The following is a 115,343-nucleotide window of genomic DNA, read 5'->3' on the forward strand; positions in this document are numbered from 1 at the left end:
TCGAAGTCGCCGCCGCCCCTGAAGCGGCCGAGCCGTCGAAGCCTGCTGTCGCCGAAGAACGCGCGCCCGCAGCGAAGGCCGAGGAAACCGCGGCTCCCGCCAAAGAGGAAGCATCTGCAAAGGTCGAGCGCACGGAAGAAAGCTTCGAGCCGGAGCGCAAGTGCAAGTTCAAGATCCCTTACGTCGGTCGTGTCATTTCGGTCCCTTGCCGCGACTGACGAGAGGCGGGTGACGGTGCGGGACGTGTCCCCACCGTCACCGCTTTCCACTCTTGAGAATGGTCGCCGCGAAAAACGCCGCGCACAAGGCCCCGGCCGCCGAGACACCTGCCGCAATTTCGAACGCAGTCACGAACGCCTCGCGCGACGTCTCGATCAAGCGCGCGCCTGCCTCTCCACCGATCTGAGCGGCAACCTGCATCGCGCCCCCCAGCGTATCCTGCGCCGCATCGATCGCTTCCGGTGACAATCCGGCCGGCATCCCATCCGCCATGATGCTCCGGTAGACGGCCGTGACCACGCTGCCGAGCACCGCAATGCCGAGAGCGCCGCCGAACTCGAAGCTCGTCTCCGAAATCGCCGATGCCTCGCCGGCCCGCTCGGGCGGCGCTTCCGCCATGACGATATCGGTCGTGATGGCGCCGATCGGCGAAAGGCCGAGGCAGAAGATCATCATGCCAACGAACATCGGCCACGCGTTCGTCACGCCGTCGAGCTGCGTGATGAGCAGGAAGCCCACGGCCGAGATCAGGAACCCCGAGGCGATCACGCGATGCGGCGGAAACCGTTGCGCGAGCACGGGCGCCGCCATGGAACCGACGGCGAACACCACGCCGGACGGAGCGGTCCAGATCCCCGCCTCCAGCGGCCCCATGCCCAATACGAGCTGCAGATACTGCGCAATGAATAGGAACGTGCCGAAAATCACGAACAACGAAACGATGTTGGTGAGCAGCGCCGCTTTGAAGCCGCGCACCTTGAACAGCCGCACGTCGATGAGCGGATCGGCCAACCGCGCCTGCCGCCGGAAGAACAGCACGCCGATCGCGAGGCCGATGCCGATCGCGGCCGCGGGAACGACACCCCAACCCACTTCCGCCGTCCATTTCATGCCAAAAATGACCGCAAGCACGGCGACGAGCGATTGCGCTGCACTCGGCAGATCCATGCGCGCGGCGTTCGGATCGCGGAATTCGGACAGCAGCAGCGGGCCGACCGCGAGCAGCAGCAGCATGATCGGCACATTGATGATGAACACCGCGCCCCACCAGTAGTGGGCGAGAATAGCGCCTCCGACCAGCGGCCCGGCCGCGGCACCCGCGGAGAAGCACGCCACCCACACGCCGATCGCGAACGCGCGCTCTGCGGGATCGTGAAACATGTTCCGGATCAGCGACAGCGTCGAAGGCGCCAGCGTCGCCGCCGCCAGCCCTTGCAGCGCGCGCGCCACGATCAGCATCTCGGCGCTGGTCGAGAACGCCGCGAGCAGCGACGTCAAGCCGAACGCGGCCGCCCCGATCAGCAACAGGCGCCGCCGTCCGATACGGTCACCGAGCGTGCCCATCGTGATGAGCGCGCCCGCCACCATGAACCCATAGATATCGACGATCCAAAGCAGTGCCGACGAACTCGGCTTCAGCGCGGCCGCGATCTGCGGCACGGCGAGATGCAGCACCGTGAGATCCATCGAGTAGAGGATGCACGGCAGCGCCAGCACCGCGAGACCGATCCAGTCCCGCCGCGTCGCCTTTGCGCCCGTCGGGCCTGTAAGGCCGCTTTGGCCGGTGTCTTCACTTCCGTGCATCGAGGTCTCCGGCCGCGCGGAGATCGCGCGCCGCCGGAATGGCACATCCGATCCTTGAGGGGAAGGGACGGCGCGGATCGGCCGCGCCAGGCGTGCAGAAATTGGCTGGCGAAATCCCGCCCGCGATCCGAGATCCGCACGAAAGGACGAGCGCTGAGCGCCTTACCGATAGACGTAGCGGATTGTGAACGTGCGATCGGCGACCGTCGACTTGTACGGCGGCAACGGGAAATACGTCTGCTTCGTCGCGAACACGACGCTTTCGTCGAGCCCCGCGCGCCCGGACGCCTGCAGCACCTGCACATTCGCCAGATCGCCGTTCTCCGTCAGAATGAGCCGCACGACAACGCTGCCGAGCACGCCGCGCGGAGGCGGCATGGTTCCACGCAGCGCCAGAACGACCGCGCGGCCGAAATCGTCGTTTTCGCCCGATCGCGTGATCCCCGGCGGACGCGTCGCGGCGGCCGAGCGCCCGGCCGGAGCATTCGCGAGGTCCTGTGGCGACGGCGGCCGGACATCGAGCGCCGCGGATTTCTTCTTGGCCGGCTCAGGACGCTTCGCGTCCTTCGGCTTCGTTTCCTCCTTGGGCTTTGGCTCCTCCTTGGGCTTGGCGTCTTGTTTCGCGTCCGGTTCAGGCTTTGGCGGTTCCGCCGCTTCGTCCTTCTCGTTTGGCATCGGCACCGTCGCGAGGTCCGGCAGCGTCGACTCGAAATCCTGGAGAGTGGACTTTTCGGTCTCCGCCGTTTTTGCCTCCGGCTTCGGCGCTTCGGGAGGCTTGACCTCGGCGTCTGGCTTCGGAACGTCGGGCGCCTTCACCTCAGGCGGCGGCGCAGGTTCAGGCGGCACCGGCTTCGGCTCGACAACAGGTTCCGGCGGCGTGGGCGGCGCGGGCTCTGCGGCGGGCTCGGGCGGCGGCGTTTGCGGTTGGGGCGGCGGCGAAGGCGCGACGGGCGAGGCACCGGGCGGCGGCAATGAAAATTGTTCGCGGCTCTTGAGATCGGCTGCACTGACGAGATCGACCGCGATCGCATCGGGCTGACCACCTGGATTGCCCACGGCGCGCGGAACCGCACGGCCGATCTGGATCAGAAAGGCCGCGTGAATGAGGAAGGCCACGCCGAGCGCAATCCTGAACGCCCGCTGCCCGGTGTCGAGCGGCGGAACGAGGCGTTCCGTGGGTCCTACGGTGTCTTCGGTTGCGTCCATCCTGCCATGGGATCGTGAATGCGCCCGAACAATGCGGCGCTGCCGCCCTACGGCACATACCGCATTGCACCGCAAACTTCATCCAAACAGAGCGCCGCGTCTTGGGCCGGGCGGCCTGTATCCCCGCAAAAATCATTCTCGATCAGGCGCGTGGCCCTGAGATCGGACGCGCACAATGAACGCGCAGCCGATCAGCGCATCGATGAGGCGGCGAAAAGTGAAACACTTGCTGAACCAATGAGTTCAGGCTGATATGCCGACGGAGCAAGCGCCAAATTCCCCGAGCCGCGCGAACCACTGAACGGCTGTGCGTACAGACTGCGGATCGACCCCTCGCAAAAAAAGGACAGGCCATGTCGGCGGCACATATTCGAACCGGGATCGGCGGATGGACCTTTGAGCCCTGGCGCGGCACGTTCTATCCCGAGAAGCTCGCCCAGGCCAAAGAGCTGGCATTCGCAAGCCGCGCCCTCGGCTCGATCGAGATCAACGGCACCTACTACCGCTCCCAAACGCCCGCGACCTACGCCAAGTGGGCCGGCGAAGTCCCCGACGGCTTCGTCTTTGCGCTCAAGGGTCCACGCTTCGCCACCAACCGGCGCGTGCTCGCCGAAGCCGGAGACTCGATCTCGCGTTTTCTCGACTCGGGCCCGACCATGCTGGGCGATCGCCTCGGACCCATGCTCTGGCAATTCGCTCCGACGAAAAAATTCGACGCGGCGGATTTCGGCGCCTTCCTTGCGCTGCTCCCGAAGTCCTTCGACGGCCGAACGCTCCGCCATACCGTGGAGGTGCGCCACCCCACCTTCCAATGTGCCGAGTTTGTCGCCCTGCTCCGCGAATTCGAGATCCCAGTCGTCTACGCCGACCATCCCGAATATCCCGCCATCGCCGATCTCACGGGCGATTTCGTCTATGCCCGCCTGCAGAAGGGCGAGGATGACATTCCGACCTGCTACCCGCCGAAGGAGATCAAGGACTGGGCCAAGGCGGCCGCAACGTGGGCCGAAGGCGGCGCTCCTGAAAAGACCGCCGCGCACGTTGTGGGGCCGGCGCCTGCCAAAAGCAAAAGCCAGCCCCGGGACGTCTTCGTCTATTTCATCCACGGCGGCAAAATCCGCGCCCCCGCCGCCGCTCAGGCCCTTGCGCAGGCGCTCGGAACGCCCGTCGGAGCACAAGCCCACGACACCGAAGCCGCCAGCGCGAAAAAACCGGCCAAGCCGGCCCCGAAAGCCAAACGGGCGAAATGACCGCGCGACCGTACCCGGCGGATTAGGGTGCCGACTTGCCCTCGACGATCTTCTTCAACGTCGCCAGGCCCTTTTCGAACTGATCGCCGACCATCTTGTCGGAATTCATGAGCAGGCAAATCGCCTTGACGAAAAATCCCGGCGACTCGCCGGTCATCGCCCAGGTCACGATGGTGCGCGGCCCGTCCGGCTTGAACGTGAATTCGGTTTTGCTGGTGGCTGCAAACGGCTTCTCGAAATCGAGGCGCATGCCGATGTGCTCGTCAGGCCGGCTTTCGGTGATCGTCATCGTGCCCTTGCCGACTTCGTTGTTGCCGTCCCAGTGAAAGACGGCGCCTTCACCGGAGGCGGGACCTTCGAAAGTCGCCTTGGCGTTGGGATCGAGCTTGGCCCAGGGCGACCAGGCCTGCCAGTTGTGAAAATCGTTGACCTCGGCGAACGCGGCGGCCGGCGGCGCCACGAAGATCGCGCTGCGCTCGATGCGCGAGGTCGAAGGCTGCATGGCCACGTAGCCGCAAAACACAGCCACGATCGCAACGACGACGAGCAGGATACGTTTCAGCATTCTCGAAGCTCCTTCACTGCGCCTTACGCCGCGCGCCGCCGGACACGGGAGTTGCGACGCGCGGCCGTTGGCATATCACTCACTGCCGCGGCGCGCCACCGCCCCTCTCGCGCCAAACGCTTGACAGGAGCGCCCGGCAACGCTTGCCTGCGCGGAACGCCGGGACACCCCCGCCCAAAAAATATTGGAAAGAACCGCACATGCGCACGCTTCGAACGCTCCTCCCCACCACCCTGATCGCCCTCGCGCTGGCATCGCCCGCGTGCGCCGCCGAGCCACCTTACGTGGGAACGTGGGCCTCCGATCTCGCGCAATGCAAGGTCGAGCAGGATCGTCAGGAAGCCCCTCTCGTCATGACCGAGAAGGGCTACGACCAGCACGAAACCCATTGCCGGTTCAAATCCGCCGACGAGGCGGACAATCAATGGAAGGTCAAGGCCGACTGCACCGTCGAGGGCAGCGATACGCCGTACGACTTCACGCTGACGGTGTCGGGCGACACGCTGACGATGGGCGACGAGCACGGCTCGAACGATCTGCTCCGCTGCAAATAACACGATCCGCTCCGCTGCTAATAACAGGCGCAGATCGCCCCTCCGCACCGCTTCGCTTGAGTGTCGCGTGAAAATTGCGCGACGGAAAACGCATGAGCTGCCGTTTCTCTCATCACGATAGCGCGCCGGGCCCCCACCGGAGCCGGCCTCAGGGCCCGCGCTGATCGAGCAAGGGAGACTGACAGATGACACGTAAAGGTAAGTACGTTCTCGCCGGTGTCGCGGCAGCCTGCGTCGGCCTCGTCGCCGCGGGCGCGATGGCCCAGCGCGGCCATTGGGATGGCCACAAGGGCCGCCACGGCGGCGGTGGCTATGGCGCCGGGATCATGGGCCTCGGCTTCGGCGGACCGTCGGGCAAGATTTGCCGCGGAAAATCGGCGGAAGTGACCGACATCATGCTCGTGCGCCTTGAGCATCGCGTCGACATAACCGACGCGCAGAAGGCGGCTTTCGAGGAGTTCAAGACGGCCACCCGCACCGCGGCCGAGAAGCTGCGCGAAGGCTGCCCGAAGAAGCCCGACACCACCGCGAACGAAGACGACAAGGCAGCAGCACCCAAGGTGACGCCGCTCGACCGCCTGGCGCAGACCCAGGTCGGCCTTGAGGCGTCCCTCGAAGCGCTGAAGACCTATCGCCCGGCCGCGGAGAAGTTTTACGCCGCCCTGTCCGACGAGCAGAAGGCCAAGCTCACCGACCGTCGCGGTGGCGGCAAGCGCCACTGGAAGCGCGACGGCGCCCCGCATGACCGCGGCGACCGCGACGGCCCGGACCGTGACGACAGCCCCACTCCCTCAACTCCCAACGACAAGGGCTGATCTTGAAGCGAGGGGCAGCGCGACTTCAGCCGGCTGCCCCTTTCCATCACCAACACCCGCCAGTAGCAACGAAACCCGGTCAGGCGGGGCATGTATCCCCCCCCCCACATGCCCCGTCAGGCGCAGAGCGGCCCCGCTCTGCGCCGTTTTCTTTCGCGCTGATCCCCATTCCCCGCCTTGATCTGCCGCCCTTCATGGACCATCGTAATAGATCTGGTCCCGGACACAGTTGAGGTGCACATGCTTCGGCGCGGCGCGCTCGTTCTATTTCTGATTGTAGGCGTTGGAATCGCAGCCATTTTGGCTGCCGGGTCCTTCGGCATTACGTGGCCGTGGCAGCAGCAGACGGCCGTAGCGCCGGCGGATCCGGGATCCAAGGAGAACCCGAGCCCCGCGGCCACGGCGTCACAAAGCCGTGAAGTCGCGCCGACCGAGCACGAGGCCGCCAAGGCCATCGAGGAAACAACCGCCGCACTGAGCCCGGAAAAACCGGGTGAAGCGCCGAAGCAAGGCAGCGTCGCCCTCGACATTTCCCGCGTTTCGCCGGACGGACCGTCCGTGTTCGCGGGCCGTGCCGAGCCGGACTCGTATGTGACCGTGCTTGAGAATGGCAAGCCGGCCGGCACCGTGAAAGCGGACGCGAACGGCGACTGGAGCCTTTCGACCGAGCACCGTTTCGCGACCACGGATCCGAAGCTCACGTTCGAGGCATCCGCGACACCGCCCGCGCCGCCCGCAGCCGAAACGCCCAAGGTCGCGGAGAAGCCCGCCGAACCCGCCCAGCGTTCTGCCTCCGTGGTCGCCAACGACGTCATGAAGAAATTCGAGGATCTGGTCGCCAAGGCCCGCGAAGACGCCAAGAAGGAGCAGGACGCAAAGGCCCAAAGCGAAGCGAACTCCAAAGGCGAAGCGAAGCCCCAGAACGAAGCTAAAGTCGAGCCGAAGCCGGACACGCAAGAGCTCGCTGTCGCGCCCGACGCGCAACCCGCGCCGGTGGCCAAACCAGAGCAGCCTGCGCAGCATGACGAAAGCGCAAGCAGTGCCGCCAACCGGGCCACCGCGAACGCCGGCAGTTCGGCCGGAGCGTCTTCATCCGCGACGACGAACACGCACGAAAACGGGTCTGCGCCGGAAAAGCCGGTTACGACCGCCGAGGCCCCCATCGCACCCGGATCGCAGCCTGGAAAAACCGAAGCGATCCCGGTCCCGATCATGTTCGTCTACAACGAAGCGACCCTCACTCCGGAGGGACAACACGCCGCCAGCTTGCTGCTCGAGTATCTGACGCTGAAGCGTCTCTCGGCGGTCGAACTCACCGGCCACGCTGACGAGCGCGGCACATCCGAATACAACATGGACCTCTCGCGCGACCGCCTCGCGACCGTATCCGATCTGCTGAAGAACGGCGGCTACTCAGGTGAGTTGAAGCTGACGCCGAAAGGCAAGTCCGAACCCTTCATGGGCGTGGACCGTCACCATTATTCAGGCGAAGCGCTATTCCAGCTCGATCGCCGGGTTGAACTGCGCGTGGCGCGCTGACCGCACTGGCCGCATCAAAAAAGGTACTGGCCTCATCAAAAAAAAAAAGACCCCGGGGCGCGAGCCAGCCGGGGCCAAGGTCGTGGGGGAGGAGGAAACTAAAAAAACGAGCGAGGCGCTTACTGGCAGGTCTGGAGCAATTCCCAGACGCGCTTGCAACGGCCGGCGGCATCACAGACATTCTTCGGCGTCTTCACGTAGGAGCAGTGATAGGCGCCCGAAAATCCCTGGTAGCCGTTCATCGGCTTGTCGAAGCGATAGGTTTCCTGAAAATATTCCTTGCCGCCGCCGCCGGCGAAAGCGCCGGACGCCGATGCGAAAGCGGCAGTGGCTGCAAGCGCGGCGAAAGCGGTGGTGCGCAGGATCGAGCGGGTCATGGGTGCCTCCATTTGAAGGCCCTCGGGTTGGGCCTCGTGTGATTTGATTTCGCGATCCTAGGCGGCCTCGCGCGTCCTCGCTGTTCCCGCGGTAACACCCGCAACGTGGAACGCACGACAGTGGATCACACGACAGGAGTGACGATCATGCCGCCCGAAAAAGCATCCCCTTCCGATGCAACTCTGCAACCCGGCCTCGTCGGCCGCGCAACGGCGAACGTAACCGGCGCTCTCACCGCGCCCGCGCTCGGCAGCGGTTCGATTGCCGTCTATGCGACGCCCGCGATGATCGCGCTGATGGAGCAAGCGGCCGTCGCATGCGCGGACTGTCATTTGAAACCCGGCGAAGCAACCGTCGGCGTTGCCCTCGATGTCAAACACACCGCCGCCACCCCTCCCGGTCTCGATGTCTCGGCCGAGGCGACGCTGACCGCGGTCGACGGGCGCAAGCTGAGTTTCTCTATCGTGGCCCGCGATGCGGCGGGGCCGATCGGCGAAGCCACCCACACCCGGCTCGTCGTCGACATTGGCCGTTTCGAAGCCAGGCTCGCGGGCAGGCGTCCACCCGGCTGACACGGCAGTGCGCTCCCTGAGGAATATCGCAGGATAACGGGCAGAGGCCTCCCCGGCGCCGGATTTTGTTGCTAAAACCGGGCGAGGAATCGGGAGGAAAACGAATGCGTAGCTCGCTGTCTGCTCTGCTCGTGCTGATTGCCGGTGTCACTGCTGCTCATGCCGGCGACGCCGGAACGAAGGCCGCACCGGCAGCCGCCACTGAGACATCCGCCCTCCCCACGCCTCCTCCGCCGAAAACGGCCTGTGCAAATCCCGATGCGCTCGGCGTCTCGCGCACCGTCGAGATCGATACCAAGGGCGGCCCGGGCTTCGGCTTCGAGCACTACAAGGCTTACGATTTTCTGCAGGACAAGGAAGTCGTGCTGACCTTCGATGACGGCCCGCAGGTGAGAACCACCAAGGCCATTCTCGACGCACTCGACGAACAGTGCACCAAGGCGATCTTCTTCAGCCTGGGCAAGATGGCGCTAGGCCTTCCCGAAATCATCCGCGATGTCGCCCATCGCGGCCATACCGTCGGCACCCACACCTGGTCGCACCAGGACCTGCGCAAGAAGACGGATCAGGAAGCGAAAGACGAAATCGAAAAGGGCATCAGCGGCGTGCGCCGCGCGGTCGGCGGACCGATCTCGCCGTTCTTCCGCTATCCCTACCTGAGGGATTCCGCCGCCACGCTCGCGCATCTCCAGAGCCGCAACATCGCGATGTTCTCGACCGACGTCGACAGCTTCGATTTCAAGCGCCAGTCGTCCGAGCAGCTCGTCAAGTCGACCATGGCCCGGCTCGACAAGAAGGGCAAAGGCGTGCTGCTGATGCACGACATCCAGCCTCACACGGCAGCGGCCATGCCGGCCCTCTTGGCGGCGCTCAAGGCTGGCGGCTACAAGGTCGTTCAAATGAAGGCCAAGGACGAGCAAAAGACGCTGGCCGAATACGATGCGATGATCGAGAAGGACGTGAAGGGTCTTCCCGCAGCCGGGAGCGAACGCCCCCTGTCGAGCGTTGTGAAGACGGTGCCGTCACCGTGACGGCCCCCAAGGCCTGATTTCGACAGGATTCGCGGCTTTAAGGCGGGCGCCCGCAAAATGGACCCGCCGGCTTGTCGTCGTCGTCGGTATGCTCCCTAAAAACGCCATGCCTTGGCGTAAGAGAGTTTTGATGAGCATGAGACAAAGATCACGCGGCCGGAGCTTGGGAATGGGCCTGAGCCTGGCGCTGGCCCTCGCCCTGGTGCCGGCGGCTGCCGTCGCCCAGACGTGTTCCGTGGAAAGCTTCGGTGAAGCGGTCGACACATCGGCGGCGGAGCTCCGCAAGTTCAGCGCCGAGACGCAACCGCAACTCAAGCAGAAGTTGCAGGCCCTACGATCCCACAAGCAGTGGGACGAATCCGATTTCGAAACGCGGGGCCTCGCCCTCGTCCACGACAAGAAGCTCGATGCCTTCGATGCCCAGGCGGGCGAGCTTCTGAGCAAGATCGACACCCTCGGCAGCCCGGAGCCGGCCGACCCCAGCGCCAACCTGAGCTGCGCCAACCTTTCGGAGCTGAAAGCCGCCTCGAGCGAGCTGATGTCCGTCATGCGCGCGAAGTCGGCGTATCTCATTTCCAAGATCGATCGCGAAATCACCTCGACTCCGGCCGGGAAGCCGACCGAGGTCGCCAAAGTCGAGACGACCACGCCGCCCGCCGAGCCGGCCCCGCCGCGCTCGTATTCGTCTCCGGCCGGCGAGTCGATGGTGCCGCCGAACGAAGACGCGCTGTCTCCGCTTCGCCGGGCGGACCCGCAGAAGAAGACCGAACCGCCGAAGAAGGCCGACGCGCCGGCGTCGACGCCAATTCCTCCGGAGGCCGCCGCTCCGGCGCCAACCCCTTCAGCTCCAACCGCTTCCGCGCAGAAGACCGAAAAGCCTTCGCCCCCAGCGGAACCGAAGTCTCCGGCGGCGTCAGCCTTGGCCGAACCCCTCCGCCCGGAAACCGCGAACCCGCCTGCCCGCGCCGCCGAAACGCCGCCACACGAGCACGTTCCCCCGGCGGCTCCGAAAGCGAAGGACGACGAGCGCGAGACGACATCGAGCTGGAGCACGACCACCGCCCAGGCTGTCATTCCGCCGCCCCCCCTTCCCCATCAGTCGCAGCCGAGCGGTCCGCCGAATTACAATGCGCCGCCGCCCGGCGCCCCTTACTCGCTGCCCCCTAGCAGCGAACCGGGAGAATTGGACCCGAACGGCGAAGCCTTCGACGCCGAGGGCGGCGGCTATTCGATCGACGAAATCCGCGAAGCCACGCGCGGCTTCTTCGGCACCGTTTCGACGTCGTTGGCGAGCGTCATCGAGCACGCGTTCCAGAAGGGCGGACGCCCGACGGCGTACGTGCTCGGCAACGAGGGCGGTGGCGCGTTCCTGGCCGGCTTGCGTTATGGCGAGGGTACGCTCTACGTACGCTCAGGCGGCAGCCAGAAGGTGTACTGGCATGGTCCCTCGATCGGCTACGACATGGGGGCCGAGGGCTCGCGCACGCTGTTCCTGATCTACGGTCTCGACGATCCCGCAAACCTGTTCCGCCGCTATACGGGCGTCGACGGCTCGGCCTATCTCGTCGGCGGCGTCGGCATGACGCTGCTCAAGGGCGGACCGGTGACGATGGCGCCCATTCGCTCCGGCATCGGCCTGCGCCTTGGCGCCAGCATCGGCTACGTGCGGTTCTCGCAGAAGCCGACCTGGAACCCGTTCTAGCTTCGGCGCATCGCACGGCCTAAGGGCCCGGCCTTAGAACCCGTAGCCGTACGAATAGCTGTTGTACAATCCGCGCGGTTGATAGCGGCGCTGTGCTTGGTAGTAGCCCCGCTGGCGGCCGCCGTACGCATAGCCCGGGGGTGGAGCGTAGGCATTGTAGCCGCGCGGCGCGTAGGCGCTCGGCGGCAGATAGCGCTGCGCCGTCCCGCGCCGGATGCGTCCATAGCGGTCGCTCGACGCCACCTGCTCGGACGAATGATCCGGACGGCCGTGCACGACGATTTGCGTCCGCTCCTTGCCATGGCTGCCGACCAGCTTGAAAAGCGTGGCCGCGTTCTTCGGCGCGAGCCTGACGCAACCGTGCGACGCCGGACGCCCGAGCGAGCGGGTCGCATACGTCGCGTGGATCGCCACGCCCTGGTGGAAGAAAACGGCATGCGGCATGGGCGCGTTGTCGTACTGGCGCGAGTACCACATCTTCGACATCCACGTCGGCTTGAAGGTGCCGGTGGGCGTCCGATAGCCATAGGCCGCCGTTGACACGACCCACGAATAGCGCTGCTCGCCGTGTTCGGACACGGTCATCGACTGGCGCCCGAGATCGATGTCGATCGTCAGCGTGGGCTCAGGCGGAGGCTCGGCTGCGGCAACCGGCGGTTCGATGGCTGGAGCCGGCGGCGCCCCCGTAGCAGGCGCAGCGTCGGCTGAATTCGAAGGGGCGGCCGCAGGCGCGGCAACAGGTGCAGCGGCGGCAGTGCCCGCCGGTGCGCCGGCCTTTGTGTCCGCCGCGGCCTTTGCCGGCGCCACGGATGGCGCTTCGGCCGCGGGTGAAACGGTGAGTTCCGGCAACGCGGCTTCAGGTGCGGGTTGCGCCGCCTTGTTGATGATCGTCACGGTCGGCGGAGCGCTGTCGCCCGCCGTTTGCGCCAGGGACGGCATCAACGGCACGCTCACGAACAAAAGAGCGCCCACTACCCCAAGGAACCTCATCGCAACTCTCCAACGCAACTCAACGACGCGGGCCGGATCCGAACTCTCCAAGCCCATAGCGTAAAACAGAACTTTGGCATTCGCGGGTCACACCGCAAAGCACGCTTAACGACCGATCGAGATCACCGTCCGCCCTGCGCCGTGCGCGCGCACGAGCGAGAAGAACTGCGCGGCATGGCTTGGCGCGAGACGGACGCAACCGTGCGACGCGGGACTGCCGAGCCGGCTCACTTCGGCTGTGGAATGGATGGCGTAGCCGCCGCTGTAGAACACGGCGTAGTGCATCGGCGCGTTGCTGTACTTCGTCGAATACCAGCGCCGCTCGAGACGTCGCGGGCGGAACGTGCCGGATGGCGTGGCGTACTTGCCGCGCCCGGTGGACACGGGCCAGCTCGCATAGAGCGCGCCATGAACGTAGACGTTCATGGTCTGCGTGCTTTTGCTGATACGGGCTTGAACGCTTGCGGACGCACCGGCGGGCGCGAGCATCGACGCGACTGCAAGCGCAATCGCGAACCACAGGGGGCGCATGTCTCTTCTTACTCCGTACAAACAAAGAGGTGCCGCAGGCGGCGCCAACGGCCAGCTAAGCGCAATTCTGTTAGAATATCGTTGCCCTAACGAGCGTTAAGACTCCCTAGGGGAGCAAAAGCTGCGCGAATGGTGAACGATCCGTCCGCGGCTTTAGCGGCTCGCCTTCACGCGATCGAGCGCCGCGAGCGCTGCCAGCCGCGCCTCGGCATGATCGACGATCGGTCCGGGATAGGTGGTGCCGAGCCGCACTCCGGCCGCCGTCAGAACCGCCGCCGATACCTCCCACGGCGCATGGATCGCATCGTTGTCGAGGGAGGCGATCTCAGGCACCCAGCGCCGCACGTACGCGCCGGCGGGGTCGAACGTCCTGCCCTGCGTTACGGGGTTGAAGATGCGAAAATAGGGGGCCGCGTCCGCACCGGACCCGGCGACCCACTGCCAGCTCGCCGCATTGTTGGCGAGGTCGGCGTCGACAAGCGTATCCCAGAACCACGCTTCGCCGGCCTGCCAGGGCAGCAGCAGATCCTTGATCAGGAACGACGCCACGATCATGCGGACACGATTGTGCATCCACCCGGTCGCCCACAATTCCCGCATGCCCGCATCCACGATCGGATATCCCGTCAGACCGCGCTGCCAGGCCTGGAGCCCCGCCGCATCCCGGCGCCAGGGAAACGCCGCGAACTCACTGCGGAACGGCTGATCGGGAAGCGTCGGGACGTGATGCAGGAGATGCGCCGAGAACTCCCGCCACGCCAGCTCCCTGTGGAATGTCTCCCGCCCGGTGTCGCTACCGTGTCCCTGGTGTGCGCTCGCGGTTTCCGCGGCGCTCCAGCATTGCCGCGGGCTGATCTCACCGAATGCGAGATGCGGGGAAAGCCGCGACGTCCCAGCCCGATCCGGCCGGTTGCGCATCTCTTTGTAGTCCGCCAGCGCTTCGTCGAGGAAACGCGTCAGAGAATCCTGCGCACCCTGTTCGCCTGGATTCCATGCTTCGCGCAGCCCTGCGGCCCAATCGGGTTTCTTCGGCAACAGCCCCCAGGACGTAAGCGAGTCCGATTTCGGCGCCTTCTTCGGCGAGAGAAGCTTGGTCGGAACTGGAAGCACGCGACCGATCTCGCCACGCTGCGAAAGCGCACGCCAAAACGGCGTGTAGACTTTGAACGGTCCGCCGGCCTGCGTCGTGAGCTGATCCGGATCGTGCAGCAGCGTGCCGCCGAAGCGCTTGAACGCGATGCCGTCCTCTGAGAGCGCGTGCCGCACATCATGTTCCAGCCGCGACGCCCACGGCTCGAAGCTGCGCGAGGCATAGACGTCCTTTGCGCCCGTCTCTGCGGCCAGCGCGATCAGAGTGTTCGCCGTGTCGCCGCGCCGCAAGACCAGGCGCCCACCCTTGCCCGCGATGCTGCGACCCAGCGCGTCGAGGCTGCCGTGCAGCCACCAGCGCGACGCACCGCCCGCACGCCACGTCCCGGCAGCCGCCTCGTCGAGTATAAAACAGGGAACGATTGCGCGGCCCTGCGCGACGGCCGCGCAAAGCGCGGGGTGATCCGCAAGCCGGAGGTCGCGGCGAAACCAAACGATGATGGGAGTGTCGGACAAGTGCGGTGGCTCGCGGGACGCAAGGGCAGTGTCAGGATCCGGAACGCCGGACGAGCGCATCCGGATCACTGATGCGGTGAGCTGCTAGTTGAACAGCAGGTCGAAGATCGTCTTCGACTTCTTCTTCTTGACCTGGATTTTCTTCGTCGGGCCCTGCTCGAAGGAGCCGCCGAACGGCGAATCCCACGGAGCCCACGCTGGACCAGCCTGAGACGTGTTGGTGTAGCGCCGGTCGCCCATGCCGGAGCCCGCAATCTCCGGCCGCCCGACCCGCAGCTCGAACTCGTCCGTGACGCCGTCGGCCGTGGCAACGGTCACCTTGTTCCCATCCCAGGTCCACGTCGCAACCTTCTCGCCCTGCCGATGCGGTTCGATGGCGATCACGACGCCCATATCGACGTCGACCACCGCGACCAACTCGAGATCTTCCTCTCCGCTTTTGGTCGCAAGCGTGCCGGCCTGGAAACGCAGCAGCCCGATCCCGCGGTAGGGCATTTCCTTCAGCTCCCACGCAAGCAGCTTCGGCTGTCCTTTGCCGAGCATTTCGAGCGGAATGGAAACCCGCGGATACTGATCGTTGACCGCGACGTAGCGCTCGCCTTTCTCCACCACCTGCCAGGCATCGACGCCGGCGCCGGCCAGCACGACGTCCTGCGCATGCGCGGCGACGCCACCGAGCCGTTGCAGCGATTCCGCGGCATCCCGGTAACCCGGCTGCAGTTCGAGCGCGCGCCTGAGATCGGCAAGGGCCGGCTCACGCTGCCCCTGCGCCTCTTCGATCTCGGCCTTGACCCAGTAGATCTCGGGCGACGTGGGATTGAGCTTTTGCGCCACGTCGATGTCGCGCAACGCGACGTCGATCTGGTCGCTCTGCTTGTAGGCATAGGCGCGATAGGCGAACGCAAGGCCGGAACGCGGCTCCAGGTCGATGGCCTTGTTCAAATCGCTGAACGCCTGATCGTTAGCCGCAACCAGCGCATAGGCGAAGCCCCGCTCCGCGAACGCGAGCGCGCTCTTCGGATCGACTTCGGTCGCCTTCGTGAAATCCTTGATGGCCGACTCGGTCTTGCGCATCGCCAGGTAGGCCTTGCCGCGCAGCACGTAGCTGTCGGCTTGATTGACGTCGAAGGCGATGGCGCGCGAGAGATCCTCGATGGCCTCGTCGTAGTGCTCGACGTCGAGCTTCGCTTCCGCACGGTTGCGATACCCCGCCGCAAAGCGCGCGTCCGCTTTCACGGCGCGCGTGAAATCGCGGATCGCGGCATGCGGACGATGCAAGGTCAGGTGCGCAAGCCCGCGCCCGCTCAGCGGCGCCGGGCTCGACGGCATCAACTGGATGGCCTTGGTATAATCGGCGATGGCGTCGTCGATCTGCGCGAGCCGCACATATGCGCCGGCCCGGTTGTTGTAGGCAGCCGCGTAGCCGGGCGCGAGCACGATCGAGCGGTCGAAATCCTTCACGGCCTCCTTGGCGAGGCCGAGCGAAAGCAGCAGATTGCCGCGATTGTTGTAGACGGCGGCGAATTCGGGAAAGAGCTGCGCCGCCAGATTGAAATCCTCGAACGCCTGGCGCGTGTGTCCGAGCTTGATGTTGGCCACGCCGCGATCGTTGAGGATCGCCGCCCTCCGGTCGTTGGGAAGCGAGGTGTCCTTCAGCGCTTCGGTATAATTCAGCGCCGCCAATTCGACTTCGCCGCGCACCAGCGCGCTCGCCGCGGCCTCGGCCGGGCGGGGCGTCGCCTCGGGCGCCGCACGCAAATTGCCCGACACGGCAACAGTGAGCGCCACGGAAAGCAAAGCACGAACGAGGGGCTGCCGACGGATCATCGATCCTCTGGGGTGATTCCGGAAATCCGGGCCATGGTAGACTGGCCGCACACGCGAATCTTGTCCCGAATCCGGCTTATCGGTCAATAATCGGCGATTGTGGCTGAGGCACGATAAATCGAGGCGCGCCGGGCCGCGAACGGGATCGAGCGTTTCGCTCGGAATGGAAGACGGAGACCGCCGATGAACCTGTGGCTGCGCCTGTTCTGGCTGCTGATCACGGCGCCATTCCGCCCGAAGCTCGTCCTCCCCGAACAGACGTCCGTGCTCACCTTCCGCGTTTTTCCCCACGATCTCGATCCCAGCCTGCACATGAACAATGGCCGCTATCTGGCCATCATGGACCTCGGCCGCATCGACCTCCTGATCCGCAGCGGCATCGGCCGCGCCGTCTGGCGCAACAAATGGACGCCGGTCGCCAACGCCGCCATCGTCCGCTTTCGCCGCGAGCTTCGCCTTTTCGATCGCTACCGATTGGAAACGCGCACGCTGGCTTGGTTCGAGAGCGCCGTCATCATCGAGCAGACCTTCGTCTTCGCCGGCGGAGAACGCGACGGCCAGATCGCGGCGCGCGCGATTTTCAAGGGCGCCATCTACGATCGCTCGGCGCGCCGCTACGTTTCCGTCACGGATTTGATGGACACCATCGGCGTCGCCCAGGCCAGTCCAGCCCCGACGGCGGAAGTCGAAGCCTTCCTCGCCGCCGACCGCGCCATGCGCGACACCGGCCGCACCGACCTGAACGCATAGCCCGCTCAACGTGCCCCACAGCCGGTGCTCGCTTGCCTACTTGCGTGGGTGCCGACCTTCGTCGGCATGACGGTGTGTGGGGACTGCCCCCGCAAATCCGACGTCATCCCAGCGTCATGGCGGAGCCAGGCTCCGCATGGACGGCCGGGACCCACGCAAGCTTCAGCAAACGAACGGATGTTGGGAGCGACGCCCATCAAACGGACTGCATTCCATCCAGTAGCCGAGCGAACACCGCAGGCAAACGCTCCGGCAGATCCTCTGAGATAAGTCCAGGCCCGAACGCATTGGCGCATTCCCCATGCAGCCAGACCGCCGCCGAAGCCGCATCGAACGGCTTCATGCGCTGCGCCATCAGGCCGGCGATGATGCCCGCGAGTACGTCGCCCGAACCGGCCGTTGCCAGCCACGGCGGCGCGTTGGCATTGATGGAGGCACGCCCGCCCGGCTCGGCAATTACGGTGTCCGCGCCCTTGAGCACGACCACGGCACCACTCTCCGCTGCACCCTGCCGCGCCCGCACAAGGCGCGTCCCGGCCGCCGCCCCGAACAGCCGCGCATACTCGCCGTCGTGCGGTGTCAGCACGACCGGGTGATGCCTTGCGGCAATCGCCGCCCGCAACCGGATCAAGTCGCCGGAGAAGGAAGTCAGCGCATCCGCGTCGAGCACGACTGCCGCTTCGGACCGCAGCGCCGCTTCGACGAGCCGGCACGTCGCCTCACCCACTCCAAGTCCCGGCCCGAGCAGCACGGCGTTCTTGCGCACGTCCGACAGAAGCTCGCTCAAGCCTTCCGCCGCCTCGAAGGGACGCAGCATGATGCTCGTCAGATGGTGCGCGTTGACGCCGACCGCATCGAGTGGACTGGCGACCGTGACAAGCCCGGCGCCTGCGCGCAGCGCCGCGCGCGCGCCGAGCCGTGCGGCCCCCGTCGCATGCGCTGGCCCCGACACGGCCACGGCATGCCCGCGCGAATACTTGTGTCCTTCGCTGGCTGGCTGCGGAAACGAAGCGCTCCAAAGCGCCGGGCCGTTGGCAAAGGTTTGGGGCCGGATTTCGCTAAGCACGCGATCGGGAATGCCGATGTCGGCCACGCGCAAGACCCCGCACAGCTCACGCCCCGGCAGCAGCAGGTGCCCCGGCTTCGGCCTGAAAAACGTCACCGTCTCCGTGGCACGCAGCACCGGCCCGATGGGAATCCCCGTCTCGCCATCGAGCCCACTCGGCACATCGACCGCGAGCACCGGCGTGCCGTGTTCGGCCACCGCCGCGATGACCTCGGCCGCCGCGCCGTCGATCGGACGCGACAGGCCCGCCCCGAACAGCGCATCGATCACGAGATGCAGGCTGTCGAGCTGAAACGGATCGAGCGGCCGCACCGGGCCGTCGAAGCGCCGCGCCATCTCGCGTGCATCGCCCATCAGCGCCGCCCGGTCACCGAGCAGATAGAGGCGCACGTCGTAGCTGGCGCGCTTGAGGTGACGCGCCGCCACGAATCCGTCACCGCCGTTGTTGCCGGAACCGCACAACACCGCGACACGCGATCCGGGTGGGACGAGGCGCCGCGCCGCATCCGCTACGGCAAGCCCGGCCTGCTCCATCAGGCTGAGGCTCGACATCCCGTGCGCGACCGCGAGCCGATCGGCCCGGCTCATCTCCTGAGGCGTCAAAAGCTCGGGCCCGCCCCGCCACGCGTTCGTCTCGATCCCCAAGTTTCCGCTCCCATTTTTTGTCCGCGTCGCGACCGTAGATGCGTTACATCAGATTGGCCACGTCCAGCTCCCCAGCGATTTCAGGACATCGCGGCTGCACAAAATTAAAGCACAACGATTAGTTTTTGGGCTATTTCAGGCGCACTCGCTGCCTAGACAAAAGGCACGAACAGCGTAAAGCACTGAGGATTAACGTCTTAATTTATCACCAACGAGTTGGCATATCCCGTGCTACCCGATCGCCGGTCCGGCGCATCTGGTTTTGCGCGGGTCGATCGGAGGACAAGGGCGCATGAAGAAAATCGAGGCCATTATTAAGCCCTTCAAGCTCGACGAGGTGAAGGAAGCCCTGCAGGAGATCGGGCTCCAGGGCATCACAGTGATCGAGGCGAAGGGTTTCGGACGCCAGAAGGGCCACACGGAGCTGTATCGCGGCGCGGAGTATGTCGTCGACTTTCTGCCGAAGGTGAAAATCGAGGTGGTGCTGGGCGACGAGATGCTTGAAAAAGCCGTCGAGGCCATTCAAAAGGCCGCCAAGACGGGACGCATCGGCGACGGCAAGATTTTTATTTCCACGATCGAGGAAGCGATCCGCATCCGCACGGGCGAGACCGGAGCGGAAGCAATCTGATCGCGCCTCGTCTCTCGCTACCAAAAATATCAAATGGCCAAAACTTGAATGGGGAGTGTTTATGAAAACGGTCAGTGACGTCCTGAAGTTGATCAAGGACAAGGACGTGAAGTTCGTCGATCTTCGCTTCACGGATACCAAAGGCAAGATGCAGCACGTCACCGCCGACGTGAGCTGCGTCGACGAGGCCATGTTCGAAGGCTACGCTTTCGACGGCTCGTCCATCGCCGGCTGGAAGGGCATCGAGTCCTCCGACATGTTCTTGAAGCCGGACCCCGCGTCCGCGCATGTCGATCCGTTCTTCGCGCAGACCACCGTCGCGATTTTCTGCGACGTCATCGAGCCGCTGACCGGCCAGCCTTATGAGCGCGACCCGCGCGGCATCGCCAAGAAGGCCGAGGCCTACATGATGTCGCTCGGCATCGGCGACAAAATCTACTTCGGCCCTGAAGCCGAGTTCTTCATTTTCGACGACGTCAAGTTCTCGACCGACGCCTACAACGTCGGCTTCAAGGTCGACAGCTCGGAGCTGCCTACCAACTCGGCCACCGAGTATGAGATGGGCAACCTGGGCCACCGCCCGCGCACCAAGGGCGGCTACTTCCCGGTTCCCCCGATCGACAGCTGCCAGGACATCCGTTCCGAGATGCTGTCGGTGCTCACCGAGATGGGCGTCGCTGTCGAGAAGCACCATCACGAAGTCGCCTCCGCCCAGCACGAGCTCGGCGTGAAGTTCGGCCCCATGATCACCATGGCCGACCACATGCAGATCTATAAATACGTGGTCCACCAGGTCTCGCAGGCCTACGGCAAGACGGCGACCTTCATGCCGAAGCCGGTCTTCGGCGACAACGGTTCGGGCATGCACGTCCACCAGTCGATCTGGAAGGGCAGCGAGCCGATGTTCGCAGGCAACAAGTACGCCGACCTTTCGGATATGTGCCTGTTCTACATCGGCGGCATCCTCAAGCACGCGAAGGCCATCAACGCCTTCACGAACCCGCTGACGAACTCCTACAAGCGCCTGGTTCCCGGCTACGAGGCCCCCGTGCTGCTCGCCTACTCGGCGCGCAACCGCTCGGCGTCGTGCCGCATCCCGGTCGTCACCAGCCCGAAGGCCAAGCGCATCGAGATCCGCTTCCCGGATCCCGGCGCGAACCCCTACCTCGCCTTCGCAGCGATGCTGATGGCCGGCCTCGACGGCATCCAGAACAAGATCCATCCGGGCGACCCGATGGACAAGAACCTGTACGACCTGCCGCCGGCCGAACTGTCGAAGATCCCGACTGTCGCGGGCAGCCTGCGCGAAGCGCTGGCCGCACTCGACAAGGACCGCGCCTTCCTCAAGGCAGGCGGCGTCATGACCGACGACATGATCGATGCCTACATCGAGCTGCGCATGACCGAGAACATGCGCTACGAGATGACCCCGCATCCGGTCGAGTACGACATGTACTACTCGGTTTAAGGCCTTTATCGCTTCGGGCCTCATCGGCCCGGAGCCTCTGATTTCGCGTGGGGGACTGCCCGGACCATGATCCTTGGATCATCGGTCCGAACAAAGAGGCCCGGCAGCAATGCCGGGCCTTTTTCTTTGCGGAGATGCCACGCGGGTTGCGCGCGCTCTAATAGAAAACCAGGATGCCGACGAGGATGCCGGCGATCGCCACCCGGTAGAAGCTGCGTTCGTAGCGAAACAGCCAGTCGACGAACCGGCGCGGCAGCTCCGACCACGATACCCGCGCGAGCGCCGAAAGCACGAGCCCAAGCACGAGACCGACCATCAGCGAGCCGAGGTGAATGCCCGAGGTCTCGCCGGTCAGTTCGCGGCCGAGCAACGAATCGAGCGAGAGGTCCGGCCCCTGCCCCGATCCGACCACGGTCAGCACGCCCGCCGCCAGAAAGCCGAACGCCAAGAGAGACAGAAACCCAATTGCCGACCGCATGTGCGCCTCGCAACGCTTGGCTGCGCTTGGACGCATTTCATGCGCCCACTGAATGATGCTCTGCCGGACCGAGCGAGCGGACCGGCGTCATCCCTCGATCCTAGCGCTGCGCCGTCAACGGACGGTTAACTATGCAGGAGACCGGGTCGAGAGGTCTGCCGCGGCAGACGAAGCAGTTCGCGCTCGCTGGATTCCGAATACGGACGAGTATATACCTACGTAATACGCTTAACCGGCTAAACTTCTAGCAGCGGAGCTCTCTCGATGTGGAAATGGACGATGGCGGCAGTTCTCACGGTAGCTCTGCCCTATACAACAGCAGCCCAGGACGTCGAAGGGGGCGCATCGGTTTTCAAGAAATGCGCGGCGTGCCATCAGGTTGGCGCGAATGCAAAGAACGCCCTTGGGCCCGAACTCACATGCGTGATCGGCCGCAAGGTCGCATCCGTTGACGGTTTCGCCTATTCCGAAGGTCTGAAACACGCCAGCTTCACGACCTGGGACGACGAACATTTCCTGCAATGGATCGAGAACAACAAAAAGCTGGTGCCTGGGACGAAGATGATCTTCCCGGCGGGCGTCAAGGACGAGACCGACCGCGCCAACCTGCTCGCCTACATCAAATCCCAGTGCGCGAAGTAAGAATCTGAGACGCGTCTTCGGCGCGTCTGTCGTTGCGCCGCCACGATTCAATGCGAGCGAGGTGTTGTCATGCGCCTCGCCCTTTTCCTCATCGTTGCAGCTTTGGCATCAGCCGGTCCGGCGCGAGCCCGCGCGCCATACGGCTGGCTGCCCGCGAGCACACAGGCCGCGGCCTCATTGGCCGCGCGCATCGCCCCACCCGCCGGGTTTGAACGCGTGGCAGCCCCCGAGGGTAGCTTCGCCGCCTGGCTACGTGGACTTCCGATGCGGGCCGAAGGCGCGCCGGTCCTGACCTACACCGGCAAGCCCAAATGGCGCCAGGACGTCCACGTGGCCGTCGTCGACATCGACGTCGGCAAACGCGACCTCCAGCAATGCGCCGACGCCGTCATGCGCCTGCGCGGAGAATGGCTGTACAGCCAGAGCCGCGACAAGGAGATCGCCTTCAACGACACGGACGGAAAGCGCCGCCGCTTCTCGGCCACCAAGGGCCGCGACCACGCCAGCTTCCGCAAATACATGGATCTCGTGTTCGCCTACGCCGGAACGTACTCGCTCGAGCGCGAGCTGAAGCCGGTCGCCCCCCAGTCGATCGCCCAAGGCGACCTCTTCATCAAGGGCGGCTTCCCAGGCCACGCGGTGCTCGTAGCCGATATGGCGGAAAACAAGACGACGGGCGAAAAGCGCGTCCTGCTGCTGCAGAGCTACATGCCCGCGCAGGACATGCACGTCTTGAAAAACCCGGACGCATCTGACGGCTCGCCGTGGTACGCGACGCCGTCGGGCGACCAGTTCGTGACGCCGGAATGGGTGTTCAAGAGCACCCAGCTTCGCCGTTGGCCCTGACCTAAGCCAACCCATCAGTAAGCCAACCCATCAGTATGAACCGGCCAGCTTGAATCAACGCGTCAGCGCGAGAGACGAAGCGTCAGCGCGAGAGACGAAGCGTCAGCGCGAGAGACGAAGCGTCAGCGCGAGAGACGCCGGCGCGTCAGCGCGAGAGACGAATCACGGCCGAGCCCTTGGTGCTGCTCAAGCGCACGACTTGGCTGCGACCGCTGACGGCGATCGAGATCTTCCCGGAGGCGTCGAAATCTGGATTGTAGAACGTTCCGCGGTAGCTGTTTCCCGACCCGCGCACGAACGCTGTCTGGGACACCGTGCCCGACGATGTTGCGCATGTCGCACTCACATCATAGGCGGACTTTCCACTCGGACTGAACGTAGCGCGGCAATGGGCTTGCTCGGATGATCCAGAATTGAATCGCACCGTGCCGCCGCCTTTCCACGATCCTGCAAGATCGGCAGCGCTGGCAGCCGTCGTCGCGGCGGCCAGGCTCAGAGCGAGGCAAGTGCACCACACGGCTTTCTGCATCAAATTCCCCTTTCGGTTCTGCTGCCGGCTTCGACCGAACGGGGTCCCGGCGATTTCCAGCATGTTAACTCCGAAATGAGTCGCTTGGACCTCGCGGAGTTCAATTATTTTTTATTCATGTGCGCAACTGCCGCTGCCACCGCGTGCGGAAAAACATCGGCCAACGCGGCCATATCGAGGTCGCTGCCACAAGAAATCCGAATGCAGCGGTCGAGCGGCGCGACGCCCGGTTTACGGGCAAACACGTCGCGCGCCAGAAGTTCGTTTAGGAGCGCGGCGGCAAACGTGCCGTCCGAACAACAATCTATCGTGACGAAATTCGCGGCCGACGGCAGCGGCCGCAACCCACTCGCTATTGCGATGCGCGCGATAGCTTCGCGCGACGCCGCAATTCGGTGGACGGCTTCACGCAGATAGGTCTGATCGAACAGCGCTTCAAGCGCCCCCACCTGTCCGACGCGATTGATACCGTAATGATTCCGCACTTTTTCGAACTGCGCGATCAGGTCTTCGTTACCGATCGCATACCCGATGCGCGCGCCCGCCATCCCATACGCCTTGGAGAACGTTCTGAGGCGCAGGACTTGCGCGTTGGCGACATCGATCGCCGGAGCGGCGCCGGCCGGCGCGGTATCGCAATAGGCCTCGTCGAGCAGCAGCAGCACGCCGTCGGGCAGCGCCGCGATCAGGCGGTCGAGCGCGTCCGCGTCCCACCATGACCCCATCGGGTTGTCCGGATTGGACACGTACAGCACACCCGCCCGCCGCTCGAGAACGGTGGCCAGCAGCGCATCGAGATCCTCACGGTCGTCGCGGTACGGCACCTTGACGAGCTCCGCACCCTGGGACGCCACATGAAAGTTGAATGTGGGATAGGCGCCGTTCGACGTGACGACCACCGATCCCGGTTCGGCCGCGATCTTGATGGCGAGCCCGAGCAGACCGTCGATGCCTTCGCCGACCACCACGTTGTCTGGCGACACCCCGTGATGGCGTGCGATCGCCTCGCGCAGGTCGTGGCTCTCGGGGTCCGAATATTTCCAGTTCTCCGCCGCGGCTTCGGCCATCGCGCGCACCGCCCGCGGGCTTGGCCCGAACACACTCTCGTTGGCGCCGAGCCGGAGTTTGAACGGCTTGCCCCGCGCGCGCTCCTGTGCTTCCGGCCCGACAAACGGCACGAGCTTGGGCAGGTCTCGAACGATGCGCGTCAGAGGCGGACGTTTCATGCAGGTCCCGATTGGGTTAGATCAAACCAAGCTTGATGAGCGCCTGACGCATCTCTGGCGGGATCGACGCGGCACTGTCTCCGCGCGCACCCGCGCCAAGGTCGGCCGGCACGTCGTCGCCCGCGAGATAACGCCAGCCCTGAAAGGCCCGGCGCGGCACTGGACGCACGGGCACGAGCTTGCGATCGAGCACGATATGGCAGCACGGCGAGCCGTCGTCCTTCAAACCGTCTTCGAAGGCCACGAGGCGCTGGCGCACCTGGATGACGCCCTTGATCACCCAGTAGAGCGAGCCGCCCTCGAGCAACTCCGCCTGCCGCTTCGGCGTCTGCAGCGTCGCATGGAAGATGCGCGGGGCCTCGCCGCGCGCCTTCTGTTCCTTGGCGCGGTCGTCCTGCCAAGCCGCCAGCTCCTCGATCGATGCAACGCCGACGCAAAGCTTGACGATGTTGAGGCTCATGGGGATGGCATCCGGATGTGCGGCCCGTGAAAGCCGGCGGTCTAGCGCGCCGAGCGCCGTCGCGCACGCGCGCGGCTCATTGAGCTGTGCAGAACCCCGTGTACTGGCTGAACACCGGCTGACCCAGCAGACCGAAATGGCGCGAGTGGACGGCCGGGTACTTCCCGTTCGAAGAGTCCTTGTCGTACACGGTCGTGAGGTTCAGGAACCCTTCGTTGACCGCTTCGAGGAAATGGTTGGCGTTGATGGCCCGCACGACGCTGAGCTTGGCGCCGGTTCCCTCCGCGTTCGCGTTCAGCGTCGCGGATTGGCCGTCGAGGTCGATCTTGTCGATGGTGAAGGAGAGCGCTGTCGGCGTCTTGGATTTGAAGTCGCCCGCTTCGTAGCTCCACGACGTGCCGGAGGTGAAGGAGCAACTGAGGCTCTTGGGCAGCCCTTCCTCGGCGCTTGCCCCCGTGGCAAATGCGCACCCAAGAACCGCAAAACCTCCGGCCAGCACCCGCGCGCGCCCACTCCCGAACATCCGACCGAACCTCATGATAACCCCACTTTGGCGGGCCCGGAGGGCCCTGAATGCGAGACCCGGAGGGCCCTGAAAACGAGGCCTGGAAGGCCCCGACAGACGAGGCGTAGCCCGGCCGGCGGACCGGGGTCAATAAGCCTTCCTCACGCCGCGATTTTGGAGGAAATTATGCGAGTCGCCGCGGCGGGGCGCCAAGCGCTCCACGCTATCATCGGTGCGGAATGATCTCGACGGCCAAATTGCCAAGTTTCGTGGCGCTCGCCACGCTCAGCCTATCGGCGTGCGCCTCCCAGAGCGGAGATCTCGCCGGGGGACCGATTGTGCCGTCGGCTACGCCGGTCGTTGAAACAGCTTCGACGTCGGTTCAAGTCGCCGAAACCGTCTCGCGCCTGCCGTCGGGCTATCAGCTGACGAAGGAAGAGCAGGAACTCCCCTGCAAGAAACTGACCGGCCGCATGGCGGTCCGCATCGTCCAGATCCGCGATTATCAGACCCGCACCCAGACGTCGCAACTGGCCCGCTCGCTGCAAACCGCGACCAAGCCGCTGTACGGCGGTTCCGGCGAAGGGTCCGACCCGGACGGCCGCCATGCGCGCGACATCGCCATCCTGCACGCCTACAATCAACGGCTGGCGGAAAAGCAATGCCCCGACTTCGATCTCGACAAGGAGCTGGCGCCGGGCGCAACCGAATTGCCGCGCACGCGTCCGGTGAAGAAATCCTGACGACAACGACGCGGTAAACAACGGCTAAGGCGCGGGGAACAGGTCGTCCATGCGCCCCAGCGCGCGATAGGCAAAAAGCCCGATCCATTCGTTGACCGCCGCATCGACGCGCATCAGCCCCTGCGAGATGCGTTCGAAAACACGTGTGACGTCTTCCGGCCCGCGCGTTCGATAGTCGACCGGATACGCGATCACATCGAAGCCGGCCTTCCTGAACAGCCCCATCGAGCGCGGAATGTGGAATGCGCTTGTGACGATGTACCAGCGCTCGCCCGGCTGCGGCTTCACGAGTTCGCGCGTGAGCACGGCATTTTCGTACGTATTGCGGGATTGGTTTTCCAGCACCAGCCGCTCGCGCGCGATGCCGGCCTCGACGAGGAACTCCGCCACTGGCCCGGACGCTTCCGACCGGCCGGTGATGAACCCGCCGGCGCCGCCCGTGAACACCACCTTGGCGTTCGGATGACGCAGCGCCAAACGCAAGCCTTCCGTGACGCGCTCGGCGGATTCGTTGAGGCCGAGACCGCCGCGCCCGGCCGACACCCATCCGTCTTCGAAACCGCCGAGAAGAATGATGCCGTCGACCCGATCGGTCGCCAACGGCGGCGCGACGCTCGCGAACCGCTGTTCGAGCGGCAGGATGAGTACATTCCCGATCGGTGAGAACCCGGCGATCAGAATGCCGGCCGCGCTGGCCCACGCGAGCCCCGCGCCCTTACCGCGCCGGATCCTCCACAGCCCCCAGAGGATGCCGAGGATCAAGAGGGAAGAGGGCGCGGCGAGCAGGCCGAGCAGCTTGGAAATCGCGAAAGGCATCGATGCTCCCGTCAGCCGCGCCTGCGTTCATGACCCGCGGCTGGCTCAGGGGCAGTCGATCTTGACCATGTTGGATTTGTCCGCGTAGCCCTCGAGCGACCCCTTGCGGATGGCGCACCAGAAACCACGCGGCGTGCAGAACATCTTGCGCTTCTCGAGGATGTCGCCCCGCTTGGCGACGCCGATCACGTCCGCCGAGCTGTAGGGCCGCGCGCGGAGGTTGAGGCTGGGGACCGTCACCTTGAAGCAGCCGTACTTGCTGGCGGCCTGGGCGGGCGCCGGAAGAGCGGCGAACAGGGCGAGGGCGGACGCTGCATAAACGAATGTGGCTTTCGAAGACATGGGGTCTTATTCCTACGTTGAACCTTGAACACCCGCGCCGAATAACGCCGCGGACATGAACCGAACTTGAACCGCCAGATTTGAACAGCATGGACCGGATTGGCTCGTAATGCCGATTACGGATAAAAGTGTGGCCGACGGCACCCGCCAGACGATTGCGCGAACGGCGAGACGGAATTAACCCTAGCTCCATGACCGACACGACACCCCAGCCTCCCGCCCCCTCCTCGCCACCGCCACAGCCGGATGCCCATCCGGCCGCCGACCGCCCGTCGCGCGTGCCCTGGCCGCCGATCCTGATCGCTGCTGCCGTCGTGGCCGCCATCGCGCTTGGCTCCGTCTGGCCCCTTCGCTGGCCGGGAGATCGCGATCTCGTGGCGCGCGCGGTCGGGTATGGCATCGGCCTCGCCGGCATCGCCTTGCTGATCTGGAGCGTGACCACCTTGCGCCGCCACGGCACGACCGTGCTGCCGGACCAGCCCGCCACGGCGCTCGTCACGGACGGCCCATTCCGCTTTCGCCGCCACCCGATCTACATCGCCGACGCGCTGATCCTGCTCGGGGCCGCCGAACTGACGGAGAACATCTGGTTTGCAATCGTGGCGCTGCCCTTCCTCATCCTCGTCACCTGGCTCGCTATTCTGCCCGAGGAGCGCCATCTGGAGGCGCGCTTCGGCGACGCCTATCGCGCCTACAAACAGCGTACGCGGCGCCTGATCTGATGCAGCGGGAACCGATGCAGCGAGAGCTGATGCAGAGGGGCGGGCCGTGAGCACCGACTATGGCGAGAAGGAACGCCAGTTTCTCGAAACGCTGAAGGCCGACACCGGCCGGACGCTGGACGAGTGGATGAGCGCCATCGCCAACGAAGGCCTGAGCGAGCGCAACGAAATCATCGACTGGTTACGCCGCCAGGGTTTCATCATGTTTTCCAAGGCGTCTTGGATCGAGCGCATTTACAACAACGGCGGCAAGGCGATCTATGCCGACGCAGGCGCGCGGCGCGCACGCGTCACCGCGCGCCCAACATTGCCGCCGCGCGAGGACACCAAGCCCGTCCCAAGCACCGCGACGGAAGCCGCGCCCGAACCGCAGACAATTTCTGCCCCAGCGCCTCCCTCCCAGCCGAGGGTCACTCTGAAACTTGTTGTCCCGCCACCGTCTCCACCACCGGCTCCTCCGTCAGCAAGCCCGCCACCAACAGTGACAGCGGCAGCCCCGGCTTCGCTGGATGCCATCCTCGGCCGGGCTAAGGCCTATCGGCCCCTCGCGGTCTACGTGATCGCTGAAATCGGCAAGGCCGTGCCGCACGTCACCCAACGTTTGCTCGACGGTGGCATCGCTTTCGGCACCGGCGGGCGCGAGTTCGCAGTCCTCGCCATCACGGCCAAGGACATCCGGCTTGGACTATCCCTGGCGACGGTGCCGCCCGGCACCGCGCTCGAGCCGGCCCGCCTGACCCTCCGCGCGGCCCCGGCGGTGACGCACATGGCCGTGCTGACCGACGCCCGCCAGATCGCAGCCCCACTCATCGCCGCGATTGTGCAAGCCGCCGTAGGGACTTAGAAACCCGCGCCCACCGGCGGGCCTTCTCTGCAACATCGATTTGCCCGATTTTGATGGGCCTGATGGCGCTCAGGTCCGGAGGCTCATTTGACCAAGTTCATTCGCACGGCCAGCCGCATGACGTTCTGCGTCGCCGCAGTTGCGATGGCGGCTGCGGCGACGGTTGCGACGTCCGCTGCTCAGGCGCAAAACCCTGCCCCGCAGGCCCCAGCCAGCCGCGGCAAGCCCGCCGACCGCATCGACGACCTGCTGCGCACCGAGCAGCCGCTTGCTCCCGTCGAGGAGCATGCACCCGCCGACCCGCGCGAGGGCGAGCTCGGCTACGAGCAGGCCCGCGCCCTCATGTCGGCCATCGACGGCATCCTGGCCGACGTCGCCGAACAGCGCTCTGAAGCCAAGAAGCTACCGGGCAAGGACGAGTTCCTCGTCACGCCGCTCTGGACGGAAACGCGCGAGGATCGCGAAGCGCGCATCCGCAAGCTCCTCGATTCCACGCTCGCCATCGTGACCGACGCGCCCGTCGTCGAGGTGCAGAAGCGCATCGAAACGCACCGCCGCAACATTCGCGATCTCGAAGCGGGCATCGTCACGCTGCGCGAAAAGCAGATCACTGCGCCGAAGGAGGCCATGCTGCCCGGCGTCTTGACCGACACCGTCGACAGCCTCACCGGCAAGATCACGGACCAGAAAACGCGCATCGCCGAGAACGAGGCCGCCATCGTCGCCGCCAAGGCGGAGATCCGCGACGCATTGGTCAAATCGGGTGTCGAACTCGCACCCGACCAGCTCGATCTGCTGCTCGACGGCGTGCTTTCGGGCGATCTCGTTCGCATGGTCGCGACCTTCCACGCCGCCAAGATCATCGACGGGCAACTCGCGAAGCTGATGACGGCCACGTCCGAAAACCCCGGCGCCGCGCGCAAATACTTCGCGATGCACGCTGCCCTGTTCGCCCTTCTCGTCCACGCCCAGGATTCGACGATCAAGAAGATCGACACGCAGTACATGCCGAAGCTCGATGCGATCCTGAAAGACTTGGCCGCCGCCAAGGCCAAGACTCAGGAGCTGATGCGCGCCGAAAACCGCCCCGACCAGAAGCGCGCCTTGGACGCCAACCGCGACAGCCAGAAGCTCGCCGAGGAGGCCGCCAAGGGCTATCGCCGCTATCTGGCCCAGCAGCGCGAACAGATCGCGGCGGCCCGCACGCGCGCGACCCACGACCTGCGCATCGCCGACAACACGTTCGATACCGTGGAAGCGAGCCTGGAGCTGCGCAACCTCATGCGCGACAGCTCGACCTCGTTCGAGGCGATCCAGAAGCTGGAGGCACCGACCTTCGAGCAGATCTTCAAGAACGAGGAGCTGCGGCGGGAATTCGAGAACCTCACCCGCAAGCTCGACGCGCCGACGAGCTGAGCCTGCTGCCTCCACCCAAAGCGCCGACGCAAGTTGTTTCGGATGTGCGCCTAGCTGCCTACATATGGGACAACGCGAGACACCTCGCGTTATCCCGGCAGCGGCGGCGCTGCCGCATGCGGCAGAAAGTGATATGCAGCAGCTCCATATCGACGTCGCCCTGCACCTCGCCGCCGCGTGGGCAGCCGGCAGCCTCATTGGCATCGAGCGCACCATTCATGGCCGCCCCGCCGGCTTCCGCACGCATGCCCTCGTTTGCCTCGCTGCCGCGCTCCTAATGGCCCTCACGCACTACCGATGGGACTGGCTCGGCAGCGACGTGCCACTCGAAACGATCCGCTCTGATTCCACGCGCGTCGCTCAGGGCATCATGACCGGCGTAGGATTTCTCGGCGCAGGCGTCATCTTCAAGGAAGGTCTCACGGTCCGCGGGCTCACCACGGCGGCTTCGATCTGGATCACTGCCGCTATCGGCATCCTCTGCGGCGTCGGCTTCTTCTACCCCGCCGTATTAGCGACGGCAGCGACGCTCGGTACGCTCACCATCTTCCACCGCGTTGAGGGCTGGTTTCCTATCCATGCATTCACCCAGCTCGTCCTGCGCTTCAAGGCAACGCGGATACTTCCGGAGCAGACGGTGCGCGATCTCATCAGTAAGCACGGCTTCACAATCGTCAACATAAGCTACTGCCTGGACCGCGAAGCGGGCTATTTTGAGTACCAGATGATGATCAGCACGGCGCGAAAGACCGCCATTGAAACACTGGTCAACGATCTCCGCGAACGCTCCGACCTGCTCGAGTTCCGGATCTCTCCAAGCAACGATTAGGGCCCCGGCGTGCCGAACCAGACGCGCATCAGCGCCCGCCAGCGCCGCCCCCAGGTCACGGTTTCGTCCGAGAGTGAATCGAGGAAATCGGACAGCCGGCGCGACTTGACCACCGTGTAGAGCGTCAAGAAGAACGTCGGCAGGAACACCGCGAGGAACGACAGCACGCGCCACAACGTCGGCTGCTGTGTCCAGTCGAACAAGTTCATGCCGATGAAGCCGGTCGTCACCGTGCCGACCAGGCCGAACGTCGTCACCACCGTCAGCCGCACCACCGTTTCATTCTGTTTGCGCATCGCCTCCACGTCGAGGAAGCTGCCCATGTCCTGCAATTCCTCGCGCACCTCCGAATAGAGGTCGTCGAGCCGCAGATGGCCGCGGGTCTTCTCGAACAGCTCATGCACCTGCGCCTGATGCGAGATGTGGTGGAACCAGTACCGGTGCGCGAAGCGCAGGAAGTTCTCGTGCGCATTGCGGATATCGCGGCGGAAGACCCGGTTCGCCTTCGGATTGGTGATGTCGAGTCGGCTGACCGCGCCCACCAGCCGGTCAGAAAACATGTGCAGCGCGGCCTTCTGGAAATGCGCGATCATGAACATCAGGAAGTGCTGGTGGCGGAAACGGGCGAGAATGCCGGTTTGCGCACACGCATAGAATTCGTCCGCAGCGTCACCGGTGACGACGAGCGTGTCTCCTGACGCCAGAAACCGCACGCTGGCCGCCTTTTGCCCGCCGCCTGCGCTGAAGTTCCGGTCGTAGCAATAGCGCTGCTCGAAATCGGCGAGATAGTTGTCGGAATAGGGCAGCGTGGCGGCTTCCCCGCCTGCCTCGTTTCCGAGTGCAAGCCGGATGCTGTCCGAGCGCGCGAGCGTATCCGCCCGGTCGAGCGCCAAATACGCCATGTACGGCATGCGGTAGTATTCGAGCTGCCGATAGCGCACGAGGCCCTTTTTGTCGGCGTGATGCAGCACCAGCGGCGACATCAGAAATTCCCAATGCGAGGCGGTGGTCGGCGCACGGTGCCGGCAGACGAACGACAGGTACTTCTCGCGGTTTTCGTAGTCGGAGGTGGCGAGCACCTGCCCGTCGGCGTCGAGCCATTCCACCTTCCACGGGCAATGACCGCCGCGGCCGCTGTCCTGTTCCCAATATGCCGGATAGGCGCGCCCGAATCGGAACAGGAGGTTCTGCGCCGTGTCGAGCGGCAGATCGTCCGCGCAGACCTCGAGCGTCAGCAGCGCGATGTCGATATCGAAGAAGAAATAGAGATCCACATGCACGACGCCGAGTTCGATAGGCACATCGCCTTCTGCCAGCGTCACCCGTGCGCGACGCACGTCATGGCGGCGCATCACGCGGATCGGGCTTTCGCCGTAGACCTTGGTCACGGACCGTCCGAGGCCTTGGCCGTAGAGGAAGCGCTGCACCGGAGGCAGGAAGGTCACGAATTCATTGTAGTGGCGCGCCTGGAACTCGCTCGGATCGCCGAACTCGTCATCCACCTCGCTCCAGGGATTGTCCGGACTGGGTGTAGCCAGATGCTCCCAATGGTCCTGCAGCGGCGCATTCTCGTCCAGCGGCAGGAGGTAGACCGGCCAGAGCAGCGTTTGCCGCAGATGCTTGACGCGTTTTTCTTGGGCCATGGTCACCTGCGTGGAATCGGCGTCCGCTCGAAACCCGATCTTTCACGGGCCGCCCGCGCCCGGCAAGACGCAATAATTGCGGCCAACGTTATCGAACTGTCATGGAACCCGGAATTCTTACATCAGGTAAATCGAGGCGAGACCGAGAAAGGCGAAGAAACCGACCACGTCCGTCACCATCGAGACAAACACGCCGGACGCCGGCGCCGGGTCGAGTTTCAGCCGGTCGAGTGCCAGCGGAATGAGAATGCCCGCCAGAGCCGCCGCCAGCAGATTGACGACCATGGCCGCCCCGATCACGGCCCCGAGATGCCCCGATCCGAACCAGAAGAACACGAACGTCGCCATGATGGACGATAGCACTAGGCCGTTGATCAGGCCGACCAGCGTTTCGCGCGAAATGATGCGTCGCGCATTAGCCGCGCCGAGCTTGTTGGTCGCGAGTGCGCGCACCGTCACCGTCATGGTCTGCGTGCCGGCATTGCCACCGATAGACGCCACGATCGGCATCAACACCGCGAGCGTCACCATCTGCTCGATGGTCGCATCGAACGCCTTGATCACGAACGAGCCCAGCACGGCGGTGAGCAAATTCACCATCAGCCAGGGTACGCGGCTGCGCGCGGTCTCGGCCACGCTGCCCCCGAGACTCTCGTCGCCGACACCGCCCAGCGCCCTCATGTCCTCGTCGGCTTCGTCCTGGATGACCTCGACGATATCGTCGATGGTGATCACGCCAACGAGCTTGTTGTTCTCGTCGACCACCGGAGCCGACAGCAGGTTGTAGCGTTCGAACTCGCGCGCCACCTCTTCCTGGTCTGCGATCGCGAGCACCACATCGAGATCGGTCTCCATGATCTCCGAGATCGGCACCTCGCGCTTGGTCCGCAGCAGTCGCGAAAGATCGACGCTGCCGAGCACCCGGAACGCGGGATCGACGACGAAAATTTGGTAGAACTGATCCGGCAGGTCGTCCGACTCTCGCGCATGCGCGATCACCTGCCCGATGGTCCAGTAAGGCGCCACCGCCACGAAATCGCTCTGCATCAGGCGGCCGGCGGAATCCTCGGGGTATTCGAGCTGCCGCTCGAGGACCGCGCGCTCACCCTTCGGCAGCTGCGCGAGAATTTCCTCGCGGTCCGCCTCCTCGAGGTTCTCGATCAGATAGGCCGCGTCGTCGGTATCGAGTTCGGTGACGGCCCGTGCGAGCAAGTCGTTCGGCAGGGCTTCCGAAAGCTGGTCACGGACCGACTCGTCGATTTCGGACAGCACGTCGAAGTCGAATGCCGGCCCCAGCGCTTGGATGAGCGCCACGCGGTGTTCGGGGCTCAGAAGCTCGATGACGTCGGCAAGGTCGCGGGGATGGAGGTCGCTGACGAAGCCCGCCGCGCGCACACTGTCGCCATCGTGCAACGCCAGCGCGACATCCCGCACCAGGTCCGCGACGCTGATCTCTTCCGCTTCTGCAGACGCCCGATCATCCGAAGCCGACATCGACACTCCAAGATGCCGCATCGCGCGGCCGGTTGCGCGGCACTTTGACCGCTGCGGCGTGTCCCGGGCTCAATGCGCTCAAGGCCCAGGTTTCGAGGGCCAGCCCGTACCATAGCCGTCACACCAGCGACACTCTCATGCGCCAAAAAAATTCGCCCGCAAAGCAGGGTTGCATTTTGGCTACAAACTCAATTACGAACCGTGGTTCAATGCGCGGCCACCTCCCGGTGGGAGGCGTGGCGAGGCCGGATCAGCGGCTGAGCGGGGAGAGAGTTGATGTGCACGATCCGGCACAACGCGCTGACGGCCCTCGCGGCCTGCATCGGCATGGCCGCGATCCTGTCCGGCGCGCGCGCCGAGACGCCGCCGCCCCTGGCTCCCGTTGGAACCCCGTTCGCGGGCGAAACCCCGGACGTCGATAGCGCCCCGCTTCTGAAGCCGGCCTTGCCGGCCGTCGAGCCGGCGGGAGTCTGCGCGAACGGCAGCACGACCATGGGCATCAGCCGTGTGGTCGAGATCGATACCTCCGCCGGACCGGAATTCGGCAGCCAGTACCACGCCAGCGAAGCGAAGTTCCTCGAGCCGGGCGAGGTCGTGCTGACCTTCGACGACGGTCCCATGCGCCGCTACACGGTTCCGATCCTCGATGCGCTCGACGAGTTCTGCATCAAGGCGACATTCTTTTCCGTTGGCCGCATGGCGATTGCCGACCCGGCGACGCTGCAGGAAGTAGCCCGCCGCGGCCACACCATCGGCGTGCACACCTGGTCGCACCAGAAGATGAGCGCCCTCAACGCCCCCGCCATGAAGCGGGAGTTCGAGCTCGGTCTGTCTGCGGTTGCGGCGAGCGCCAACGTCCCCATTGCGCCGTTCTTCCGGTTCCCCTATCTCGCCCACAGCAAGTCGACCCTCGCCTACATTCGCGGTCGCGGCATGGGCATTTTCGGCATTCACGTCGACTCGCGTGACTTCCGCACCAAGAGCCCCGGCGTCGTTCTCCGCAACGTCCTGGCGGCGCTCGATCACGAGAAGAAGGGCATCCTGCTGTTCCACGACATCCAGCCCTCGACGGCCGGCGCCATCAGCAGCTTGATCGAAGAGTTGAAAAAGCGCGGCTACAAGTTCGTTCATATCGTGCCGAAGTCTCCGGCCGAAACGCTGCCCGAGTTCGATGCCATCGCCGCCAAGATGCTGAAGGCCAAGTCCGCTGCAGCCACCAACGCGCTCGCCACCCGGGCCGCGACCTGGCCGGTGTCCGAGGGCGAGCCGGCGACGGTCGAGGGCCCACCCGCCGAAAGCGCCCGCAAGCCTGCGCCGGCCCGCCCTGCGCATCCGGCGACCAAACCGTTCGACTGGGCGAACCCCTCCAACGATCCCTGGCAGCTCAAGGCGTTTGGAGCCCAATAAGGCGATAGCGCCCCAAATGCCGCGCTGAACCCAAAAAGCGGCCATTCAGTATCCCTCCGCACTTGATCGGGCCCCGTGAAATCACCGAGACTCCGCAAACTATTGACGCGGAGCCTGGAGCACGGCGTGCACATTAAAATTGCCACCCTATCGCTGGCGCTTTTTGCGGCCACTGGCGCCGACGTCGCGCTGGCGTCGTCCTGTGCCCACCCCGAAACGGCGCTCGGTGTCTCTCGTGTCGTCGAGATCGACACCTCGGGCGGGCCGATGTTCGGATCCGCAACCAAGCGCGAGAAGGAGCACGACCTGCTCGCCGACAACGAAGTGGTGCTCACCTTCGACGACGGCCCCGTGCCGGGGGTGACGACGCCGATCCTCGATACGCTCGACCGGTACTGCACGAAGGCGACCTTCTTTGCGGTTGGCGAAATGGCGCTCGCCCATCCCGCCGCGATGAAGGATGTGATCGCGCGCGGCCACACGGTCGGCACCCACACCTGGTCGCACCCGAACAATCTCAAGCGCCTCTCTCCGGAGAAGGCGCAGGATCAGATCGAGCGCGGGTTCGCCGCCGTGGCGCTCGGCGCCGGAACCGGCATCGCCCCCTTCTTCCGCTTTCCGGGACTGAACGACAGCGACGAACTGCTGACCTACCTGCAGTCACGCGGCATCGCGAGCTTCACCGTCGACGTCATCTCGAACGACAGCTTCACTGGCAGCCCCCAGCGCATCGCCGACCGGACCCTCAAGTTGGTGACCGCACGGCGCGGCGGCATCCTGCTGTTCCACGACCTCAAGCGCCCGACGGCGAAGGCGCTGCCCGCGATCCTGGCGGGATTGAAGGAGAAGGGCTTCAAAGTCGTGCATCTGCGCGCCAAGACCAACGTCGTGCCCCTCGCGACGCTGGACGCGGAGTTGCAGCCACTCCTTGCCAAGGCGCCAGCTAATGCCCTTGTCCCGGTCTACGGCCCCATCCCCCCGGCCCTGACCAAGGAAGGCCTCATCCCGGTAGAGACGGACGTCGCTCCGCCAGCCCGGTCGCGCCTCCCGGAACCGGACGGCAATCAGCAGGCAGCGAAAAAGCCGTAAGGGTTTCCCGCCGCGAGCGATGTAGCTCCCGCCATATTTGAGGCGTAAGCTTGCCTACGAGCGCGTCGGGCCCCGGCCGCACGCTTCGACGGATTTGGCGAGCCGCCGCGTTTAACCACGACGCGCAGCATCGCGGAGCGAAATGCGGCCCGGCACTGCCAACTGGATCAGGTGGTTTATGTGGAAAGTCTTGATCGCAGTCGTGCTGCTCACGGGAGCGGGCGCTGCTGCGTTCTACGCGACAGACGGCAAGCTCTGGGGACTGCAGGAAATGGCCGGGCTGCGGCCTGCGTCGCGCCCGCATGCCGACGCCACTAATGCCCCCGGTACTGAGGCGCCCGGCGGCAAGGCGCACGCACGTGCCGAACCGGCAGCGATGGGTCGCGGCGCAGGCCAGAGCGTCGCCGTCGAAACCGCCAACGCCGTCGCGACGACCTCCACGGAAGACATCCGCGCGATCGGCACACTGCAATCCGACGAGTCCGTGCAGATTACGTCCGAGATCGCCGGCCGCATCACTGAGATCGCGCTTTCGGAAGGCGCGCCCGTCGACGCTGGCGCCGCGATGGTGAAGCTCGACACCGCCCTCGCCGTCGCCGAGGTGGACGACGCGCAGTCCCGCTACAATCTCGCCGATGGCAACCTGCAACGCGCCAACTCGCTCGCACGCTCCGGCAACGTCACCGAACGCGCCCGCGACGAGGCGACCTCGAATTCGGAAACCACGCGCGCCGCCCTCGAACTCGCCAAGGTCCGCCTGTCGAAGCACACCATCGTCGCGCCGTTCAGCGGCACCGCCGGCATTCGCAAGGTTTCGCCCGGCGCCTACATCACCGCCGGCCAGCCGATCGTGAACCTCGAAAAGATCGACACGCTGAAAATCGATTTCAAGTTGCCCGAGATTTTCCTCGAGCAGGTCAAGAACGGCCAGACCATCGAAATCGCCGTCGATGCCCTGCCGGGCCGCACGTTCACCGGCACGATCTACGCCATCGACCCGCACCTGGACGTCAACGGCCGCGCCCTCAACATCCGCGCTCGCCTCGAAAACCCGCAGTTGATCCTGCGCCCCGGCTTGTTCGCGCGCATTCGCGTCAAGGGCCAAACCAAACGCAACGTCCTCGTCATTCCCGAAGCGGCCATCGTACCGCGCGGGCAGGACAAGATCGTCTTCCGGATCGAGAACGGGCAGGCCATGGAGGTGAAAGTCACGCTCGGCGGCCGCAGCAACGGGCTGGTCGAAATCCTCGACGGGCTGGCTGCCGACACGACGGTCGTCACCGCAGGCCAGCAGATGCTCAAGAACGGCAGCCGCGTCGAAATCGTCGTGGGCGCCAACCCTGCCGCGAAGGGCACCTGATGGGTTTCTCGGAACTCTGCATCCGCCGGCCGGTCTTCGCGACCGTTCTCAGTCTTGTCATCGTGCTGCTTGGCGTCGTCTCCTACACCCGCCTCACCGTGCGCGAATATCCGAACGTCGACGAGCCCGTCGTCTCGGTCTCCACGCGCTACCCCGGCGCGTCGGCAAAGATCATCGAAACGCAGGTGACGCAGATCCTGGAAGGCTCCATCGCGGGCATCTCCGGCATCGACGTGCTCGAATCCTCGAGCCGCTCCGAGGACAGCCGCATCACCGTCCGCTTCCGCCCCGAGATCGACCAGGACGTCGCCGCGAGCGACGTCCGCGATCGCGTCTCGCGTGTGCGTGGCCGCCTGCCCGACGAAATCGACGAACCGGTTATCGCCAAAGTCGAGGCTGACGCGCAGCCCGTCATGATGCTGGTGTTCACCAGTCCCGTCCTGAGCACGCTCGACATCACGGACTACGTCGACCGCTTCGTCGTCGACCAGTTGAAGAACCTCAACGGCGTGGCCGATGTCACGATCTACGGCGAACGCCGCTACGCCATGCGCATCTGGATCGACCGCGAGCGGCTGGCCGCCTTCTCGCTCACCGTGCAGGATATCGAAACGGCCCTGCGCGCCCAGAACGTCGAGCTTCCGTCGGGGCGCATCGAAAGCACCAATCGCGAGTTCAGCGTCCTCTCCAAGACGGGTCTCGTCACGCCCGAGGAATTCCGCAACATCGTCATCAAGCTGTCCGGCGACCACCAGGTGAAGCTGGGCGAGGTCGCCCGCGTCGAGCTCGGCGCCTTCGACGAGCGCCGCGAGAGTCGCTACGGCGGCAAGACTGCCATCGCCGTCGGCGTGATAAAGCAGGCCGTCGCAAACCCGCTCGACGTTTCGCGGGGCGTGCGCGAGATGCTGCCCAAGATCAACCAGTCGATGCCGAACGGCATGAAGGCCGACGTCGCCAACGATGACTCGATCTTCATCGAACGTTCGATTGAGGCCGTCTACCACACCATCGGCGAAGCCATCCTGCTCGTGGTGCTCGTCATCGTCTTTTTCCTGCGCTCCGGCCGCGCGTCGCTGATCCCGATCGTCACCATTCCGATCTCGCTCATCGCGACCTTTACGCTGATGTTCGCCTTCGGGTTCAGCGTCAATACGCTGACGCTCCTTGCCATGGTGCTGGCCATCGGCCTCGTCGTCGACGACGCCATCGTCGTGCTGGAGAACATCTACCGCCACATCGAACACGGCATGAAACCCGTCGAGGCGGCCATCAAGGGCACGCGCGAGATCGGCTTCGCCGTCATCGCCATGACGCTGACGCTCGCGGCGGTCTACGCGCCGATTGCGTTCGCGCCGGGAAAAACAGGACGTCTGTTTCTCGAGTTCGCCTTGACGCTCGCCGGCGCGGTCGTCATCTCTGGCTTCGTCGCGCTGACGCTCACGCCGATGATGTGCTCGCGCCTGCTGCGGCACAATCCCAATCCCGGCCGCGTCTTCTTGTTTGTCGAGCGGCTCCTGACCGGTCTCGAAAATGGCTACCGGCGCGCCCTCGGCGTAGCGCTCGCCAACCGCCCCGTGGTGGTGCTGCTCGCCGCGGTCGTAGCGGGTTCGTGCTACGTCTTTTTCGTCAACCTCAAGGCCGAGTTGTCCCCGGTCGAGGATCGCGGCGTGCTCCGGATCCGCGGCACCGGTCCAGAAGGCGCAACGCTCAACTACATCAGCCGCTATAGCTCTGAAGCCGATGCGTTCCTGGCCGACATCCCGGAAGTGAAGTCGCGCCTCGTCATCAACGGCACGCCCGAAGTTTCCCGCTACCTGATCTTCGCCCCGCTCAACGATTGGAGTGAGCGCAGCCGCACCCAGCAGCAGCTCACGCGAGAGCTGACGCCAAAGGTCCGCCGCATTGCGGGTGCGCAATCCTTCATCCAGAACCCCGGCGCATTCGGACAGCGCGGCGGCGCCCGCCCCGTCGAGTTCGTGCTACAGTCGTCCGGCAGCTACGAAGATCTTCAGGTATTGTCCGACAAGCTGCTCGCTGCCCTCGCCGACTACCCCGGCCTCGAAAGCGAGGAGACGGACCTCAAGCTCAACACACCCGAATTCCGCATCGACATGGACCGCGCCAAGGTCTCGGACCTCCGCCTCGATGTGAACGTCGTCGGGCGTACGCTGGAAACGCTCCTTGGCGGCCGCCAGGTCACCCGCTTCGAGATGAACGGCGAGCAATACGACGTCATGGTGCAACTCGACATTCCGGATCGCGCGACGCCGGCCGCCCTCGACACCATTTTCCTGCGCTCGCCATCGGGCGAGATGATCCAGCTCTCCAATATCGTCAGAGTGGTGGAGAGCGTGGCGCCCAAGGAGCTGAAGCGTTTCAACCAGCTTCGCTCGGTCACGCTGTCGGCGAACATCGCGCCCGGCTACGCGCTCGGCGAAGTCCTCGATCATCTGGAGCGCACCGCGCGCGATGTCCTGCCGCGCACCGTGCAGACCGATGTCAACGGCCAGAGCCGCGATTACCGTGCGTCGAGCCAAAGCCTGGCGATCGTCTTCGTGCTGGCCCTGGCCTTCATCTATCTCGTATTGGCCGCGCAGTTCGAGAGCTTCCGCGATCCGCTCATCATCCTGATCACGGTGCCGCTCTCCATGTGCGGCGCGCTCGGCACGCTGTACCTCGTCGGCGGATCGCTGAACGTCTATTCCCAGATCGGCCTGGTGACCCTCGTCGGTCTCATCACCAAGCACGGCATCCTGATCGTGGAATTCGCAAACCAGCTCGAGCTGGAGGGGAAGCGCCGTCTCGACGCCATCGTCGAAGCCGCAAGCCTTCGCCTGCGCCCGATCCTGATGACGACAGGCGCCATGGTGCTCGGCGCCGTGCCCCTCGCCATGGCGACCGGAGCCGGAGCGGAGAACCGTGAGCAGATCGGCTGGGTCATTGTCGGTGGCATGAGCCTCGGCACAGTGCTGACGCTCTTCGTCGTGCCGACGGTGCTGAGCTACATCGGCGCATCCCACCACGCCGAAGCGGAAGCCGATCCCATCGCCAGCCCTGCCGAGTAGGCCGCAAAGCCTACTGCCTACTGCCTACTGCCTACTGCCTACTGCCTACTGCCTCACTGCCTAGCCGCTGCCGGCTGCCTATTGCCGGCTGCCTACTTCAGCACCAACGCTGCGCGGCGCCTTCCGCGTCCAGCACGTAGCCAGAGACGCTGCGGGACTTGCGGCTCGCGAGCTGCAGGGCGAACGCACAGAGATCGGCGTCCGATGCGGCCCGCTGCCCGCCGAGCGCACCAACCGATGACGGCGGTGCGATGGCATTGATTCGAACGCCCCGATCGGCCCACGTATTCGCCATCGCCCGCGTCAGCTCCTGGAGCTCAGCCCGCAGAACGTCGGCGAGCATCGCGGCGCGGCCACCGACCGCATTCGGCATGCGAACGATGTTGAGAACGGATCCTTCGATCCACACGAGGCGCATGCGATTGGCCGCGCACTCGGTCAGGCGCAGCGGGATGCGCAGCGCATCGAGCACCAGCCCCTCGACATCCTCCAGCGTTTCGAGGCGGGCGACGTCACCGGCCGGAACCGAAACGAGGTTGATGACGATGTCGAGCCCGCCGAATTCCTGCACGGCAGTCTGCACGAGCTTGACCGCTTCGTCGTCGGTGGTGAGAGGATCGTTGAACAGTTTCATGGCGGCCGAATTTTCGGCCAGCACCGCCGCCAGCTCGGTCATTTCCGGGCTATCTTCCGGCGACTGAATGATGAGGCGCGCGCCGTGATCGGCGAAACCGCGCGCAAGGTCGAAACCTGTCTCGGACGTGAGTCCGGTAATGAGAACGCGAGCACCGGAAAGTTCAGAATAATCAACCGACTCGCACTGGCGCGCTATAACACTCATCAACATTAGGGCAGGTCTCCTATTACGCCGGACAGAGAGGCGGCCCGACGCCACGATACCACGCCGATTCGCCTAACGACATCTAAACGGCGCCTCGATTCGGGTTGTCTCTAGGCTGGCCCAAGGCGCATTTGCGGCTCTCCACCGCTCGATGCCTCGGCGTTCCGGCCACCCGCGCGGTGCATCTGCGCAACGCCCCGGCTAAGTCTTCGCTCAGCCTTGGAAAAGGCTGGTGATAGCCGGGGGCCCTTGCATTGCGTTGGCCGCCCAACCGCCCGACCCTGATGACATGTGATTCGTGCGCGCACTGATGTGCTGCGTCTCAAGTGGGTAGGAAAAGCAGATCATGACGGGAATTCGAACGGGGTCTCAAACCGTAATCGCAGTGGCGATGGGCCTTGTGGCTGTGGCCGGTGCGGTTGCTCTCTATCGGCATGCGGGACTGCCTGCCCCTGTGGCCGCCACCGCTGCGCTGTCGGCCTATCTCCTGCTTCTTTCGGTGCATATGTTCGCGTGGCGCGCCACCGCCCGCAAGCCGGCGGACACCGCCCGCACGCCCAGCCGCGACCGCCGCGACCAGGAAGTCCGCCGCTTGAAGGATGACGGCCGCGGCGCGCCGTCCATGCCGCCGGCTCTTCCGGCCCAGGCCGCCCGGCCCTCCCGCGCCATGCCGCCGCTTCCCGGCCAGCCGGCGTTCTCCGAGCCGCGCACGGACACGCAACGCAGCGACGCCCATGACCTGGCGCGCGACGCGCTTGACCAGGCACGTCAGGAAACATACGCGCGCAGCGCGTTCGCGCAGGCTCCCTCCGCCGACTTGTCCGGCCTCCCTCCGCCCGCGCCGCGCTTTGCCGACCAGAACCGCGCCCAGACTCAGGCCATGCCGCCGCCGCTGCCTCCGTCTATGCCGGCAGCAGCGCCCAAGGCAGCCAGTCAGAAGCAGCAGCCCGCCAAACCGGAAGATCTGGACGACTACTGGTCTTTCCGCCCCACGCCGGCCCGCGACGAGCTCCCGCCATTCGTCACCGGCCGCGCCTCGGCGCGTCCCGCGGAGCCGACGCTGTCGACGTCGCCCGATCGCGCCGCACCGGCGCGCCCCGAGTCGCCGCGCCAAGCACCCGCTCGGCCGGAATCTGCGCGTCATGAACCCGTGCGCAACGAACCGGCCACCCACGCGGCCTCTCCGCGCGAAGCGGATGTCGAGGTGATTCAGGATGCCATCAAACGGCTCCTCGAGGAGGTCAACGCGAGCGAGCACGAACCGCGCGGCAGCCACGGCGGCGCACCGCAGGCACCGGGCCGCACGGGTCCGCCGAAATCGCTCGATCAGTCCGTCGACCGGTCGATCGATGCTCTTCGGATGACGGCAGGCAGCATGCGCGCCGCGGAGAACGATGCCAAAGCACGCCCGGCACCGGCCGCACCGCGCGCAACGGCCCCGCAGCCTCCGCCGCTGCCACCGTTCGTGCGCCAGCCGCAGGCCCGGCCTGCCGACGCCCGCGCCCGTCAGATGGCCGACGCGATTTCCGCCGGCCGTATCGACGTTTCGCTCGAGCCGATCCTCGGCCTGCAGGACCAGCAGACGCGCCATTATGAAGTGAGCGTGCGCCTGCGCGATGCCGAAGGCCACCCGATCGAAGTGGCCTCCGACGGAGGCGAACTCCGTGGCACCGGCCTCCTGCCGCTGTTCGACGGCGTCCGCATCACCCGTACGGCCGTGATGGCGCGCCGCCTCGAAGAGCGCGGCAAGACAGGATCGGTGTTTTCGACCTTCAGCGGCGAGTCGGTCGCCGATGAGCACTTCCTGGGTGAACTCGCTGAAACGCTGCACCAGCGCAGCAGTTTGGCGACGCAGCTCGTGCTGTCGTTCACGCAGAGCGACGTCCGCGGCTTCTCGACCCCCGAGTGGGACTCGCTGGCCGACATGCGCGCCCTCGGCTTCCGCTTCGCCATGTCCCATCTCACGGACCTCGACATGGACTTCGAGGCCCTCTCCGAGCAGGGCTTTGCCTTCGTGAAGCTCGACGCCTCGGTGTTCCTGAGCGGCTTGCCCGCGCCAAGCGGACACCTGCCGTCGAACGACGTCTGCCGCCACCTCGCCAGCCACGGTCTCGCGCTCGTCGTGGAGCACATCGAGAGCGACGATCAGCTCGCGCGCGTGTTCGGCTTCGGCGTTCTTCTGGGACAGGGCCAGCTGTTCGGCGGCGCTCGCCCGGTTCGCGCCGACGTCGTCAATACGAGTCGCGCCAGAACGGCCGCCGCTTAATCATCGCGGCCCGGCCGGGCTCGTTCAGCACCCCGGCAAGCGCTCGCCCTCAGCGTGCGCTTGCCGAAGCCCAGCGCACCATTTACGGATGCGGAATGGAAACGCATGCCACGCCGAGCGCCAATCTGATCCCCATTATCGACTCCATCTCCGCGCTCGCCGAGGGCCGGGATGTCTGGCTGACCGATATCTGGGGCGTGATGCACAACGGCGTCGAGCCATTCGCCTCGGCGTGCGACGCCTGCACCCGCTTTCGCCTCGCGGGCGGCACCGTGCTGCTGCTCTCGAATGCCCCGCGCCCGGCCGCCAGTGTCGCCGCGCAGCTCGACCGCATCGGCGTCCCCCGCTTCGCATGGGACAGCATCGTCACCTCAGGCGACGCGGCCCGCACGTTCCTCACAGGCTATTCCGGCAAAGTTGTCTATCCCCTCGGCCCCGAGCGCGACCTGCCGCTCTACGAAGGGCTCGACGTGATCTTGGGCAGCGCCGACGACGCCGTTGCGATTTCCTGCACCGGCCTGTTCGACGACGAAGTCGAGGTTCCTGACGATTACGCCGGCCTGCTGGCCGGATTTGCCGACCGGAGTCTACCGATGGTCTGCGCCAATCCGGATCTCACCGTCGAACGCGGCGACAAGATCGTCTACTGCGCGGGCGCGTTGGCGTCGGCCTACGAAAGAATGGGCGGCAACGTAAAGTACGCCGGCAAGCCGTATTTGCCGATCTACGACATGGCGCTTGCCCATGTCGAAACACTGAAGTCGAAACCGATCGCACGCGAGCGCGTCCTCGCCATCGGCGACGGCATCCGCACGGATATCGCGGGCGCCGCGCGCGCAGGTATTGACAGCATCTTCATCGCAAGCGGCGTTCACGTCGAAGGCGAGGGACTGACGGATGCCGGGCTCATGGAGCTATTCCCCGGCGACAACCGCCCCATCGCTGCCATGACGGCACTCGCCTGGTAACGCTCTCCCGCGCTGCTAGCCGACCGTAAGAACGATTTTGCCGATGTGCTGGCTGCCTTCCATGCGCGCGTGCGCTTCGCCCGCCTGCGCGAGCGGATAGGTGCTGTCGATCGGGATCTTGACGCGCCCCTTCGCGATCAGCGGCAGCGCGCGCGCTTCCACCGCACGCGCGATCGCCCCCTTCACTTCCGTCGGCCGGATGCGCAGCGTCGAGCCCGTCAGCGTCAGGCGCTTCAGCATCACACGCATCATGTCGACGGTGACTTTCGAGCCTGATTGATAGCCGATGTTGACGAGCCGGCCGTCGTCCGCAAGAGAACGGATGTTGCGATCCACGTAATCGCCGCCCACCATGTCGAGGATCACATCGACGCCCCGTCCCTGCGTCTCGGATTTCACGGCCTCGACAAAATCCTCCTGCGTGTAATCGACCGCCCGGACGGCGCCCAGCGCAAGGCAGGCCTCGCACTTCTTGGCCGATCCCGCGGTCGCGATCACGCGCGCCCCGGTCGCCGCTGCGAGCTGGATGGCCGTGACGCCGATCCCGCTTGTGCCGCCATGCACGAGGAACCAGTCGCCTTTGACCAGCCCGCCGCGCTCGAACACGTTGTGCCAAACGGTGAAGAAGGTCTCCGGGATCGCCGCGGCTTCCACCATCGACAGCCCGTCCGGAACTGCCAGCGTCGCAACCTCGTCAGCCACGGCGAATTCCGCATAGCCTCCGCCATTGAGCAGCGCCATCACGCGGTCGCCGGGCTTGCACCGGCTCACGCCCTCGCCCACCGCGACGACGACGCCGGACGCCTCAAGCCCCAGCAGCTCCGAATGTCCCTTCGGCGCGGGATAGAGCCCCTTGCGCTGCAGCACGTCGGGACGGTTCACGCCCGCAGCCGCGACCTTGATCAGCACCTGCCCGACACCCGGCACCGGCACCGGCCGCGTTTCCGCCACGAGAACCTCGGGACCGCCTTTTCCCTGAGTGGCGATGACAGTCATGGTTTGCGGCGTCGTGGTCATCAATGAGACTCCTGGCGGCTTTGATGGCACATACCTGCCTGAGCGAGCGTCTTGAGACAAGACGGCGGACATGACACCCTGCGCAACGCGGCTCATGCCACCCCGCGGAACGCGGGTCATGCCACCCCAAGGGCGAGAAACAGCTCGGACACGCGGAGGAAGCCATGGACTGGGACGACGTTCGGCCCGCAGCGCCGAAATCGATCGCCGTTGGTGAAAATCTCGAGACGCTGTCGGTGGCCGAGCTGGAGGCCCGCATCTCCGCCTTCGCCGCCGAGATCGAGCGGGTGGCAGCCGAACTCGCGAAAAAGCGCGCCCATGAATCGGCCGCCGACGCGCTTTTCAAAAAGCCGTAGCCCTTTACGAAAAAATCTGGCGTGCCGAGCGGCAAGCTCTCGCGCAGGCTGCGCAACCTCATTTACTTGACGATCGCTCGCGAAACCTCGCGCTTCGAGCAACGGGTGCTCAAATCTCCCGAAAAAGCGCGCCGTTTCGAGAATACTATGCGCGGCAATCCGTCAATTTGAGTGCATTGACCCGCCTATGATGTGTCGATAGCATCCGGCCGCTTCGCAACCTTGGAGTGGCTCGACCGACGGTCGGCCGCAAACACCGTGACCGACCTCCTCATCGTCTTGGGCCTCATTCTTTTGAACGGCCTCTTTGCGCTCTCCGAGCTTTCCGTCGTATCCGCCCGCCAGCCCCGTTTGCGCGCGATGGCCTCGCAGGGAAAAAAGGGCGCGAAAAGCGCCCTGGCCCTCTCCGCCAATCCGGGACGTTTCCTCTCCGCCGTCCAAATCGGCATCACCCTCATCGGCATCATCAACGGCGTCTACTCCGGCGAAACGTTCGGCGAGTACGCCAACGCCGCGTTGCAGGACGCCGGCTTCTCGGCGGGCGTGGCCGTGCCGCTCGGCTACGGCATCGTCATTGCGATCATCACGTATCTCTCGGTTATCATCGGCGAGTTGGTCCCGAAAAACGTCGCCTTGAGGAACTCCGAGGCCATCGCCTGCATCGTCGCACCGGCCATGACTGCGTTCTCGCGCATCGCCCGTCCGGCCATCTGGTTGCTGGATGCGTCGACCCGCCTTGTCTTCCGTGTCTTCGGCCAGGCCGAGCAGCATCAAAGCCAGGTGTCCGACGAAGAAATCTCGATGGTCATCATGGAGGCCGAGGCCGCAGGCGTGTTGGAAAGCCATGAGCGTGAGATGATTTCGGGCGTCATGCGGCTCGCCGACCGCACCGTCATCGGCCTGATGACGCCGCGGACCGATGTCGATTGGCTCGACGTCGCCACGTCCGAGGACGAGATCAAGCAGCAGCTGATCGAGACGCCGCACTCGCTCATTCCCGTGGGTGAGGGCTCGATCGATACGCTGATCGGCGTCGTGCGCGCCCGCGAACTGCTGGCGGCGATCCTAGCCGGCCGCCCCCTCGACATCCGCGCCTATATCCGCAAGGTGCCGATCATTCCCGAAACCATGGATGCCCTCGATGCCCTCGGCATTCTGCGCGAGGCCGATGTTCCGATCGCCCTCATCCATGACGAATACGGCCACTTCGAAGGGCTCGTCTCACCTGCCGACGTGCTGGAAGCCATTGTCGGCGCCTTCAAGTCCGAGGGCGAGGAGCCCAACGCCGTCCAGCGCGCCAACGGCTCCTGGCTGGTTGCCGGCTCTATGCCGGTGGACGAATTGGCGGCCCAGTTCGGCCTGACGCTGCCCGAGAAGCGCGGCTACGCAACGGCCGCCGGCTTCGTCCTCGCCCATCTGCAGCACATTCCAAAGACAGGCGAGTTCATCGAGCAGGAGGGCTGGCGGTTCGAGGTCGTCGATCTCGACGGCCGGCGCATCGACAAGGTGCTCGTCTCCAGCACCGACACGATCTCCTGACACCGCGAAGTCCTTCACCGCCCCGCGCCGTCGATGTGTGCCATGATGGGGCACGGCGTTTACCGCAACGCTCCGGCATCATGAATGCGACGTCGATTCGAAATCGACAACTCTTAAGCTTTCGTTAGGGATCGCGGCGTATGCTTCTCGTCATCCAGATCACTGGATCCTGGGGTGGTGCCTAGCCACCCTGTTTGACGCCTCCCTGTTGACTTCTGAGCCGCCGCGAGGCGGCTCATTTTTTTAGGCGCGGCTCTTGCACGTCTCTTGCATAGGTTCTTGCTGTGGGGACGAACGGCGTTAGAGCATCGTTTCGTCTCGTTTTTGGCCAACTTTCTTAACTATGGTCTCTTAGGATCTGCCGATGCTAAGGTGTCCAATGTGTAGGCGTTTGTATCGAAGCGTGTCATGAGCAACGGTTCCCGCGTAGAAAATCTGTTTTCAGCCAAGGGCGAAACGGTCTCCTTCGGAGAGCGTTTCCAGGCGTCCGAACAATTCGATCGAGTGTTCACGGAAGGCATGGCGCTCGTCGAGCGTGCTGCCGCCTACCTCGATGGAGACGGCCGCCGCGAGTCCAAAGGCCTCCCCAGCCAGGTTACGGTTCTGTACGCCACCGAGAGCATGCGTCTCACGACGCGGCTGCTTGAGCTTGCGTCATGGCTGCTCATCCGGCGCGCACTGAAGGAAGGCGAGATCACCGCGGAGCAGGCCGAGGCCAAGCGCGCGCGTGTGAAGCTGCAAACCCTCGGCCGCCCGGCGCACACCAAAGGATTTGCGGATCTTCCGCAGGGTCTGAGAGATCTCATCGACGCGAGCTTCATGCTGCACGATCGCATCGTACAGCTCGACCGCGCGATGCTGCCGCCCGCGGATGGAACCGACGAGGCGCCGGTCGTCAACCCGGTCGCCACGCAGATCAGCAACCTCGAGCAAGCATTCGCATTGAGCCCGCGCCGCGTCGCCGCGCGCTAAGCTCGGGCGCAACCCTCGCGCATCGAAACTCCGAAATGCAAAAAAGGCCCGGCAATGCCGGGCCTTTTTCTATGCTTTCGAAGTGAAGCGCCGAGGGGCGGATACGCGTGCAGCCGTAACGGCGCAACGCATCGGCCGCCCAAGCCGCGACTACTCCTTGAGGAAGCCTTCGAACTTCTTCTTGAAGCGCGTCAGGCGGCCGCCGCGGTCCATGAGGCGCTGATCGCCACCGGTCCAAGCGGGATGCGAGCTGGGATCGATGTCGAGCGTCAGCTCGTCGCCTTCCTTGCCATACGTCGAATAGGTGACGAATTGCGAACCATCCGTCATTTTAACCGTGATCTGATGGTAGTCCGGATGCAGGTCGCCGTCTTTTTTCATAACCGTGCTCGCTCAAATGGGGCCAAACGGACTAGCGGCGCGACAATCGCGCGAACGCCCCCGAATTGGTGGCGGTATGCCCGACACCGGCACGGCCCCGAATTTCTGGATGCGCTTCTATAGTCGAGATGCTTGGTGCGCACAAGCATCGAAAAACGAGGCAAAGCGAACCACTTAAAGGCCCCCGGCACCCTGCGCGGCACGTTTTGCGCGCCCTTTTGCGCCCCGTGGCAATCCGAACCACCAGGCCGCAAATCGTTGACGCCGGGGACGAATGTCGAGCATGGTCAAAATAAATGCAAACGCCCTAAAGCGTGGCCGGGAAACGCCTAATTCGAGAGATCAAGACTTGAGTCTGAGTGAACGCCCTGCGGCGGCGAAGCCCGCACAGTCCGAAATTCCTTCGTCCGAAGATGACGCCGCGGCGGCGAGCCGCCGGTCCCTGCGTCCCCTGATGGCGCTGAAGCCCTACCTTGCCCGCCATCCGGCCCGCTTAGCGGGCGCGGGTGTCGCACTCGTTCTCTCGGCCATGGCCATGCTGGCCGTGCCGACAGCCGTCCGCCGCATGATCGACCACGGCTTCGGCGACCGGGACGGCGCCATGATCGATCAGTATTTCATGATGCTGATTGCGATCGGTGTCGTGCTGGCAATCGCCAGCGCCTCGCGCTTCTACCTCGTCAACTGGATCGGCGAGCGCGTCGTGGCCGATCTGCGCGCCGACGTTTTCGCTCATCTCGCCCGCCTCGGCCCCGACTTCTACGAGCGCACCCATTCCGGCGAGGTCATGAGCCGCCTCACCGCCGACACCACTCAGGTCAAGTCCGCGGCCGGCACGGCGATCTCGCAAGCCCTTCGCAACGTGATCATGCTGATCGGCGCGCTCGCGATGATGATCGTAACCAGCCCTCGCCTGTCGCTGCTGGTGCTCGTCGCCATTCCCATCATCGTGCTGCCGCTGATCGGCTACGGGCGCGTGGTCCGCCGCCTCTCGCGCCGCGCCCAGGATACGCTGGCCGAGGCGTCCGCTTACGCCGCCGAAAATCTCCAGGCCGTGCGCACCATGCAGGCCTTCGGACACGAGGACGCCGTCGCGACGCGCTTCGCCTCATCCGTCGAGCGCTCGTTCTCCGCCGCGCGCGACCGCATGCGCGCCCGCGCTGGCCTCACCGGCCTCGTCATTCTGCTCGTCGTATCGAGCATCGTCGGCGTGCTGTGGTATGGCTCGGCCTCGGTGCTGAGCGGCGAGATCACGGCCGGCCGTCTCGGCCAGTTCGTGATCTACGCGCTGTTCGCTGCCGGTGCACTCGGCGAGCTGTCCGAGGTTTGGGGCGAAACCACGCAAGCCGCGGGCGCCGCCGAACGCATCACCGAATTTCTCACCATCGAGCCCGAGATCAAATCGCCGCTCCATCCGGTGCCGCTCCCCGTACCGGTCAAGGGCGACATCGAATTCGACGCCGTCCGCTTCGGCTACACCGGCCGCGCGGGTGTGCCCGCCATCGAAGGCGTGTCGTTCCGCGTCGCGCCCGGCGAGCGTGTGGCGCTGGTCGGCCCGTCGGGTGCCGGCAAGTCGACCATTCTCAATCTCATCCTGCGCTTCTACGATCCGACCGCCGGTGAGATCCGCCTCGACGGCATCGACATTCGCACCGTCGCGCTCGACAAGCTGCGCGCCGCGACCGCGCTCGTGCCGCAGGATGTCGCGCTCTTCGCCGATACGGTTGCCGAGAACATCCGCTACGGGACACCGGAGGCCTCCGAGACGGACGTCATCCGCGCCGCCGTGGCAGCCCAGGCCGACGGCTTCATTCGTGCGCTTCCCAAGGGCTACGACACCCGTCTCGGCGAGCGCGGCGTATCTCTGTCGGGTGGCCAGCGCCAGCGCATCGCGATTGCGCGTGCCATCCTGAAGAACGCGCCCGTCCTCCTGCTCGACGAAGCCACCAGCGCCCTCGACACCGAGAACGAGGTCGCCGTGCAACGCGCGCTCGAGACGCTCACGAAGGGACGCACGACCATCGTCGTCGCCCATCGCCTCTCCACCGTGCAGACGGCCGACCGCATTCTGGTGATCGACAAGGGCCGCATCGTCGAGAGCGGCACCCATCGCGAGCTGGCACAGCGGAATGGCCTCTACGCGCGCCTGTCCGAGCTCCAGTTCGGCAGCGAAGCCGCCGAATAATCCCACGAGCTCGGCAGCGGAGCCGCGGGATAAAGCTAGGGCGCGTCGTTGAACGCAGCCGCCGCGGGCGATGTCTGCCCGTGCCGCGAGAGCACCGCGCGTGCCCGCTCCACGACCGAATCCGCAATCGCCGCGTGACCCTCGGCCGAGGGATGGAACGCGCCGGAGTAGGTCGCGGCCAGCAACACCTGGAACCACGAGAAGCTTTGCAGCTTGAGCACCTTCTGCATCACCGAACCGGCGACGTGGAAGTTGCCGGTCAGGAACGCGTCGTTCGGAGTGCGGAACCAGCGCCGCCGCGCGGCATAGGGTTGGAACAGCGCGGGGTTATACGGCTCCCACACGTTTCCCTTCCGGCGCGGCAAGCGCAGATCGTCCACCGTTTGGCCGAGCCCGTTCGTGTGCCCCGCACAGATGCCGCGGCCAACGAAGGTTTTCTGGTGCTCGGAGGCGAAACTCCAGCCGTGCAGTTCCGCGCTGGACTTCATGATTTGATCGAGCTTGTCAGCCAGCCACGCGCTCGAGAGCGCCGCCTTTTGCGTAATCGCAAACTCGTCGAACACGTCCATGCCGGCCGATCCATCGGCGCACATCGAGCCCTTGTCGTCGAGCAGCGCGAACGGCGGATACCCCGTCAGGATCACGCGATCGCTTTCTTCCCACGGGATGTGCAGGATGCCGTGCAGCGCCCGGTTCATCGCCTTGTAGCGCTGGTCGAGCCGCGTCAGCAGCTCCTGACTCTCCTTGTTGCCGTGCACCTGGCCGAACCAGCCGCCGAGACTGCGCACCAGCGATTGATCCGAGAGCACGGCGTTCGCGACCAGACGCGCGAAGCCGATGTCGTTGCCGCCGACCGACATCAGCAGAAGATCGATCTTGCGCGCCTTGTCGGCCGGGCATTTCGAGAGCACGAGCCCGCCCTGCAGCTCCGGAATGACGCCGTGCATGTGGTAGGCTTCGGGCATGTCTTGCTTCGGCGCTTCGACGCGTCCGCACTGGGCGTCGGCCGCAGCCGAGATCTGCGAGAGATCCGGCGGGTTCGGCACCCACTCGTTGCCCTTGTAGCGCAGGAACATGCCCCACGTGACTTCGGCGCCCGAACAGGCGAAGCCGGCGAACGTCACCGCCCGGTGCGGATCCTCGACCGCGAGTTCGAGCGCAGCACGCGTTTGATAGGAATAAAGCGAACGATGGCAGGCTTGATCCAGCCAACGCGCGTTTTCCTTCACGAACGCGTCGTCGCCCACCTGCTTCCAGGGACCGACGCGAGCCGGATAACCGCTGAGCGATCCTGAGCCGCCGCCCTTGCCGTATTCGATTGTCCGCTCCGGCGAGAAGCGCACCGGCACATCCGGATTGCCCTCGCCGGATCCAAAGCTGTCGCCGACCCCGACCACGAAGATGTCGCGCACCTTGACCTCGGTCGAAGCCACGGTGATGCCGCCGATTTCGACACGCACGGCAAGCCCCGACGGATAAGGCGCGCTGAACAGCACCGGCTCCTTGCACGGCCGGGTCAGAAGGCTTTCTCCGCCGTCGCCCTCGCGCAGCGACGACGTGATCCAGCGGCAATCGACATCGGGCTCGGGAACGCCCTTGAGCGTGAGCACGACGCGGTGCTGCTTCGGATTGATGTAGTCGTCGCCGTTCGGGCAGACGTAGCGATTGCGTGAATTGATCCAGCACGTTTTGCTGTACATGGTCTCCGCCCAGCCCGCCTCGTGGCGGCGCGAGAGCGCATGCTCGGCGGCGAGAACAGGCGCGGTCCGCCGCTGCGCCGGCGAGAGCTCGAGATAGGTCGCGCGGTGGATCTCGGTATCCTTCGGATCGGTGAACAGACGGAAAGGATTTTCGACCCGCCATTCGATCTCGACGGATGCCATCGACGCGAGGTCGTCGATCCCCATCGGCTCGGAGCCTGGTGCTGCGTGCGGATCGAGAGGCGCGCCCGGATAGCGCGGCACCGCGGCTTGTCCATCGGCCGGCGGAAAAGGTATGCCCGGTCCCGGTTCGCCCAACGTCGGCGAAGCAGTGTGCGGCGCGGCGGCGGGTTGATCGGGGGCAGCGTGATCAGAGCGTGGATCGGCCGCCTGCGGCGAAGCCACCGGCGGTTCGCCCGGCGCCGACTCTCCCGTCGTCGGCTCCCCCAGTGTCGGTTCTCCGAGTGTCGGTTCCCCCAAATTTGGCTCATTGAAATTTGGCTCGCCGAGCTCTGGCGCACTGAGGTCCGGCTCCGCAGGGGTTGGTTCACCCGGATCGGCAAACGGCTGATCGCCCGAGCGTTGCTCGAAGCCATCGTGCGGCCCGTCGCCATACTGAGCCGACGCGGGTCCACAAACGGCGGTGAGCACGACCGCTAGAAAAATTGGCGCAAGGGATCGCAACATTCATGCTCCCATCGGACGCTCGCCCGCGGGCGCGACCTATACGCGCCTCCGCCAATGAGCGAACCACAGCCTCACGACACGCGAAAGCGGCGAAATGTCCGCCACGCTTCCCAACACATCCCGGCCCGGCTTCAGCGCGGCCGCCAGATACGGCTCGACCAGCGCGACCGGCAAAACAGCATCGAGGTACCCCGCGTCCAGCTCCGGACCATCGCCCCGCAAACGAGCGACGGCCGCACGAGCATCACGCGCCAGCTCCGACATGAGCGTACGCACCGCACTGCGCGCGTCGTCCACGCCGCATCCACGCGGATCGCGCACCCGACTCACAAGTTCACCCGGAATCGGCAACCGACCATGAGCAAGTTGCTGTGGCAGCGTGAGGGCGAGCCGTGTCAACGCCAGCGCCCGCGCCGCGTTTTCGCCACATCTCGCAGCGGAGTTGACGGATCCGCCACCTAAAATTGAAAGCGCAAGCCGGATTGCGGCCCCTTCCGTCTCGTCGACATAATCATCGAGCGCGCGCGCATCCTCGACTCCGTCCTCGTACAGCTCCCGCCCGTAGCCTTCGATGGGCAGGACCAGCAGCGCCGGATCGAGCATACGCCGCCGCGCAACGTCGCGCAGGGCGTCCGCCACCGGGTGTCCGCTCGTCGCCTCGGACGAAACCGCATCGCGCCACCATTGCAGCCGGATTTCTCCGATCGCGGCCTCGCGCGCGAGCAGCGGAACGCGCTTGATCTCCCCGAGGTAGGCCGCGAGCACGAGAAGATCTGCGCGCGCGCCACTCGGAGCAAGCAACGCGGCAAGGTAGCGATCGCGATCGAAGGTCCGCGCTGCGTCGAGAACCTCGCGGTCGGTCGGGCGCACATCTGCGGCGGCGTCGGTCATCCGGTTTTCGATCTCAATGCGCTGAGGCCATCATGCGACCGCGATCAGCGCCGCGGCAACCGGCCGCCCCTCCGCGAGCAGCACATTATAGGTGCGCGCGGCGGCTCCCGTATCCATCGCTTCGAGCCAGACGTTGGCCGCCTTGCAGGCCTCATGCAGCGGGCGCGGCGCGGGCACGAGCGTTGAACCGGTACCGAGGAGAAGAAGAGAGACCGCATTCCCCGCCGCGAACACGTCGGAGAGCTTGTCCGGGTCGAGATCGGTCATTGCGCCGACTGGCCAGTCCCAGATCCCGCTCGGCAGGCACAGCACCGAACCGCGATGGCTCATGCCGCCGAAGCGGAAGCCCCCGTTGCCGTAGGCTTCAATCGGAACCTGGATCGGCAGATGGGCCCGCGCCGTCATGGACGCGCCCTCGCTGACTAGGGGCGAGCCGTCGTTGCCCCGCCCGCCTTGGCAACCGCCGCCGCATCGCTCCAATCGCGCTTGACGCCGAAGAAATCGATCACGGGCGCCGAGATGAACATCGAAGAATACGTGCCGATCACGACGCCGAACAGCATGGCGAAGGTGAAGTTTCGGATCACGTCACCGCCGAGGAAGAAGAGCGCGAACAACACCGCGATGGTCGTGACACCGGTCAGGATGGTGCGTGAGAGCGTCTCGTTGATCGACAGGTTCAGAAGCTCCGTCAGCGGCATCTTTTTGTATTTCCGCAGGTTCTCACGGATACGATCCGAGACCACGACGGAATCGTTGACCGAATAACCTAGAATGGTGAGCAGCGCCGCGACGATGGAGAGATCGAACGCGAGCTGGAAGAACGAGAAGATGCCGGCCGTGACCAACACGTCATGAAATAGGCCAAGCACCACGCCGACCGAGAATTGCCACTCGAACCGGAACCAGACGTACATGACAATCGCGGCGATCGACGCGAGAACCGCGATCAAGCCCGTCATGCGCAGCTCACTGGAAACAGCCGGTCCGACGACCTCCACGCGACGCTGTTCGAAATCGTTGCCGAGCGCTGCGAGAACCTTATTCGTACTCTCCTGTTGCGCGTCGTCGCCGCCGGGCTGCTGCTCGACGCGAATGAGCGCGTCGGCTTCGGTGCCGAAGCTCTGGATCTGAACGTCACCGAGCCCCAATGCGCCAAGCGTGTCGCGCATCTTACCGATGTCCGCCTGCCCGGACTTGGCGCGCACTTCGATCAGCGAGCCGCCCTTGAAGTCCACGCCGTAGTTGAAGCCCTTCACCGCGATCACGGCGAGCGACAGCGCCATGGCAATCACCGAGAGGGCCACGCACAGATTCTTGTACTTCATGAACGGCAACTGGGTGCCGTGCGGGAAGAAGTCTATTCCCTTGAAGTCAGGCACAAGAAACATCGGGTCACCTTCTCAATTTGAATGTCCGGTCGGTTCCGGAAACTGGCACGAACAGATCTGCTCGGCGCGACCGCTAGATCGGCACCGAGAGGTTGCGAGTGCCCTTGGCTCTGGCGTTCTTGACCCACATCGCGACCAGCAGACGGGTGACCGTCACGGCCGCGAACACGGACGTCAGAATACCGAGCGTCAGCGTAACGGCGAAGCCGCGGATCGGACCCGAGCCGAGCCAGAACATGATGACGGCCGCAGCCAGCGTCGTGATCTGACTATCAAGAATGGTGACGAACGCCTTCTGGAAGCCGGCTTCGATCGAAGCGATGGCCGTTCGGCCGGTGCGTAGTTCTTCACGCATGCGCTCGTAGATCAAAACGTTCGCGTCGACGGCCATGGCGATCGTCAGCACGAAGCCAGCGATGCCAGGCAGCGTCAGCGTCGTCCCGATCACCGACATCAGCGCCAAAATCAAGAAGGCGTGCACAATGAGACCGAGAACCGCGTAAACGCCGAACGTCCCGTAGGCGAGGATTGTCAGGATCGCTGTCGCGCCCATGCCGACGTAGCCCGCGAGCTTGCCCGCCTCGATGCTGTCGGCACCCAGCGACGGACCGACCGTGCGCTCTTCCACGATGGTCAGCTTCGCCGGCAGCGCGCCGGACCGAAGCTGGATCGCGAGGTTGTTGGCGCTTTCGATTGTGAAATTGCCCGAGATCTGGCCCGAGCCGCCGAGAATGGCTTCGCGGATCACAGGCGCCGAGATCACCTTGTCGTCGAGCACGATCGCGAACGGCTCGCCGACATGCTGCTTGGAAAACGTGCCGAACTTGCGCGCGCCGGACTGATTGAAGCGGAAGCTGATGATCGGTGCGTTGGTCTGGTGATCGAAGCCGGGCTGCGAGTCGACGAGATCGTCGCCCTGCACGACGGCCGTCTCCGCCAGCACGTAAGCGGCGGGGAAGCCTTCTTCCTTTTCCTTTTCGTCCGCCTGATACACGCGATAGCCCATTGGCGGCCGCGTCAGCTTCGCTTCCTCGGCCGTGACCGTAGGATGCACGGCGTGGAACGAGAGCTTCGCCGTCTTGCCGATCAGCTCCTTGAGCTGCGCCGTGTCGGTGAGGCCCGGGTATTGAACCAGGATGCGATCGGTACCCTGGCGAACCACCGTCGATTCTGCCGTTCCGAGCGCGTTGACGCGCCGGTTGATCGTCTCGATCGACGCCGCTGTCGCGTGCGATACGCGCTCCCGAAGGCCATATGCCGTCGGCTTGAGAAGGATCAAGCCAGGCTCGCTGCCCTTCTCGACCTGGATGTCGTTGCCGCTGGTGCCGAGGATCGTATTGCCGATCGGCTGCACGAGCTTCTTCAGGTCCTTAACCGCCTGATCGCTCTCTTCGGGCTTGACCAGACGCACCTGCACCGAATCCGCCGTCACGCCAATCGCGGAAAATCCGATCTTGCCTTCGCGCAAATTCTTGCGCGCGTCCTCGCGCAGATTGGAGAGCCAGTCCTTCTCGAGTTCCTTGGTATCGAGTGCAAGGAGAAGATGCGCGCCGCCCTGCAGGTCGAGGCCGAGAGGCATCTGCCGCTTCGGCAGGAAGCTCGGCCAGGACTCAAGAGTTTGCTTGGAGACGAAGTTGGGAAGCCCGAACAGGAACCCGACGAAGATCGTCCCCAGGATCGCGATGATCTTCCAGCGCTCGAAGTGCAGCATGAGAGTGCGTACCTTTGCGGTGCGTTTGGTTCTTGTTTGTGCCGGCGCGCCCGGACGGGCGCCGCTTCCAGCTACTTCGTGCTTGTCTGGTCCTTCACCGGCTCGCTCTTCGAGCGCACATCGAGAAGGGTGCTCTTGAGAACGCGAACCTTGAGCGTGTCGTTGAGATCGATCTCGATCTCGTCGGACGTGTCCGGCACGCGCGAGACCTTGCCGATGAACCCGCCGGACGTCACGACGGTATCTCCGCGGCGCACGCGCTCGATCATCTCACGATGCTGCTTGGCACGCTGGCTCTGCGGACGAATGACGAGAAAATAGAAGATCAGAACCATCAGCAGCATGGGAATCAGAAGACCCGTAAACGGATCCCCCATGGAGGTGCCGGTTTGCGCGAAGGCCGGAGTAATGAACATGGTTGACTGGTCCTTGCCGGATCGTCTTGAGTGATGTGATGAAGCGAAATGCGGCCGATCTTGTCGGAGGATACCCTCCGCAAGCCCGTCCGCCTGAGATCGGCCGCGACTATAGAGGCCAGCGCCCGGTTTGCAACCCTCGCGGAGGCCCCGCGGGAGCTGCGGTCCACGGAGGGGCTGGCGCGTCGCGGGCACCGTAATAAAGTGGCGCGTCACCGGCCAAAACCCCAGCCAACCTCCCGAATTTCAAGGCAAAGCAAGCAATGACCGACGACACGCGGCACGCCGCCCTCTTGGAACGTATCGCGGCTGCCCTGGAGCGCTTGGCACCCCCGCCGCCGGCAGCGCCGGACTTCGAAGCAGCCGGGGCTTTTGTCTGGAATGCGGCCGCCCTCGGCTTCCAGCCGGTCCCCCAGGTCAACCGGCTCCCCCGCGCGCTCTTGCGCGGAATTGACGGCCCCGCGCGCCAGCTGCTCGACAACACCCGCCGCTTCGCCACCGGCCTGCCGGCCAACAACGCGCTCCTCTGGGGCGCGCGCGGCATGGGCAAGTCCAGTTTGGTCAAGGCCGTTCACGCCGAGATCGCTCAGGAAGGCAGACGGAGCAAAGCCGGACTGAAGCTCGTCGAGATCCACCGCGAGGACATCGCCACCCTGCCCGCTTGCCTCGCCATGCTGCGCGCGTCCCCGCATCGCTTCATCGTCTTCTGCGACGACCTCTCCTTCGACCGCGACGACACGAGCTACAAATCGCTCAAGGCCGTGCTCGAAGGCGGCATCGAAGGCCGCCCGGAGAACGTGCTCTTCTACGCCACCTCGAACCGCCGCCATTTGATGCCGCGCGACATGGTCGACAACGAGCGTTCCACCGCCATCAATCCGTCGGAGGCGGTCGAAGAGAAGGTCTCGCTGTCGGATCGGTTCGGCTTATGGCTGGGCTTCCACAACTGCAGCCAGGACGACTATCTGGCGATGGTGGAGAGCTATGCCGCCCATTTCGGATTGCCCGTCGCGCGCGACGAACTTATCCGCGACGCCCTCGAATGGAGCATCACGCGCGGAGGCCGTTCGGGCCGCGTCGCCTGGCAGTTCACGCAGGATCTGGCGGGGCGGCTTGGCAAGACGCTGAACTAGGCAGCAGGCAGCGGGGCAACAGGCAGCAGGGCGATCGCCACGAACCGACCGCTGCCGGCGACCCGCGTCCTTCCTGCCGGCTGCCGGCTGCCTGCTGCCCGTTGCCGAACTTACAGCCGTTCCATGAAGGGCGTCGGATCGACCGGCTTCTGCCCCTGCCGCAGCTCGAAGTGAACCTGCGGCTGATCCACCTGGCCGGAGCGTCCGGCCTTGGCGATCACCTGCCCGCGCTTGATGCGGTCGCCGCGCTTGACGAGAATTTCGTCAGCGTGCGCATAGGCCGTCACCCAGCCGTTGTCGTGGCGCACGAGAACCAGATTGCCGTAGCCCTTGAGCTCGTCGCCGGCGTACGCGACGACACCGGTCTCGGCCGCATGCACGTCCGTTCCCATCGGCGCCGCGAGATTGACGCCGTCGTTGTGCGTGCCGTCGGGACGCGGGCCGAAACTGCTGATCACCTTTCCAGCGACGGGCCAGCGCAGGCGGCCGGTATCGGCCACCGAGCCTGCGTTTTGCGCCTTCGCAGGCGACACGGCATCGCTTGCCGAGCCGGGCGTCTCGGCCTTGGCGACACGCTCTCCGCCGCTGCCGTTGAGCAGCATCGGTTGCTGCGACGACGACGTCTGCGGCGGACTGTTGGTGACTTCGCCGAGCTGAACAGCGCCCGGCGTCGGCGAGGCAGCAGGCGCGCGCGCGGTAGGCGTGGCATCCGCGACGGGAGCCGCTTCCGCAACCGGCACAGCGCCGCCCTGGCCGGGAACCTTCAGAACGGTACCGGGCTTCACCTTCCGCGAGTCCGAAATGCCGTTGTAGCGCTCGATATCGGCAAGCTTGACGCCATTTTGGCGCGCGATCGCATAGAGGCTGTCGCCCTGACGCACGGTGTAGTTGGCGTTCCAATCAGCCGGCGCGTCGACAGCCGCATGCGACGGAGCCGCAGCCACATGCTGAGTGTCGTCGATCTCACGCTCGGGACGCGCGGTCTGCGTCGCGGCGCCCACGGCAGTGCCACCTGCGCTCCCTGCCGGCAGGTAGAGCTTCTGGCCGGGCTTGAGGCTCGGCGACGACAGGTCGTTGAGCGACATCAGCTCGTTGAGCGAAACCTTGTGGCGGCGCGAGAGGGCATAGAGCGTATCGCCCGGACGCACCTCGATCATCTCGCCCTTGGCGCTCGTTTCGTGCGACGCGAGCGGCGGCACCCTGCCGGAGGCAGGTGCGTTGGCATAGCCGGAAGCCCCGGAAGCCCCGGAAGCGCCCGACGCGCCATACTGCGAATTGCCCTGCGGGGCCGCACCGTAGCCACCCGAACCGTACGAGGGCGCGCCGCGCGAGCTACCGCTGTTGTTGTAAGCCGGCGCACCGCTCGAGCGCTGATCGTAGGCCGGCTGCCGCGGCGGCTGGCCGTAGCCCGGGCGCTGGTCCTGAGAAATGGCGCTGGTGGTCAGCGAACCCTGCGGCGGCGGAAGGTCGGAGCGCGACACTTCGCTGCCGCTCGGTGCACGGTCATAGGCGGCCGAGCCGTATTCGTTGGAGGCCGTTCGGCCCGTGGTTCCGTAGGAATTCTCCGAGTGCGCTCGCGCGCCATCCGGATTGCCCAGATCGAACCTTGTGATATCGGCGCTGCAACCGCCCAATAACGCGGCGGAGGCCAAGATCATCCCGATCTTGACGCGCTCGACGCACGCGAATTGATGACATTTACGCACGGAACTTAACATGCCACACACCCTGAGTACCCTCTCCAGGTAACCCTTAACCAGTTAAGCAAACCTTAACGGAGGGTCGAAAGCGCTCCTTGTGCGCGGGCCGGTGGAGGCCAGCCTGAAAGGAATATCGTCCGCGCAGGATCGTTCTCTACGCCGCGATTGTGCTGCGATGACGGAGAAATATCGGCGACTTGGCGGCTAACGCATTTCCGTAAAAGTGGAAACCGAGGGTCTGACTTCAAACCCGCCAGCCGCATCTCAAAGGCCGTCTTCGATCGACCGTCGCTTCTGGTAGGGAAAACCGGGCATGTGAGCCGCGGCGCGCTGATCCCACATCAGATTGAGCTCGCGCATGTGGCGCACCAGGATCGACTTGTGCTTGGCCCACCAGTCGGGAATTGACGAAAATTCTTGAATGCGCGCCTTGCCGTCCTGGATCATCACCACGGGCCAGGACCCGACCAGCGCATTGTCAATTCCGAACAGTTCGTCGCCCCACCATGTCGCGTCGCCGAATGCGTGGTGCCCGACACGGCCGAACTTCATGCTGGCAAGCACCGCGAACGGCTCGAACGTGCGGGCCCGCTGCACAGCCATCTTCCAGAGTTCAAGAGTTGATGCATACTCCCACGACACGGCACTCCATGTATTCGGAAATCGGGCGCAAAACTCCTCGTAAAATCCGTTCGCGTCTTCAAAATTCACCTGCGAGTCAGCGAGCTTCGGATCGTCGAAGTCAGGGAATTGGAAAACGAAGCCCTCCATGAACTCCGCGCTCGTTTGCTCGATGAGGTCTCGATAGCTGTCGCAGGTGCAGGAGAGCAGCCGGCCCTTGAAACCGCGCTTGAAGGCTTCTTTGGTCAAGGCGTGCATGAACGGTTCGTACGCCGTGTCCCAACAAAGAATATCAGGCTGGTGCTGCATCAACTTTTCGACGATGGGACCGAATTCCACCGTCTCCACCGGAAACAGATGCTCGGCGACAAGCTCGATGCCGGCGGCCTCGAAGGCGGCGCGATAGGTTGCGATCGATGGCCAGCCGTGCAGATCGTCCTGCGTACAAATCGCCACCGTCTTCAAGGACGGATCGTGACGCTTCAACCAGTCGACACCGGTGACATTATAGATGGGATGCACTTCACTCGGCGCAACGAGTGTCGGCGCGTCGGGAGTGAGATCGCTCGGCAGCAGCGTCGCCACCAGCATCCGATGCTGGTTGACCACGCGACGCACCTGCTCCGTGAAGTCATTGCCCCCCACCATGAGGATGAACTTCACATCGTCTTCATTGATCAGCTTCTTCACCCCGGCGAGGGCAAGGTCGGGTTGGAATTTCGTGTCGAACGGCACGAGTTCGACCATGTAACGGCGCATGCCGACCTTGACGCCGCCCGCGGCGTTCACGCGGTCGGCCCAAATCAGGCTGCCGTTGAACCCGGGTTCCGCCCAGGATTTCAACTTGCCTGACAGCGGGGCAAGAAATCCCACCTTCAGAAGCGTCGGCGATTCGATTGAGTGATCGGCGAGCGCCACCGACAGCGCCGACGCCAGCGGGTTCCTAGAGCGCATGGGAGTATGTGATCCAGGTCTCCTTCACGACCGTCGGTCCGGCTCTATGGGGCAGCATAGATCATGTCCTCTTGCGACGAAGCGATGTAGAGCCTCATGCACTCGACCGCGTTGTCGACATTGCGGCGCTCCAGCGCGGTGAACAGCGAGCGCAGGGCGCGTTGCGCATCACGAATGCGGTCGGGCGTAAGCGAGCGCTTTTTGTCCGCGCACCATTGCGGCTGTTTACGCACCTCGCTCAGCACGCGATACATGCCGATGATCGCCGCATTGCGAGTCCCCTGACAGAGCGACATCATGAATTGCTTCTCGAGGTGCGCGAACCGCTCCGCATCGGCGGTAATGTCTTCGAGTTCTGCAAGCGCCCCTCTCAAGTTGGTTAGGTCGCGAATGGACATCGAGATCGTGGCCAATCGTGCGATCTCGGGCTCGATGATGGATTGGGCCACATTCATTTCGAACGGCGAGATGGCTTCGGCCAACACCGCAATGTTCATCATCCCGGCTTGCTCAGCCGCGGGGTTGGGGGGCGTGCCAAATCGGAAGCTGACAAACGCTGCGGTGCCGGCCCGGCGCGAAACAATTCCGTAGGCTTCGAGAAATTCGATGGCCTGACGAATGGTGTTCCGCGATTGCCCGAACTCTTGCGACAGCTCGCGCTCGGCTGGAAGGCGGGTCGCGAACGAAAAACGGCCAGAGGCAATCCGATCGAAGATCCGCGCTGCGACGTCCTTGACCGCCTGCTTGACCACCGGATGGTCAGCCGCCTCCCGCTCCCAGGGTGGGGCAATGCCGGACGTGAGCGAGGTGTCCCCGCCGATCGCATACGACTCCTTCTCCGCCATCCCGTCGCTCTCCAAAATCGCCGCTGCACCACGCTCAGTGGCCCAACTTTTTGGGTCCAACCGATCCTCGGAACGGCCGAACCATTTTCAACCATAACTGACCATGCGGCCAATACCATCTAAAAATCAAGCACAAAGCCGTTAGCAGGCCACATTGCGCCTAATTATTCGTCAATTAAATTTCTTCCCAGTGAACTTTTGTATTGATCAGATCAATATTTTGCATAGACTATATGTCGCAGAGTGACTTTTGGTTATGAATGGTCAATTTTGGTCCGGCCACAACCAGACGCCTCGGAGAATGCCAAGCGCCGCGGTTCACGCAGGCCATAAAAATCGAGAGGGACGGAAACAATGGGCACGTCACTACGAACAGGGGTGCCCGATCAGTCGGCGGGGCTTCATCGCACCATCAATTGGACAGGCGCGTTTTGGGTCGCCAGCGGCGTGCCCGCACTGGTCCTCTTCTCAATTGGCGGCATCGCCGGAACATCCGGCAATGTCGCCTTTCTTGTTTGGATGGCCAGCATGTGCATGGGCTTCATCCAGTCGTTCACCTACGCCGAGATCGCCGGTTTGTTTCCCAACAAATCCGGCGGCGCATCGGTCTACGGCGCATCCGCCTGGGTGCGCTACTCGAAGCTCATTGCCCCCCTTTCCGTGTGGTGCAATTGGCTTGCGTGGACACCCGTTCTCTCACTCGGCTGCTCGATTGCTGCAGCGTATATCTTGAACGCGTTGGGGCCTGTCCCGGGCTTGGAGTCGCCGGAGGTCGCGGCCTGGGTCAAGGCAAATGCCAGTTCCATCGCCGCCGACAGTCCGCGTATCGCGGAGTGGCTTGCAGCCAATGCCGGCAAGACGGCGAGCGATGCAGCAGCAGCCCTTCTCGCACAGGACGGCGTTTCGGCGCTCACGCCTGCGTTCCGCACCTGGTCGCTGGCGCATGGCACCATCGGCCCGGTCTCGTTCTCTCTCAACTGGACCTTCTTCATCGGCGTCGCACTGATGCTGATGACGTTCGCCATCCAGCATCGCGGCATTCTCGGTACCGCAAACGTCCAGAAATACATCGGCCTCATGGTCATCGTGCCGATGTTGATCGTGGGCATCGCGCCGATTCTCACCGGCCAGATCAACTGGGAAAACTACTCTCCGTTGGTCCCGCTTAAGGAGGCCTACGTTCCGGCGAACGGAGCATGGGACATCGGCGGCTGGACGCTGGTGCTCGGCGGCATGTTCATCGCGGCCTGGTCGACCTACGCCTTCGAAACGGCGATCTGCTACACGAGCGAGTTCAAGAATCCGAAGACCGACACCTTCCGCGCGATCTTCTACTCCGGCCTGCTTTGCCTCGTCCTCTACACGCTGGTACCGTTCACCTTCCAAGGGGTGCTCGGCCTGAACGGCATGCTCGAGCCCTCGATCGTCGACGGCTCAGGCGTGGCCGCAGCGATGGGCAAGATGGTGGGCGGAGCAGGCATCGTTACCAACATCATGGTGATGTTGATGATCCTCGCACTCATCCTGTCGATCATGACGGCGATGGCCGGCTCCTCGCGCACGCTTTACCAGGGCTCGGCGGACGGCTGGCTGCCGCGCTACCTGTCCCGGGTAAACGACCACGGGGCCCCGACAGCCGCGATGTGGACCGACCTGATTTTCAACGTCGGCCTGCTCGCGATCGCTTCAGCGGATGCGACGAGCTTCTTCTTCATCCTCGCTGTTTCGAACTGCTGCTACATCATCTTCAACTTCCTCAACCTCAACTCCGGCTGGATCCACCGCATCGACAACGGCCATATCCAACGGCCGTACAAAGCGCCGACGTTCCTCCTTGCGCTCGGCGTCATGTTTGCTTTCGTCAACGCGGTGTTCTTGGGCGCTGGCGCAAAGGTCTGGAACCCTGTGGCGCTCTGGGCAGGCTTCATTGCGGCCAGCCTGATCATCCCGGTGTTCCTGTTCCGCCACTTCGTGCAGGACGGCGGCAAGTTCCCGCCCAACATGCTCGAAGATCTGAACCTCACTCAGGACGACCTCCGGTCGCGGAAGGCTGGCATGCTGCCGTACCTGACGCTGGTCGCCGGCGTCGCGGTGGTGCTCGCCGCCAACTGGTTCTTCCAACTGCCAGGCTAAGCGCATGGGGGCGGCGGGTCCCAGGCCCGCCGCCCCTTACTCCAACTCTAAGGTTTCAGAGAGACATCCCAAGCGGATGAAGCATTGCCAGATTTTCTAGTTCGAAGGATCCCAAATGCTTGTCGATGGCATCAAAAGCCGACCGCAGTATCCGGGTCTGACCGCGGATCAATATGCAAACCATCATGTGTTCGTTGCCGACGGTGACGGAGCGGCGGCGATTATCGATCTCTTCGCCCGGCAGGGCCCGGAGATCAAAGGTCGCGTCACTCTTGTCTACGCGGACACCTCTGCCGACGGCTCCGGCTACACGGCCCGGCTGAAAGAATTGCCGGTCGAGATCGTGCACGTCCTGCCCACGATCGCGACGGCAATCAACCGTCTGAGCGGCGTTCTGAATGCGGCCCGCATGGGAACGCGCATCTACGCCTCGGGCACGGAAACTCTGATCGGCCTGGCTGTCCAACTCGCCCAGGAGCTTGGCATGGATCCGCGCGCGATCATGACCGAGCACCGCGGCACACGCGCGCGCCGCGTGCAATGCGTCCACTGCAAAGGCTTTTCCGAGAACGTCACGACGAACATCGTGAAGTGCGCTCACTGCGGCGAAAACCTCCTCGTACGCGATCACTATTCCAGGCGCCTGGCTGCTTTCCAGGGCGTCTGTGTCGACGCAGAGGTTCGCGGCGAGCTTCCTGACATCGAAGAGGTATTCAAATGAGCGGCGCAGAAATTCCCGTCCGCGTCGCCCGCGTGGAAGTCGTGGCCGAGCGCATCAAACGCATCCGCTTCGTTCCCGTGGACGGCCGGCCCCTGCCCACGTACTCGGCCGGTGCGCACACCGTCGTGACGATGCGGGACGGGGCGAAGACGATCAAGAATCCGTATTCCTTGATGGGGCCGCTGAACGACACCACCGGCTATGAGATCAGCGTTCTCAAGACCAGCAATTCGCACGGCGGATCGCTGTTCGTGCATGAGAAGCTTTATGAGGGCGCCTTCGTCTCCATCAGCCCCCCGTCGAACCTGTTCGCGCTCGATCTCCGCGCGCGAAAACATCTCCTGATCGCCGGCGGCATCGGCATTACGCCGATTTCGGCCATGGCGGAGCAGCTTTCGCAGATCGGCGCGCCGTTCGAACTGCACTACTCGACGCGCACGCCGAGTTCCGGTGCCTACGTCGATGAGCTGAAGCAGAGGTACGGCCGCAAGCTGCATCACTATCAAACCGTCTCCAATCGCCGGATCAATCTCGAAAACCTGCTTGGCCATCAGCCTCTCGGAACGCACCTCTACGTCTGCGGACCGGACGCAATGATCGAAGATGTGTTGCGGCTGTCGCGGGAAGCAGGCTGGCCTGACGAGCATCTGCATGCCGAACACTTTACCGCCCCGCGCAGCGGGATGCCGTTCAACGTCGAGCTGGCGAAATCGGCCAAAACCGTGCGCGTCAATGAGGACGAGAGCATTCTGCAAGCGCTCGAATCCGCCGGCCTTGAGCCGCCATATCTCTGCCGCGGCGGCGCATGCGGACAGTGCGAGACCGGCGTCGTCAATTGCGACGGCAACATCCTGCATTACGACCACTACCTCACGGATGAGGAAAAGCAGGCGGGCCGCAAGATCATGATCTGCGTGTCTCGCATCAAAGGCTCAAACATTACGCTCGATCTCTGATCGCAGTTGCGTAGCGCGACAAAGGAGGATGCCTTGAACCAGGAATTCCAAAAAAAGACGTTTCGCGACGATTTCACGTTCTTCAACAGCCCCGAATCCATTCGCCGCTTCCCCTTCCCGTTCTGGGAGGACAAGTACATGTACTCCGTGAACATCGAGCCCCACACCAAGGGGCCGCCCGGTTCGGTGTATGAGTTTCCGATCGACATCAACGAGCACTACGTCTCCGAGACGGCGGACCGCGCCATCGTCCTCAAGGAGGATCCGCTGCGCTGCCAGGCGCTGCCGCACATGATGCTCGCGCAATGGGATTTCCTCGAGCTTCTGATGACGTCGATGGCTCGCGACTATCCGCAGTGGTTCTCGCTGGTCACCGAAGGCGACCATTGGCACTGGATCAACAAGCCGCTCGGCATCGACCAGAAGTTCGTGTTCGGCGATCCCTCCACGCTGCCGTGTGAACCGATGGAATACATCGGCCGGCAGTGCCAGGGTGACTTCTCCATCCAAGATCAGCGCGACGGCCAACTCTGGATGGACGCCGGCATCATCACCACCCAGGCCGACTGGTCGCTCGACTTCGATGTCGGCATGAACTTTATGGAGTGGCACGGCCCCGTGCCGCTGGCCCATGACATGAAGGTGTTCGATCGCGCGCTGAAGTTCCTTCTCAACCTTCAGCTTGGCCAGCCCGTCCGCCGCCTCAACTGGACGATGACGATCAATCCGCGTCTCGATACGAGCCCCGAGAACTACAACAAGTGGGGCACGGATCGCACGACGGTGACGCCCGAGAACGTCGGCGACAAGGTGCATCTGCGCGTGGAGTTGCAGGGCTTGTGGCGGCTGCCGCGTTCGAACGCGATCCTGTTCTCCATCCGCGGCTATCTCATCAAGATGCAGGAACTCGTCACGGTTCCCAAGTGGGGACGGCGCCTGCCTCGCGTGCTGGGATCGCTCCCGATGGAGCTGATCGATTACAAGGGCATCACGCGCTACCGCGATACGACCCTCGAGTGGCTGTCGAAGTACGACGACGGTCTCCCAACGTCGCCAGGCGGCGGCCCGGATTGAGATCGCCGGATTGAGATCGAATGCAACCGCTGCCGCGAGCGCGGCCGCCCAGACAATTGTAAAATTACTTACCGGAGGAAAAACTATGTCGTCCACACCGCGTCAATCCATCCTCAACGATCGCCATCGAGCGCTTGGGTCCGATCTCTCCCAATCGTGGAACGATATGGCAATTCCGCAGAACTACGCGACCGATCCCTACGATGAGGTCGCCGCCACGCGGAACCGCGCCGGGCTCATCGAAGTCACAGCGCTCAAGATGTTGAACGTCTCCGGGCCGCAAGCGACCGCGTTTCTGAATTACCTTCTCACAACCGACCTGTCGAAAGGCGCTCCCGGCGACTCCCACATCTCGAACATCGTCAACGATGCTGGCGCACTCATCGACGACGTTCTCGTGTACATCGACGGGCCGAACCAGTTTCGCATCTCGCACGGCGGCGGTGCACTGGAGGAGGCCGTCGCGGAAGCCATCGGCAAGTTCGACGCCACGTGCGTGCGCGATGACGACGTCCACATTCTCTCTCTGCAGGGGCCAGTGGCGCTGGACGTGTTGTCGCCCCACACGCCGGCAGACCTCGGCAATCTCGGCTACTTCAAGCATCTGAAGACAACTCTGTTCGGTCGCGACGTCTCGATCGCCCGTGGCGGCTATTCCGGTGAGCGCGGCTACGAGGTGTTCTGCTCGAGAAAGGATGCGCCGTTCATCTGGGATTCCATCCTTGAGGCTGGCGCCCCCAAGGGCGTCATGCCCGTCTCCTGGACGTGCCTCGACACCGTGCGCGTCGAGTCCGGCCTTCTGTTCTTCCCGTTCGACATGACACACGGAGATACGACGCCGTGGGAAGTGCGTGCGGATTGGACCGTCGACCTCTCGAAACCGGATTTCCGCGGCAAAGCCGCGGTCGCGGCGAGCAAGGGCAAAGAGCGGTCCCTGATCAGCGGCATGGAGGTCGATACGAGCGAGGCCGTCACGCCCGGCGCCAAAATTCTGGCCGGCGGCAAGGAGGTTGGCGTGGTGACGAGCACCTGCTTCAGCCAACACCTCATGAAGTCGCTCGCCATGGCACAGATCGAGCCGTCTCACACGGCGCTCGGCACCGCCCTCGAGATCAAGGACGGAGGCAAAACGCTGAAGGCGACGGTCGTGCGCATGCCCTTCTATGACCCACTGCGGCTCAGAACCAACCCCCCGGCGCGCGGTTAATCCCCCGGTTGCGCGCGCCTTCACTGGCCGGGAGCTTCATCAGCTTCCGGCCATTTTTCCAGAGCGATGTCATGCTCTCGGATCGCGGCGAAGGGAGTCTGGAGAAACGATATGCACTTCACCGATCGTACAGATGCAGGATTGACTCGAACGTTCGCGGCAGTCGGCGGGGCGGTAGGTTTGGGCATAACGTCCGACGGATCACTTTACGAACTCATCGGCGCCGACAAGGGGCTCCGCGCTCTCATCGAGACGTTCTACGACATCGTGGAATTCGAACCCGAAGGTGAGCTGCTTTTAACGCTCCATCGGCGCGGGCACGGCGTCGCCCACTCGCGGATCGAACAGTTCGATTTTCTCTCCGGCTTCCTCGGCGGCCCCCGGCTGTACGTCGAGCATCACGGCCATTCCGATGTCCGCGCCATGCATGAGCACGTCGATGTTTCCGAAGAAGCGCGCGACGCCTGGCTGAAGTGCATGGCCATAGCCATCGATCGGGTTGGGCTGCCGAACGACCTCAAGCAGAGGCTTATGATGCCGTTCACGCATGTGGCCAAACTGCTCCAGGACGCAAACGCTGCAAACGTTGCCATCAGGCAGCCGCCGGACCGCATCGCCTAGCAAAATTGAAACCACAAATTATTTGGCTGAGTGGCTCCCTTGATTATATCGACACGCGCGAACGATCGACAGATCGGCATTACACTGGTCGCGGCTTCAGCGGTTTGTTGGAGCCTGGCCGGGTTGTTCGTGAGAATTGCCGATCTCGATTCCGCGACACTGATATTTTGGTCCGCGATCTCGGCATGTCTGGGATTGGGAGTGGCGAGCGGAATTCGCCTGAGAGGACGGGTCGTTGACGAGATCCTGAAAGCCGGTGCGGGCGGGATCTACTACGTTGTGGCCTCGACCGTCACCACCGTGAGCTGCGTGGTTTCGCTGCGTTACACGAGCGTGGCGAATGTGATGACGATCTATGCGACGCTGCCGTTTGTTGCGAGCGCCATCGCGTATCTTTGGCTGCGCGAATGCGTCAGCCGGCGGCTCATCCTCGCCGGCTTGTTTGCACTGACCGGGGTCACAATTACTGCCGGAGCCGCCGCGACTCACGGCGACGCCATCGGCATGATATTCGCGCTTGTCATGACGGCCAGCTTTGCGTGGCAGCTCGTCATCGTGAAACGCTTTCCCCAAATAGACATTTTGCTATTCAGTGCAATTTCCGCTGGAGCATCGGCGTTGGCCGCCATGCCGTTCATGGACGCTTCGGCCGTTAGCATTCCCCAGCTTGCAGTCAGCGCCCTCTACGGCCTCATCCCGTACGGACTGGGCACGGCGCTTGCTGTGGCAGGCGGTCGCCTCATAAAATCCGGCGAGGCGGGGTTCGTATCGATGTTGGACGTCGTGTTGAACCCGTTCTGGGTATGGGTGTTCTTTAGCGAACAACCGACACCCTACGCATTGATTGGATGCGGAATGGTGCTCGCCGCCGTGGCTTGGTACCTGTCTAGTGAAGAGCAGTCTTTCGCCGAAGCGGTCAAATGCGGGTGACGACATCCGATATTATGGATTGCGCGCCGGCCTACACAGGGCAGGGCACATAAAGCCGTCGACGCAAACACCGAAACCGCGCCGATGCGCCACGACCCGCGCCCCTGCGCCATGACCCATGCCTCACGGTCTCGCGCAGCCGTCCGTGATGAGCAGGCGCGGCCATCGCCACAGCGGTTATTGCCCGAATGGCCCGTTCCGCCGGCAAGATCGGCGACGCCGCCCACGGTTGAAAAAATCAGGAACGAGGCCTCCCGCCGCGCATTTAAGCATCGAAGGCGTCACGAGAGGAGCCGAACCATGAGCAAAACCTTTCCTAATGAAAGCCGGCAATACCGGGAGGCGCGCGATCGTCTACTCAAGGAGGAACAGGCGCTGGTCGACAAGACAAAGGCGGTCGCTGAGCTGCGCCGCAAGCTCCCGCGCGGCGGCGAATTGAAGGAAGATTACGAGTTCCAGTGGGCGAAGGCGGGGAAGCTTGGCGAGCCCGTGAGATTTTCTGAGCTGTTCGGCGATAAACGCACGTTGATCCTCTATTCCTTCATGTTCGGTCCGAACTGGGACAAGCCTTGCCTGTCCTGCACATCCCTCATGGATGGTTTTGACCGCACCTGGTATTCGGTCACGCGAGACGCGGCGTTCGTCGCCATAGCCAAGGCGCATCCCGAGCGCATTTGCGCCTGGGCCAAGCATCGCGGATGGTCGAAGATCGATCTCGTTTCCGGATATCAGTCTTCTTTTCAGTCCGACTATCGGTGCCAGACGGAAGATGATGACGAACAGCGCGCCAACATGCTCGTGTTCCAGAAGACGGATGGAAAGATCTATCACTTCTGGGCCAGCGAACTGCCGGAGAATTTTGTCGACACGGTGTGGGTCTACTGGAACCTGATGGACTTCACGCCCGAGGGCCGGCCGGACCGTCCCGTGCCGCCGCAGGAGTTTCAGTCCAGAACCGCGGCAAAGTACATGACCGAGGAAGATCGCCGAGGACTTGGCGGCCTACTCCGATAGTAAGCACGCAGCCCATCTTCTACGGGCGAGCAAAAGCACTCGAAGCCTCAACCGGCATCCTTGAGACGCGTCTTGCGGGCGTCGAGCGACAGCACGGAACCGAGCTGCTCCCGCGTCGCTTCGTGCGTGAGATTGAGATGCAGCGGCGTCACCGAGATCAATCCATCGGCGATTGCGCGCAGGTCCGAGCCTTGCGGCGGATCGGAGCGGCGCCGCTCGAAGCCGACCCAGAAATAGGGGTCGCCCCACGTGTCGGCGCGCTCCTGGATATGCAGCCCGCCCTGATCGCGTCGTCCCTGACGCGTCGCCACGATGCCGCTGACCGCCTCCGGTGCAAGGTCGGGAAAATTTACGTTCATGAGCGTCATCGCCGGCCACTCGCACGAGAGAAGCTGCTCGACGACGCGCGGCCCGTACTCGATGGGCGTTTTCCAGTGCTGCTTGCCGTCGGGATCGAAGCCGATGGTCAGGCTCATGGCAATCGAGCGGAACCCCAGCATCGTGCCTTCCATGGCGCCCGCGATGGTGCCGGAGTAGGTAACGTCTTCGGCCAGGTTCGCGCCGTGATTGACGCCCGACAGCACGAGGTCGGGCGGATTGTCCTTGAGCACGTGCTTCACGCCCATGATCACGCAGTCGGCTGGCGTGCCGCGCACGGCAAAAGCGCGCTCTCCGATTTCCCGGTAGCGCAGCGGCACCTGCAGCGTCAGCGCATGCGAAGCCCCACTCTGGTTCATTTCAGGCGCGACGATCCACACATCGTCCGACAGTGCCTTGGCGATCTGATGCAGCACGGACAGCCCATGCGCCCCCGCTCCGTCATCGTTCGTCACCAGAATACGCATTCTCAACTCCCGTTCGCAATATTGCGTCGTGGACCACGCTCTATCCCCCTCCCCCTCGCGGGGAGGGGTCAGGGGTGGGGGGACGCCTCGTACCAACGGGCAGTTGTTCGATCTCACCCCACCCAGCGCTTCGCGCCACCCTCCCCGTCAAGGGGAGGGTGAAGACGCCAATCTTACCGCCCGACCGAGCCCTCTCGCCGCAAGGCGGGGAGAGAACTAACCAGCCTTCTCGATCTTCGTCAGGCCACCCATGTAAGGCTGCAACGCCTCCGGTATTATGACGGACCCGTCGGCCTGTTGATAGTTTTCGAGCACCGCGACCAGCGTCCGCCCGACCGCGAGACCCGACCCGTTCAGCGTGTGCACGAATTGCGTCTTGCCGTCAGCCCCGCGGAACCGCGCACCCATGCGCCGCGCCTGGAAATCGCCGCACACGGAGCACGACGAGATCTCGCGATACGCGTCCTGCCCCGGCAGCCACACCTCGATATCGTACGTCTTGCGCGAGGCAAAACCCATGTCGCCGGTGCAGAGCAGCATCGTGCGAAACGGCAGGCCGAGACGGCGCAAGACGTCCTCGGCGCAGTTTGTCATGCGCTCGTGCTCGTCGCCGCTGGTCTCCGGCGAGGTGATCGAGACCAGTTCCACCTTGGAGAATTGGTGCTGGCGGATCATGCCGCGCGTGTCGCGCCCGGCCGCGCCCGCTTCCGAACGGAAACACGGCGTCCACGCCGTCATGCGCATCGGCAGCTCGGCTTCGTCCAGGATGCGGTCCCGCACGACATTCGTCAGCGACACTTCGGCGGTCGGGATCAGCCAGTAGCCGTTGGTGGTCTGGAACAGATCCTCGGAGAACTTCGGCAAATTGCCTGTGCCGTACGCAGCGTCGTCACGCACGAGCAGCGGCGGATTGGTTTCCGTGTATCCGAACGTGCCCGTGTGCAGATCGAGCATGAACGATCCGAGCGCGCGATCGAGACGCGCCAGCGCGCCCTTGAGGAACACGAACCGCGCACCCGAGACCTTCGTCGCCGTCTCGAAATCCATGAGGCCCAGCGCCTCGCCGAGTTCGAAATGCTGCTTGGGCTGGAAGTTGAACTTGCGCGGCTCGCCGACGCGGCGAACTTCGGTGTTGCCCTTTTCGTCGCGGCCGACCGGCACGTCTTCGCGCGGCAGGTTGGGGATCACGGCCAGCGCGTCGTCGACCGCCTTCGTGAGCTGCCGCTCCTCCTCCTCGCCGGACTGGATGACCTCCTTGAGGTCCGCAACCTCGGCCATCAGCTTGGCGGCAAGAGCCTCGTCCTTCGCGCCCTTGGCTTTGCCGATCTCCTTCGACGCGGCATTGCGGCGGCTCTGCGCATCCTGCAGCTTCGTGACGTGCTGGCGGCGCGCATCGTCGAGCGCGAGTAGCTTTTCCGCCAGCGGCTCGAGCCCCCGGCTCTTGAGCCCCGCGTCGAAGTCTTCGCTATTGTCTCGGATCCATTTGATGTCGAACACGGGAAGGTCCTCGGGGCAATGGTGATTCCCAGAGCTATAGTCCCGCTGTATGACCAGGTCTAGCTTCGCAAGAAGCGAAAATATTTACTTTACACTATGTAAACCAAATCATAGCATATCAACAAGCCGACCATGAGAGTACGGCAAGCAGGGACGATGCGCCTCGGGGCTGCGACACCGAGTTTTCACACTCTATCGAGGCCGCAATCATGATCGCATCATTCCGCAGCCGCGCGTTGAAGCGGCTCTGGGAACGCAACGACGCGTCGAAGCTTCCCCCTGACAGGCTGCAGCGAATCACAATGATCTTGGACCGTTTGGACGGCGCAATAAGTCCCGACGACATGAACCTTCCGGGGTTCAGCTTCCACAAGTTGGCGGGAGTATCCAAGGGACGACATGCGGTGTCGGTTTCATCAAACTGGCGCATCACGTTCGGCTGGAAAGATCTAGATGCCATCGATGTCGACTTCGAAGATTATCATTGAGCGTCGAAAATTGTTGTATCGCGTACGCAAAGGACACATTGAGCATGGCGGCCCCCTTAAAGAGATCTCCAGATCGCTGCCCAACTCATCCCGGCGCGCTGCTGCGCGAAATCGTGCTGCCTGCCCTGCCCGTCGGCAAGGCCGAGGTCGCACGCGCGCTCGGCATCTCGCGTCAGGCGCTCTACGACATTCTGTCGGAGAGACAGCCGGTAACGCCGAACACGGCAGTACGTCTTGGCGCGGTCCTCGGCACGTCAGCTGCGTCTTGGCTCAACATGCAAACCGCATACGACCTGTGGCATGCTGAGCGCGAGATCGACGTTTCAAAGGTCAAACGCCTGGAATCGGCAACCTAAGTCTGCGCCGCATCCCGCGCGGCATCGACGGCCGCCTGCTGCTTCTCGACCCAGGCCACGGCGAAGATCGACAACTCGTAGAGCAGCACCGTCGGCAACGCCATGATGACCATGCTAAGCGCGTCCGGCGGCGTCAGAATCGCGGCCACGGCGAAAATGCCAACGATCGCAAAGCGGCGCCCGCTGCGCAGCGTCTGCGACGTGACGATCCCTGCCCGCGCGAGCAGCGTCAGCACGACCGGCAGCTGGAAGCACAGCCCGAAGCCGAAGATCAGCGTCATGATCAGCGACAGGTATTCGGAAACCTTCGGCATCAACTCGATTGTCGCCGGCCCCGAGGCGCTCGCCGATTGCGCGAGCCCCATCGAGAACTTGATCAGGATCGGCATGGCCAGGAAATAGACGACCGCCGCGCCGAGCACGAAGAACACCGGCGTCGCGATCAGGTAGGGCAGGAACGCGCGCCGTTCGTTCTTGTAGAGCCCGGGCGCGACGAACTTGTAGATCTGCGCCGCAATCACCGGAAACGACAGGAACGCCGCACCGAACATGGCGAGCTTCAGGTGCGTGAAAATCTGCTCGAGAAAATGCGTCGCGATCAGGCGCACGTGATGGTTGCCCGAGGCCCACACGTACGGCCACACGAGCAGGTCGTAGATGTGCCGCGCGACGGTGAAGCACAGGATGAACATGGCGAAGAATGCGACCGCGGCATAGATCAGCCGCTGGCGCAGCTCGATCAGGTGATCGAGCAGCGGCGCCTTCGAGGCGTCGATATCGTCTTGGCCGGAACGCGGCAGGCTCTCCTGCATCAGACCGGCCCCTGTGTCTTGTCGGGCGTCTTGCCAGGCGGCAGGATCGACGGCTCGGGCTCGTCGGCAATGCCCTCGCTGGCCATCACATGCTCCGATGCGGCGGGTGTCGGAGCGGCGGGTGTCGGAGCAACGGGGGCAGGAGCCGTGCCTGCGCCCTCAGCGCTATCGCCGGCCAGCGCGCTTGTCACCACCTTCGGTTCATCTGGCGTCAGGTCTGCCGGTGCCGCGGCTTTCGGCAGCTCTGCCGAAGCGGACTTGGATCCATCGAGCCGCGCCGCCTGTTTGACGCTCTCGACCGAGCGCGTCGCATCGTCGAGCGAGGCCTTCACGCCCTCGCTGACCGCGCGCACTTCCTTCTGGATCTCGTCCATCTCCGCTTCGCGCATCGCCTGCTCGAACACGGCCCGGAATTCGTTGGCCTGGCGGCGCACCACGCCGAGATAACGCCCGAGCGTATTGAGAAAGCGCGGCAGTTCCTTCGGCCCGACGAAGATCAGCGTCACGACGCCGAGAATAAGCAGCTCGCTCCAGCTAACGTCGAACATCAATACGTCCAGGTTGGAGAAAGGGGCCGCTCGGGAAGGCGCGGATCACGCCTCGCCTGCGATCCCGTCGCAGCACTACCGGAAGCGGCGCTGCATCGCGCACGCTCACGCCGGTACCGTAAACACACCGATCCATCGGATCAGCCCGCCTTCGACTTGTCCCTCTCGACGCCATCGCGCGTGGCGGACGTATCGATGATCTTGGGATCGACCGTCGGCGTGTCGTCCTCGGCCAAGCCCTTCTTGAAGCTCTTGATCCCGCGCGCCACGTCGCCCATCAGGTCAGAGATCTTGTTGCGGCCGAACAGCAGAACGACCACGACGAGAAGCAGCAGCAGATGGGTTGCACTTAACCCCATGGACGGGCCTCCTGTGAGCCGGTCAACACGCACGCCGACCGGCGAATTTCGGCGCACTATCGCAGATACCAAACCCTGTCGCAAGCGCACCCAAGGCTAACGAAATGGTCATTAGAAACTTGAAATTCAAGTCGTTTTGACATCTTTCGGCGGAAAGACCAGCACTTGGTCCGGGTCGATGACGAGCCGCACCTCCTGCCCCGGCTCCTGGCCCGCCCCCGGCGCGGCCCGCACATTGAGCGGCCGATCGAACCCCTCCGCCGCGACCTCGTAGCGCACGGCATCGCCGAGAAACTTGGCCGACCGGACGACGCCGCGAAGCCCTGGCTGACCCTTGGCCCCGTTCACGTGCGCCTCAAGCCCCACCCCGCGCTGGCGGATGCAGAGGATCGCCTCCGACCCGTCCGCAAGCCCGGGGGCCGGAAGAGACCCGAACGGCGAGTCGACACGCCCGCCCGCGACACGCACGGGCACCTCGTTGATCTCCGAGAACAGCCGCGCGACGAACAGGTCCACCGGCCGCTGGTAAAGGTCCCGCGCGCTCCCGGTCTGCACGAGCACCCCGTCGCGCATCACCGCGATGCGGTCGCCGAGCCGCATCGCCTCTTCCGGATGGTGCGTCACGATCATCGACGTGGCTCGCGTCTCGCGCATCAGGCGCAGCGTCTCCTCCTGCATGGAATCGCGAAGCTGCACGTCGAGCCCGGAGAACGGCTCGTCCATCAGCATCACCGCCGGACGCGGCACGATAGCCCGCGCCAGCGCGACCCGCTGCTGCTGGCCGCCCGAGAGGATATGCGGATACTGATCCCTGTAATGGGTTAGCCCGACGCGCGACAGCATGCGCAGGGCTTCACGACGCGCATCCTCGCGCGGCAGCGCTTTCAGGCCGAAGGCGACGTTGTCGAGAATGGTGAGGTGCGGGAACAGCGCGAAGTCCTGGAACATCAGTCCCACGCCGCGCTTCTCCGGCGGCACGAACTGCATATCGCTCGCGACTTCGCGATCGGAGATTAGCACGCGCCCGCCGGTCGGCCGCTCGATGCCGGCCGCAATCCTGAGCAATGTCGTCTTGCCGCAGCCGGACGGACCCAGCAGACAGACGATCTCGCCTGGGGCGATGTCGAGCGAAAGCCCCGCCAGTGCAGCGCGATCGCCGTACTGCTTGCGCACGGCATCGAAAGTCAGCCGGGCGGCGAACGATGCGCCCGCGCGCGCCGTCTCCGGTTCGGGAGCCACGTCCGCCACCGAAGTCTTACGCCATGAGTTGATGAGCCAATTCGTCACGCGAAACCTGAACCCAGCGACGCCATGCGCGCCATGCCTATGCCCGGCCGCCTTTCAGGCAGCCCTTGGCAGGCGCCGCAAAAGTCGACATTTTCAGTCAGGCTTATCCGCGGGATCGTCCTGGGGCAAGCCGCCATCGGCGCTGGCCGCACCCGGATCGTTGTCGCTCTCGTCCTCGCCGTCGGATTCACCATCGAGTGCGAACTCGCCCTGGTGGTCGTCCTCGGGCTCTTCTTCAAGCGGCAATTCGTCCGGCATCAAGGAGGCGGCGACCAACGGATCGGGCACGGTGAAGCCAGGCGGCAGATGCCCATCCAGCAGCCCCTGCGCCTTGAGATCGGCGAGGCCGGGGAGGTCCTTCACGTTGTCGAGGCCGAAATGCGCGAGGAAGCTGTCCGTCGTCCCGTAGGTCAGCGGCTTGCCCGGCGCGCGCCGGCGTCCGCGCGGCCGGATCCAGCCCGCTTCCATCAGGATGTCGAGCGTGCCCGCCGAAGTGGTCACGCCGCGGATCTCTTCGATTTCGGCGCGCGTCACCGGCTGGTGGTAGGCGATGATGGAAAGCGTCTCGAGCGCCGCACGCGACAGGCGCCGCTCCTCGACCGCATGCCGTTCAAGCAGATAACCGAGGTCTTCGGCCGTGCGGAACACCCACTTGCCCGCCACGCGGACGAGATTCACGCCGCGCTGCGCATAGACGGCCGCGATATCGTCGAGCAGCGCGCGAATGTCGCTGCCGTTGCGGACCTGTCCCTGCAGCCACGCTTCGTCGAGCGGAGACGACGAGGCAAACAGCAGCGCCTCGACGATGCGCAAATCCTCGAGCCGTTCTTCCGGGCGCGGAGCGCGGCCCTGCTCGACGGCGTCCACCTCCGACAGCGCGCGCGCCAGCTCCAGCGCTTCCTGCGCTTCGGGAGCATCGTGTTCGGCCTCGTCGTCGAGGCCGTCCCGGCTCACCAATCTCAACTTCGGCGGAACCATATCGCCTTCCTCACTTGGAAACGCGCAAGAGACCTATCGCTCGTCCGCGACCGGCGTCACGCGCTTCCCGCTTCAATGATTTCGACGCGCTGCCACTCCGCGCCCGCCTCGCGCTTGCGCATGTAAAGCGGCGCGAACGGCTCGTCCTGCTTGAGTTCGACGACGCCTTCGCGCGCCATTTCGAGCGTCGCACCGAACGAGCTTGCGACAACGGTTTTGTCCGCCGCGCCGGTCGGTAGATACTTCTCCAGGCACGCGTCGAGCCCGACCCAGTCGCCGACTTTCTCCCCGAGCAGCAGTTCGAGCTGCAGGCGCGCCTGCTTGATCGACCAGACGCGGCGCGCCTTCACGACGTGCGTCACCTTCACGGTGCGGCGGCGCAATTCCGAATAGGCCTTGAGGAGATCGAAGATCTCGGCCGTGTAGCGCACTTCGCTGATCGTCTGCGCTTGTTCGGGCATGCCGCGCTGGAACACGTCGCGGCCGAGACGATGCCGCGTCATCAACTCCGCCATCGCCGAGCGCATTGCCTCGAGGCGCATCAGGCGGAACGTGAGCCGCCGCGCCATCTCGTCGGGCGAGACGTCGTCGGCCGTATCTTTTTCGCGCGGCAGGATCAGGCGCGACTTGAGGAATGTCAGCCACGCCGCCATCACCAGATAGTCGGCCGCGATCTCGATCTTGAGCCGCTGCGCTTCGCCGATGTAGGAGATGTACTGGTCGACGAGCGCAACGATCGAAATCTTCGCGATGTCCACCTTGTGCGTTCGCGCGAGCGCCAGCAGCAGGTCGAGCGGTCCTTCGAACCCCGCCACGTCGACGATCAGCGCCTCGGACGCGGCCGGCGCGAGGTCGCGGTCCGGCGCCTCCCAACCGTCTCCGATGTCCGTGTGTGCCGTGTCGTCCGTCATGGGTCCTTCGAACGGTTACCGGCGGCGCGGTCAGCCTCGCACCACCATTCTCTGGCGCAGACTACACTGATTCAGTGCCCCGTCCCGCGGTTCCCAAAGCCAGCGCCAGATGTCGCTCCGCGACCGCCGTGTCGTACGGCTCGCGCCTCTCAAGCACTTGAAGCGCCTTCTGAAATCTTCTCATTGGTTCGCCTGTGAGCGACGGCGCCGCATCCGCCACCTGCTCCATTTCGGCGAGCGCCCCGTTGCAATGAAGCGCCACGTCCGAACCCGCCGCCAGCACCGCCCGGCACCGATCGCCGAAACTGCCCGACAGCGCCTTCATGCTGAGATCGTCGCTCATGAGGAGGCCGTCGAAGCCGATCTCGCCGCGGATGATATCTTGCGTGACACGATGCGAGGTCGAAGCCGGCGCCGCGGCGTCGAGCGCCGTGAACACGACATGCGCCGTCATTGCCGACGGCATGTCGGAAAGCGACCGGAACACCGCGAAGTCCGTCGCGGAGAGCACGGCATGCGAGGCATGCACGATCGGCAGTTCGAGGTGACTATCCGCCGTCGCACGTCCGTGCCCGGGAATATGCTTCACGACCGGCAGCACGCCGCCCGCCATGAACCCTTCCGCCACCGCCCGCGCGAGCGCCGCCACCTGCGCCGCCTCGCGGCCGTAGGCGCGATCTCCAATGACGTCATGAGAGCCCGCGACGGGAACGTCAGCGACCGGCGCGCAATCGGTGTTGATGCCAAGATCGAGAAGATCGTCCGCCAGCAGGCGCGCGGTCAGGAAAGCCGCTTCGCAAGCTGCCGCAGGGTCGACCGCGTAAAGCTTCGCATAGGCGTCCGCCGCCGGCAGCGCGCGTCCCAGCGGTGGCCTCAGCCGCTGCACGCGGCCGCCCTCTTGATCGATCAGCACCAGGAAATCGTCGTGACCGACGGCGTTGCGCGCGTCACCCACCAGACGCCGGATCTGATCGTGACCGACACAGTTGCGCGCGAACAGGATGAGACCGGCAGGCGATGACGACCTCAGGAAGGCCGCCTCGTCAGCCGTCAGCGCCTCGCCCGAGACGCCGGTCAAAAAAGCTCTGATGGAGGCCATGCGGGGGGTTCGATACTCTCGCGACAGACCATGATCGCTTCGGAACATACCAGTCCGAAGCGTGACTCATCGGTCTTACCAAAAACCTGGAGCGCAGTTTTGATTCACTAAAAACCAACCGCGCTCTAGTACGCCGTGACCCAGCAGCCGCTGTAGCCTTCAGCCTTGAGCTGCGTGCAGACCGACGTCGCCGAATCCCGCGAGCCCGGCGGTCCGACCATGAGCCGGTGATAGGTGCCCTTCGCGCCGAGATCGGCTTCCCGGATGTCGGGCGTCTTGTTCTGCAGGATACCGCTGTACTTCTGCTGCATGTCGGCAAACTGCGTGAGCGCATCCATGCGGCTGCTGCCCGATGCAGGCACGGAGGCCAGCACTGCGACATAACCCGCGGCGCCCGTCGCCTTCGGAGCGGCCGGAGCAGCATCGTCCGGCAAAGCAGCGACCCGCTGCTTCTTGGGCTCTGCTTTGACTTCGGCCTTAGGCGTATTGAGCACCGTCGCTTGCTTGGTCTGCAGCGCCGCGGGGCCGTCGTTGGCATCCGCGTTGGCATTCAGAATCGGGCTCGGCTTCTTGACTGCCGGCGTGGCGCTCGGCTTGGCCTCGGCCGCCTTCACCATTTCCACCGGCGCGGCTTGCTGGGTTGGCGCGACGGGACGGTTCGGCGACGGTCCGCCGCCGTTGTTGAGACCGTCGATAACGGTCAATCCCGGAACGGCGACGACGGCGCGCGTCTCATCGGAACTCGGCGCCTGGATCTGCCCGTCACGTCCGACCGTCACGATCGGCACCCGCTTCACGCCAGCCGGATCGGCCGGCGCGGTTTCACCTTCGCCGAGGCGTCCCATGATCTTGCTGTCGGTGTGCGCAAACTGCTTCCCGCCCGGTTCCGAAGGTTTCACCTTCGTCGGGTTAGCAGCGCCCTTGACGACCGGCGTCGGCTCGTCGGAGCTGGGCCCGAACAAGCTGCCGTAAGCGCTCGCAATGCCGACACCGACGAACACGGTGCAGGCCATCACGGCTGCAATTTTTTTCCAGCTCCGGCCGCGCGGAGCCTCTTCGTAGTGGACGTCGTCCTCGGCATAGCTCTGGTCGAACGAGACCTGTTGGCCCTGCTGCGCGCCCGCGTAGGCGCCATTGCCGAGCGCGGGATCGAGGTGCGCGTCGCCGTAGCCCTGGCCGTTCCATTGGCCCTGCGCATCGTGGCCCTGCTCCGCATAGCCGCGATTGTAATCGTTCGGCTCGAGGTTGAAGCCCTGCTGCCCGCCCCACTGGTTCTGGGGGGCCTGCGCCGGCTGATAGCCTTGCCCGTAAGCCGGTGCCGCCTGAGCTGCGTAGCCGTTGTTGGGCGCCGCGCCGAAGCCCGGCGACTGCGGAGCCTGATGAGATGTCTGGTGGGCCGGTTGTCCGTATCCGCCGCCCGGCTGTCCGGCCGCGCCGAAACTGCCCGCGAAAGGATCGCCTGCGTAACCGTCATAGCCCTGCTGAGCGGGCGGCGCCGTGTGCGCCGGAGCATGCTGCTGGCCCTGCGGTGCGCGGGTGCCGAAAGAGGGCGCCGCCTGGGGCGCGGTATAGCCCGCAAGGCCGAACGGATCGGCCGGCTGCTGCTGCTGAGCCGGCTGCGCATAGCCATACCCGTCCGGGCGAAGCGCCGCGTAGGCGTCGCGATGCGGCTGGGCCTGCTGCGGCTCGCCATAACCCGTGTCGGGATAACCTTGCGTCGCCGGCCGCTGGCCGCGATTGGCTCCCTGCTGGCCACCGAACAGATGGTCGAGGATATCGCCGTGCTGCGAAGGCTGCGGCTGCTGGGGCTGCGCGTACTGCTGGGACTGATGCTGGGACGGGGCGGCCGGCCGTCCCTGCGTGTTCGGGACCTGCGATGGCGCCTGAGGATTTCTAAACTGTGTCATCTCTCGAACCCCTCGTCGCACAAACTCCGGTACGCCGCTTGGGGCTGTCCCGGATCGGAGTCTGACGGCGGAACTTTACCGGCGGCGAACGCGCTCCGCCAACGGAATTTCCTGCCTTTGCACAAGTCCACCCCGCCTCGCTGCAAAGCAACCTTCGTTGGCCGCTGCGCTTGGATAGAGTCTCCGAATCAGGACTCTAGCGCATCGCCTCCGGCGCTCCGACCCCGAGCACCGTCAGGCCTGAGGATAACACGTGCTGCAGCGCTGCCACGAGAGCGCACCGAGCAGCGGTCAGTGCTCGATCATCGGCCTGGATAACGCGCAATTGTGGCAAATCATTGCCTCGCGTCCAGTGGGCGTGGAAAGCGGAAGCCAAATCATAGAGATAGAACGCCACGCGATGCGGTTCGTGAGCCCGCGCGGCGCCCGCGATCAGGCTTGGATAGAACGCGGCCTTCTTAACCAAATCCAGCTCCCCGGAATCGGTCAGCAGGGACAAGTCCGCGACAACTTCGCCGTCTCTCACGGTCTCGAGCCCCGGCAGCGCCTCGCGCGCGTTGCGCAGCACCGACGCGGCGCGGGCGTGGGCGTACTGAACGTAGAAAACCGGATTGTCCTTCGATTGCTCTGTCACCTTCGCGAAGTCGAAATCGAGCGGCGCGTCGTTCTTCCGGTAGAGCATCATGAAGCGCACGGGATCTCGTCCGACCTCGTCCACCACGTCCCGCAGCGTGACGAACGTGCCCGCGCGCTTGCTCATCTTGAACGGCTCGCCGCCCTTGAACAGCTTCACGAGCTGGCAGACCTTGATGTCGAGATCGGCTTTTCCGTCCGAGAGCGCGGTCACCGCCGCCTTCATGCGCGGGATGTAGCCGATGTGATCGGCGCCGAAGACGTTGATCAGATGACGGAAGCCGCGCTGCAGCTTGTCGTAGTGATAGGCAATGTCGGCGGCGAAATACGTGTAGCTCCCGTCCGACTTCCTGAGCGCCCTGTCCGCGTCGTCCCCGAACTCGGTCGAACGGAACAGAGTCTGCTCGCGGTCCTCCCACTCCTCGTCGTCGTGCCCCTTCGGCTTTTCGAGACGTCCCTTGAAGATGAGCCCCTTCGCGTCGAGCGCCTCGATCGCCGCTTCGATCTGGTTGCGCCCGCCGGTCGTCAGCGACCGTTCCGAGAAGAACACGTCGTGTTTTATATTGAGCGCGGCGAGATCGTTCTTGATCATCACCAGCATCGCGGCGATGGCGGTCTCGCGCACGAGAGGCAGCCATTCCGCATCCGGTAGATCGAGCAGCGCGCGTCCGTGCCGTTCTGCAAGCGCTGCGCCGACGGGCTTAAGATAATCGCCCGGATAAAGACCTGCGGGAATCTCGCCGATGTCTTCGCCGAGCGCCTCGCGATAGCGCAGGAACGCAGAGCGCGCGAGCACGTCCACCTGCCCGCCGGCGTCGTTGATGTAGTATTCGCGCGTCACAGCGTAACCGGCGAAGTCGAGCAGGTTCGCGAGCGCATCGCCGAACACGGCGCCGCGGCAATGGCCGACGTGCATCGGCCCCGTCGGGTTGGCCGACACGTATTCCACGTTCGTTGCAGGATGTCCGCCCGGCGCCGTCGCGCCATAGCGCCCGCCCGCGCGGAGAATGTCGCGCACAACCGCATGCCAGAATTCGTCGCGCATACGCAGGTTGAGGAAGCCCGGCCCGGCAACTTCAGCCGAAACCACGTCCGCATCCGCTTTCAACACGACAGCCAGCGCCTCGGCAATGTCGCGCGGCTTCATCTTGGCGGCCTTGGCCAGCACCATGGCGGCATTGCAGGCGAGATCGCCATGCGTGGCATCGCGCGGCTGTTCGACCGCGACCGCGCTGAAATCGAGCCCTTCCGGCAACACGCCGCGCTGCGCCAGACCTTCAAGAGCGGTGAGAACCCTTTTCTCGACCTCCGCGAACACGTTCATTGAACTATCCCTTGTGCGCCATTTCAAACAGTCGTCGGAGGTTACCGCAAATAGAAACGTCATCCCGGGGAAGGCCGGGACCCACGACACCTATCAGAACTGGTGTGAAAACTTGCGTGGGTGCCGGCCTACGCCGGCATGACGTCAAATGAAATCCTTTGACACCTTTGCCGACGAGCATCGGCCCGGCTATCGCAAATCCGGCGTGCCGTCAAACAAACGCCCGTGTTCGGCCAGTGCGTACCGGTCCGTCATGCCAGCCACGAAATCCGCCACCAGGCGCGCGCGCCGCCGGTCCGAAAGCCCCGCTTGCGCCGCGCGCCAGGCTTCGGGCAGCGCGGAGGCATCGCTCAGATACAGCCCGAACAGCCGCGCAACCACCGCCTGGGCTTCGTCCATCACGTCCATGACGCGCCGGCTCCGGTAGACCCGCCGCATCAGAAACTCCTTGAGCGACCTCAAGTCGGCCTCCATGGCCGGTGAGAACGACACCACCGCTGCGCCCGCCGCGCGGATGTCGGCCGGCGTGTCCGGCGCCAGCGCGGCGAGACGGCGCCGGCTCTCCTGCACCACGTCCTGGATGAGCACGGTGATCATGCGCCGTGTCACTTCGTAGGTGAGCCTGCTCCGGTCGCCGCTTAGCCGATCTCCCGGCAGCCCGGCCACGATGCCGCCGGCCAGCGCCACGCCTTCGAGATCGTCAAGCGTGAGCAATCCCGCCCGCAAACCATCGTCGATATCATGGCTCACGTAGGCGATGTCGTCCGCCAGCGCCGCCGCCTGCGCTTCTCCCGAAGCCCAGCGCGCCGGTTCAAGGCTCTGCCAGCCCTCGAGCCGTTCGATGACCTTGCGGACGCTGGCATGGGCGTCCTCCACGATCGGGCCATTGTGCTTGGCGAGCCCTTCGAGGCTCTCCCACGTCAGGTTGAGACCGTCGAAGGCGAGATACTTGCGTTCGAGCGCCATCACGACCCGCAGGCTCTGTGCGTTGTGATCGAACCCGCCGAAGCCCTCCATCAGGCGGTCGAGGGCGCGTTCGCCCGCATGCCCGAACGGCGGATGGCCGAGGTCGTGCGCGAGCGCCAGCGCCTCCGCCAAATCTTCGTCGAGCCTGAGTTGCCGCGACATCGTGCGCGCGATCTGCGCCACCTCGAGGCTGTGCGTCAGCCGCGTGCGGTAATGGTCGCCCTCGTGGTAGACGAACACCTGCGTCTTGTGGATCAGCCGCCGGAAGGCCGTCGAATGCAGGATCCGGTCGCGGTCGCGCTGAAACGGGCTGCGCGTCGTGCAATCGGCTTCAGTATGGTAGCGGCCGCGCGAGAGGACAGCGCTCGCCGCATAGGGGGCCGGGAGCCGCGCGCCGGGCGCCAGGCCCTGGCCATAGTCGGGTCCACCCGCCGTACTGCCTTGTTTTGCCTTGCTCATACCAAGCCTTCTGCGCCGGGCCCGCACCCGTATCCCGCGCAGTCTCCAACCTTAAGCGATTTGACTTACGGCGCCCGCTTACTATCTTCCTGTTATCCGTCTCAATACACGAGCCGCCGTCGCGGAACAGCTGCGACGCGCGCCTCCGAGGAACCCCATGGTCCAGACCGCAGCCGAAACAGTCGGGAAAGTGACCCTGACCGACCGTGCCGCCCGCCGCATCGAAGAGATCGTGGCTGGCGAAGCGACCAACACCATGTTGCGCGTCTCCGTCGAAGGTGGCGGCTGCTCCGGCTTCCAGTACAAGTTCGACCTGGTCGACCAGACGAGCGGCGATGATTTCGTCATCGAGAACAGCGCCGCGAAGGTTCTGATCGATCCAGTCTCGCTCGAATATCTCGCCGGCTCCGAGATCGATTTCGTCGACGACCTGATCGGTGCGTCGTTCAAGATCCAGAACCCGAACGCCACCGCGTCCTGCGGCTGCGGCACCAGCTTCTCGCTCTGAGCGAGTCCCCTCTCCCCGTTCTGACGGAGAGAGGGAGACAAGGACCCCATGAAAATCACGACCTGGAACATCAACGGTGTCCGCGCCCGCATCGAAGGCGCCGTCGCGTATGTCCGCGAAGCCAAGCCGGACGTTCTCTGCTTCCAGGAGATCAAGTGCCAGGACGAAGGCTTCCCGACGGAAGCGTTCACGGACCTCGGCTATTCGGTCGCGACCCACGGCCAGAAGGGTTTCAATGGCGTCGCCCTCCTGTCGCTGCATCCGCTCGAGGATGTCGTGCGCGGACTTCCCGGCGACGACACCGACGTCCAATCGCGCTACATCGAAGCCACCGTCACTCACGGCGACCTCTCGGTGCGCGTCGCGTCGATCTACCTGCCCAACGGCAATCCCCTCGGCACGGAGAAATTTCCCTACAAGCTCGCCTGGATGAAACGGCTTGAAGCGCACGCGCGTGGCCTGCTTCTCTCCGAAATGCCCGTCGTCCTCGGCGGGGACTACAACGTCATCCCAGAGCCGCAAGATGCCAAGCGTCCGGCCGCATGGGTGAACGACGCGCTGTTCCAGCCCGAAAGCCGCGCCGCGTTTCGCGCCCTCGGCAACCTCGGCTACGTCGAAGCGGTCCGCGCGTCCAATCCCGAGCCTGGCATCTACACGTTCTGGGACTACCAGGCCGGCGCCTGGCAGAAGGACGACGGCATCCGCATCGACTTCCAGATGCTGTCGCCGCAGGCCGCCGACCGCTGGGTGGCATCCGGCATCGACCGCTTCACGCGAAGCTGGGAAAAGCCGTCCGACCATGTTCCGGTGTGGACCGAGCTTGCCTGATCGCGAGAGCGTCCCCGTTCCCACGGAACACGACCTGTCGCCTCCCACTTTCGGAGAGGGCTAGCTTGTGGGGGGAGCGTGGGGGAAACCACACCAAACAAAGTCCTGCTAAAGCATTTTCCGATCACACGGACGCGCACGTTCTTCACCCTCCCCTTGACGGGGAGGGTGGCGCCGGCGTGCCGGCGCCGGGCGGGGTGAAGCCAGAAAACCGACGTAAGTCTCTTGGCTTCCTCCCACCCCTTACCCCTCCCCGCGTCCATGCGGAGCATGGCTTCGCCATGACGGCGAAGGGTATCGCATTGCGATTCCCCTCAATCCGAAAATGTTCCAATCCAAAACAAAAAGGCGGACCGAACGGCCCGCCTTTTTTAATCCTGCTGCCTCGCATCTCAGGGTGTGCGCGGCGCCGCCGCACCCGGCACGTTCACGTCACGCAATGTCGGCGCACCCGTGGCCGACCCGTAGCTGAAGGGGTGCTGCTCCGCAGCCGGCAGCCGCGCCGTCGCGGGCGCCGTCACAATGGACTCCGAGCGCGGACCGATGGTGTTCACAAGCTCGCCGTTCTTGCAGGTGCGCACTGGGCCCGACGCAAGCTGCGACAGCCCGCTGCGATCGCGCTGGTCCGAAGGCGGCGGACGCCCGTAGCGGTTGCCCCACTGCGCGACGATGCCGGTCGCCTGCTTGCGCGTCCCGTCGGCGGAACCGCAGAAGATGTTCTGATAGATTTCCTCGATCCACATCGAATCCTGCGGCGAAGCGTTGTCGACAGCGACCGCGATCAGCGCCAGCGCGCGGGCCGGATCGGCTTCGACATGCTTGCCGCGCCAGAGCAGGTCGGCGAAGAACGCCTGAGCTCCGGCATGGCCGTTGCGGCTCAGCACCGAAAGCCAGTGACGGCCCAGCGCGACGTTGGTTTCCACGCCCTCGCCCTTGAGCTGCAGCTTGGCGAGCTCGAACTGCGCGTCCTCGTCGTTGAAGGTGCTCGATGCGTTCTTGAGATAGAATACCGCGCGTTCGGGATCCGGCTGCAGGCCGATCTCCGGTAGGCCACGCAACAGATACCCGGCCAGCGCCGTCAACGCCTTGCCGACATAACGCGCCCGCGGATCGTCGGGATCGACGTCGAGATGATCGTCCGCGATCTTCTCGAACAGCGCGTAGGCCTTGGCGTGGTTCGTGTAGGCGCCGGTGCTGTCCTGATAGATCTTGGCCAGATAGTAGTTCGCCATGAACTCGCCGCCGCTCGACGCGAATGCGAGCGCCGGCATGGCGATCTCGTAGTAACCGCCTTGGTACGCACTGACGCCCTGCCGCAGCGCTTCGCGCGGCGAGCTGAACGACGTGGTTTGCGCCGTGGCCCAGGTGGGCCACAGCACCGCAATCATGAGTCCGAGAACGAGCTTATATGTCCGCATAGCAAACAATTTCCGCTTTCCCGCCTGCGTGGGTAACGGCGCCATACCGGGCCGGGCCCACCTGATCCGCGAATTTTCTGATAGCCCCGCTCTGGTACGCATTCGGCGGCGCCTTCCAGGTCTTGCGACGGCGTTCGAGTTCAGCGGCGTCGACCTCGAGGTCGAGCGTGCCGGTCTCGGCGTCCATCGCGATGATGTCGCCGTCCTGGATGAGCCCGATGGGCCCGCCCACGGCGGCTTCCGGTCCAACATGTCCGACGCAGAACCCGCGCGTCGCACCCGAGAAGCGCCCGTCGGTGATGAGCGCAACACTGTCGCCGGCGCCCTGACCGTAGAGCGCCGCCGTCGTCGCCAGCATTTCACGCATGCCGGGACCGCCCTTCGGCCCCTCGTAGCGGATCACCAGCACTTCGCCATCCCGATACTCGCGCGCTTCCACGGCGCGGAACGCATCTTCCTCGCAATCGAAGCAGCGCGCCGGTCCGCGGAATTTGAGAGTCTTGAGGCCCGCGACCTTCACGATTGCGCCGTCCGGAGCCAGCGTCCCCTTGAGGCCGACCACGCCGCCCGTCGGGCTGATCGGGTTCGAAACCGGATAGACGACCTTCTGGTTCGTGTTGAACGTCACGGAGGCGAGGTTCTCGGCCATCGTCTTACCGGTCACCGTCAGGCAGTCGCCGTGCAGGATGCCCCCCTCGAGCAGCGCCTTGAGGATCTGCGGCACGCCGCCGATCTCGTGCACGTCGGTCGCGACGTACTTTCCACCGGGCTTGAGGTCGGCGATGTACGGCGTCTTCTTGAAGATCTCGGCCACGTCGAACAGGTCGAATTCGATACCGCACTCGTGGGCCATGGCCGGCAGGTGCAGTGCGCCGTTGGTCGAGCCGCCCGTGGCAGCGATGACGATGGCCGCGTTCTCGAAAGCCTTCCGGGTGCAGATGTCGCGCGGACGGATGCCGTGCGCGATGAGCTTCATGACGGCTTCGCCGCTCGCGCGCGCGTACTGGTCGCGGCTTTCAAAGGGCGCCGGCGTTCCGGCCGATCCCGGCAGCGCAAGCCCGATCGCCTCGGAGACGCAGGCCATCGTGTTGGCCGTGAATTGCGCCCCGCACGCGCCCGCGCTCGGGCACGCGACGCACTCGAGTTCGTGCAGCTCGGCGTCGGTCATGGCGCCGACCGAATGCTTGCCGACGCCCTCGAACACGTCCTGCACGGTTACGTCCCGGCCCTTGAACTTGCCGGGCAGGATCGAGCCGCCGTACATGAACACGGAGGGCACATTGAGGCGCAGCATCGCCATCATCGTGCCGGGCAGGCTCTTGTCGCAGCCCGCGATGCCGACGAGTGCGTCGTAGCTGTGGCCGCGCATGGTGAGTTCGATGGAGTCCGCGATGACCTCGCGCGAGACGAGCGACGACTTCATGCCCTGGTGGCCCATGGCGATGCCGTCGGTGACGGTGATGGTGCAGAATTCGCGCGGCGTGCCGCCCGCTTCCTTGACGCCCGCCTTGGCGGATTGCGCCTGGCGCATGAGCGCGATGTTGCAGGGCGCAGCTTCATTCCAGCAGGACACGACACCGACGAACGGCCGGTGGATCTCTTCTTCCGTAAGCCCCATTGCATAGTAGTAGGACCGATGCGGCGCGCGCGACGGACCCTCCGTCACGTGCCGGCTCGGTAGCTTGCTCTTATCGAACGTCTTCGCGTCCATACTCTCGTGTCCAATCGCTCAATGACTTCTCCGACGGGTCGCCGCACGTGTGCAGCGACCAATCAAGAGCGGAGCAGGTGTTGTCTTCGAAAGGTGGGCGTCTGGATCGCGATGCGTCCCGAAAAAGAACGCTCGCCCAGTGTCCGAACCTGAAGCCCCCGCAAGCTCCTGTTCTCTCAGATCTGTCGTTGCGCTTATTTGTGGCCCAAACGAGGCATGTGATCACGGATGTCGTGGCTGCCAGGCAACAACCACGGTTTTGGAGCCCGGATTTCCTGACATTTGATGCGGCGTGTCGTTGAGATCACAGTTAACGCCCTCCCTCGGCTATCGGGAGAGAAGTAGCAGCCAAACCCGGCCGATCGTTGACGCCACTTGGGCCGCTTGGCGACCGATTACGGATCATTCGCCAACCTTTCGACAACCCTGCCGCAATTCGGCTCGCGGTACGCGCCCTCCGTGGAGCGGCCCTTGCATGAAATCCGAGAAATATCTCGCAGCACTTCAAAATGACCGAAGCTCGCCCGAACGCAGCCCAAATCATCACGTGTAAACAAGGCTTGCGCAGCCAGTCCGCGCCAGGATCGCCGATGAAGAAGCTTCTGCTCGCCGCCGTGACGCTTGCCACGCTCGGCATCCTCTACATTGCCGCCCCGTTCGTGACGGTCTGGAGCGTGCGCGAGGCCATCCGCAGCGGGGACTCGGCCTACCTCGACGCCAAGCTCGAATGGCCGACCGTCCGCACGTCGCTCCGGGAATCGCTCACCGAATACGCCATCGGCCCGACGTCCGTCGCCCTGCCGGGACAAACCGCCCAGCAGCCCGGCTTCTGGCAGCGGGTCAAGAACGGCCTGAGCCGCCGCGCCGTCGACAACCTCGTCGAACGCTACGTCACACCCGAGGGACTGCCGCAGCTCTTCGGTATGCGCCAGTTCTATCGGGAGAACCTCGCGGCCAGCACCGCCGACCCAGCGGCGCTGCCCTGGCACGAACGCGCACGCGGGTTCTGGACGCGCATCAAGCGGGCGGAATTCCACTCACCCGCCGAATTCGAAATCGAGATCGCCGACCGCAACGATCCCACGCGCCACTACATCGGCCTGTTGAAGCTGCGCGGCATTGAATGGAAGCTCACCGAGCTGCGCCTGCGCACGGTGTCCCCCGCCACCAACCCGGCGTGAGCAAAACACCGCTCAAGCCCGAAGGGCTCCGAGACCAAGTCTGACCCCCTCACCTGTCTTCTTCGCTCTGCTCGGGATACGATTTCTCCCGACCTGGGAGAAGTGCAATGACCTCCCTCTCCTCCGCCTCCACGGCACTGAGGGTCCCATCGCGGCGAGCGGCCGTAGAGTCGTGACGTGCCCACCTTGGTCACGTTACAGGGATGACCACTATGACCCGCCCAAAACAGAAACACCGGAAAGACGACACGTACGTCCCGCCTCTTCCCTGCGGACGCTGCGGACAGCCTACTGCATGCGGCGCGGGCGAATATCCACCATCCATGAACCCACTTCTGTGCGAGCGTTGTTTTTTGCGGACGACCGCATGGGCCTGCCCACCTGCAGTATCCCATCAAACGTCTCAGGTAAGCCGCCCAGTCCCAAAGCATCGTCATGGCCGCACAGGCGGCCATCCACGCCAGCCTCCACGGGTGCTTCGCACCTAAGAGCGCACACACGCCGCAACGTGTCGTGGATGCCCGCCTTCGCGGGCATGACGTTTGTGATGTGGTGAGCGCGATGACCTCACGTGTGGCGCCCCCGCGGAGCGCGCCCTCAGCGCGCGTGAGCGAAAACAGGTCCGCGCGCGAGCAAAATCAGCCCTCGATCCGCTTCAGCGCCGCCGAAAGCCGCTGGATCCGTTCGCCGAATTCCGTCACGCGCTCGCGGTTGAGGTCGACGACATGCACCGGCGACTTGGCGACGTTGGCTTCGTTGCCGAGCCAGGCCTCCGCCTTTTTGAGATCGCTCTGTGCTTTGTCGATTTCCTTCGAGAGCCGCTTTCGCTCCGCATCCATGTCGATCACGCCTTCGAGCGGCAGCGCCACCGTCGCCTCGCCGACCACGATCAGCGCCGCGCCCTTGGGTGCACTCTCCGCAAAGCTGATGACGTCGAGCCGCGCGAGCCGCCGGATGGTCTCGTCGTGACGCTGCGCGCGCTTCACCGTCTCCGCGCTCGCACCCGAGATCACGAGCGGGATTTTCGCGCCTGCCGGAATGTTCATTTCCTGCCGCACGGAACGCACTTCTGACACCAGCTTGACGATCCAGCCGATCTCCGCATCCGCTTGCGCGCTTTCGAGACCCTTATGGCGCGGCCACTCCGAGAGGCATAGCAGCGACTGCCGCCGCTCGCCGTATTCGACCATATGCGTCCATAGCTCTTCGGTGATGAACGGCATGAACGGATGCAGCAGCTTCAGGCACTGATCGAGAACCCACGCGGTGCACGCGCGCGTCTCGGCCTTCGCGGCCTCGTCGTCGCCGGCCAGGATCGGCTTGATCAGCTCGAGATACCAGTCGCAGTAGATGCCCCAGACGAACTCGTAGATGCCGTTCGCCGCCTCGTTGAACTTGTAGGCTTCGAGGCCCGTCGTCACCGCGTTCGCCGCACGCTCCGTTTCGCCGACGATCCAGCGGTTCAGCGTGTGCTTGACGCCCTTAGGGTCGAAGTCGAACTGGCGCACGCACTCGTTCATCTCGCCGAAGCGCGCCGCATTCCAGAGCTTGGTCGCGAAGTTGCGGTAGCCTTCCACGCGCGCCGGCGCGAGCTTGATGTCGCGGCCCTGCGCGGCCATGGCGGCCAGCGTGAAGCGCAGCGCATCCGCGCCGTACTTATCGATGAGCGCCAGGGGATCGATCACGTTCCCCTTCGATTTGCTCATCTTCTGGCCCTTTTCATCCCGGACCAGGGCGTGGATGTAGACGTCTCCGAACGGCACTTCGCCCATGAACTCGATGCCCATCATCATCATGCGGGCAACCCAGAAGAAGATGATGTCGAAGCCGGTGACGAGCACGCTTGTCGGATAGAAACGGTTCAGTTCGCGCGTTTCGTCCGGCCATCCCATGGTCGAGAACGGCCAAAGCGCCGACGAGAACCACGTATCGAGGACGTCTTCGTCGCGAACGAGCGTCACTTCTTCTCCCCCGTCTTGCTGGAGGCGAGCCATCACTTCTCCTCCCCCCTTGTGGGGGAGGCCGGGAGGGGGGGACCCCGCAGCACCAGCCGATGAGGTTCCCCCCACCCCTAACCCCTCCCCGCCGGGGGGAGGGGAACTTGCGTAGTGTTTCTTCGCGAGCGCTTGCGCCTCGTCCTCGCTCGCCGCAACAAACACATGCCCATCCGGCCCATACCACGCTGGGATCTGGTGCCCCCACCAGAGCTGGCGCGAGATGCACCACGGCTGGATGTTGCGCATCCATTCGAAGTACGTCTTTTCCCAGTTCTGCGGCACGAACTTCGTTTTGCCGGTCTCGACGGCCGCGATGGCGGGCTTCGCCAGCTCCGCCGCGTTCACGTACCACTGGTCCGTCAGCCACGGCTCGATGACATCGTTCGAGCGATCGCCGTGCGGCACGGTGTGCGCCGTCGGCTCGACCTTCGCGAGCAGCCCCAGCGCGGCGAGATCGCTGACGACGCGAAGCCGCGCAACGAACCTGTCGAGACCGCGATAGGCTTCCGGCACATCGTCGGTGATGCGCCCGAACGCATCGAGCACGTTGATCTTCGCGAGATCGTGCCGCTTGCCCACCTCGAAGTCGTTGAAGTCGTGCGCCGGCGTGATCTTGACCGCGCCCGTGCCCTTCTCGGGATCCGAATACTCGTCTGCAACGATCGGAATCTCGCGCCCGACAAGCGGCAGAACGACCTTCGCTCCCGCCTTGACCAGCGCCGCATAACGCGCGTCCTTCGGATGCACGGCCACGCCGCTGTCGCCCAGCATCGTCTCGGGCCGCGTCGTCGCGACGACGATGTAATCGCGCGTCTCGAACGCCGTCGGCGTCCCCTCGTCGTCGAACGCAATCGGATGCTCGTAGGTCGCCCCGCCGGCTAGCGGATAGCGGAAGTGATACATGTGCCCCGACGGGTCCTTCTTCAGGACCTTCGCCAGCGCCTCCGCATCGAACGGCGTCTCGGGCTCGCCGTCGTCTTGCTTGCCCGCCTCCGGTAGGACCCAAACAAACGAACCCTTCTTGTCGACCTGCACCACTTCGAGGTCGGAGATCGCCGTCTGGAACTTCGGGTCCCAGTTGACGAGCCGCTTATCCTTGTAGATGAGGCCCTTGTTATAGAGATCGACGAACACCTTGGTGACGGCGCGCACCATCTGGTCGTCCGGCGCGCCGTCGGCGCCCATCGTGAACCGCTCGCGGCTCCAGTCACATGATGCGCCCAATCGGCGGAGCTGGTTGAAGATCGTCGACCCACTCTCTTCCTTCCACGCCCAGACGCGGCGCACGAACTCCTCGCGGCCAAGCTCGCGCCGCCCCGGCTGCTGGCGCTCCATGAGCTGGCGTTCCACCACCATTTGCGTCGCGATGCCGGCGTGATCCGTACCCGGCTGCCACAGCACGTCCCGCCCACGCATGCGCTCGAAACGCACGAGCACGTCCTGCAAGGTGTTGTTGAGCGCATGCCCCATGTGGAGCGAGCCCGTCACGTTCGGCGGCGGGATGACGATCGAGTAGGGTTCACCCTTGGCGCGGTCCGGCCGTCCGCCACGGAAGGCCTCCGCCTTGTTCCAGGCCTCGTTGATGCGCGGCTCGATATCGGCGGGCTGATACGTCTTCTCGAGCATGGGGCGCGGGCCTTTGCGGATTGAAACGGCAAGCAGGCGTCCTACGAACCCGCTTGCCGCCTGTCAATTGCCACGCGGCTGCGCCCCAGCGCTCGCATCGGTGAACGAGAGACCGCTCCGTCAAATGACGCAATCCGGATTGGACGGGAAAGGGCCGGAATGGACAGCAAGCGCCGATCAGGTGCCGGATGTCGGCTTACCGGGCGGCTTAGGGCTGCCCATCTCGACGCGCAGAGCCCGCTCCATGATGCGCGGCATGTTGTCGGCCACCCATTTCTGGAGCATCGGCCGGAGCATGTCTGCAACCGCGTCCTCGAGCGTCCGCGCCGGCGCGCCGTGAGGAGCCGCCAGCGGCAGGTTGCCGAGATCGGGCAAGGACTGCGGCGCGCGCACCGCCATCGCAGCGCTCGGCTCCGGCACGGGCGTGAGCGGGATCGCCGTCAGCGCCGCCGAGGCGGCGGACGCGGCCAGCCCCTGCGCCAGCGCATCGAGCGCCTGCGCCGCCACGGCGGACGGTTCCGGCTGCACGTCGCTGAAACTTGGTTTTGACGGCTCGAACGATGCAGGCTTGGACGCGCCGTTCATGCCGGCGCCATTCAATCCCGTGCCGTTCATGGCGGCGTGGAAGGCCTTGTCGTTGCGCGAATTGTCGTCGTGTCGCGCCGCGTGATCCTTCGGCCCGTCGTCGACAGGGCGATCGGGCTTGGCGGAAAGACCGAAGAACGGATCGGATTTGACCGGCTTCTCGTCAGAAGCCGAAGCCGGGACCGCCGCATCCTCGCGCGGCCGCGCGGACGCGAATGACACCTCCGGCGCCCGAAGCGCACCGTTCGAAACGCTGTCCTTGGCGAGCGGCGCACCGAACGAGGGCATCGCGCCCAAAGGAGGCGTTGCCGCCGTGGGCTCACCCGGCACGACCGCGCCGAGCCCCGTGAGACGCTTCAGCGCTTCATCGAGCCCGCCGGTATCGGCTGCTGGCTTGTCTATTTTGTCGGCCGCCGGTGCGTTCGCAACGCCGTCGGCCGCGGGAAGGGGCGACAACGTCGGCGTCACCGGCGCTTGCGGTGGATAGAAGCTCTGCTTCCTGAGCGGCGGGAATCCGAACGTGCGCGTCGGCGGCGTCGGGGACACGGGAGACGTCGCACTGACCCCGCCGAACGGCGGCGGCGGTTGCTGCGCGGAGGATGCGAATTGAGGTGGCGGCGCAGCCTCGGCCGGGGTCGTGCTCGCACTACTGGCCGGCTTGGCAGCGGGCTCCATGTTCTTCAGCGGCGAGAAAAATCCTGCATCGCTACGGGCCGCCGGCTTGGGCGCCGAGGACGGCACTCTGTCGCCCGGCTCTCCGTCATCGAGTATGTCCGCCAGATCCTGATCGAACGGCATCGGCCGCTTCGAGCCGAGCGGGCTCGTTGCAGGAAGCGACCCGTTCGCCAGCACGCCGCTCAGGCGATCGGGCGTGGGCGGCAGCGCACCGTCGGTCGACGAAGCCTTGAACGCGCTTGCGCCCCCGTTGAAGGACTGCGGCACCAGGGGATTGGGTTCGATGGCGGGGAAAACCGATGCAGGCCGGTCCGGTTCGTCGGCGATGATCTGGCGAACCGTAGCAAGGATCTCCTCCATGCTTGGCTCGCTGCCCTTTTCCGCTCTCGTCATGCCCGATACCTACCCGCCCCATCCGCGCCGCGTCGCGTGCCCCCAGGCGCAAGTCGCCCGAGTGACACGATGACGGCCTCCGGAAAGACGTACCCTGGCGCCGACCAGCGTTCAATGCATCCCGGCGTCTCAGTCCGCAATTCCGATGCGCTTATGCTCATCTTTGCGCCCGGCCGTTTTGAGGCGGGCCGTGGGCGCAAAGACGGCTTTAGAGCTTCTTGGGCGTTTTTACGCTCTCGGCGATTTCGATATGCAGCGCCTTTTCCACCATGCGAGGCATATTGTCGGCGAGCCATTGGCGCAGCATCGGCCGCAAAAGATCCGCCGTCGTGTCTTCCATGCCGCCCGAAGCAGGCGGCGCCACGACGGCCGGCGCAGCCGAAGCCGGCAACGGCGGCGGCGCAACCTCAAATGCGGCCGGTTCGATGGCGGCCACAGCCGCCGGCATTACGGGCGCGGTCACAGCCGGAATCTCGACCTGCACGGGCGGCGAATATTCGACCGGCTGAGGCGCAGAATACACGGGCGCCGGCGCGACCTCGACAGGCGGGGCCGGAATCGGGGCCGCCACGGGCGCGGCGGGATTCGACATGCGCATGAAATGCGTGTCTTTAAACGCCGCCATGACGCGCTTCGGCTGCTCTTCTGAACTGGCCGACATCACCGCCGGCGATGCGACAGGCTCCTGCATCACGCGCGCAGGCTCATGTGCGTAAGCGGACCCGTTCGAGTAGCCCGAACCGTTCACATACCCAGCGCCATTCGCATGCGCGGAGCCATTCATATGGCCGTTTCCGTTGGCATGTCCGTTGACATACTCGGCGGAACGCACGGTAAGGGAACTCAACGCCTCGTGGGCGTCTGCCTCGGCATAAACCGGGGCCGGAGCCTCGGGCTGAGCGGCGGTGGCGTTCCGGATGGCATCCGTCAAGCGGCCGAGCAGCGGCGTATGACGGTCTGTCTGCGGCGGAGACGCGCGAAAAATTGCAGGTAAGTCGAAATCGCCGGCGTCATCGAGAACGCCGTCGCCCCTGAGCAGGATCGGCGTGCCGCCAAGCTCTCCGTTGTGCTGTTCGCCAGGTTCCTCGGCAATGATCCTGCGGATCGATGCCAGGATTTCTTCCATGCTTGGCTGGCCGTTCTTCTCTGTCATGTTCATTACGCCACTCCCTACGCATACCACGACACGAACTACCGGCACCGACCCGCATTGGTACCGCCCCGTAAAGCGCGTCCGTCATAGCGGACGCGTTCCCTCGTGTGCGCGCCCGCACAGAGGTCCTTTATGCTCCGATCTGCCATTCCCCTTGCGTCGGCAGACGCAGCACTCGCGATGCAAAAGTTGTTTGTGGAACTCCCACCGTCCCCCAAGCTAAGAAGCATAAAGGGCAACGATGTGGCAAAGCCACAGGACAACCGAAATCGACTAGCGATCGGTTGTCAGCTAACCCGGCAAAGTGCCGCGCTCAAGTATTTTATTTGACGGATTCGGCCTGCGGCAGCTCTTCGATGCGGCCGTCTGAATGGGTTATCGAGGTTCCCCAAGGCTTACGGCGCACTTCTTGATAATGCGCCTCAGCATCGTATGCGATCCCCGTAAATCCGAGGTTGATCGCGTCCAGCCGGCCGATGGCCGACAGCAGCGTATAGCTCGACACGACCACGTTGCGCCGTGTCGAAACGAGCTGCACTTGCGAGTTTAAAAGTTCGACTTCAGCGTTAAGAACGTCGAGCAGCGTGCGCTGGCCGACACGCTCTTCTTCACGCACGCCCGTGAGCGCGGTGGTATTGGCGCTCACCTGCGACTGGTCCGACTGAACCTGGGCCTGCGCCGCAAGCACCTGAGACCACGACGCGACGACGAGCGCTTCGGATTGGCTGCGCGCCTGCTCGATTTCCTGCAAGCGGCTGACGTGGATGTGCTTCTGCTGGCGCACGCGGGCGTAGACCTCGCCGCCCTCATAGATCGGCACCGTCAAGCGGCCGGTCACGGTCGCCTGCTCCGACTCGGCGGTCGCCAAGTTGCTATCGAAACGATCCGAGTACGACGCTTCGAGCTGCACGCTCGGCAGCAACTCGCCGCGAATGCGGTCGACGCCGTAACGGGCGGCCTGCTCGAGATAGAGAGAGGAAACAACGGCCGGATTTTCGTGCGTTCCAATATTGATCGCTTCCTGGAGCGAATTCGGCATCCAGCGCTGGAAGCCATCCGGCTCGACGAGATTGCCGGGCGCGTGACCAACCACGCGTTCGAAGACGGCGCGGCTGGTCTTCAGGTTTGCGCGCGCCAGATCGAGCGCCGAAACGGAGCCGGCCCGGCGAGCCTGCGCCTGCGCCACGTCGGTCCGCGTCACCTCGCCGACAGCGAAACGATCTTCGGTAGCCTTGAGCTCGCGCGAAAGCACGTTCACGTTGTTCTCGCGCAGACGCACGATCGCCTGGTCGCGCACGACATCCATGAAGGACGTCACGGCTTGTAACAGCACATCCTGCTCGACGGAGCGGAGAGTCTCGCGTGCCGAGCGCACGTTCGCTTCCTGCTCATTCACGGCATTGATGACGCGGAAGCCGGAAAAGATCGGCTGCACGGCGTCGATCGAATAGCCTTTCGGCTTCGTTTCCTGCTCGCTCGTCCCGAAGATCGGGTTGGTCGAGCGGGTCCGGTTGTATTGGTAGTTGATGTCCGCGTTGCCGGAAATGACGGGGCGGAAGCCAGACCTGGCGCGCGTTACTTCTTCGTCTGTCGCTCTGAGGCGGGCGCGCTCGGCGTCGAGCTGCGGATTGTACTCATAGGCAGAGGCAAGAGCCTGATTTAGCGTCTCCGCCCGCGCTGAAATGGGCGCACACAGCGTCGCAACCACCGCGAAAGCGATGGCTGAACTCGACGGCAACCGATCATTCGGTCCGCGCGCGAAAATACCCAAGACCAAGGCGACCCCTCGTCCGCTATCGACCCGGCCTTACCCCCGCCGGATCGCGCTTAACAAAAACTCCGAGTTAACCTCTTAGAACAGCGGCGCGATTCGATGAAGCTCGTTGGAACGGGATTCAGAACATGACCGGCTCCGCGTGGCCGCTTTCCCACACGCTTTTGAATTACGGCAACGCCGGCAAAAAACGGCCCGATCGCCGTTGACAGGCTAAGCCCGTATTATTGCGTCGCAAAATGCAATGAAGGGTACGGAGGCTCAGCCGTCGGGGCGTCACCCGACTAGGCAACGGGCCTCAAAGTACAAGGGGACAACGTTTCAAAACGCGAATGCCGGGGGCTTTTCGAACCCTGGCAAAACGTCGCCGGTGGCATCGAACACCTCCGCCGCCCCGAACGACCGGCCTTCGCGCCGCCACACCGTGGCCCGCCCTGCCCCGCGTCCCGAAATTGCGACCAGCCGGCCGCCATCCTTGAGCTGATCGAACAGCACATCCGGCACGACCTCGATGGCGCCTTCGATGACGATGGCGTCATAAGGCCCCTCGCTCTCCCATCCCTCGGCGAGATCCCCTTCGACCACGCTGACGGTGGTGCATCCGACCGCAGGGAGAAGCTCGCGCGCCCGCGCCGCCAGGCCGCTGTCGCTTTCGAGCGCCACGACGCGCGCCGCCAGGCGTGAAAGCACGGCCGACGAGTAGCCGGACCCCGCGCCGATATCGAGCACGGTGTCGGGCGTATCAATGACGGCCGCTTGCACGAGCTTGGCGAATACGCGTGCCGCCAGCAGCGACCGCGTCCCGGCTCCCGGCTGCCCCAGCGGAACGGACCCATCCATGTAGGCGAGCGACCGGACCCGCTCCGGAACGAAAATCTCCCGTGGCAGATCCCGCATCGCCCTGATGATGCGCCGGTCCGTCACGTCGCTCGGCCGGACCTGCGATTCGACCATGTTCGTGCGCTGAATGGCGAAGTCCACGGCATCCTCCCTGATGGAGCCCCATTGGGGCTCCGCGTATTCGCCGCGACCTTACTCAAAGTCGCCTGCACCGGCCACACCCCTCGTTGCTCCATGTTGCGGCAGGCGTGTACGGGGGTGTCGCCCGCCTCTAGGGTGCGGTCCTGTTCCAATATCGCCACGCCCAAACCACGAGAAGAGACGCCAAACCGATCCAGACGAGCACGACGATCACGGCGCCCAGCGTGCTGCGGGGACGCTCCGCCAGCCGCCCGGCCTCCGCCCGGAGTTCCGCCATGACGCCGGCATCGACCCAGCGCACGAGCAGCCCAACCACGAGCGGCAGCAGGATCAGTTCGTCCAGGAAGCCGATGACCGGAATGAAATCCGGAATGAGATCGATGGGGGACAGCAAGTAGGCGGCCACCAGGACCGCGAATCCCTTCACCCATAAGGAAACGCGCGGATGGCGGGTGGCCAGATAGAGCGCGATGCCGTCGACCTTGGCGCGCCTAGCCATATCCTCGAGCCGGCGGCTCCATTTCCGAGAGATTTCGCCGATGGACCGGGCCACGCCTTCGCTCCGACTATGAAATGATGAAGACAGCGCGTCCCCGCGCTTGTGCACCCGTTTGGGTATATGATAGATGCCTGCGTGCGCGGGGGAATTACAGCGCCCGGATGGGTTCCAGGGGAACCGCCATCCGTCTCCCGCTCAATACACATTTTGAGGCCACGTGGCGGAGTGGTGACGCAGCGGACTGCAAATCCGCGTACCCCGGTTCAATTCCGGGCGTGGCCTCCAACGTTTTCCCATGCAAATCGACGGAATTGACCAGCTGCAGGCGCGTCTTTCGCGTCGCGCGCGCTGTACGCGTGGGACAGATAATGGGACATCATTCTCTCGCCGTTTTGGACGGGTACGGAGTTCGGATGGAACCTGCGACGCTCTACATGTTGTATAAACTCGCGGACGGTACCGAGCACCTATACAAAGGGCATTTCGGCTCACCCGATCTTTGCGAAACCTCCCGAGACCGAATGACGGAGCAGCCGTCGCCGCGGGTCACCATTCTGAAGTCTGTTTGCTGGGAGCATGGAACCTGGGCACCGGACTGGATCGCAGAAAAGCATATCAACGGTGCGCCGATCGATCCGAAATACCGCCCTGATCACCACTGGTCTCTTGGGTAGATCAGCCTTTTCCGTTGAAGCGGCGGGAAGCCAGCGGCAGGCAAAAGAGCACGAGCGGTAAAGAAAAGCCCGCCACCGAAACGTGTTCGGTCACGGGCTCCGGGAAGCAAAAGTCTTAGCTACTTCTGATCGGCCTTCGCGCTGTCGGAGCCGGACGTCCCGCTCGATGCGCCCGAAGAACTGGAAGCGGCGGCACTGCTCCAGTCCGCTTCTGTCTTCGAGACGGGCCATTCCTTCAGCCCCCCTCGTCCGGTATCCGCAGTTGCTTGCTTGTCGCCTGCGGCGCCCATTTCTGCGCGCTTATCCTTGGCGACTGCGGGGGTTAAACCGACCAGCGCGGCGAGCGCCAGGCCCATAGCAACACTTTTCATGTTTTCCTCCTGTTCTCCACGCTCTGCGACGCGGCGAAGGAAAAACGAAGAAACCGCCTCGCCAGTTCCCGCCTCGAAACTCCGTCGGGCATCAAAATTCAATGCCGGCGTAATACAGGCGTCGCCGTCAGCCGCGAACGGGCGGCGCGCTGGCAAAGGACTTGGCGAGTTCCTTCATCATGGCGCGCACGTCCGGATGCTCGTTGCTGTCCCAGTCCGCGAGCATGTCCTCGAGATCGCCCTCGCGGCGGGCCAGGAGCCGCTCGTACGCGCCGCGCCCCTCGGTGGTCAGCTCATAGAGACCGCTGTCCGTCGTCGACGCAAATCCGGCGGTCACGAGCCGGTCGAGCAGCTTGGTGCACGGTTCGGCTCCGACGTTGAGGCGCGCAGCCAGTTCGCGCGCGGTGCCCCACCCGCCGTTCTCGCCGATCCGCGCCAGCAGCCACAGTTCGTCGGGTTCGAGCGTCAGACCAATGCGCTGCGCTACCCGCTGATACACCCGCCACCGGTTTTCCCGCGCCGTGATGCGCGCGACGATCCGCTTGAGTTCATCGAGCGACGTCGCATCGCGCGGCATCGGAAACGCTTCGCCTGCCGCTTCGGGAGAAATGGCTGTCTTGAGCGGCACCTCTCGAATCGCAAGAGTGATCAGGAAGCTCAGCGCCGCCAGCGCCGCCGCGGTGTAAAACACGGGATGCAGCGCCGCGACGAACTCCGTGAAGTAGGCCGTCCGCAGCGGCTCTCCGAGTTTCGCGATGTCGTCGGGATTGATCAGCCCGCCGGCCTCCGGCAGCGTAAGGCGCACATTGCGTTCGAGCGCAAAAGCGAAAATGCCGCCGAACAGCGCCGCGCCGACCGATCCGCCGATGGAGCGGAACAGCGTCGTGCCCGAGGTCGCGACGCCGAGACGTTCGTAGGGCACCGCATTCTGCACGGCCATGACGAGGATCTGCATGACCATCCCGAGGCCGAGCCCCAGCATCAGCAGGTAGGCAGCCGTCGTTTCGGCCGACGTCGCCACGTCGATCGTCGACAGCAAGACAAGCGCGATCGTCATGATGGCCGTCCCGCAGACGGGAAAGATTTTATAGCGCCCCCAGCGGCTGATGATCTGCCCGCTAATGATCGAGCTCGCGAACACGCCCATCATCATCGGCGTCATGAACAATCCGGCGCGGGTGGGATCGAGGCCTTTCACGACCTGGAAATAGACCGGCAGCAGCGTGATGGATCCGAACAGCGCCATGCCGACGATGAAACCGACCGACGTGCCGATCACGAACGCGCGGTTGCGGAACAGCGACAGCGGCAGCAGCGGATCGGGCTCACGCTTCTCGACGTAGATGAAGCACGCGAGCGACACCACGGCGAGAACGGCGATCGCGATCAGGCTGACCGGCGCCTCCTGCGCCAGCGTTGCGCCGAGGCTGGTGATCAACACGATGGACGTGAGCGCCAGCGCGAGCAGCGCCGCGCCCGCGTAATCGATCGTCACGCCAGCACGCCGGGCGGGCGACTGGAACGTCCGGTTGATCACGGCGAGCGCCAGCAGACCGAGCGGAAGGTTGATGAGGAAGATCCAGCGCCACGAGAATTGATCGACGATAAAGCCGCCGATCAGCGGCCCGAGCACGGTCGAGAGCCCGAACACGCCCCCGAAAAATCCCTGGTATCGGCCGCGATCGCGCGGCGGCACGATATCGCCCACGACCGCGATCGACGTCACGATCAGTCCGCCGCCGCCAAGCCCCTGCAGAAAACGGAAAGCGATCAGCTCGGGCAGGTTCTGCGCCACGCCGCAGAGCAGAGAGCCCGCGAGAAACACGCACACCGCCGCCTGCAGCACGATGCGCCGCCCATAGAGATCGCCGAGCTTGCCGTAAAGCGGCACGACGACCGTGCTCGACAGCAGATAGGCCGTCACGATCCACGACAGGTGCGACAGGCCGCCGATTTCGCTGACGATGGTCGGCAGCGCGGTCGCGACGATGGTCTGGTCGAGCGACGCCAGCAGCAGCACGAGAACGAGCGCGGCGAATGTCGCGAGCAGCTGACGCCGCGGCTCAGCGGCGGAGGGCGGAAGAGGTTCGGCCGGATTGTCCTGCATGGGAAAGGGTGCTGTCTTTCGCGAAAACGGAAATCAAAGGCGTCATCGGATCACGCCAAACAGTCACGGCGAGCCGGAGCGCGACTTAAGCACCAAATGCGCGCCGCATGAACCGCTTCCGATCGTCGCGCAATCGGTTAAGCTCACGCCCAAAGACTAACGCCGCTGGCCCGAGCCGGACGGCTGAAATTCCGGGGGGAAATAAGACCATGGCAGCCGACACCGGCGCGCTGATCGAGCGTGTCAGCCGCGATCCCGAATTCCGCGACCTCGAACGGCGGCGCTCCCGCTTCGCCTGGACCCTCACGTTCATCATGGTCGCCATCTATTTCGGCTTCATCCTGACCGTCGCCTTCGCCCCCGCCGTGCTTGCCCAGCCGCTGGTCGACGGCGGCATCACGACGCTCGGCATTCCCCTGGGTGTCGGCGTGATCCTGGCGGCGTTCGTTCTCACCGGGCTCTATGTCCGCCGCGCCAACTCCGACTTCGACGCAACCACGGAACGCATCATCGAGAGGCTCAAGTGAACGTCGAAGCCATCGCAATGTTCCTGCTGTTCGTGGCGACGACGCTCGTCATCACGCGGTGGGCCGCCCTGCGGACACGGACCACGTCCGACTTCTACGCCGCAGGCGGCGGCATCACCGGCTTCCAGAATGGCCTCGCCATCGCCGGCGACTTCATGTCCGCCGCGTCGTTCCTCGGCATTTCCGGTTTGGTGTTCGCCTCGGGCTTCGACGGCCTGATCTATTCCGTCGGCTGGCTCGTCGGCTGGCCCATCGTGCTCTTCCTGATCGCCGAGCGCCTGCGCAATCTCGGCCGCTTCACGTTTGCCGACGTGGCCGCCTTCCGCCTCCAGGCAACGCCCGTCCGCACGCTCTCGGCTGTCGGCACGCTCGCCGTCGTTGCGCTCTACCTCATTGCGCAGATGGTCGGCGCCGGAAAGCTCATCGAGCTGCTGTTCGGCCTGCCCTATCTCTACGCCGAGATCGTCGTCGGCGTGTTGATGGTCACCTACGTCGCGACCGGCGGCATGGTGGCGACGACGTGGGTGCAGATCATCAAGGCGTGCCTGCTGCTGGGCGGCGCGACATTCATGGCGCTCGCCGTTCTCATGCACTTCGGCTTCTCGTTCGAGGCCATGTTCCGCTCCGCGACCGAAGCCCATCCCGGCGGAATCTCGATCATGGGCCCCGGTAAGCTCGTCACCGATCCGGTCTCGGCCATCTCGCTCGGCCTCGCGCTGATGTTCGGCACCGCCGGCCTGCCGCACATCCTGATGCGCTTCTTCACCGTCAAGGACGCCAAGGCCGCGCGCAAGTCCGTCTTCTACGCCACCGGCTTCATCGGCTATTTCTACATTCTGACCTTCATCATCGGCTTCGGCGCCATCACGCTGCTGATGAACGATCCCGCCTACTTCAAGGCGGCCGATGGCGGTCTCTACGACAAGATCGGCGGCATGATCGGCGGCACGAACATGGCCGCGATCCATCTCTCGAAGGCCGTCGGCGGATCGCTGTTCCTGGGCTTCATCTCGGCGGTCGCGTTCGCCACCATCCTCGCCGTCGTGGCGGGCCTGACGCTGGCCGGCGCGTCGGCCGTCAGCCACGACCTCTACGCCAGCGTCTTCGCGAAAGGGCGCGCCTCCGAGCAGACCGAGATCCGCATCTCGAAGGTGAGCGCCATCGTCATCGGCATCGTGGCCATCTTGCTCGGCTACGTGTTCGAAAACCAGAACGTCGCCTTCATGGTGGGTCTGGCGTTCGCCGTCGCGGCGAGCTGCAATTTCCCGGTGCTGGCGATGAGCATCTTCTGGTCGGGCACGACGACGCGGGGCGCCGTCGTCGGCGGCTTCCTCGGCCTCGCCTCGGCGATCGGCATGGTCGTGCTCAGCCCGGCCGTTTGGGTAAAGACCTTCGGCTTCCCGCACGCGCTGTTCCCCTACGACAGCCCCGCGCTCTTCTCGATGACGCTGGCGTTCCTCGGCATCTACCTGGTGTCGAAGTTCGACCGCAGCGCCACGGCGGATGCTGAACGCGCCGCCTTCGAAGCGCAGTTCGTGAGATCCGAAACCGGCATCGGAGCAGGCAGCGCCACCGCGCACTAGGACATTTCCCGATCTAGCGGAATCGCAACGCGATCCCCTCCCCCTGGCGGGGAGGGGTAAGGGGTGGGGGAATGCCAAGAGACTTACGTCGGTTTTTCTGGCTTCACCCACCCGGCGCCGTCACGCCGGCGCCACCCTCCCCGTCATGGCGAAGCCATGCTCCGCATGGTCAAGGGGAGGGTGAAGATCGGCGCATCCGTGTGCTCCGAAAATGCTCCAGGCATTGATCGGCGCGAGCGATCAAGCTCGCATCGTCGCTGCGGGCGCAGCGTGTTCGATACGCGCCACCAGCGTCTCCATCAGCGCCGCCCCGTCGTCGATTGTGGACGTCATGAGCGGGATCGTAACGTCCGGCGCGCTGCGCTGCGCCAGCGTCACCCGCTCACACCCCGCGATGCCGTACCTGCCGTGAATGAGGCTGACCTCCGTGACGATCCAGTCGCCCCACGCGCCCGCGAGCGTCCGCCCATCCGCGACCGGCAGGAACAGCCCATGCTCGTTCGCGACGATGTTGAACGCGGTGCGCGGGACCAGGGCCGCCTCACGAAGCGTACGCAGCAGATGCCGCCGCGCATAGATCCGGACGCCGAGCAGCATCACGACGAAAACTGCGGCCGCGAACAGGAACTGCCAGACGAGCTCGTCGACCTCCTGGTCACCTGTGAGGGCTGCCACCACGTAGACGGCCGCGACCAGCGGCAACGCGCGCGTCAGGATCATCCGGCTGTCCGACGTCGTCCGGCGGTCATGCCCTTCGAGGCCTTCGCTGCGCCAGGTCCGCGGCAGGGCAACCGCCCGGCCACGCGCGGCCATTCCCGCCACGTAATTTTCCTCGCTCGCCTGCCGGGCTCGCCGGGCAGCCGGCGCCGTCAGCCGGTGGGCGCCATAAATAATGCCGCCGATTGCGGCAACAGCGATCAGGACGAAGAGCGTAAGCGCCACCGCACTCTGCATGGCCGTCGTTCCCGGCGCGCCGCGTCCGGAAGGGGCGGATCGCGGCTCCAAAGCCTCTCATAGCGGCCAACCGGCGCGCCCGTCTCGATTTACGCAGTTTTTTCGCTAAGGGTCTGGCCCTCCCCGCAACCATCTGCTATGAGCCCGGCTCCCGGCGCCGTTGCGCCCTGTTCCGTGGTAGCTCAGTGGTAGAGCATCCGACTGTTAATCGGACGGTCGTAGGTTCGAATCCTACCCACGGAGCCAAATTTCCCGTTTGTTTCAAATGAATTAGGCCGTCGCCAGCGCGCTCCAAGTGCCAGCGCCGGCTCACGCTTCAGCGCGTCGCCGAGTTGCGGAATGCGCCGTCGAGCGGCTTGCAATGATCGAAGACGGCCGCCCATCCATCCCTCAAAATGCGGGAGCGCTTGACCGCGGCTCTCAGCCTGGCTGTCGGCCGGCGGCCTCCACCCCGGCTCAAGGGCGGCAGCCCGGCCAGCGGCGCACCTAACACCCGCTGCGAGGACTACCCCCTCTGCGCCACGCGGCGCCTTGGCTTGGAACTTGTTCGCATTGGGAAAAAATGCGAGCATTTGCAATGCTACCAGCGACATCTCGACGGGGACGCGTAGGGCGCCGCCGCATCCGCCTGACCGCATTCACATTAAAGTTCCGAATGACTCCACAATAGAGAAAACCGTGTTTTGATCAGGCCCTACATCTCAGCAGTGTGTGTCGGTCAGGCGTGCCCGCGATCCCATACATTTCCGGAGAGACGGCCCGCTTCAGGCCGCCCGATAGAATGTTCCGCGATCGTCATTCCCCCTCCGCATGGCACTGCTCTTTGCTCGCTCGCCCCCAGACCCTGGGGCTGAAGAATGGGACGGCTGATTGGCTCTAAGTGATCGTGTCGCAAGCGTGAAATGGCTGGCAATCGAATGTCCCCTCGTCGCATCGTCCCCGTAGTTCTGTCCGGCGGCTCCGGTACGCGCCTTTGGCCACTCTCGCGGTCGATGTATCCGAAGCAGTTCATCTCCGGCCTGAACGGATCTCCGTCGAGCCTGCTGGCGGCAACGCTGACGCGCCTCCATCCCGACCGCGGGTTCGCGGCCCCGATCGTGGTCTGCAACAACAACCACCGCTTCCTCGTCCGCGACCAGGCAGCCGAAGTCGGCATCACCCCGCAGGCGATCGTGCTCGAACCCGAAGCACGCAACACGGCCCCGGCCATCGCGGTCGCCGCGCTCATCGCCGCCGAGCGCGATCCCGCAACCATTCTCGCCGTCATGCCGTCCGATCACGTGATCACCGACGCTCCCGGATTCGGCGAGGCCATCCAGCGCGCGGGCGCAATCGCCGAGCGCGGCCGCATTGTGCTCTTCGGCATCACGCCCACCGAGCCGCACACCGGATACGGCTACATCCGCAAGGGTGCACAGCTCGACGAAGGCGACGGCTTCGACGTCGACCGCTTCTTTGAAAAGCCGGACGCCGCAACGGCCAGCACCTATCTCGCCGACGGCGGCTACAGCTGGAACAGTGGCATCTTCGTGTTCCGGGCCGACACGTTCCTCGACGAACTCGCCCGCCTGGATCCCTCCGTGCTGAGCGCCGCGCGCCACGCGCTCGATGACGCCACGCACGACCTGGGCTTCCTCCGCCTCGACTCGCGCAGCTTCGCCAAGGCCCCGAGCATTTCCGTCGACTACGCGGTGTTGGAAAAGACCGACAAGGCGGCGGTCCTGCCTCTTGCGATCGGATGGAGCGACCTCGGCTCATGGGGATCGCTGTGGGACGCGGCCCAGCGCGACGGTAATGGAAATTACGTGCAGGGCGACTCCGTGATCGAGGACACGTCGCATTGTTACATCCGCAGCGAGCGCGCGCTCATCGCCACCATCGGCGTCAAGGATCTGGTGATCGTCGAGACCCCGGATACCGTCCTCGTCGCCGACAAGTCGCGCTCCCAGGATGTCAGCAAGCTCGTAGCGCGCCTCAAGGCAGCGAACCGCAAGGAGCATGAGCAGCACGTCCGCAATCACCGGCCCTGGGGGTTTTTCGAAACGCTCAACATCGGCCCGCGCTTTCAAGTGAAGCTGCTGCATGTGAAGCCGGGAGGCACGCTGTCCCTGCAGATGCACCATCACCGTTCCGAACACTGGGTCGTCGTGCAAGGCACCGCGCGCGTCACGATCGATGGACACGAGAAACTCGTCGGCGAAAACGAGAGCGTCTACATCGTCGCCACGCAATGGCACCGCCTGGAAAACCCCGGCAAGGTTCCGCTCGAACTCATCGAAGTGCAGATCGGCTCCTATCTCGGCGAGGATGACATCATTCGCAGCGACGACATCTATCATCGCGCCAAAGAGGAAACGCGCTGATGGCGCACGTCGTCCATCTGGAAGCGGCGATCCGCATACTGGGACACGGAACTTACGAAAGTTGAGGGTCGCGGCCGCGCCGCGAGAATGCCGGGAGCAAGTTCAGCGTGACGGAAAAGATCGCACTGATTACGGGTATCACCGGCCAGGACGGCGCCTATCTGGCCCGTCTACTTCTCGAAAAAGGTTACGTCGTCCACGGCGTCAAACGCCGCTCGTCGTCGTTCAATACCGCCCGCGTCGACTCGATCTACATCGACCCGCACGAGCAGGGCACGCGCTTCTTCATGCATTACGGCGACCTGACGGACGCCACCAACCTCATCCGCCTCGTGCAGGAAACGCAGCCGCTCGAAATCTACAACCTCGCCGCCCAAAGCCACGTCCAGGTGAGCTTCGAGACGCCGGAATACACGGCCAATTCGGATGCGCTCGGCACGCTTCGCCTGCTTGAGGCCATGCGCATTCTTGGCCTCGAGAAGACGACGCGGTTTTACCAGGCTTCCACCTCGGAGCTGTACGGCAAGGTCCAGGCCGTTCCGCAAAACGAAACGACACCCTTCTATCCCCGCTCGCCGTATGCCGCCGCCAAGCTTTATGCCTACTGGATTACGGTCAACTACCGCGAAGCCTACGGCATGCACGCCTCCAACGGCATCCTGTTCAATCACGAAGGCCCGCTGCGCGGCGAAACCTTCGTCACGCGCAAGATCACCCGCGCCGTCGCGGCCATCGAGCTTGGCAAGCAGGAAATTCTCTACCTCGGCAACCTCGATTCCCGCCGCGACTGGGGCCATGCGCGCGACTACGTGGAAGGCATGTGGCTGATGATGCAGCAGCCGGACGCCGACGACTACGTGCTGGCGACGGGCGTCATGCATTCGGTGCGCGACTTCGTGGGGCTGGCTTTCGCGGAAGTCGGGCGAAAGATCGAATGGCGGGGCGCCGGCGTCGAGGAGGTCGGTTTTGAAGCCGGCACCGGCGTCGAGCGCGTTCGCGTCGATCCTCGCTACTTCCGCCCCACCGAGGTCGAGCAGCTTCTCGGTGACGCATCGAAAGCCGAGGGCCGCCTGGGCTGGAAACCCAAAACGACGTTTAGCGAACTTGTCCGCGAGATGGTGCGCTCCGATCTCGAAGCCGTCGCCGAGGAGCATGAACGCAAGGACCGCAGCGGGTTCTGAGGGGACGCCATGATCAACTCGCAGCCCGCGCCTGCCGAAGTCTATGGCCTCGCCGGAAAACGCGTCTGGGTCGCCGGCCATCGCGGCATGGTCGGTTCGGCAATCGTGCGCCGCCTCGCCAATGAACACTGCGAGGTGCTCACCGTCGGCCGCGACCAGCTCGACCTGAAGCGCCAGGACGAGGTCGAAGCCTGGGTCAAGCAGGCCCGCCCGCAGGCCGTAGTCCTCGCGGCCGCGAAAGTTGGCGGCATCTTCGCCAACGACACCGCTCCGGCCGATTTCCTCTACGACAACCTCATGATCGAGGCGAACATTGTCCGCGCCGCCTACGAGGCGGGCGTCGAGAAGCTCATGTTTCTCGGCTCGTCCTGCATCTACCCGAAGGCCGCGCCGCAGCCCATCGTCGAGGAGGCGCTCCTGACCGGCCCGCTCGAGCCCACCAACGAGTGGTATGCCATCGCCAAGATTGCCGGTCTCAAGCTTTGCCAGGCCTACCGGCGCCAGCACGGCGTCGACTACATTTCCGCCATGCCGACGAACCTCTACGGCCCCGGCGACAATTTCGACCTGACCACGAGCCATGTCCTCCCGGCGCTGATCCGCAAGGCGCACGATGCCAAGATCGCGGGCCAGGACAAACTCGTCATCTGGGGGACGGGAACGCCGAAGCGCGAGTTCCTGCATGTCGACGACTGCGCCGACGCCTGCGTGCACCTCATGAAACACTACAGCGGCGAGACCCACGTCAACGTCGGATCGGGAACGGATCTCACCATCCTGGATCTCACACGGTTGGTCTGCGACGTGGTGGGGTTCAAGGGCGCCATCGAGCACGACCTGTCGAAACCCGACGGAACGCCCCGCAAGCTCATGTCCGGCGAAAAACTGCGGGCACTCGGCTGGTCGCCGAAAGTGGCGCTCGAAGACGGCATTCGTCAGACGTATGTCGAATTTCTCGCCACCTATGCACCAGCCTGAGCGATCGAGGCTTGGCCGTCCGCGCCTTGCCGTGTCACGTGGGGCCGGCGCCGCCGAAGGAAGGCGCGCCGATGCGGCCACGCACCGGCCTCAAACGGCACCCGTGGGAAACTCTTTGTTTGCCCTCATCCCGTCCGAATGTTGTCATCTGTGGCCCAAAGCCGCGTAGAACGGCCCGCACATCGAACCGCGAATGCCGGACCACAGAACAGCCACGCTGGGCTCCTATTTCAGAACCGGGCGGGCTGCGCTAAACCGTTTGAAAACCTGCAGAGTATGATCCAGTGAGTTTCGCGAACATCGCTCGCCACGCCAGCACGCGTGCGCTTCGAGCAATAGTGTTGATCGCGGCTTGGCTCGCCGCCGCAGGCTGCGTCGCCGAGGGATACGCTGCAGGCAAATCCCGGACCGGCGCCACCGTAGAGCACGCGCCCGTAGATGTTGCACAGGCCGCCACCCCACCTGCTCCGGCAGCCAACACCGATCCGGAGTGCCTCACCATTACCCAGTCGTCCGAAACAACGTACATGATCTCGAACACCGCCTGCGCCGATCAAAGCGTTCTGACCTCGATCGAGCTGGCGACGGGCGACGCGTCGGTGCGGTGTTTCACAAAGAAGATCCGCAGCCAGATTTCGATCGCGAGCGAAAGCGCCCCGCCCGTGATCAACTACCAATGCATCGAAGGCACGCCAGGGTGCTCGGCGGACGTATTGCGCAGCATGTTTCCCGAGTGCCGCGCCGGTTGACGGACACTTTTCATGACGTGGGACAAGGTCCGAGCCTGATGTCTGATTACGACCGCGATGGCAATGTCGAGCGCCAGCAGATCCACGAGATCGCGCTCAACGTCGCGCGCCGCCTGCTCAAGGTGCTCGAAATCGGACGCGCCGCTCCCTCCGCGCTCGCGGCCGACATCGACGCAACCGCCCGTGTGATCTCCGACATCCAGCACGACGTCGAGCATGTGATGAGCATGCAGCCATTCGGCGCGACGCTGGACATGTCCGTCCTGACCCACATTCTCGGCAGCCAGCAGCACGCGCTCGGCCTGCTCGAGCAACTCGAGAAACGCACGCAGGGCTACGGCCCCGCCGCGGCATCGGCCCAACCGGCGCCGCAGGCCTATCCGGCGCCACAGGACTTCTCCCGCTCGGAAAACGTCACCTGGCCTCAAAGCAACGCCCAGTCCGACGGTTTTTTCCAACCCGAGAGCTTCGCCCCGCGCGAAAACTACGGGCAGCCGCAAGGCCTCTCCCAACCGCAAAGCTTCGCCGATGCGCTACGCTTTGGAGCGTCGCAAGGGTACGCGGCGGCCTCACCGTATCCGACGGCACCCGCGCCCGCTCCGCGTCAGCGCGCGCACGAGCGGCCCCGGCCAGAATCGGTACACGGGCCCGCCAACGGACAGAGCTTCCCCCAGCCCGGCATGCCGCCTCGCACCGCGATGCCCAACGGCGCGCCGCCTCAGGCCGGACCGGCGCCGTTCTATTCCGGGCCCGCCGCCCAGCGCCCGCGCGAGGCGGGACCGCGTGCGCCGCAGCCTCAGCAACAGGGACAATCCGCCCCGCGCCAACGCCCCGCCGCAGGCGGGCAGCCACGCGCCGCCAAGGCTGCGTTCCGGATGTCTGACTTCGCCACCTTGGCCGCGCGCATCTCGGAACCGAAATTCGCCGCTGCCGCGGCCACGCTCGTGGTGGTCATCGGTTCCCTTGTCGGCGCCTTCACGCTCCTTCCCGCCCCGTCGACCGGCAAACCCAGCAATGCCGCGCCGGGCCAGAAGCTCGACGGACGGCTCGATTCGGAAACAGCCGCCCCGACGATGCGCCAGACACCCGCCCAGCAGTTCGCGGCCGTCACACCCGATCCCAACAGCATGGAGCAGCCCTATCTCGTCGTGCTGGCCACGCGGGCGAGCACGGACGAGCTGCAGAAGGATTTTCAGGGTTTCAACCAGGCCTACCCCGACTTGCTCAGTGGGCGCAGGGCGCGCGTCGACCTGATCCAGGGTCAGGACCAGAAAACGTGGCACCGCCTTTCGCTCATCCCGCCGCAATCGCAGGCCGACGCCAAGGATCTGTGCGCAAAACTCAAGGCCGCCGGGCTGACCGGCTGCTGGATCCGGCGCGTCCCCCTCATGAATTGATCTCCCGCCTTTGATCGTCCAGGGCCTCGAGTTCCGAACGCGCGCAA

The 115,343-nt window shown here is 64.6% G+C and carries 103 protein-coding genes and 2 tRNA genes (1 of these 105 cut by a window edge); 52 read left to right on the plus strand and 53 right to left on the minus strand.

Annotated features, from left to right (window positions below; genetic code table 11):
* Positions 1–218, plus strand: partial view of a DUF2147 domain-containing protein gene (locus tag ACTIFK_RS04565; protein WP_439541861.1) — the 3' end only. 592 nt of this gene lie to the left of the window's left edge; 218 of the gene's 810 nt are visible here — the last part of the coding sequence; its start codon lies off the left edge, out of view; it ends in the stop codon at positions 216–218.
* 37 nt (positions 219–255) lie between these two features.
* Here the strand turns inward: ACTIFK_RS04565 and ACTIFK_RS04570 are convergent, their stop codons facing one another.
* Positions 256–1,803, minus strand: coding sequence for an MFS transporter (locus tag ACTIFK_RS04570; RefSeq protein WP_439541862.1), 1,548 nt, complete (start codon positions 1,801–1,803; stop codon positions 256–258).
* 162 nt (positions 1,804–1,965) lie between these two features.
* Entirely contained in the window at positions 1,966–3,009 is a 1,044-nt protein-coding gene (locus ACTIFK_RS04575) for an energy transducer TonB family protein (RefSeq protein WP_439541863.1), read from the minus strand.
* Positions 3,010–3,362: 353 nt separating this feature from the next.
* Between ACTIFK_RS04575 and ACTIFK_RS04580 the strand changes: the two genes are divergently transcribed.
* Complete coding sequence (locus ACTIFK_RS04580) at positions 3,363–4,259, plus strand: DUF72 domain-containing protein (protein WP_439541864.1); 897 nt, start codon at positions 3,363–3,365, stop codon at positions 4,257–4,259.
* 22 nt (positions 4,260–4,281) lie between these two features.
* Here ACTIFK_RS04580 and ACTIFK_RS04585 read toward each other — a convergent pair whose 3' ends face one another.
* Positions 4,282–4,824, minus strand: a complete 543-nt coding sequence (locus ACTIFK_RS04585) for an SRPBCC family protein (protein WP_439541865.1) — start codon at positions 4,822–4,824, stop codon at positions 4,282–4,284.
* Positions 4,825–5,024: 200 nt separating this feature from the next.
* Between ACTIFK_RS04585 and ACTIFK_RS04590 the strand changes: the two genes are divergently transcribed.
* From ACTIFK_RS04590 to ACTIFK_RS04600, 3 genes are all read left to right on the plus strand, one after another.
* Entirely contained in the window at positions 5,025–5,378 is a 354-nt protein-coding gene (locus tag ACTIFK_RS04590) for a hypothetical protein (protein ID WP_439541866.1), read from the plus strand.
* Between the two features lie 185 nt (positions 5,379–5,563).
* On the plus strand, positions 5,564–6,193 hold the full coding sequence (locus ACTIFK_RS04595; protein WP_439541867.1) for a Spy/CpxP family protein refolding chaperone: 630 nt from the start codon (positions 5,564–5,566) through the stop codon (positions 6,191–6,193).
* 240 nt (positions 6,194–6,433) lie between these two features.
* Complete coding sequence (locus ACTIFK_RS04600) at positions 6,434–7,732, plus strand: OmpA family protein (RefSeq protein ID WP_439541868.1); 1,299 nt, start codon at positions 6,434–6,436, stop codon at positions 7,730–7,732.
* Positions 7,733–7,851: 119 nt separating this feature from the next.
* Here the strand turns inward: ACTIFK_RS04600 and ACTIFK_RS04605 are convergent, their stop codons facing one another.
* The gene (locus ACTIFK_RS04605; protein WP_439541869.1) at positions 7,852–8,109 is read right to left on the minus strand and encodes a hypothetical protein; all 258 of its coding nucleotides are present in this window, start codon (positions 8,107–8,109) and stop codon (positions 7,852–7,854) included.
* Positions 8,110–8,256: 147 nt separating this feature from the next.
* On the opposite strand from ACTIFK_RS04605, the gene ACTIFK_RS04610 reads away from it, so the two are divergent.
* The 3 genes from ACTIFK_RS04610 (at position 8,257) to ACTIFK_RS04620 (ending at position 11,415) form a co-directional block, all read left to right on the plus strand.
* Positions 8,257–8,682, plus strand: a complete 426-nt coding sequence (locus ACTIFK_RS04610; RefSeq protein ID WP_439542074.1) for a thioesterase family protein — start codon at positions 8,257–8,259, stop codon at positions 8,680–8,682.
* Positions 8,683–8,786: 104 nt separating this feature from the next.
* Positions 8,787–9,713: a polysaccharide deacetylase family protein gene (locus ACTIFK_RS04615; protein WP_439541870.1), complete on the plus strand. Its 927-nt coding sequence runs from the start codon at positions 8,787–8,789 to the stop codon at positions 9,711–9,713.
* A gap of 169 nt (positions 9,714–9,882) precedes the next feature.
* The gene (locus ACTIFK_RS04620) at positions 9,883–11,415 is read left to right on the plus strand and encodes an EipA family protein (protein WP_439541871.1); all 1,533 of its coding nucleotides are present in this window, start codon (positions 9,883–9,885) and stop codon (positions 11,413–11,415) included.
* Between the two features lie 33 nt (positions 11,416–11,448).
* On the opposite strand, the gene ACTIFK_RS04625 is transcribed toward ACTIFK_RS04620, so the two are convergent.
* The 4 genes from ACTIFK_RS04625 to ACTIFK_RS04640 all read right to left on the minus strand — a co-directional run bounded on the left by ACTIFK_RS04625 (position 11,449) and on the right by ACTIFK_RS04640 (position 16,368).
* Complete coding sequence (locus ACTIFK_RS04625) at positions 11,449–12,405, minus strand: L,D-transpeptidase (protein WP_439541872.1); 957 nt, start codon at positions 12,403–12,405, stop codon at positions 11,449–11,451.
* A gap of 105 nt (positions 12,406–12,510) precedes the next feature.
* Positions 12,511–12,936: a L,D-transpeptidase gene (locus ACTIFK_RS04630; protein ID WP_439541873.1), complete on the minus strand. Its 426-nt coding sequence runs from the start codon at positions 12,934–12,936 to the stop codon at positions 12,511–12,513.
* Positions 12,937–13,089: 153 nt separating this feature from the next.
* The gene (locus ACTIFK_RS04635; RefSeq protein WP_439541874.1) at positions 13,090–14,541 is read right to left on the minus strand and encodes a cryptochrome/photolyase family protein; all 1,452 of its coding nucleotides are present in this window, start codon (positions 14,539–14,541) and stop codon (positions 13,090–13,092) included.
* Positions 14,542–14,625: 84 nt separating this feature from the next.
* On the minus strand, positions 14,626–16,368 hold the full coding sequence (locus tag ACTIFK_RS04640; protein WP_439541875.1) for a tetratricopeptide repeat protein: 1,743 nt from the start codon (positions 16,366–16,368) through the stop codon (positions 14,626–14,628).
* 183 nt (positions 16,369–16,551) lie between these two features.
* On the opposite strand from ACTIFK_RS04640, the gene ACTIFK_RS04645 reads away from it, so the two are divergent.
* Positions 16,552–17,118 carry a thioesterase family protein gene (locus ACTIFK_RS04645; protein WP_439541876.1) on the plus strand — a complete coding sequence of 189 codons (567 nt, stop codon included), beginning with the start codon at positions 16,552–16,554 and terminating at the stop codon, positions 17,116–17,118.
* 196 nt (positions 17,119–17,314) lie between these two features.
* Here ACTIFK_RS04645 and ACTIFK_RS04650 read toward each other — a convergent pair whose 3' ends face one another.
* Complete coding sequence (locus ACTIFK_RS04650; RefSeq protein WP_439541877.1) at positions 17,315–18,829, minus strand: NAD(P)H-hydrate dehydratase; 1,515 nt, start codon at positions 18,827–18,829, stop codon at positions 17,315–17,317.
* Between the two features lie 292 nt (positions 18,830–19,121).
* Between ACTIFK_RS04650 and ACTIFK_RS04655 the strand changes: the two genes are divergently transcribed.
* Together ACTIFK_RS04655 and glnA are read left to right on the plus strand one after the other, a co-directional pair.
* Complete coding sequence (locus ACTIFK_RS04655; RefSeq protein ID WP_291150496.1) at positions 19,122–19,460, plus strand: P-II family nitrogen regulator; 339 nt, start codon at positions 19,122–19,124, stop codon at positions 19,458–19,460.
* A 61-nt stretch (positions 19,461–19,521) separates the two neighbouring features.
* A complete protein-coding gene (glnA, locus tag ACTIFK_RS04660) occupies positions 19,522–20,928 on the plus strand; it encodes a type I glutamate--ammonia ligase (protein WP_439541878.1) in 1,407 nt (468 codons plus the stop codon).
* Positions 20,929–21,085: 157 nt separating this feature from the next.
* Here the strand turns inward: glnA and ACTIFK_RS04665 are convergent, their stop codons facing one another.
* Complete coding sequence (locus ACTIFK_RS04665; RefSeq protein WP_439541879.1) at positions 21,086–21,406, minus strand: hypothetical protein; 321 nt, start codon at positions 21,404–21,406, stop codon at positions 21,086–21,088.
* Between the two features lie 279 nt (positions 21,407–21,685).
* On the opposite strand from ACTIFK_RS04665, the gene ACTIFK_RS04670 reads away from it, so the two are divergent.
* Both ACTIFK_RS04670 and ACTIFK_RS04675 read left to right on the plus strand, forming a co-directional pair.
* Positions 21,686–22,048, plus strand: a complete 363-nt coding sequence (locus ACTIFK_RS04670) for a c-type cytochrome (RefSeq protein WP_439541880.1) — start codon at positions 21,686–21,688, stop codon at positions 22,046–22,048.
* A gap of 69 nt (positions 22,049–22,117) precedes the next feature.
* Positions 22,118–22,894, plus strand: coding sequence for a DUF4846 domain-containing protein (locus ACTIFK_RS04675; protein ID WP_439541881.1), 777 nt, complete (start codon positions 22,118–22,120; stop codon positions 22,892–22,894).
* Between the two features lie 145 nt (positions 22,895–23,039).
* Here the strand turns inward: ACTIFK_RS04675 and ACTIFK_RS04680 are convergent, their stop codons facing one another.
* The 4 genes from ACTIFK_RS04680 to ACTIFK_RS04695 all read right to left on the minus strand — a co-directional run bounded on the left by ACTIFK_RS04680 (position 23,040) and on the right by ACTIFK_RS04695 (position 25,647).
* Positions 23,040–23,486, minus strand: a complete 447-nt coding sequence (locus ACTIFK_RS04680; protein ID WP_439541882.1) for a hypothetical protein — start codon at positions 23,484–23,486, stop codon at positions 23,040–23,042.
* 41 nt (positions 23,487–23,527) lie between these two features.
* A complete protein-coding gene (locus ACTIFK_RS04685) occupies positions 23,528–24,649 on the minus strand; it encodes a pyridoxal phosphate-dependent aminotransferase (RefSeq protein WP_439541883.1) in 1,122 nt (373 codons plus the stop codon).
* Positions 24,650–24,665: 16 nt separating this feature from the next.
* Positions 24,666–25,109, minus strand: coding sequence for a DUF1489 family protein (locus tag ACTIFK_RS04690; RefSeq protein WP_439541884.1), 444 nt, complete (start codon positions 25,107–25,109; stop codon positions 24,666–24,668).
* 76 nt (positions 25,110–25,185) lie between these two features.
* Positions 25,186–25,647 carry a hypothetical protein gene (locus tag ACTIFK_RS04695; RefSeq protein ID WP_439541885.1) on the minus strand — a complete coding sequence of 154 codons (462 nt, stop codon included), beginning with the start codon at positions 25,645–25,647 and terminating at the stop codon, positions 25,186–25,188.
* A gap of 206 nt (positions 25,648–25,853) precedes the next feature.
* Here ACTIFK_RS04695 and ACTIFK_RS04700 point away from each other — a divergent pair, with 206 nt between their 5' ends.
* Positions 25,854–26,357 (plus strand): hypothetical protein, encoded by a 504-nt coding sequence (locus tag ACTIFK_RS04700; RefSeq protein WP_439541886.1) that lies wholly within the window; start codon positions 25,854–25,856, stop codon positions 26,355–26,357.
* 24 nt (positions 26,358–26,381) lie between these two features.
* Here ACTIFK_RS04700 and ACTIFK_RS04705 read toward each other — a convergent pair whose 3' ends face one another.
* Entirely contained in the window at positions 26,382–27,173 is a 792-nt protein-coding gene (locus ACTIFK_RS04705; protein WP_439541887.1) for a YdcF family protein, read from the minus strand.
* A gap of 45 nt (positions 27,174–27,218) precedes the next feature.
* A complete protein-coding gene (locus ACTIFK_RS04710; RefSeq protein ID WP_439541888.1) occupies positions 27,219–27,515 on the minus strand; it encodes a hypothetical protein in 297 nt (98 codons plus the stop codon).
* A gap of 191 nt (positions 27,516–27,706) precedes the next feature.
* On the opposite strand from ACTIFK_RS04710, the gene ACTIFK_RS04715 reads away from it, so the two are divergent.
* The 4 genes from ACTIFK_RS04715 (at position 27,707) to ACTIFK_RS04730 (ending at position 31,326) form a co-directional block, all read left to right on the plus strand.
* The gene (locus ACTIFK_RS04715) at positions 27,707–28,237 is read left to right on the plus strand and encodes a methyltransferase family protein (protein ID WP_439541889.1); all 531 of its coding nucleotides are present in this window, start codon (positions 27,707–27,709) and stop codon (positions 28,235–28,237) included.
* A gap of 46 nt (positions 28,238–28,283) precedes the next feature.
* Positions 28,284–29,081 (plus strand): hypothetical protein, encoded by a 798-nt coding sequence (locus ACTIFK_RS04720; protein ID WP_439541890.1) that lies wholly within the window; start codon positions 28,284–28,286, stop codon positions 29,079–29,081.
* A gap of 87 nt (positions 29,082–29,168) precedes the next feature.
* On the plus strand, positions 29,169–30,497 hold the full coding sequence (locus ACTIFK_RS04725) for a hypothetical protein (protein WP_439541891.1): 1,329 nt from the start codon (positions 29,169–29,171) through the stop codon (positions 30,495–30,497).
* Positions 30,498–30,630: 133 nt separating this feature from the next.
* A complete protein-coding gene (locus ACTIFK_RS04730; protein ID WP_439541892.1) occupies positions 30,631–31,326 on the plus strand; it encodes an MgtC/SapB family protein in 696 nt (231 codons plus the stop codon).
* Here the strand turns inward: ACTIFK_RS04730 and ACTIFK_RS04735 are convergent.
* Positions 31,323–32,969: a hypothetical protein gene (locus tag ACTIFK_RS04735; protein ID WP_439541893.1), complete on the minus strand. Its 1,647-nt coding sequence runs from the start codon at positions 32,967–32,969 to the stop codon at positions 31,323–31,325. The two genes, ACTIFK_RS04730 and ACTIFK_RS04735, sit on opposite strands and share 4 nt — an antisense overlap.
* A 117-nt stretch (positions 32,970–33,086) precedes the next feature.
* Entirely contained in the window at positions 33,087–34,463 is a 1,377-nt protein-coding gene (gene mgtE / locus ACTIFK_RS04740) for a magnesium transporter (protein ID WP_439541894.1), read from the minus strand.
* A gap of 276 nt (positions 34,464–34,739) precedes the next feature.
* On the opposite strand from mgtE, the gene ACTIFK_RS04745 reads away from it, so the two are divergent.
* From ACTIFK_RS04745 to ACTIFK_RS04760, 4 genes are all read left to right on the plus strand, one after another.
* A complete protein-coding gene (locus ACTIFK_RS04745; RefSeq protein WP_439541895.1) occupies positions 34,740–35,870 on the plus strand; it encodes a polysaccharide deacetylase family protein in 1,131 nt (376 codons plus the stop codon).
* Between the two features lie 126 nt (positions 35,871–35,996).
* Positions 35,997–36,959: a polysaccharide deacetylase family protein gene (locus ACTIFK_RS04750; protein WP_439541896.1), complete on the plus strand. Its 963-nt coding sequence runs from the start codon at positions 35,997–35,999 to the stop codon at positions 36,957–36,959.
* Between the two features lie 178 nt (positions 36,960–37,137).
* Positions 37,138–38,319 (plus strand): efflux RND transporter periplasmic adaptor subunit, encoded by a 1,182-nt coding sequence (locus tag ACTIFK_RS04755; protein ID WP_439541897.1) that lies wholly within the window; start codon positions 37,138–37,140, stop codon positions 38,317–38,319.
* Positions 38,319–41,384, plus strand: coding sequence for an efflux RND transporter permease subunit (locus ACTIFK_RS04760; protein ID WP_439541898.1), 3,066 nt, complete (start codon positions 38,319–38,321; stop codon positions 41,382–41,384). Before ACTIFK_RS04755 ends, ACTIFK_RS04760 begins: the two co-directional genes overlap by 1 nt.
* A gap of 97 nt (positions 41,385–41,481) precedes the next feature.
* On the opposite strand, the gene ACTIFK_RS04765 is transcribed toward ACTIFK_RS04760, so the two are convergent.
* Positions 41,482–42,231 (minus strand): SDR family oxidoreductase, encoded by a 750-nt coding sequence (locus ACTIFK_RS04765; protein ID WP_439541899.1) that lies wholly within the window; start codon positions 42,229–42,231, stop codon positions 41,482–41,484.
* 340 nt (positions 42,232–42,571) lie between these two features.
* On the opposite strand from ACTIFK_RS04765, the gene ACTIFK_RS04770 reads away from it, so the two are divergent.
* The gene (locus ACTIFK_RS04770) at positions 42,572–44,491 is read left to right on the plus strand and encodes an EAL domain-containing protein (RefSeq protein WP_439541900.1); all 1,920 of its coding nucleotides are present in this window, start codon (positions 42,572–42,574) and stop codon (positions 44,489–44,491) included.
* A 95-nt stretch (positions 44,492–44,586) separates the two neighbouring features.
* Complete coding sequence (locus ACTIFK_RS04775; protein ID WP_439541901.1) at positions 44,587–45,459, plus strand: TIGR01459 family HAD-type hydrolase; 873 nt, start codon at positions 44,587–44,589, stop codon at positions 45,457–45,459.
* Positions 45,460–45,474: 15 nt separating this feature from the next.
* Here ACTIFK_RS04775 and ACTIFK_RS04780 read toward each other — a convergent pair whose 3' ends face one another.
* Positions 45,475–46,476 carry an NAD(P)H-quinone oxidoreductase gene (locus tag ACTIFK_RS04780; protein WP_439541902.1) on the minus strand — a complete coding sequence of 334 codons (1,002 nt, stop codon included), beginning with the start codon at positions 46,474–46,476 and terminating at the stop codon, positions 45,475–45,477.
* A 164-nt stretch (positions 46,477–46,640) separates the two neighbouring features.
* Between ACTIFK_RS04780 and ACTIFK_RS04785 the strand changes: the two genes are divergently transcribed.
* The 3 genes from ACTIFK_RS04785 (at position 46,641) to rcdA (ending at position 49,343) form a co-directional block, all read left to right on the plus strand.
* Positions 46,641–46,832 carry a DUF1192 domain-containing protein gene (locus tag ACTIFK_RS04785; protein WP_439541903.1) on the plus strand — a complete coding sequence of 64 codons (192 nt, stop codon included), beginning with the start codon at positions 46,641–46,643 and terminating at the stop codon, positions 46,830–46,832.
* Positions 46,833–47,090: 258 nt separating this feature from the next.
* Positions 47,091–48,371: a hemolysin family protein gene (locus ACTIFK_RS04790; RefSeq protein WP_439541904.1), complete on the plus strand. Its 1,281-nt coding sequence runs from the start codon at positions 47,091–47,093 to the stop codon at positions 48,369–48,371.
* A gap of 408 nt (positions 48,372–48,779) precedes the next feature.
* Positions 48,780–49,343: a protease adaptor protein RcdA gene (gene rcdA / locus ACTIFK_RS04795; protein ID WP_439541905.1), complete on the plus strand. Its 564-nt coding sequence runs from the start codon at positions 48,780–48,782 to the stop codon at positions 49,341–49,343.
* Between the two features lie 150 nt (positions 49,344–49,493).
* Here rcdA and rpmE read toward each other — a convergent pair whose 3' ends face one another.
* Positions 49,494–49,724, minus strand: a complete 231-nt coding sequence (gene rpmE, locus ACTIFK_RS04800) for a 50S ribosomal protein L31 (protein ID WP_439541906.1) — start codon at positions 49,722–49,724, stop codon at positions 49,494–49,496.
* Positions 49,725–50,007: 283 nt separating this feature from the next.
* Between rpmE and ACTIFK_RS04805 the strand changes: the two genes are divergently transcribed.
* The gene (locus tag ACTIFK_RS04805) at positions 50,008–51,909 is read left to right on the plus strand and encodes an ABC transporter transmembrane domain-containing protein (protein ID WP_439541907.1); all 1,902 of its coding nucleotides are present in this window, start codon (positions 50,008–50,010) and stop codon (positions 51,907–51,909) included.
* Between the two features lie 35 nt (positions 51,910–51,944).
* On the opposite strand, the gene ACTIFK_RS04810 is transcribed toward ACTIFK_RS04805, so the two are convergent.
* The 6 genes from ACTIFK_RS04810 to yajC form a co-directional block, all read right to left on the minus strand.
* Positions 51,945–53,873, minus strand: a complete 1,929-nt coding sequence (locus tag ACTIFK_RS04810) for a hypothetical protein (protein ID WP_439541908.1) — start codon at positions 53,871–53,873, stop codon at positions 51,945–51,947.
* Positions 53,874–54,332: 459 nt separating this feature from the next.
* A complete protein-coding gene (locus ACTIFK_RS04815) occupies positions 54,333–55,187 on the minus strand; it encodes a squalene/phytoene synthase family protein (protein WP_439541909.1) in 855 nt (284 codons plus the stop codon).
* Positions 55,188–55,217: 30 nt separating this feature from the next.
* Positions 55,218–55,592: an Mth938-like domain-containing protein gene (locus ACTIFK_RS04820; protein WP_439541910.1), complete on the minus strand. Its 375-nt coding sequence runs from the start codon at positions 55,590–55,592 to the stop codon at positions 55,218–55,220.
* Positions 55,593–55,609: 17 nt separating this feature from the next.
* The gene (gene secF, locus ACTIFK_RS04825) at positions 55,610–56,578 is read right to left on the minus strand and encodes a protein translocase subunit SecF (RefSeq protein WP_439541911.1); all 969 of its coding nucleotides are present in this window, start codon (positions 56,576–56,578) and stop codon (positions 55,610–55,612) included.
* Between the two features lie 73 nt (positions 56,579–56,651).
* Positions 56,652–58,289 (minus strand): protein translocase subunit SecD, encoded by a 1,638-nt coding sequence (secD, locus tag ACTIFK_RS04830; protein ID WP_439541912.1) that lies wholly within the window; start codon positions 58,287–58,289, stop codon positions 56,652–56,654.
* 71 nt (positions 58,290–58,360) lie between these two features.
* The gene (gene yajC / locus ACTIFK_RS04835) at positions 58,361–58,705 is read right to left on the minus strand and encodes a preprotein translocase subunit YajC (protein WP_439541913.1); all 345 of its coding nucleotides are present in this window, start codon (positions 58,703–58,705) and stop codon (positions 58,361–58,363) included.
* Between the two features lie 263 nt (positions 58,706–58,968).
* Between yajC and ACTIFK_RS04840 the strand changes: the two genes are divergently transcribed.
* Positions 58,969–59,838, plus strand: coding sequence for an ATP-binding protein (locus ACTIFK_RS04840; protein ID WP_439541914.1), 870 nt, complete (start codon positions 58,969–58,971; stop codon positions 59,836–59,838).
* A gap of 110 nt (positions 59,839–59,948) precedes the next feature.
* Here ACTIFK_RS04840 and ACTIFK_RS04845 read toward each other — a convergent pair whose 3' ends face one another.
* From ACTIFK_RS04845 to ACTIFK_RS04855, 3 genes are all read right to left on the minus strand, one after another.
* Positions 59,949–61,496, minus strand: coding sequence for a peptidoglycan DD-metalloendopeptidase family protein (locus tag ACTIFK_RS04845; RefSeq protein WP_439541915.1), 1,548 nt, complete (start codon positions 61,494–61,496; stop codon positions 59,949–59,951).
* 306 nt (positions 61,497–61,802) lie between these two features.
* Positions 61,803–63,077: an ABC transporter substrate-binding protein gene (locus ACTIFK_RS04850; RefSeq protein ID WP_439541916.1), complete on the minus strand. Its 1,275-nt coding sequence runs from the start codon at positions 63,075–63,077 to the stop codon at positions 61,803–61,805.
* Between the two features lie 80 nt (positions 63,078–63,157).
* On the minus strand, positions 63,158–63,958 hold the full coding sequence (locus ACTIFK_RS04855) for a FadR/GntR family transcriptional regulator (protein WP_439541917.1): 801 nt from the start codon (positions 63,956–63,958) through the stop codon (positions 63,158–63,160).
* A 354-nt stretch (positions 63,959–64,312) separates the two neighbouring features.
* Between ACTIFK_RS04855 and ACTIFK_RS04860 the strand changes: the two genes are divergently transcribed.
* From ACTIFK_RS04860 to ACTIFK_RS04895, 8 genes are all read left to right on the plus strand, one after another.
* On the plus strand, positions 64,313–66,091 hold the full coding sequence (locus tag ACTIFK_RS04860) for an APC family permease (RefSeq protein ID WP_439541918.1): 1,779 nt from the start codon (positions 64,313–64,315) through the stop codon (positions 66,089–66,091).
* 115 nt (positions 66,092–66,206) lie between these two features.
* A complete protein-coding gene (locus tag ACTIFK_RS04865; protein ID WP_439541919.1) occupies positions 66,207–66,812 on the plus strand; it encodes a dimethylamine monooxygenase subunit DmmA family protein in 606 nt (201 codons plus the stop codon).
* Entirely contained in the window at positions 66,809–67,768 is a 960-nt protein-coding gene (locus ACTIFK_RS04870; RefSeq protein ID WP_439541920.1) for a PDR/VanB family oxidoreductase, read from the plus strand. The genes ACTIFK_RS04865 and ACTIFK_RS04870 overlap by 4 nt, the downstream gene beginning before the upstream one ends.
* A 33-nt stretch (positions 67,769–67,801) precedes the next feature.
* Complete coding sequence (locus ACTIFK_RS04875; RefSeq protein ID WP_439541921.1) at positions 67,802–68,842, plus strand: heme-dependent oxidative N-demethylase family protein; 1,041 nt, start codon at positions 67,802–67,804, stop codon at positions 68,840–68,842.
* Between the two features lie 85 nt (positions 68,843–68,927).
* Positions 68,928–70,049 carry an aminomethyltransferase family protein gene (locus ACTIFK_RS04880; RefSeq protein ID WP_439541922.1) on the plus strand — a complete coding sequence of 374 codons (1,122 nt, stop codon included), beginning with the start codon at positions 68,928–68,930 and terminating at the stop codon, positions 70,047–70,049.
* 111 nt (positions 70,050–70,160) lie between these two features.
* A complete protein-coding gene (locus ACTIFK_RS04885) occupies positions 70,161–70,670 on the plus strand; it encodes a group II truncated hemoglobin (RefSeq protein WP_439541923.1) in 510 nt (169 codons plus the stop codon).
* A 39-nt stretch (positions 70,671–70,709) separates the two neighbouring features.
* Positions 70,710–71,600: a DMT family transporter gene (locus tag ACTIFK_RS04890; protein ID WP_439541924.1), complete on the plus strand. Its 891-nt coding sequence runs from the start codon at positions 70,710–70,712 to the stop codon at positions 71,598–71,600.
* Positions 71,601–71,900: 300 nt separating this feature from the next.
* Entirely contained in the window at positions 71,901–72,614 is a 714-nt protein-coding gene (locus ACTIFK_RS04895) for a DUF899 family protein (RefSeq protein ID WP_439541925.1), read from the plus strand.
* A gap of 47 nt (positions 72,615–72,661) precedes the next feature.
* On the opposite strand, the gene surE is transcribed toward ACTIFK_RS04895, so the two are convergent.
* Together surE and serS are read right to left on the minus strand one after the other, a co-directional pair.
* Positions 72,662–73,459: a 5'/3'-nucleotidase SurE gene (gene surE, locus ACTIFK_RS04900; protein ID WP_439541926.1), complete on the minus strand. Its 798-nt coding sequence runs from the start codon at positions 73,457–73,459 to the stop codon at positions 72,662–72,664.
* Positions 73,460–73,675: 216 nt separating this feature from the next.
* The gene (gene serS, locus ACTIFK_RS04905) at positions 73,676–74,956 is read right to left on the minus strand and encodes a serine--tRNA ligase (RefSeq protein WP_439541927.1); all 1,281 of its coding nucleotides are present in this window, start codon (positions 74,954–74,956) and stop codon (positions 73,676–73,678) included.
* 209 nt (positions 74,957–75,165) lie between these two features.
* Between serS and ACTIFK_RS04910 the strand changes: the two genes are divergently transcribed.
* Both ACTIFK_RS04910 and ACTIFK_RS04915 read left to right on the plus strand, forming a co-directional pair.
* The gene (locus ACTIFK_RS04910; RefSeq protein WP_439541928.1) at positions 75,166–75,444 is read left to right on the plus strand and encodes a type II toxin-antitoxin system RelE/ParE family toxin; all 279 of its coding nucleotides are present in this window, start codon (positions 75,166–75,168) and stop codon (positions 75,442–75,444) included.
* On the plus strand, positions 75,441–75,800 hold the full coding sequence (locus tag ACTIFK_RS04915; RefSeq protein ID WP_439541929.1) for a HigA family addiction module antitoxin: 360 nt from the start codon (positions 75,441–75,443) through the stop codon (positions 75,798–75,800). The genes ACTIFK_RS04910 and ACTIFK_RS04915 overlap by 4 nt, the downstream gene beginning before the upstream one ends.
* On the opposite strand, the gene tatC is transcribed toward ACTIFK_RS04915, so the two are convergent.
* The 10 genes from tatC to ACTIFK_RS04965 form a co-directional block, all read right to left on the minus strand.
* Positions 75,797–76,612, minus strand: a complete 816-nt coding sequence (gene tatC / locus ACTIFK_RS04920; protein ID WP_439541930.1) for a twin-arginine translocase subunit TatC — start codon at positions 76,610–76,612, stop codon at positions 75,797–75,799. The two genes, ACTIFK_RS04915 and tatC, sit on opposite strands and share 4 nt — an antisense overlap.
* On the minus strand, positions 76,612–77,160 hold the full coding sequence (gene tatB, locus ACTIFK_RS04925; protein ID WP_439541931.1) for a Sec-independent protein translocase protein TatB: 549 nt from the start codon (positions 77,158–77,160) through the stop codon (positions 76,612–76,614). The genes tatC and tatB overlap by 1 nt, the downstream gene beginning before the upstream one ends.
* A gap of 140 nt (positions 77,161–77,300) precedes the next feature.
* On the minus strand, positions 77,301–77,519 hold the full coding sequence (gene tatA / locus ACTIFK_RS04930) for a twin-arginine translocase TatA/TatE family subunit (RefSeq protein WP_439541932.1): 219 nt from the start codon (positions 77,517–77,519) through the stop codon (positions 77,301–77,303).
* Between the two features lie 126 nt (positions 77,520–77,645).
* On the minus strand, positions 77,646–78,806 hold the full coding sequence (locus ACTIFK_RS04935) for an ABC transporter ATP-binding protein (RefSeq protein WP_439541933.1): 1,161 nt from the start codon (positions 78,804–78,806) through the stop codon (positions 77,646–77,648).
* A 93-nt stretch (positions 78,807–78,899) separates the two neighbouring features.
* A complete protein-coding gene (scpB, locus tag ACTIFK_RS04940) occupies positions 78,900–79,784 on the minus strand; it encodes an SMC-Scp complex subunit ScpB (RefSeq protein WP_439541934.1) in 885 nt (294 codons plus the stop codon).
* Positions 79,785–79,840: 56 nt separating this feature from the next.
* Entirely contained in the window at positions 79,841–80,695 is an 855-nt protein-coding gene (locus tag ACTIFK_RS04945; RefSeq protein ID WP_439541935.1) for a segregation and condensation protein A, read from the minus strand.
* Between the two features lie 61 nt (positions 80,696–80,756).
* On the minus strand, positions 80,757–81,794 hold the full coding sequence (gene nagZ, locus ACTIFK_RS04950; RefSeq protein WP_439541936.1) for a beta-N-acetylhexosaminidase: 1,038 nt from the start codon (positions 81,792–81,794) through the stop codon (positions 80,757–80,759).
* Positions 81,795–81,919: 125 nt separating this feature from the next.
* Positions 81,920–83,701: an SPOR domain-containing protein gene (locus ACTIFK_RS04955; protein ID WP_439541937.1), complete on the minus strand. Its 1,782-nt coding sequence runs from the start codon at positions 83,699–83,701 to the stop codon at positions 81,920–81,922.
* 196 nt (positions 83,702–83,897) lie between these two features.
* Positions 83,898–85,658, minus strand: a complete 1,761-nt coding sequence (gene argS / locus ACTIFK_RS04960; RefSeq protein WP_439541938.1) for an arginine--tRNA ligase — start codon at positions 85,656–85,658, stop codon at positions 83,898–83,900.
* A gap of 189 nt (positions 85,659–85,847) precedes the next feature.
* A complete protein-coding gene (locus ACTIFK_RS04965) occupies positions 85,848–87,083 on the minus strand; it encodes a deoxyguanosinetriphosphate triphosphohydrolase (RefSeq protein WP_439541939.1) in 1,236 nt (411 codons plus the stop codon).
* A gap of 157 nt (positions 87,084–87,240) precedes the next feature.
* On the opposite strand from ACTIFK_RS04965, the gene erpA reads away from it, so the two are divergent.
* On the plus strand, positions 87,241–87,591 hold the full coding sequence (gene erpA, locus ACTIFK_RS04970) for an iron-sulfur cluster insertion protein ErpA (RefSeq protein ID WP_439541940.1): 351 nt from the start codon (positions 87,241–87,243) through the stop codon (positions 87,589–87,591).
* Positions 87,592–87,639: 48 nt separating this feature from the next.
* Complete coding sequence (gene xth, locus ACTIFK_RS04975; protein ID WP_439541941.1) at positions 87,640–88,419, plus strand: exodeoxyribonuclease III; 780 nt, start codon at positions 87,640–87,642, stop codon at positions 88,417–88,419.
* A gap of 392 nt (positions 88,420–88,811) precedes the next feature.
* Here the strand turns inward: xth and ACTIFK_RS04980 are convergent, their stop codons facing one another.
* Positions 88,812–89,837 carry a tetratricopeptide repeat protein gene (locus ACTIFK_RS04980; protein ID WP_439541942.1) on the minus strand — a complete coding sequence of 342 codons (1,026 nt, stop codon included), beginning with the start codon at positions 89,835–89,837 and terminating at the stop codon, positions 88,812–88,814.
* Positions 89,824–91,548: a dihydroxy-acid dehydratase gene (gene ilvD / locus ACTIFK_RS04985; protein WP_439541943.1), complete on the minus strand. Its 1,725-nt coding sequence runs from the start codon at positions 91,546–91,548 to the stop codon at positions 89,824–89,826. Before ilvD ends, ACTIFK_RS04980 begins: the two co-directional genes overlap by 14 nt.
* 590 nt (positions 91,549–92,138) lie before the next feature.
* On the opposite strand from ilvD, the gene ACTIFK_RS04990 reads away from it, so the two are divergent.
* Complete coding sequence (locus tag ACTIFK_RS04990) at positions 92,139–92,729, plus strand: DUF2939 domain-containing protein (protein ID WP_439541944.1); 591 nt, start codon at positions 92,139–92,141, stop codon at positions 92,727–92,729.
* A 638-nt stretch (positions 92,730–93,367) separates the two neighbouring features.
* On the opposite strand, the gene ACTIFK_RS04995 is transcribed toward ACTIFK_RS04990, so the two are convergent.
* From ACTIFK_RS04995 to ACTIFK_RS05020, 6 genes are all read right to left on the minus strand, one after another.
* Positions 93,368–96,352, minus strand: a complete 2,985-nt coding sequence (locus ACTIFK_RS04995; protein WP_439541945.1) for a valine--tRNA ligase — start codon at positions 96,350–96,352, stop codon at positions 93,368–93,370.
* Positions 96,353–96,529: 177 nt separating this feature from the next.
* The gene (locus tag ACTIFK_RS05000; RefSeq protein ID WP_439541946.1) at positions 96,530–98,005 is read right to left on the minus strand and encodes a DUF2497 domain-containing protein; all 1,476 of its coding nucleotides are present in this window, start codon (positions 98,003–98,005) and stop codon (positions 96,530–96,532) included.
* A 208-nt stretch (positions 98,006–98,213) separates the two neighbouring features.
* Entirely contained in the window at positions 98,214–99,164 is a 951-nt protein-coding gene (locus tag ACTIFK_RS05005; RefSeq protein ID WP_439541947.1) for a DUF2497 domain-containing protein, read from the minus strand.
* Between the two features lie 316 nt (positions 99,165–99,480).
* Positions 99,481–100,935 (minus strand): TolC family outer membrane protein, encoded by a 1,455-nt coding sequence (locus ACTIFK_RS05010; RefSeq protein WP_439541948.1) that lies wholly within the window; start codon positions 100,933–100,935, stop codon positions 99,481–99,483.
* Between the two features lie 318 nt (positions 100,936–101,253).
* Positions 101,254–101,913, minus strand: coding sequence for a protein-L-isoaspartate O-methyltransferase family protein (locus tag ACTIFK_RS05015; RefSeq protein WP_439541949.1), 660 nt, complete (start codon positions 101,911–101,913; stop codon positions 101,254–101,256).
* A 130-nt stretch (positions 101,914–102,043) separates the two neighbouring features.
* Positions 102,044–102,466, minus strand: coding sequence for a YkvA family protein (locus ACTIFK_RS05020; RefSeq protein ID WP_439541950.1), 423 nt, complete (start codon positions 102,464–102,466; stop codon positions 102,044–102,046).
* Positions 102,467–102,623: 157 nt separating this feature from the next.
* Here ACTIFK_RS05020 and ACTIFK_RS05025 point away from each other — a divergent pair.
* A tRNA-Cys gene (locus tag ACTIFK_RS05025) sits at positions 102,624–102,697 on the plus strand.
* 128 nt (positions 102,698–102,825) lie between these two features.
* Entirely contained in the window at positions 102,826–103,086 is a 261-nt protein-coding gene (locus ACTIFK_RS05030) for a hypothetical protein (protein ID WP_439541951.1), read from the plus strand.
* 119 nt (positions 103,087–103,205) lie between these two features.
* On the opposite strand, the gene ACTIFK_RS05035 is transcribed toward ACTIFK_RS05030, so the two are convergent.
* Positions 103,206–103,457: a hypothetical protein gene (locus tag ACTIFK_RS05035; protein WP_439541952.1), complete on the minus strand. Its 252-nt coding sequence runs from the start codon at positions 103,455–103,457 to the stop codon at positions 103,206–103,208.
* 127 nt (positions 103,458–103,584) lie between these two features.
* Complete coding sequence (locus ACTIFK_RS05040) at positions 103,585–105,564, minus strand: MFS transporter (RefSeq protein WP_439541953.1); 1,980 nt, start codon at positions 105,562–105,564, stop codon at positions 103,585–103,587.
* A 209-nt stretch (positions 105,565–105,773) separates the two neighbouring features.
* Here ACTIFK_RS05040 and ACTIFK_RS05045 point away from each other — a divergent pair, with 209 nt between their 5' ends.
* Positions 105,774–106,091 (plus strand): DUF485 domain-containing protein, encoded by a 318-nt coding sequence (locus ACTIFK_RS05045; protein WP_439541954.1) that lies wholly within the window; start codon positions 105,774–105,776, stop codon positions 106,089–106,091.
* A 17-nt stretch (positions 106,092–106,108) separates the two neighbouring features.
* Positions 106,109–107,674, plus strand: a complete 1,566-nt coding sequence (locus ACTIFK_RS05050) for a cation acetate symporter (protein ID WP_439542075.1) — start codon at positions 106,109–106,111, stop codon at positions 107,672–107,674.
* A 240-nt stretch (positions 107,675–107,914) separates the two neighbouring features.
* On the opposite strand, the gene ACTIFK_RS05055 is transcribed toward ACTIFK_RS05050, so the two are convergent.
* Positions 107,915–108,628 (minus strand): hypothetical protein, encoded by a 714-nt coding sequence (locus ACTIFK_RS05055; RefSeq protein ID WP_439541955.1) that lies wholly within the window; start codon positions 108,626–108,628, stop codon positions 107,915–107,917.
* A 171-nt stretch (positions 108,629–108,799) separates the two neighbouring features.
* Between ACTIFK_RS05055 and ACTIFK_RS05060 the strand changes: the two genes are divergently transcribed.
* The 6 genes from ACTIFK_RS05060 to ACTIFK_RS05085 all read left to right on the plus strand — a co-directional run bounded on the left by ACTIFK_RS05060 (position 108,800) and on the right by ACTIFK_RS05085 (position 115,296).
* Positions 108,800–108,874: transfer RNA gene (locus ACTIFK_RS05060), tRNA-Asn, on the plus strand.
* Positions 108,875–109,545: 671 nt separating this feature from the next.
* Positions 109,546–110,991 (plus strand): mannose-1-phosphate guanylyltransferase/mannose-6-phosphate isomerase, encoded by a 1,446-nt coding sequence (locus ACTIFK_RS05065; protein WP_439541956.1) that lies wholly within the window; start codon positions 109,546–109,548, stop codon positions 110,989–110,991.
* Between the two features lie 107 nt (positions 110,992–111,098).
* Positions 111,099–112,172: a GDP-mannose 4,6-dehydratase gene (gene gmd / locus ACTIFK_RS05070; RefSeq protein WP_439541957.1), complete on the plus strand. Its 1,074-nt coding sequence runs from the start codon at positions 111,099–111,101 to the stop codon at positions 112,170–112,172.
* 9 nt (positions 112,173–112,181) lie between these two features.
* Positions 112,182–113,150 carry a GDP-L-fucose synthase gene (gene fcl / locus ACTIFK_RS05075; protein WP_439541958.1) on the plus strand — a complete coding sequence of 323 codons (969 nt, stop codon included), beginning with the start codon at positions 112,182–112,184 and terminating at the stop codon, positions 113,148–113,150.
* Between the two features lie 338 nt (positions 113,151–113,488).
* The gene (locus tag ACTIFK_RS05080; protein ID WP_439541959.1) at positions 113,489–113,899 is read left to right on the plus strand and encodes a hypothetical protein; all 411 of its coding nucleotides are present in this window, start codon (positions 113,489–113,491) and stop codon (positions 113,897–113,899) included.
* Positions 113,900–113,937: 38 nt separating this feature from the next.
* Positions 113,938–115,296: an SPOR domain-containing protein gene (locus ACTIFK_RS05085; RefSeq protein ID WP_439541960.1), complete on the plus strand. Its 1,359-nt coding sequence runs from the start codon at positions 113,938–113,940 to the stop codon at positions 115,294–115,296.
* The last annotated feature ends 47 nt before the right edge of the window (positions 115,297–115,343 follow it).

This window comes from Hyphomicrobium sp. (assembly GCF_051860585.1).
GTDB lineage: Bacteria > Pseudomonadota > Alphaproteobacteria > Rhizobiales > Hyphomicrobiaceae > Hyphomicrobium_C.

Coding starts and splice junctions, on each gene's coding strand:
- ACTIFK_RS04865 (WP_439541919.1), top strand. CDS start 66,207: ATGCTTGTCGATGGCATCAAAAGCCGACCGCAGTATCCGGGTCTGACC.
- ACTIFK_RS04760 (WP_439541898.1), top strand. CDS start 38,319: ATGGGTTTCTCGGAACTCTGCATCCGCCGGCCGGTCTTCGCGACCGTT.
- argS (WP_439541938.1), bottom strand. CDS start 85,658: ATGAACGTGTTCGCGGAGGTCGAGAAAAGGGTTCTCACCGCTCTTGAA.
- ACTIFK_RS04995 (WP_439541945.1), bottom strand. CDS start 96,352: ATGCTCGAGAAGACGTATCAGCCCGCCGATATCGAGCCGCGCATCAAC.
- secF (WP_439541911.1), bottom strand. CDS start 56,578: ATGTTTCTTGTGCCTGACTTCAAGGGAATAGACTTCTTCCCGCACGGC.
- ACTIFK_RS04735 (WP_439541893.1), bottom strand. CDS start 32,969: ATGGCCCAAGAAAAACGCGTCAAGCATCTGCGGCAAACGCTGCTCTGG.
- ACTIFK_RS05050 (WP_439542075.1), top strand. CDS start 106,109: ATGTTCCTGCTGTTCGTGGCGACGACGCTCGTCATCACGCGGTGGGCC.
- ACTIFK_RS04645 (WP_439541876.1), top strand. CDS start 16,552: ATGAACCTGTGGCTGCGCCTGTTCTGGCTGCTGATCACGGCGCCATTC.
- scpB (WP_439541934.1), bottom strand. CDS start 79,784: ATGGTTCCGCCGAAGTTGAGATTGGTGAGCCGGGACGGCCTCGACGAC.
- ACTIFK_RS04655 (WP_291150496.1), top strand. CDS start 19,122: ATGAAGAAAATCGAGGCCATTATTAAGCCCTTCAAGCTCGACGAGGTG.
- ACTIFK_RS04840 (WP_439541914.1), top strand. CDS start 58,969: ATGACCGACGACACGCGGCACGCCGCCCTCTTGGAACGTATCGCGGCT.
- ACTIFK_RS04705 (WP_439541887.1), bottom strand. CDS start 27,173: ATGCCTTTCGCGATTTCCAAGCTGCTCGGCCTGCTCGCCGCGCCCTCT.
- ACTIFK_RS05030 (WP_439541951.1), top strand. CDS start 102,826: ATGGAACCTGCGACGCTCTACATGTTGTATAAACTCGCGGACGGTACC.
- ACTIFK_RS04815 (WP_439541909.1), bottom strand. CDS start 55,187: ATGACCGACGCCGCCGCAGATGTGCGCCCGACCGACCGCGAGGTTCTC.
- ACTIFK_RS04605 (WP_439541869.1), bottom strand. CDS start 8,109: ATGACCCGCTCGATCCTGCGCACCACCGCTTTCGCCGCGCTTGCAGCC.
- erpA (WP_439541940.1), top strand. CDS start 87,241: ATGGTCCAGACCGCAGCCGAAACAGTCGGGAAAGTGACCCTGACCGAC.
- ACTIFK_RS04785 (WP_439541903.1), top strand. CDS start 46,641: ATGGACTGGGACGACGTTCGGCCCGCAGCGCCGAAATCGATCGCCGTT.
- rpmE (WP_439541906.1), bottom strand. CDS start 49,724: ATGAAAAAAGACGGCGACCTGCATCCGGACTACCATCAGATCACGGTT.
- mgtE (WP_439541894.1), bottom strand. CDS start 34,463: ATGTCGGCTTCGGATGATCGGGCGTCTGCAGAAGCGGAAGAGATCAGC.
- ACTIFK_RS04755 (WP_439541897.1), top strand. CDS start 37,138: ATGTGGAAAGTCTTGATCGCAGTCGTGCTGCTCACGGGAGCGGGCGCT.
- surE (WP_439541926.1), bottom strand. CDS start 73,459: ATGCGTATTCTGGTGACGAACGATGACGGAGCGGGGGCGCATGGGCTG.
- yajC (WP_439541913.1), bottom strand. CDS start 58,705: ATGTTCATTACTCCGGCCTTCGCGCAAACCGGCACCTCCATGGGGGAT.
- tatA (WP_439541932.1), bottom strand. CDS start 77,519: ATGGGGTTAAGTGCAACCCATCTGCTGCTGCTTCTCGTCGTGGTCGTT.
- ACTIFK_RS04770 (WP_439541900.1), top strand. CDS start 42,572: ATGACGGGAATTCGAACGGGGTCTCAAACCGTAATCGCAGTGGCGATG.
- ACTIFK_RS04695 (WP_439541885.1), bottom strand. CDS start 25,647: ATGAGGTTCGGTCGGATGTTCGGGAGTGGGCGCGCGCGGGTGCTGGCC.
- rcdA (WP_439541905.1), top strand. CDS start 48,780: ATGAGCAACGGTTCCCGCGTAGAAAATCTGTTTTCAGCCAAGGGCGAA.
- ACTIFK_RS04990 (WP_439541944.1), top strand. CDS start 92,139: ATGAAGAAGCTTCTGCTCGCCGCCGTGACGCTTGCCACGCTCGGCATC.
- ACTIFK_RS04765 (WP_439541899.1), bottom strand. CDS start 42,231: ATGTTGATGAGTGTTATAGCGCGCCAGTGCGAGTCGGTTGATTATTCT.
- nagZ (WP_439541936.1), bottom strand. CDS start 81,794: ATGGCCTCCATCAGAGCTTTTTTGACCGGCGTCTCGGGCGAGGCGCTG.
- ACTIFK_RS04670 (WP_439541880.1), top strand. CDS start 21,686: ATGGCGGCAGTTCTCACGGTAGCTCTGCCCTATACAACAGCAGCCCAG.
- ACTIFK_RS04980 (WP_439541942.1), bottom strand. CDS start 89,837: ATGCGGACATATAAGCTCGTTCTCGGACTCATGATTGCGGTGCTGTGG.
- ACTIFK_RS04600 (WP_439541868.1), top strand. CDS start 6,434: ATGCTTCGGCGCGGCGCGCTCGTTCTATTTCTGATTGTAGGCGTTGGA.
- tatC (WP_439541930.1), bottom strand. CDS start 76,612: ATGCAGGAGAGCCTGCCGCGTTCCGGCCAAGACGATATCGACGCCTCG.
- ACTIFK_RS04855 (WP_439541917.1), bottom strand. CDS start 63,958: ATGGCGGAGAAGGAGTCGTATGCGATCGGCGGGGACACCTCGCTCACG.
- ilvD (WP_439541943.1), bottom strand. CDS start 91,548: ATGGACGCGAAGACGTTCGATAAGAGCAAGCTACCGAGCCGGCACGTG.
- ACTIFK_RS04615 (WP_439541870.1), top strand. CDS start 8,787: ATGCGTAGCTCGCTGTCTGCTCTGCTCGTGCTGATTGCCGGTGTCACT.
- ACTIFK_RS04885 (WP_439541923.1), top strand. CDS start 70,161: ATGCACTTCACCGATCGTACAGATGCAGGATTGACTCGAACGTTCGCG.
- ACTIFK_RS04710 (WP_439541888.1), bottom strand. CDS start 27,515: ATGTCTTCGAAAGCCACATTCGTTTATGCAGCGTCCGCCCTCGCCCTG.
- ACTIFK_RS04700 (WP_439541886.1), top strand. CDS start 25,854: ATGATCTCGACGGCCAAATTGCCAAGTTTCGTGGCGCTCGCCACGCTC.
- ACTIFK_RS05055 (WP_439541955.1), bottom strand. CDS start 108,628: ATGCAGAGTGCGGTGGCGCTTACGCTCTTCGTCCTGATCGCTGTTGCC.
- ACTIFK_RS04575 (WP_439541863.1), bottom strand. CDS start 3,009: ATGGACGCAACCGAAGACACCGTAGGACCCACGGAACGCCTCGTTCCG.
- ACTIFK_RS04945 (WP_439541935.1), bottom strand. CDS start 80,695: ATGACGGACGACACGGCACACACGGACATCGGAGACGGTTGGGAGGCG.
- xth (WP_439541941.1), top strand. CDS start 87,640: ATGAAAATCACGACCTGGAACATCAACGGTGTCCGCGCCCGCATCGAA.
- ACTIFK_RS04610 (WP_439542074.1), top strand. CDS start 8,257: ATGCCGCCCGAAAAAGCATCCCCTTCCGATGCAACTCTGCAACCCGGC.
- secD (WP_439541912.1), bottom strand. CDS start 58,289: ATGCTGCACTTCGAGCGCTGGAAGATCATCGCGATCCTGGGGACGATC.
- tatB (WP_439541931.1), bottom strand. CDS start 77,160: ATGTTCGACGTTAGCTGGAGCGAGCTGCTTATTCTCGGCGTCGTGACG.
- ACTIFK_RS04870 (WP_439541920.1), top strand. CDS start 66,809: ATGAGCGGCGCAGAAATTCCCGTCCGCGTCGCCCGCGTGGAAGTCGTG.
- ACTIFK_RS04715 (WP_439541889.1), top strand. CDS start 27,707: ATGACCGACACGACACCCCAGCCTCCCGCCCCCTCCTCGCCACCGCCA.
- ACTIFK_RS05085 (WP_439541960.1), top strand. CDS start 113,938: ATGTCTGATTACGACCGCGATGGCAATGTCGAGCGCCAGCAGATCCAC.
- glnA (WP_439541878.1), top strand. CDS start 19,522: ATGAAAACGGTCAGTGACGTCCTGAAGTTGATCAAGGACAAGGACGTG.
- ACTIFK_RS04590 (WP_439541866.1), top strand. CDS start 5,025: ATGCGCACGCTTCGAACGCTCCTCCCCACCACCCTGATCGCCCTCGCG.
- ACTIFK_RS04625 (WP_439541872.1), bottom strand. CDS start 12,405: ATGAGGTTCCTTGGGGTAGTGGGCGCTCTTTTGTTCGTGAGCGTGCCG.
- ACTIFK_RS04675 (WP_439541881.1), top strand. CDS start 22,118: ATGCGCCTCGCCCTTTTCCTCATCGTTGCAGCTTTGGCATCAGCCGGT.
- ACTIFK_RS04820 (WP_439541910.1), bottom strand. CDS start 55,592: ATGACGGCGCGGGCCCATCTGCCGATCCAGGTTCCGATTGAAGCCTAC.
- ACTIFK_RS04680 (WP_439541882.1), bottom strand. CDS start 23,486: ATGCTGGAAATCGCCGGGACCCCGTTCGGTCGAAGCCGGCAGCAGAAC.
- ACTIFK_RS04895 (WP_439541925.1), top strand. CDS start 71,901: ATGAGCAAAACCTTTCCTAATGAAAGCCGGCAATACCGGGAGGCGCGC.
- ACTIFK_RS04910 (WP_439541928.1), top strand. CDS start 75,166: ATGATCGCATCATTCCGCAGCCGCGCGTTGAAGCGGCTCTGGGAACGC.
- ACTIFK_RS04880 (WP_439541922.1), top strand. CDS start 68,928: ATGTCGTCCACACCGCGTCAATCCATCCTCAACGATCGCCATCGAGCG.
- ACTIFK_RS04630 (WP_439541873.1), bottom strand. CDS start 12,936: ATGCGCCCCCTGTGGTTCGCGATTGCGCTTGCAGTCGCGTCGATGCTC.
- ACTIFK_RS05045 (WP_439541954.1), top strand. CDS start 105,774: ATGGCAGCCGACACCGGCGCGCTGATCGAGCGTGTCAGCCGCGATCCC.
- ACTIFK_RS04585 (WP_439541865.1), bottom strand. CDS start 4,824: ATGCTGAAACGTATCCTGCTCGTCGTCGTTGCGATCGTGGCTGTGTTT.
- ACTIFK_RS05035 (WP_439541952.1), bottom strand. CDS start 103,457: ATGAAAAGTGTTGCTATGGGCCTGGCGCTCGCCGCGCTGGTCGGTTTA.
- ACTIFK_RS04640 (WP_439541875.1), bottom strand. CDS start 16,368: ATGATCCGTCGGCAGCCCCTCGTTCGTGCTTTGCTTTCCGTGGCGCTC.
- ACTIFK_RS04955 (WP_439541937.1), bottom strand. CDS start 83,701: ATGACACAGTTTAGAAATCCTCAGGCGCCATCGCAGGTCCCGAACACG.
- ACTIFK_RS04780 (WP_439541902.1), bottom strand. CDS start 46,476: ATGACCACGACGCCGCAAACCATGACTGTCATCGCCACTCAGGGAAAA.
- ACTIFK_RS04690 (WP_439541884.1), bottom strand. CDS start 25,109: ATGAGCCTCAACATCGTCAAGCTTTGCGTCGGCGTTGCATCGATCGAG.
- ACTIFK_RS04845 (WP_439541915.1), bottom strand. CDS start 61,496: ATGATCTTGGCCTCCGCCGCGTTATTGGGCGGTTGCAGCGCCGATATC.
- ACTIFK_RS04805 (WP_439541907.1), top strand. CDS start 50,008: ATGGTCAAAATAAATGCAAACGCCCTAAAGCGTGGCCGGGAAACGCCT.
- ACTIFK_RS04730 (WP_439541892.1), top strand. CDS start 30,631: ATGCAGCAGCTCCATATCGACGTCGCCCTGCACCTCGCCGCCGCGTGG.
- ACTIFK_RS04620 (WP_439541871.1), top strand. CDS start 9,883: ATGGGCCTGAGCCTGGCGCTGGCCCTCGCCCTGGTGCCGGCGGCTGCC.
- ACTIFK_RS04745 (WP_439541895.1), top strand. CDS start 34,740: ATGTGCACGATCCGGCACAACGCGCTGACGGCCCTCGCGGCCTGCATC.
- ACTIFK_RS04595 (WP_439541867.1), top strand. CDS start 5,564: ATGACACGTAAAGGTAAGTACGTTCTCGCCGGTGTCGCGGCAGCCTGC.
- ACTIFK_RS05040 (WP_439541953.1), bottom strand. CDS start 105,564: ATGCAGGACAATCCGGCCGAACCTCTTCCGCCCTCCGCCGCTGAGCCG.
- ACTIFK_RS04570 (WP_439541862.1), bottom strand. CDS start 1,803: ATGCACGGAAGTGAAGACACCGGCCAAAGCGGCCTTACAGGCCCGACG.
- ACTIFK_RS05005 (WP_439541947.1), bottom strand. CDS start 99,164: ATGAACATGACAGAGAAGAACGGCCAGCCAAGCATGGAAGAAATCCTG.
- ACTIFK_RS04685 (WP_439541883.1), bottom strand. CDS start 24,649: ATGAAACGTCCGCCTCTGACGCGCATCGTTCGAGACCTGCCCAAGCTC.
- ACTIFK_RS04965 (WP_439541939.1), bottom strand. CDS start 87,083: ATGAGCAAGGCAAAACAAGGCAGTACGGCGGGTGGACCCGACTATGGC.
- ACTIFK_RS04580 (WP_439541864.1), top strand. CDS start 3,363: ATGTCGGCGGCACATATTCGAACCGGGATCGGCGGATGGACCTTTGAG.
- ACTIFK_RS05000 (WP_439541946.1), bottom strand. CDS start 98,005: ATGACGAGAGCGGAAAAGGGCAGCGAGCCAAGCATGGAGGAGATCCTT.
- ACTIFK_RS04665 (WP_439541879.1), bottom strand. CDS start 21,406: ATGCGGTCGGCAATTGGGTTTCTGTCTCTCTTGGCGTTCGGCTTTCTG.
- ACTIFK_RS05065 (WP_439541956.1), top strand. CDS start 109,546: ATGTCCCCTCGTCGCATCGTCCCCGTAGTTCTGTCCGGCGGCTCCGGT.
- ACTIFK_RS04775 (WP_439541901.1), top strand. CDS start 44,587: ATGGAAACGCATGCCACGCCGAGCGCCAATCTGATCCCCATTATCGAC.
- fcl (WP_439541958.1), top strand. CDS start 112,182: ATGATCAACTCGCAGCCCGCGCCTGCCGAAGTCTATGGCCTCGCCGGA.
- ACTIFK_RS04860 (WP_439541918.1), top strand. CDS start 64,313: ATGGGCACGTCACTACGAACAGGGGTGCCCGATCAGTCGGCGGGGCTT.